We start from the raw sequence: 115343 nt of genomic DNA, 5'->3' as shown, positions 1-115343 counted from the left end.
CATCGCTCCCAGATTGTGGTGGACCCCTTGGTGACTGGGTACAACCAGGAGGGGCAGCCGGTTTGCAGCAGGAGACTGTGTGCGAGTTCCGGATGGCCCGCTGACGTCAGCGCGTCGCAGATCAGTGGAGTGCCCACGAACCCGGTGTTGATGTGAAAGCCGCTGGCGCGTACCAAGTCGGCGAGGCGGCGTTCAGCCCGCCGGCGCTGCTCCTGATCAGGAAGCAGAGACCACTCCAAGGCCAATGCATAGACCGTCTGGGCGTCGGAAAGGACTCGACCGGACGGAGTGACAAATGCCTGCGCGAAGGCGGCCCGCACCTCTTCCGTATGTCCAGCGTATCGTTTTGCTTCCTCAAATTGACCGAGAAGAGTGGCGGTCTCGGCGACGATCTGCAGAGATCGGGCCAAGTGTCCAGTGGCGACAACATCAGGATCGGCTTTCGCGCGGAAAGGGTCCTCGGGCGGCGCGGTAGGGTCCAGCCAATCACCGTACTGAAAGCCCCCCGACCACAGGCGATCCGGACCAGCGATGCGAAGCACTCCGTCTACCCATGCCTTCATACTGCCAAACTGCTGACGGAGGATCCCCACGTCCCCGTAGCGTTGATACAGCGTCCATGGCACAATGACCGCTGCATCCCCCCATGCTGCAGCGGGCGACGACATCAATTCACTACGTATCACGTCCGGGATAACGTGCGGAACCGAGCCATTCGGAAGTTGTTCGGCTGATAAGTCCGCCAGCCAGGAAGCGAGGAAGCCCGTCACATCATAAAGAAAGGAGGCAGTGGGTGCGAAGATCTGGATGTCACCAGTCCAGCCGAGCCGCTCATCGCGCTGAGGACAATCGGTGGGTACATCAATGAAGTTGCCGCGGGTCGACCACACGACGTTCTCATGGAAGCGGTTAAGCAACTCGTGCGAGGAAGAGAACCAGCCTGTACGGGGCAAGTCTGAGCCTACAACTACAGTCTCGAGGTCCTCGAGCCGCAGATCCGGGACTCCGGAGACCTCTGCATAACGGAATCCATGCAGCGTGAATGCTGGTTCCAGGGTTTCAACATTGGCGCCAGCGACAATGTAAGAATCGATCGCCTTAGCCGAACGCAGAGCGCGAATCGCGAGTTCGCCATCCTCCAAAGCCTCGGCGTGTCGGACCATTACCTCACTACCCGCTGTTAGTCCACGAACTCGAAGACGAACCCATCCGACCGCATTCTGACCAAAATCAACGAGGGTGTGACCCCCTGGCGAGCTCCAGATTCGCTGGGCAGGCAGTATCCCGGTTGGCCGGATCATGGGTCCCTCTTGGGCTACCAAACGTCCGTAGTCCTCGTCAAGGACCTCTACCGAGACTCTACGGGTACTGTCCCGAACCTCTGCAATCCGAAGGTCAGTGCGCTGACCGTCGTACAGGTCGTCCGAAATGATCTCGCTTTCCTTGGCTGCCCACTCGCCGTTGGTAGCCAAAACCAGGCAGCGGCCATCCTCCATGGTGACCTCCAGCTGGGCGAGCAGGCTCAGTCGTTCGCCATAGACGGCTCGCTTACCTTCCCAGCCAAGACGACCTCTGTACCAGCCGTTCCCGAGAGTGAAATCAAGGGTGTTCGCGCCATCCTGGACAAGACTTGTCACGTCATACGCATGGTACCGAAGTCGGTGCTCATAACTCGTCCAGCCCGGCGCCAGAACTGCATCACTGACCGGCTTCCCGTTCAAATGCGCACGGTATACGCCGTGTGCCGTTGCGTATAAACGCGCTTTCGCGGCACCCCGGGGGACCTCAAACCAGCCGGACAAAGTTGGTGCGCTGGTGTCCAACGCCCCTAGTCCCTTGGGACTAATGAACTGGCCACTCCAGTCCTCTGCGTTCAGCAACCCCACTTCGGCGACTGATTCATCGCTCCACTCGCTCCAGTAGGAGTCGTGGGCGACGCGGACCCGGACGGTGACTCGCTCACGTGAGGTCAAGGGCGCGCTGGGCCAGTTGACAAAGAGCTGTTCGTTGCTGGCTACAGTGAATCTCTCCACTGACGACTCACCGCGCGTAATCTCAAGTTCGTACGCCGTCTGCAGAAATCGCTCGCTGGCTTGCGGAATGATCCATGACAGTCGGGGCGAGGGTTCACCTAGGCCGAGCACGACTGAATCTTCCGTCCGGTGCTCAAACCGGGGCGCAGAAGGCCGTTCAGCTGAAACCATGCGAGTTCTCTCCTATTCTCGGTTGTCAGACACTCCTGAGGGCTCCCCCTGATTGCCGTGCTCATCGGCAGCTGGCGAGAAAGGTTTGTGCAACGTTCTACGCAACTGTAGGATCGACTCTTGCCGGTGGTCAAGCGAAATAGGTCTTTCTGCAAGAAACTTGGGTAACGTTGCAGTACAGATGAAGCAACCGCACCCCGCAATCCCAACAGCTCATCAACGTCGATCGACCTAGCAGGGAAGGCGGCACGAAGAAACGGCATGACCGACATGACGGAAGTCCATTCAGGCACTGAGCACAGTGCACCCCCGATTCGGCGCGTCACCATTGAAGACGTCGCACGCGACGCAAACGTCTCCGTCTCGGCAGTGTCCAAAGTCATTCGCGACGCGAGTGGCGTGAGCCCCCAGATGAAGCGAAAGGTGTCCACTTCGATAGATCGATTGGGATACCGACCACATGCAGGGGCTCGCGGCATGCGTGGCCGGTCATTCACCATAGGTGTAGTGCTCGTGCAGATGTCGGCGCCTTTCCAGGTTGAACTTGCTACAGGCATAGGCACCGAGCTTGAACAAGGCCCATACCAGGATGTGATAGTCGCCGCTGGCCTGTCGCGAGAGCGTCAGCGCCGTAGCATCGAGGCGCTGGTTGATCGACAGGTTGACGGGCTAATTCTGATCGGCCCTGCCCTGGACCACGCTGAACTGGAAAGCATCGGAGCAAGAACCCCTATGGTCGTCATTGCACGGCACGGAGGTGCCGATCATTTCGACACGGTTGTGGATGATGATCACCAGGGAGCGGGACTTGTCGTTGACCATCTCGTTAACCTTGGCCACGAGCGCATCATGCATATCAGCCATTCCTCGGGCGGGTTGCAGCGACCGCATGTGCCTTCACACATTGCCCGCCGTGATGGTTATGAGGCAGCAATGAAAAGATATGGCCTTACACCGGACGTATTAGTCCCTGGATTCACAGAAGAGGGCGGCCATCAAGCCGCGCTTGAGGCCCTCGATAGGCGCTATGCGCCAACGGCAATATTTGCCGGTGCGGATATCGCCGCCCTTGGTGTTCTAAGAGCAGCTGAGGATCGGGGGTTGCGCATCCCGGACGACCTCTCTGTTGCTGGCTACGACAACATCTTTACTAGCCGATTGCAGCGCGTTTCGCTGACAACGGTAGACCAATCAGGGGCCGACACTGGCGCCATCGCAGCTCGGTTGCTTCTTGATCGGATTAACGGGAGAACCGAGGCAGTGCATCACGTCATTGTCCCAAGGCTGATCGAACGAGGAACCACCGCCCAAGCGACGGCTGTCCGAACGTAAAAGTCTTAGCATTCCCTCGGCGTCGACCATCATTTCCAGTTAGGTGTCACCAACGTCTTTGGTCCATGCACCTAGAGTGCCGAGGAGCACGATCAACCTGCCGGGACGTTGTACTTGTCCCGGCAGGTTTGGAACTACTCATAGTCATGCCAAAGCACCTCAGCCGTTCTCACCGGGCATAAAAACCCCGGGTCCTCCCGTCGACGAGAGCATCTGAGATGATGGACACAGTGTCGCTCAGCCGCAGGTCGTGCGAGGAGGCGCCCACCAGGACATCCAAGTCTCCGGCTTCGACCCGCCAGCACATTTCGCTGTCCAGGAAAGCCACCTGACTGATATCAAGGTGAAAGTCCACTTGAGCCTTCTCCCCCGGTTCCAGAAAAACCCGCTGGAATCCCGCGAGCTCCAGAGCGGGCCTGGAGACTGAAGCGAACCTATCGCTCAAATAAAGCTGCACGACCTCGGTTCCCGACCGGTCCCCCGTGTTCGTCACAGTGAGCGAGATGTCTACGGTGTCGACGGCCTCCACTTCACGCTTAGAGAGGGTCAGACCGGCATAGTCGAAAGTGGTGTACGACAGCCCGTGTCCAAAGAAGTATCGCGGCGTGTGGGGCGCATCGACGTAGTCGGGGAAACCGATGCTCTCGCCTTGATGCCAGGCGGATCCGGAGGGGTGGTTGTAGTAAACCGGGACCTGGCCTGCGTTTCGGGCGATGGTGATGGGAAGCCGCCCACTTGGCCCATGGGCGCCGGTTAGGACGTCGACAATAGCCTCGGCGCCGCCCTCGGCCGGACTCCACGCCTCCAGGAGTGCCGCCAAGTGGCTATCGGCGGCGTCGCTGGACACCGGCCGGCCATCCAAGTGCACGCCGATTATCGGCTTGCCCAACCGTGCGAGCTTGATGATCAGGTTGTCCTGGCAAGGCGGGAGGTTGATGTTCGTTGCGTCGATTCCCTCACCCATCGAGGCGATGGATGCCGTGCCATGCTTCCCGCCGAGCGTCAGGAGCACAACGTCGGCATCGGCGGCGAGGGCAAGGGCATCGTCGTAGCCGGAGTCGTCGCTTCCGGCGAATGGATAGCCGTACGCCCAGGTTATCTCCGTGTTAGGCATTCGGATGCGGAGCTCTTCGAGCAGACTGCGTATGCCCGGCTGTTGGCTCTGCAGAAGTTCCTCGAAGGCAGGATCATCGGACGCCTCGATGGTGGTGCCCCGAATGTTGTTCGTGAAGGTCTTGATATCTTCACTGCGGGTGGCGAGGCCGGCCATCGATGAATTGGCGGCCAGCTTGCCCTCCGCCATGGAGTAATGCGTGTAACCACCAAAGAAAAACCGGGCAGTCACCGCGTGACAGCCGATCACCGCTATCTTCCGGTGATCCTGCTGCAATGGGAGCGCGCCGTCGTTGTGGAGCAGGACCAGCGACTCCCGGGCTGACTGTACCGCCACTGCCGTGTCGGTGAACGATTCGAAGGAGCTGTCCCGGTCAGAGGGGTCCGGGGCAAAGGGGTACTCGAAGAGCCCCATGCGGAACTTGGCCGTCAGTACCTGGTGGACAGCCCGATCAAGGAGCGCTATGTCGGCCTGTCCCTCAGCGAACCAATCCCGGAGACCGGGGCCGAAACCCTGCGGCACGTGGAGTTCCACGTCCATGCCCGCACGTAGGGCTGCCAGACCAGCATGGGCCGGGGACTGGGCGACGCGCTGGACTGTGTGGAGGTTTCCCACGGCCCCATAATCCGAGACGACCAGCCCGTCGAAACCCATCTGCTCCCGCAACAACCTTGTGAGCAGCCCGGCGGACGCCGACACGGGCTCGCCGGCCACCGAGTTGTAAGAAGGCATTACACCGCGCAGCCCCGCCAAGGTGATAGCGGCCTGAAAGGGCTTGCTGTACACCTCCACAAGCAGGCGGTCGGGGACGTTGCAGTGTGCGCCGTGGATGCCACCTTCCGTGTGGTGCGAGCCCACGAAGTGCTTCGCAACTGCTTCCGTGCGGCGACCATCGGCGTCTTCGCTCTGAAGTCCACGTGTGTACGCGACTCCAAGAGCAGCCGCGAGGCACGGGTCCTCGCCATACGTCTCGCCCTGACGTCCCATACGCGGGTCACGTGATACATCAAGCACCGGAGCCAGTGTATGCGTGATGCCCAAGGCTCGTTGCTGTCTGCCGACGATTTGGCCTACTTCGCGTTCAATGTCGACGTTCCAGCTCGCCGCGCGGCCCAGTCCGGAGGGGAAGCTCGTTGCACCCGGCAGGTAGGCGCCGCAGACCCCTTCCATGTGGAAGATCGCGGGAATGCCGTGTCCAGAGCGGTCCATCGCCTCGGTCTGAATTTTGCGCTGGAACGCGGTCACTTCGTCCAGCGTTAGCGCCGAACGGGTTTCGAGGGTGGACACCTCACCGATACCATGCGGAAAACGTTCACCGAAGTCAGAAACCTTCGTAATGTCGGTCGGGAAGTAGCAGGATACTTGAGCCATCTTCTCGTCCAGGCTCAACTCCCTTAGGAGCAGGTCAGCGCGTTCGGCCGCCGTCAGCGATCCGTTCATCCATGGGTTGGTCACGTGCGTGCTCATGAAAAGTCCTCGATCCGCCATTAGTTCTGCCGGTCGCCGAAGCTCCGCCTCCCTGAACCGGAGACGGCGGGCTGGCCCACCGCGCCGGACGACACGGCGCCGGACTTGACGATACGATGCAAGCGTCGTGCAACGTTCTACGTCATAGTAACCGCCAACCCAAGGGGTCGCAAGCGTGAGGCAGGGTGCTGGCGCTGGACACCAACCCGCATTTCATATTCAATATAGTAGATTCGTAGTTCAAATAATGGAAAGTTGGCTCATGAGCGAGCAACGGAGCTCTCAGTGGTACGCGGGCAATGACCGCAATGCCTACATCCACCGTGCCTGGATGCGTCGAGGTCTTCCCGAAGATTCATTTGACGGTAAACCCCAAATCGCCATCGCCAATACGGCCTCCGACCTTACCCCTTGCAACTCACACCTGGACGAGGTTGCAGAGCACGTCAAGATGGGCATTTGGGAAGCCGGAGGGGTCCCGCTAAACCTGCCCGTTGTCTCGTTAGGAGAGACCCAGGTCCGGCCTACAGCCATGCTTTGGCGGAACATGGCGGCCATGTCGACCGAGGAAATGCTGCGGGCAAACCCCATCGACGGCGTGGTGCTCTTGGGCGGTTGCGACAAGACCATCCCCGCTCTGCTGATGGCTGCCTCGTCGGTGGACATTCCTGCCGTCGTCGTCCCCGGAGGCCCTATGGCCACGGGCACCTTTCGGGGCACTCCCCTGGGCTGCGGCACCGATGTCTGGCGCCTCAGCGAAGAAGTCCGTGGCGGGGAGATGTCGAACCGCGAGTTCCTGAAATCCGAGTCCTCCATGATCCGGAGCCGGGGGCACTGCAACACCATGGGTACGGCCTCCACCATGGCCCTGGTTGCCGAAGCCTTGGGCATGGTGCTGCCCGGGCTGGCCGGCACACCCGCCATCGACAGCAACCTCCTCGCCGGCGCGCACGAGACCGGGCGCCTCATCGTGGAGATGGTCCGCGATCAGCGGACCCCAAGCCGGCTCCTGACCAAGGAGTCTTTCCTCAACGCAATCGTCGCCCTGGCTACAATCGGCGGCTCGACAAACGCCGTCGTACACTTGCTGGCGATCGCCGGACGGCTGGGCATAGAACTCTCGATAGACGACTTTGACCGCACCGGCGCGGGAGTCCCCCTGCTTGTCAATCTCCAGCCATCCGGCAAGTTCCTGATGGACGACCTGCACCGGGCGGGTGGCTTCCTGTCCGTGCTGCGCGAAGTGAAAGACCTGCTCTCTCCCGCAGCGCTGACCGTGACCGGTCAACCGCTCGTGAAGTACCTCGATGAGGCACGCATTTGGGACGAAGACGTCATCCGCCGGCGCTCCGCTCCCCTGCAGGCCGAAGCCGGCATCGCCATCCTAAGGGGCAATCTCGCCCCCGGAGGAGCTGTCATCAAACCCTCCGCTGCCTCCGCCAACCTGATGCAACACAGGGGCCCTGCGGTCGTTTTCGACAGCATCGAGGACATGCACGCCAGGATCGACGACCCAAACCTGGACGTGGATGAGAACTCCGTGCTCATCCTGCGCGGGTGCGGGCCAAAGGGGTACCCGGGCATGCCCGAAGTATCGAATATGCCGCTGCCAAAAAAACTGCTCGAAAAGGGCGTCCGCGACATGGTCCGAATCTGCGATGGGCGAATGAGCGGCACGGCCTACGGAACGGTGGTCCTTCACGTCACTCCCGAAGCAGCTGCTGGCGGACCCCTTGCGCTGGTACGTACCGGCGACATCATCAGCCTCGATGTCCACAAGCGCCTCCTCGACATGGAGGTCGCGCCCGAGGAACTGGCCGCCCGCACACCCAACGCCGCGACAGTGCAAGGCTATGCGAACCCAAAGCGCGGCTGGGAACGGCTCTACGTCGACCACGTTTTGCAAGCAGACACCGGCGTCGACATGGATTTCCTCCTCGGGTCATCCGGTCCCGAGGTGTCACGTGAGTCGCACTAGCTCCACCCATCGCTCCCACCTCCCGGGAGTGGACACGGCACTGATTGAAGAACTGGAATGCGCCGTTCCGGGCGGCGTTCGTGTACGCGCATCCGACCGGCTCGCGCACGCCCACGACGCTTCCCACTACCTGCTCACGCCCCGCGCAGTCGTTGTCCCCGAAAGCGCCACTCAAATCGCAGCACTTCTGCGCGGAGCCACACGCCACCGAGTACCGCTGACCTTTCGCTCAGGCGGTACAAGCCTGAGCGGCCAGGCCTCGACTGACGGCATCCTCATCGATACGCGGCGGAACTTCCGGGCTGTGGATGTGTTCGACGGCGGCGAGCACGTACGGACCCAGCCAGGGGCAACCGTGCGCCAGGTAAATGCACGCCTTGCCATGCACAAGCGCAAACTTGGGCCCGATCCGGCCAGCGAAGCCGCTTGCACGATCGGTGGCGTCATTGCGAACAACTCCAGCGGCATGGCTTGCGGCACGGAATTCAACTCCTATCGCACCATCGAGTCCGCAGTGGTTGTCCTGCCTAGCGGAACGATGATCGACACCAGTCACCCCGACGCCGACGATTACCTGCGCGAACGGGAACCTGCCCTTCACGCGGGCCTCCTGGCCCTGCGCGCCGACCTCCTTGCCAATGCAACCGACGTTGAGCGAATCCGGCGCATGTACTCCATAAAAAACACCATGGGTTACGGGCTGAATTCCTTCCTGGACTTCGAACGGGCCGTCGACATCCTCCTCCACCTGGTTGTTGGCAGCGAAGGAACGCTGGCATTCATTGCCGAAGCGACCTTCCGCACCGTCCCGGTCAAGCCGCACACTGCCACTGACCTCCTCTACTTCCCCTCCCTCTCCGCGGCCACCGCTAGCCTGCCCGCACTGGTCGCGGCCGGCTTTGCCACCATTGAACTACTGGATGCGACATCATTGCGGGTCGCCCAGCGCGATCCCGAAGCGGACGAAACCCTCCGCTCCATCCATGTGGATGGGCACGCCGCGCTGCTGGTGGAATTCCAGGAAGCCGACAAGGTAGCACTGGCGCGCCGGATGGAGTCCGCGGCAGACCTGCTTCGGTCCCTGCCCCTGGTCCGGCCGGCTGCCCTGTCATCGGATGCGGTCCAGCGGGCCGCGTTCTGGCACATCAGGAAAGGTCTGTACGCTACGGTTGCCGGCAACCGCCCCAGCGGCACAACCGCACTGTTGGAGGACATCGCGGTACCGGTAGAGAATCTTCTGCCCACGTGCGAGGGCCTGGTGGCCCTCTTCGAGCGCTTTGGCTACGAGGACAGCGTCATTTTCGGTCACGCCAAGGATGGCAACATCCACTTCCTGCTCAACGAGCACTTCGACCCGGCAAGCGGTCAGTCCACGCTTGACCGCTATGCCGCGTTTACGGAAGAGATGGTCAACCTCGTGCTGTCCAACGGGGGAACTCTCAAAGCCGAGCACGGGACGGGCCGGATCATGGCTCCCTTTGTCAGCCGTCAGTACGGTGAAAGCCTGTACGGGGTGATGCGCGAAATCAAACGTTTGTGCGACCCGCTCGGACTCCTCAACCCGGGAATCCTGCTCAACGATGACGCGGCATCACATATGGCCCACCTTAAGACCTCGCCAACGGTGGAGCCCGAGGTCGACCGTTGCGTGGAGTGCGGCTACTGCGAACCGGTGTGCCCCAGCAAAGACCTCACCCTCACGCCACGCCAACGCATCGTACTGCGGCGTGAGATTGCCAGGGCAGAGCAAGCCGGCGACACCGCACTAAAAGCCGAACTTGAGAACGAATACCGCTACGACGGAGTTGAAACCTGCGCTGTCGACGGAATGTGCCAGACAGCATGCCCTGTCCTGATTGACACCGGACAGCTAGTGAAGCGCCTCCGGGCGGAAAGCAGCAACGGCATCGAAAGCGCGGGCTGGAAAGCCGCCGCAGGCAACTGGGGCAGCGTCGCGCAGGTTGGCGGATTAACCCTTTCGGCCATCAAACGCCTACCGGCACCCCTTGTTACTGCAGCGTCCGAGGCCGGGCGCCGGTTGGCAGGCCCTGACCGGGTGCCGCGCTGGGACAAGGACTTGCCAGCAGGTGGTATCCGCCGCCAGCCGCTGCGGGCCTCCGAACCCAAAGCAGTGTACTTGGCCGCCTGCATCAATACGATGTTCGGTCCCGCGGCCGATGGGCGGGGTGTTTCAAGCGCGTTCCTTGCGCTATGTGAGCGGGCAGGAATCTCCGTGGCAATACCCGATGGCATTGGGGATATGTGCTGCGGTACACCGTGGAAGTCCAAGGGCATGACCGCCGGCTATGAAAGGATGCGCGACAAGGTCCTTCCTGCTGTTTGGGAAGCAAGCCGCCACGGCGAGCTCCCCATCTTGTGCGACGCGGCCTCATGCACCGAAGGCCTTGAAACCTTGCTCACTATCGTCTCGGACGAATCGCGCCTGCGCATTGTCGACGCCGTCGCATTTGTAGATGAGCATGTGCTTCCCGCCCTGCCGCCGGGCAAAAAGATCGGCAGCCTGGCCCTGCACCCCACCTGCTCGTCCACGCGCATGGGACTAAACGCGGCTCTCGGCAGAGTTGCGGCAGCAGTCGCAGAAGAAGTCGTCATCCCCGAAGACTGGGGATGCTGCGCCTTCGCCGGCGACAGGGGAATGCTCCATCCCGAACTGACCGCCTCAGCCACAGCACGAGAGGCCCGGTCCATCAACGGGCGGAACTTTGACGCATACGCTTCCCTGAACCGAACCTGTGAACTGGGCATGACCAGAGCCACCGGACACCCGTACCAGCACATTCTCGAACTGCTCGCTTCTGTCACTTCACCTACAGAAGTACCAGTTACCAAAACCGCTGCGGCCCGCCGCATCACTTCCTAGTAAAAGGACACTCAAATCATGATCCGGAAAGCAGTCATTACAGGCGGCATCAGCGGCTTGGGGGCCGCAACAGCGGCCAGGTTGGCCGAAGACGGCACCGAGATTGTCACCATTGACATCACCGATGGCGCCGACGTCACCCTCGATATTTCAGACGCCGACGCCGTCCGCCGTGCGGCCGCCGATATCGGCCCGATCGACATCCTCATCAACAGCGCCGGGATCGTCGGGCCCAACAAGCCATTCTGGGAAGTCACCGACGACGAATGGAAGCGCACCTTCGCTGTCAACGTTGACGGGACCTTCAATCTCTGCCGTGCGTTTGCGCCGTCAATGGCTGAAGCAGGATGGGGACGCATCGTAAATTTCGCCAGCATGGCAGGTAAAGACGGCAACCCGAACATGGCAGCCTACTCGGCAACAAAGGCAGCCGTCATCGGGCTAACCAAAACGATGGGCAAGGATCTTGCAAAGAAGGGCGTACTCGTCAACGCTATCGCCCCCGCCGTCGTCGATACACCGATGAATGCCTCAACTGCCCCCGACGTACTCGCCCACATCACCAGCCTTATACCCATGAACCGAGTAGGCCGCCCCGAGGAAGTGGCAGAGCTTGTTGCCTGGCTCGCGTCAGACAAATGCAGCTTCTCCACCGGAGCGGTTTATGACATCTCCGGCGGTCGGGCAACATACTAAAATGTCATTCCAGATATAGAAACTAAGATCAACATATGGAAGAAACGTACCCCGCCGGGAAAGATGAACGACTCGTGGGCTCAGACCGGGTTCTCGCAGTCCTGCTTGAGCTTGGCCGTCATCCGGCCGGCATCAGCCTTGACGAAATGGCGAAGCGAATTGACGGAGCCAAGCCCACGGTGCACCGGGCGTTGGCATCTTTGCGCCGGGCAGGCCTGGCAGGCCAGGACGGGCATGGCCATTATGTTCTGGGAGACGAGTTCTTGCGGATCGCGTTTGCCCACCACGAAGCACGGCCTGACCATCTTCGTGTGCAGCCGATCCTCGAACAGCTGACCCAACGTTTCGGTGAAACCTCCCACTACGCCGTCCTGGACGGTCATGACGTCGTTTACAGGGCCAAAGTCGATCCAAGCGTCGGCGCAATGAAGCTCTCCTCCACTGTGGGGGGAAGGAACCCTGCCCATGCAACAGGTGTGGGGAAGATGTTGCTTGCCCTGCAACTTCCGGATCTGGATTCAGTGCGTCATTGGGTGGGAGGGCGGACCCTCGAGCGGCGGACCGAACATACCGCCGCTACCGCGGAGGAGCTCGACGCCGAGTTGTCGCTTGTCCGCCAACGCGGCTACAGCGTGGACGCCCAGGAAAACGAGCCCGGCGTCAACTGCGTTGCCCTGCCCGTCTACTTATCTTCCCCCAGTGTGCCAACCGGAGCCATCAGTATCAGCGCCCTTGCCTACCGCACACCGCTGGCGACGCTGCTTACTGATCTTCCGATCATTCGAAAGATCATCGCGGGCCAATACGAAGAAGCAATCTCATGACAACATATGCGGCCAACGTGGCTTCCGTCGAACGGCACGTTTTGGCTGAGGGGCCTGTGTGGGACGCCTCCACCGAAGAAGTCCTCTGGGTGGACATCGTCAAAGGACAAGTCTTCGAAGGCCATTTGCAAGGTGACACAGTCCTGCAAACCAAGCGCCACGACTTCGACGGCACCGTTGGTTCCGCCGTCAGGTCCACCAGCGGCGACCTGCTCGTCGCCGGACAGGAACAACTCCTCTTCGTCACCTCCGCTGGAGACACCATCCCGGGCCCTAACATCGTGCCCAAAGGTACATCCAGCCGGACCAACGACGGAGCTTGCGACCCGTCAGGACGATTCCTGATAGGTACCCTCCCGTTGGATGAGCGCACAGGGGAAGAAGTCCTGGTCCGGCTGGAGGACAGCGGAGACCTCACTTGCATCGATAACGACCTGTCGCTTTCCAATGGTCTGGCGTGGTCCCCCGATGGCCGTCTCTTCTACAGCACGGACACTGTCCCGGGGATCATCTGGGTTCGCGACTACGAACCGGACACCGGGGCCGTGGGACCAAGGCGAGAGCACATCCGCATCACCGATGGCTTTCCGGACGGAATCTGCACTGACTCCCGAGGGAACCTCTGGGTCGCCATCTGGGGCGTCGGTGAGATCAGATCATTTTCACCGGAGGGCAAACACGAAAACACGGTGACGGTCCCTTGCCCCCACCCTTCCAGCGTCGCGTTCGTTGGCCCGGAACTGGACCTGCTGCTGATCACCACGGCATCGCGGGATCTTTCCCCCGCCGACTTCGAGACCTACCCGGACGCAGGACGGCTCTTCACTGCCCATGTAGGCGTAACGGGCAACCCCTGCAGCCCTTGGTCCGGGGCTGGCACCACCGCGGCGTCCGACCTTTAACACACAGCCACCAGATCAATACCACACAGACATCACAGGAGAACCAACCATGTACCTCATGAGAATCGGAGACGCCGGAGCGGAAAAGCCGGTCGTATTGATCAGCGACACTCACTACGTCGATGTGTCAGACAGCGTCGCAGACTTCAACGAAGCGTTCTTTGGCAACGACGGCATAGCCAAGCTCAAAGGTGTCGTAGCCGAACGAGTTGCCGCGGGAAACGTAACGAAATTTGCCGGTGAACGGATCGGGGCCCCGATTGCGCGGCCTCACCAGATTCTGTGCATTGGCCTGAACTACAGCGATCACGCGGCAGAGACGGGGCAGGCCGTGCCGGAAGAACCCATCCTGTTTACCAAATCCCCGAACACCCTGGTGGGCCCCAATGACGAAGTACGCATCCCGAGGGGGGCAACCAAACCGGACTGGGAGGTCGAACTCGGCATCGTCATCGGAAAGCGGACCAGCTACCTGAACAGCGTGGATGATGCCCGCGAGGCCATTGCCGGCTTCGTCGTCGTCAACGATGTCAGCGAGCGGGCTTTCCAGATCGAACGCGGCGGCCAATGGTCAAAAGGAAAGTCCGCTGAAACCTTCAATCCCGCCGGCCCGTGGCTTGTCACTCCGGACGAGATCGACGACGTCCTGGACCTCGGCATGTGGCTGGATGTCAATGGTGTCCGACGCCAGAATGGCTCCACATCTACCATGATCTTCGACCCGTACTTCATCGTCCACTACCTGAGCCAGTTCCTTGTGTTGGAACCCGGAGACCTGATCAACACTGGGACGCCCCCGGGCGTCGGCATGGGATTCACACCTCAAATTTGGCTCAAGCCCGGTGATGTAATGGAACTCGGCATCGAGGGCCTCGGCTCTCAGCGCCAGCCCGTCCTGGCGCCCCGGTAGACCACTGTGAGAGCCTTCGTACTGAACGGACCCAGGGACGCCGAAGTTCAAGACGTGCGCCCTCCCACGGCAAACGTTGGGCAGGCAATTATCGACGTCGAACGCGTGGGAGTCTGCGGGACAGACGTTGAATTCTTCACCGGAGAAATGCAATACCTCCACGAGGGCCACGCCCGCTTTCCGATCCGGCTGGGCCACGAATGGAGTGGAACCGTTACGGCTGTGGGCGAAGGCGTAGACAACCGCTGGCTTGGCCGCAGGGTCACTGGAGACACCATGCTGGGTTGCGGCCTATGCCGCCGCTGCCGCAACGGCAATCAACATGTCTGTGAGCACCGGTACGAACTGGGGATCCGCGGAGGCTTCCACGGGGCACTTGCCGAGCAGCTCGCAGTGCCTGTGACGTCCCTGCACGAACTGCCGGACACCGTTGACGAAGTTCTCGGCGCTTTGGTAGAGCCCGGAGGCAACGCTCTGCGCTCCGTCCAGGGAGCCGACTTGCAGCCAGGAGATCGTGTCCTGATCCTCGGGCCGGGAACAATCGGACTGCTGGCAGGACTTTTCGCCAAGGCCCAAGGCGCTGAAGTGCATCTGATGGGACGCTCCGCACGGTCACTGGAATTCGCCAAAACCCTTGGACTTGACGGTGTCTGGGCTTCCGACGACCTGCCAGATCTGCCTTTCGATGCCGTGATCGATGCTTCCAATGCTCCCGCGCTGCCGGCAAAAGCACTCGAACTGGTCGAACCCGGAAAGCGCGTCGTTTATGTTGGCCTTGCGGGCAGCCCAAGCATGATTGATACCCGGACTTTGGCCCTAAAGGATGTCACCGCCGTAGGCATCCTGAGTGCGTCGCCAGGACTGGCCGGAACCATCGAACTGTACGCCTCCGGCTCAGTCGATCCGAGGCCGCTTGTCGCAAAGACGGTGGGGCTTGACGGCGTTGCCGGCATCCTCTCAGGGGAGCGGCCTGAAGGCTCCGGCGCGGGCCCGAAAATGCACATTGATCCGCGCCTCTGATTTAGGGCAAAGATGGCAACGCAGCGGGGGCCAAAGTTGCCCAGGTGCCGCGTGCATCAATTGCCGTTTCCGCCAGGACGCCAGTCTGAGGCGGCCGCCGGGTGGCGGCGTGGTGGCGTGGCCGGCCTGTCGTGGATTTAGCAGGCGGACCGGAATTGACGCTGGATTCAGTAACGGTGTCTTTTCCATATCACAAGGTGTTGCAGCGTAGAACATGGGTCGCCTGGCGCGAGAATGCGCGACGAGCTGGATTCTGATAGATAGACGGTTAGGTGAAGGGTTCAGCGTGTGGATTGTGTTTACTCGCCCAGTTCCCAGCCCCAAATTGATAGGTCCACGGAACGGTGTGCTCTTAGCTTGAGTTCTTCTTGCGAAGCCATGCAGCGTGGGAAGAGGCCTCGATAGAACCGCCGGCCACCGGTCCCTCGCAGCCTGCACAGGTGGGTTTCACCCAAAAATACGTCAATTTCGCCCTCCCCTTCGAGCTCAAGACTGATGGACGAGAATCCTTCCGCTGAGCGCACGTAACGAAATACCGCCTCGTCACCGTCGAGAATGCCAGTGAGGTACTCCTCCCCGTTCCGCCCAATGTCGATGCGGGCTCCCCCGCTGATCGCGCAAGCGCGGAAGGCCTCGACGAATTCGTCGGCAGAGAATGGCTCCCCTACCCCCTGTGACGTCATGGGAACTTCCGGGATGCTCCCGTCCTCGAGCACCCGAAGGGGTTCAATGCAGAGACGACGATGGAAGCGCCCACCCCGGGAACTGCGATGGTAGAAGACGTACCATCGGTCATTAAAGCATTCGATCGATCCGTGGTTGTTCCATGAGTTAGGGTCACAGTCAGCATTGTCGACGATGATGCCCCCGTAGCGGAACGGACCGAGAGGCGAGACAGACGTAGCGTAGCCGAGTGCGGTGGGACGGCCGCGGGTCGCATCAGAGAACACCAGGTAGTACAGATCGCCTATCTTGCGCATAGAGGGCCCCTCATGGAACCCGTGTTCGGCCTCTGTAACCAGGTCATCAACAACTTCCTGCGGGTTGAAGGACGTCATGTCGTTGTCCATCTGTACACCGCGGGCACGAATCTGGCCCCAGTAGAAGTAGACGCTGTGGTCGTCGTCAATAAAGACAGCCGGATCGATGCCGCGGGCAGGAATTTGCTTAGGATCAACGAACGGCCCCTCAGGACGGTCTGAAGTCGCGACCCCCTCGCTGCCGTCGGCCATGCAGAAGTAGAGGTAATAGACGCCGTCTCGTTCTACCGCATCAGGAGCGTACAGCAGCGGGGAACTCGCAAGGTCAGACGGCATGTCAGCACCTTCCTCCACAGCTGCCGAGAGAATGGTACTGGCCGGCACGGTCTCGGCGTAGCCCGCCGGGTCAGGAAACCACGGCACCTGCTCCCCTCGAAAAGCGACGTCATGCACGGTCCATTCGCAAAAGTCAGACGTTGAGACCACATGGTAACGGTCGGAGCAGTACCAATTGTCCATCGTGTCGTAGCTGCCATATACATAAAGCCGGCCGTCCGGCATTACGCGCGCCTCCCCATCAGGTATGTGATGGATAGGGGGAAGAACCGGGTTGCGCTGGGCACCAGGAATACCCTCAGAGTACTGCTGTGGGAGTTGCCTCATAGTTTGTAGTCCTTCTGACTGGTCAGGGTTCTGCCTAGGCAGGACCGTTCTTGCGTGAAGCACCCGCGGCAGATGACCGGGCGCCTTCATGTGCTAACGGTGCGAAGGGCTTTTGCGGGTGCAGCGTCAATTGGTGAGGACCAACTTTCGCTGGCAATGAAACCTCAGTCAGTGAAGACGTGCCTGCCCGGACCCGCCACCTGTTCCACCCCGCTCGGCATCGTTATCAGGGCCTCAGTACCTGGCGGCACAACCACCTTGAGATGTAGCTGGTCCCCGGAAAGTCTCCACTCACACTCGATAAGACCGTAAGGACTGTCGTGGAGAGCCCTTGCCCACTGGACGTTGCCTCCGGGCCTCGGGCGGACGCGGAAGCGTCGCCATGCAACTTCACCCTCAAGTGGCGCCAGTCCGGCTACGTACCGATGCAGGAATGAGACCACTGCCCCTTTCGAATAGTGATTGAGCGAAGCGTTCACCTCACCGTCCGCCGTGATCCCGTTCCAGTTCTCCCAAATGGTATTCGCCCCTCGGTCGATCATCACCAGCCAAGAAGGCTCAGTGTCCCGCAGAAGCAGGGAGTAGGCGAGGTCCAGATGACCGGCTTCGGCCAGTACAGGAAGCAGAAAAGGTGTCGCGAGGAAACCTGTCGCCAAATGATTTTCTGACTCTCGAACAAGTTCGACAAGCCGCTGCACCGTCCTGGCGCGAATGGCGGCAGGCACAAGGTCAAATGCAAGAGCGCGGACATGATTGGCTTGCGTATCAGGTGTAAGGAACCCGTCCCGTCCGATGTACTCCTTTTGCCAAGCCTCGCGCGCGCCCGACTCCAGACCGCGGTAGTACTCAGACTCCACGCTCTTACCGAGGACCTCTGCGATGCGAGCGGCTAGGCCCGCGCTGTGAGCGTAGTAGGCGGTGGCTAGGTGCCCTTGATCGCGCTGCGCATGCTCGTCCAGATCGACTATCTCCTGCCCCGGTTCCAGCCACTCACCCCAATGGGAGCTGCCGTCCCACAGGTAACGCTCATGCGGCAACGGGGACGGACGTAGCAGGGCACGCTCAGGGTGACGCTTGTTCCGAGCGATCCGCTCGATTCGGCCCAACCAGGAGGCAATCATCGGCCAGGACTCTTCAAGCACTGCCCGATCCCCGTACGCAGAGTACAACGCCCACGGCACGATCACGCAGGCATCACCCCATCCTGCTGATCCTGAGAAAACCCTGACCGGGCTTTGCTCGGCGTCGTACGGTGCCATGGGACTGAAGTGAAGTACCGTGCCGTCGCTAGTCTGATCAGCAGCGACGTCCCTCAGCCATTTTTTGGAAAAGCCTGCTACGTCGTAGAGGAAGGCACCAGTGGAAATGAAAAGCTGCCAGTCTCCTGTCCAGCCAACGCGCTCTCGATGGGGACAGTCCGTCGGGATATCGCACGAATTACCCCGCAAACTCCAGACCGTTGCTTCGTGTAGTTTGTTCAGGCGTTCGTCGCTGCACTCAAACCAACCTGTTCTCTGCATGTCGGTGTGGACCATGACACCTGTTACGTCGTCCACGGTGAGATTTTCAGGATGGCCCTCGACCCGGACGTACTGGAAGCCGTGCGTAGTTCGTCTCGGCTCGAAAACATCTCCAGGGTGTCCTGCCGAAATAACCGCGTCTACCTGCCCGGCCGGCCTAAGTTCGGGATAGTCCGGAGCGATGTTGTGTGTCAGGACGTCGCCTTCCGCGTCCAGCCATTCCCCATGAACTAGCCGGACCGTGGTGCCTGGGGGACCGAGCCTGGACAGGCGGGTCCAGCCGTTGATGTTTTGTCCCAGATTGACGATTTGACGGTCTTTGTCGAGTCGAGTGACGGAGATGGGACGAATTTCCTGTACGCGACGAACTGCAGGAGCAGGGGAGTCCACCAGCCTGCTCACATCGATGTCCCCCACGGCAACGTCATGCCATTGTGAGTCATCGAACCCACACTCCGCCCACCCGCGTGGCAACCTGCGCAGGTCCCATTGTTCTCCTGCTATCAGGTCGGCGGCGGTTATATGACCTACAGTGCTGCGCCAACCCTCGCCAGTTCCGATTACCGTTGAAGGGCCATCTTGGTGGTCTATTACCAGTTGCGCCAGAAGACTGAGCTCAGTGCCCCATTGATCGTGCGCGCGAAAGTAACCGATTTGGCCTCGGTACCAACCGTCGGCCAAGAGGAATGCGATCGAGTTGCGTCCCGGCTGTAGGGACGCTGTGACGTCGTAGGTTTGTACTTGGAGTCGTTCGCGGTACTGGGTGAACCCCGGGGTGAGCTCGTCATCGCCTATGCGAGCCGAATTAAGGAAGCCCTCGTAGAGCCCGTGTGCGGTGACGTGTAGGCGCGCGGAGAGAACCTCTCGATCGACAGTGAATTCACTACGGATGAGTTGTGCGGGACGCTCCCCCGCTGGTGCTGGAATTAGATCGGAGGGAGTTATCCAGTGTGCCTGCCAGTCTTCAGGCTGCAGCAGTCCCGCTTCAAACTGTCCCGTTCGGGACCAGTCACTAGCGCCTGCATCAGTCCATACCATAACCTGCCACTCCACCCGCTCTCCGGAATGAAGAGCCGGGCCGCCGTAAGCAATGAAGAGGTGCTCAGAGGATCGGACCATGCCCGAATCCCACCCCCCGGCCGTTCGTATGCGATACGCCTTTTGTGTAGTCGTTCCCGCCGGCAGTGCCCAGGATAGGAGCGGCCGCTGGAGAAGTCCCAGGGGTCGCTCGAGGTGGTTTACGCGGAGCCTGTGCGGGGAACCCGTCATCGCCTCGGAGCCGGGAGGGACGAGGGAATCATCTCCCAAGGCGTGTTCGAAACCGGTATCTGCGGGCGTCGGTCGAAACCGTCCCCCGGGCCGCTGCCGCGGTGCGTCCACGCTCGGAATGTAACTGTTCCTGTCGCTGCCCGCGTACCATCCGGAGCTGCGCTGCTCACCCGTCATGCTGTTCTGTCCTTCATCCATGATGTACGAATTTGTGGCATCGGCGCTGGGTGCCGAATACTGCAGGCCTTTCAGTGACTCTGGCGGAGCCGCAGCGCTTGCATGCCGCCGTCGACTGCCAGGTCAAAACCGGTAGTGGAGCCAGAGCGTGGGCTAGCCAGATAGGCAATCGCATCGGCCACCTCGTCCGGGGTAACAAGCCGGCCGTGGGGCTGGCGGGCTTCGAGAGCCGCCCGCTCTGCTGTCGGGTTCTCTGCTGCGGCGAGCAGGCGCCCGATCCATGGCGTGTCAGCTGTTCCGGGGTTTACGCAGTTGACCCGGATGCCTTCGTGCAGATGGTCAGCGGCCATAGCACGCGTCAGTGAGAGCACAGCACCTTTTGAGGCGCTGTAGAGCGCCCGCTGAGGCAGTCCTGCCGTGGCAACCACAGAGGACGTGTTCACAATGGCCGCCGCCGGCGACTCGCGCAGGTACGGCAGGCAGGCCCGGCTTACGCGGACCATTCCAAGCACGTTGATGTCGAACACCTTGTGCCATTCATCATCGGTATTGCTGCCAACATTGCCCTGAGCACCGATGCCCGCGTTGTTCACAACAATGTCGATGCGGCCAAAACGTTTAATGACCGCATCCACTGCGGCGCACACAGAAGTATCGTCAGACACGTCCGCGAGCACGCTGATTACCTCGTGGTTCTCGGAAACGGCGAGGTCCAGCACCGCCACGTTCGCGCCGCTTTCGGAAAGTTTGCTTGCGACAGCGGCGCCAATGCCTGACGCCCCGCCTGTAACAACGGCTGTAAGCCCCTCAAAGTCGCCCATCGTGGTTCCCTCCTCTGTCAAGGGAGCTATGAAAGGTTAAATAGCCTTTCAGGTCCAACAACTAGTATCGTTTTTGCGGTAAATGAAACACCGTACCGAAGGACGGAAAAGTCGCTAGATTGAGCTTTCCATAAGATGGATGATCTGTCCATTATTTTGAATAGCCCCGTCAGAGAGCCTACGCTGAACCGACTAAGCACCTGCGGGGATGGAACTGGATGAACTCAAACAGCGGGCTACCCTAACCCACCAGATGCATTCAGGCCTTCGCCCCAAAGCGTTGAGGAGGAGTGGGCTGAGCCTGGGAAAACATCTGCACAATCCCAACGTGGAACTCCGTCAGCACTACCGCTCCGTCACTACGAGTGCCGCTCGGACTACGTCTGGGAGGGAGCCCGCGATATCCACTACGATCCCGGCTTCATCGCCCTCAAGTGGCTCCAGCGTGGCAAGCTGTGAATCCAGAAGCGTCGGAGGCATGAAGTGCCCGGACCGGCCTTCCAGTCGCTGGCTCAGCACTTCTCGGCTGCCGTCCAGGTGCAGGAAGACGGTCTGCGGGGCGTTGGCGCGGATGGCGTCGCGGTAGCTGCGTTTCAGTGCCGAGCAGGCAAGCACCAGGCCCCGCGGTCCGGCCGCAGCCAGTTCGCTCCCGATGACGGCGAGCCACGGCCAGCGGTCCTCATCGGTCAAGGGCGTCCCGGCGGCCATTTTGGCGACGTTCTCCATGGGGTGGAGCGAATCGCCGTCGAGGAAGGGCATCCCGAGTTGCTGTGCCACCAGGCCACCGATGGTGGTCTTCCCGCAGCCGCACACGCCCATCACCACTATGCCGGGGCTGCCGGTCACCGGCAGCTCCTCCTCACCAGTCATGGACGGTTCCGTCAACGAGGCGGTTGTAGGGCAGGTAGGCCTGCTGGTAGGGGAAAGCCGCAGCTGCTTCCTCGTTAAACTCGACGCCGATGCCCGGCTTGTCGCCGGGGTGCAGGTAGCCGTCCACGAATGTCATGGACTGCTCGAAGACGCTGTTGGTCTGCGGCGAGTGCTGCATGTATTCCTGGATGCCGTAGTTGTGGATGGCCAGGCCCACATGGAGTTGGGCGGCGAAGCCGACCGGGGAGATGTCGGTGGGGCCGTGGAAGCCTGACTTGATCTGGTACTGCGCGGCGAAGTCCATGACCTTCTTCAGCGGGGAGATACCGCCGAAGTGTGTTGAGGCTGCACGGACGTAGTCGATCAGCTGTTCCTTGATGATGGTCTGGAAGTCGTACACGGTGTTGAAGATTTCCCCGATAGCCAGCGGCGTGGTGGTGTGCTGACGGACCAGCCGCAGCGCCTCCTGGTTCTCGGCCGGGGTGCAGTCCTCAAGCCAGAACAGGTCATACGGCTCCAGGGCCTTACCAAGTTTGGCGGCCTGGATGGGGGTCATCCGGTGGTGGCCGTCGTGCAGCAGCGGCAGCTCGGGGCCGAATTCGTTCCGGACGGCTTCGAAGACGCTGGGCAGGTGGCGCAGGTAGGCACGGGTATCCCAGTCCTCCTCCAAAGGAAAGGCTCCGCGGCCGGCCGGCTCGTAGTCGTAGCGTTCGCCCGTGGCCTGCACCTGGGAGGCGACGCCGTAGATGGACTTCAGCGAGGGCACCGCGGTCTGGATCCGGACGGACTTGTAGCCCAGTTCCAGGTGCTCGCGGACGGAGTCGAAGAGCGAGGGAAGGTCCATGCCGGAGGCGTGGCCATAGGCGCGCAACCCGTTCCGAGACGCACCACCCAGCAGCTGGTACACCGGCATGCCGGCCATCTTGCCCTTGATGTCCCAGAGCGCCATGTCCACGGCGGCGATCGCGGCCATCGTTACCGGGCCGCGGCGCCAATATGCGGAACGGTAAAGGAACTGCCAGGTGTCCTCGATCCGCTGCGGATCCTTGCCGATCAGCAACTGCGCAACATGCTCCTTCAGGTAGGCGGCGACGGCGAGTTCCCGCCCGTTGAGCGTGGCGTCACCGATGCCGGTTACGCCATCCTCCGTGGTGATCCTGAGCGTCACGAAGTTACGGGACGGGCTGGTGACGAACACTTCTGCTGCGACGATCTTCATAAGTTCAGCTGTTCCTTCCGGAAATCTTTTGCGGTCTGTGGCTGGTGAGCGTTGCCTCGGCGGCGAAGGCCCCGCAAAGACCGGCCACCAGGGACACGACCTGCGGGTTATCGGAGAGTTGCGGGCTGACGAGGCTGAGGAGGGCTGCCACCCGCTCCTGTCCATCCAGCCTGTTGGCCACGTGGAGGGCCGAAGCCTGCGGGTCCTGCGGCTCGTGTTCCCGGGCAAGGTAGTCGATCCAGGCCGCGAGCATCAGGGCACTGCCGGCACCGGAACGGCCCTGGGCCCTTTCAGCTGCCAGGACGGGAAGAGCCCTCATCCGGAGTTTGGTGGTGCCGTCCGCCGCGATTTGGGAGAGGTGATGGGCGATCCGGCTGTTGCCGAACCTTTCGCGCAGCGCTTCCCGGTATTCGGGGACGTGGAGGTCTTCTCCACTCAGATGCGCGGCTGCCTCATCCCAAAACAGCTCCATCGCTTCTTGGCACAGCCTGTCGTTGAGCGCTTCTGACACTGTGGTGTGGCCACGCAGCTGCCCGGCGTAGGCCAACAGCGAATGCGCGCCGTTCAATAGCCACAGTTTGCGGTTTTCATAGGGTTCAATGTCATCCACCACAACGGCACCGGCATCCTCCCAGCGCGGCCTGCCAGCCGGAAAATCCCCGCTCAGCACCCAGTTCCGGAAGGGTTCGGCCACCACTGGGGAGTTGTCGCGGTAGCCGCAGCTCTCCTCAACCTTGGCGAGGTCTGCAGGTGTGGTCCGCGGGGTGATCCGGTCAACGGACGTACTGACAAAACTCACGTTCTGCCCGATCCAGGCCGCGACGCCCGCATCCCACGCTTCCGCCATACCAAGAACAGCATGGCGGGCCACCTCGCCGTTGCCTGGGAGGTTGTCACAACTCACGACGGCGAGTGGTCCCGCTCCGGCATCCCTGCGGGCGCCGAGGGCCAGCACCAGCCGGCCCAACGGCGTCGTGGGTGCTTCGGTGCCGCCCGCCCCCGCATCCCTTAGCCGGGCGAGATCGTCCGCCACAGCAGGCGATCCGGCGTCGAACCTGCCGTCGGAAGCCAACCCGTAGGCAGCCTCAGTGATGGTCAGGGTGATCACGGCAGTCTCCTTTGCGGAGACCAGCTCGCAGAGGCGTCCGACGTCGGCGCCGTCCACTGCCTCGACGATGCTGCCGATCATCTCAAAGCTGTCCTCCTGGCCGGAGCGCTCAATCAGCGTGTACAGGCCATCCTGCTCCGCGAGCGCGTCGGCCGCGTCGGGCCGCCTGCCGGTGAAAGCTGCAATCCCCCATTCGGCACCGTCGCGGGAATGCTGCGTGTACCAGGCCTGATGGGAACGGTGGAAGGCACCGAGCCCGAGATGCACGATGCGCACAGGTGCCGTGGTCGTGTGGCGGAGCGCTCGGCTCAGTTGTGGAGTGTTGGTAACCACGGCCGCCTGTAGCGGACTGTCCGGACGAGCGCTCACAGCTTGAAGACTCGTCGGGGCGAGTCGTCCACAAGGTCCACAATCAGTTCGTGTGCGCGTTCCTCGCTGATCCGGTGTTCAGCCACAAGCCGGGCCAGGAACGCGGACTCGATCCGCCGGGATGCATCATGACGGGCGGGGATGGAGCAGAACGCACGGGTGTCATCGATGAAACCCGACGATCGGGAGAAGCCTGCGGTCTCAGTGACAGCCGAGCGGAAACGCAGCATGGCATCCGGTGCATCCAGGAACCACCATGGTGCACCCAGATACACGGAGGGGTAGAAGCCGGCCAAGGGCGCCAGCTCGCGAGAGAAGACCGTCTCGTCCATGGTGAAGAGCACCAGATGAAAGTCGTTGATCGTACCGAAATCCTGCAGGACGGGTCGGAGGGCTTCCGTGTAATTCACAGCGAACGGGATGTCATGCCCTGTGTCCGCGCCGAAGGTATTGAACGTGGGCTCGTGATGGTTGCGGTAGGAACCCGGGTGGATGGTCATCACAAGGCCGTCTTCCACAGACATCCGCGCCATCTGGTAAAGCATGTGCGCTTCAAAGTCATTACGGTCCTGGGCCGTGGCCTGGCCCGAGCGGGCGCGCTCGAACAGCCTTGCGGCATCGGCGGCGTCAAGCTTGAGTGTCGCCGGGGTGCGGACTCCATGGTCCGCGGAGACAGCGCCGCGTTCCACGAAGTAGCGACGCCGGTTCTCCAGCGCCGTGATGTACGCACCGTAACCGGTGCCGCCGTCGCCCGCTGTTGCAATCAGCCGGTCCACATTTTCGGACCAGTCCTTACTATCGATGTTGAGATAGGCGTCCGGTCGGAAGGTAGGCAGGACCCGACCATGGAACGTGGCGTCCTGGGCGAGGGCCTCGTGGCTGGCCAGGGTATCCAGCGGGTCATCGGTGGTAGCCAGCACGTCAATATTGAAATCCTTGAAGAGCTGGCGGGGACGGAACCCTGGCTCTGCAAGTTTCGCCGAGATAGCGTCATAGCTGGCGTCGGCGGTTTCAGCGCTAATCTCCGTCTCAAGGCCAAAAACGCTGGAAAACTGTGTCCGTAGCCAGTAACCAGAAGCAGTCCCGTCGAACAGCGGCCACGCCTTACAGAACTGGTGCCACACATCGCGGGAGTCCGGCTCCGCCACCTTGGACGCCCGCATCCGATCCATTGGAACGCCGCTGGAATGAATGAGGCGTGTCACATAGTGGTCCGGACTGACCAGCAGCGCCGCCGGATCCGGGAAAGGAGTGTTGTGCTCAATGACTGCTGCGTCAACGTGTCCATGAGGCGAAATTATGGGTAGGTCCTGGACGCGTTGGAGGAGATCCCGGGCAATGCGCCGCGTTCCGGGGTCAGCTGGCAAAAGCCTGTCTGGACTAATGGCAATCGGTTGTGACATAGGTCAATGATTGACGGTCCGCGCATCACTGTCAACCGGTTGCCACACCCGCCGCAATCAAGGAACGGAAAGTTTAGTCAGCGCGCAGGAGACCGGCCGCTTGAGCCACGCAGCACAAGTTGTGTCTCCACCTGGAGGGTCCGCGCAAGCTCGCCGTTACCGTGCAGGAGATCAAGCAGCCGGGCTGCTGCCGCCTTGCCGCACGCCTCCAGAGGCGAGCGAACCGTCGTCAGCGGAGGGGTGGTGAAATCTGCACCAAAGATGTCATCAAAACCGATAATGCTGATTTGGTCCGGGATATCCAAGCCTGCGGCCTGAAGTTCCTGCATGAGGCCAATGGCCAGCAGGTCGTTGTAAGTCATCACGGCGGAAGCGCCGCTGGAGAGCACGTCACGCGCCACCTGCCTTCCGCCGTCAACGGTTGGTTTGGTGGATTCCAGCCGAATGACCTCGACCCCCGACCACTCGCACGCCTCCTGCACACCTTCCCAACGCCGTGCCGACATCCAGGACTGCGCTGGTCCGGCAACGAACGCCAGCTTCTTGTGGCCGTTGGCTGCAATACTCCTGACAGCCTCACCAATACCCTTCCGGACATCTGGAATGACGCACGGAACCCCCTCAACCTCTCGGTTAATAACCACTACCGGTTTGTCAGCGAAAAGGCTCCTGATATCCGCGTCATTCATCCGAGGACTTGCCAGTATTAAGCCATCCGCCGTGCTCATCAGGCGCCGGGCGACCGTCAGCTCCGTAGCTCCCGATTCCGCCGACTCGGCCAGCACCAACGTGTAGTCGCGCACGTTGCCGGTCGCCTGGGCGCCTCGGATGATGTCAAAAAAGGTCGGGTTGGTGATGTCCGCGACAATCAGCCCAATAGTGTTGGTGCGTCCGGTCGGCAGAGCGCGCGCGAACGGGTTTACTTGGTAGTTCAGCTCAGCGGCAGCCTTCTCAATGAGTTTCTGCGTCTTGGCACTGACCCGCCCTGGCTTACTGAGGGCCCGTGAGACGGTCGAAGGATTGACTCCCGCGACCTTGGCAATGTCGTATATCGTGCTGTTCGCCTTTCCAGTACGCCCTTTCTTGGCACCTGAGCTTGCAGCGGAATTGACCTCGGCACTGACTGCGCTGCCAGCGTGCAGGTCACTGCCGTCGGCTGCTATTGCCGAAACTCTTGACGCTCTGGATTCAGTCACCTCGTCATCCTACAAGGCAATGGATTTACTAGCAGCCGGTTGCCAAGGTCAGGGAGAAGCGTCAACTGCCGGCAGGTTGTGAGCGCTTCGGTCGACCAGCCTCGCCCTGGCAAAGGCTTGGAGACTCAAAGTCATTTACTAGAATGACGTTCCATTAGATGGTATTCTCTCGCACTACAGGATCGCTTTCCGCCGATGACGCCGCGATGGACGCTCAAGTGAGCAAACAGAGAAAACTTAGGCTAGGCAGCAATTCAAGAAAATCGAGGCAATCGGTTGTCATGGGGCCATAAGGATGGTTCACTGGACCCAGCATGAAATTAGCAGCGCTTTTCTAATTTGAGCCAGTGCTGATACCGCTACCTCGTCGCTCAACGACGCTCATCCCTGGACCAAAGGAGTTCTCATGGACACCCGCATGACCCGATCGCGATTCCGCTGCGGAATCGCAGCTGCATTCACGGCCGCCGTACTGTTCACCTCTACCGCCTGCGCCGGGGGCTCTGAACCGGAAGAGGCAAATGCTACTAACGGTGCTTCATCGAATGCCAAACTTGCCCTTGCTGTGACCGCAGCGCCGGCGTCATTGGATCCCGCCCAGTTGCAGGAAGGCCAGCAGAGCTACGTCTGGGGATCCGTCTTCGACACTCTTCTCTACGTCGACAATGACGGAAAGCTCCAGCCAAACGCCGCGGAAAGCTGGAAGTTCTCAGACGATGGCCTCAGCTTGTCCCTCACCCTGCGAGAAGGCATGACTTTTAGCAACGGTGATACAGTCACCGCCAAGGAAGTCGCCGGAACCCTTGAACGGACCAGGACAACTCCGGGCCAGCAGCAGGGCAAGCTTGCAGCGGTCGCCTCGATCGAAGCCCCCAACAACAGGACAGTAGTTCTCAAGCTGAAGCAGCCTGAACCCGCGCTGCTCACGAACCTCGCCCTTGCGGCCGGTGTCATCGGCGACCCGGATACTCTCAATGAAAAAACGAGTGCCCTCGACCCGACAGCATCCGGTCCTTACACCCTGGACAAGGGAGCCACGGTAGCCGGAACCACCTACGTACTCAACCGCAGGGACGACTACTGGAATGCGAAAGCATATCCCTTCAAAACAGTGACTGTCCGCGTCATTCAGGACCGCACAGCGGTGTTCAATGCTTTGCAGGCTGGCGAACTGGATGCTGGCAACGTCGACCCCGCACAGGTTAAGCAGATTGAAGGCGCCGGGTTCAAGACGACCAAGGTTGAAGCTCAAGCAGTGGCGAATCTTGTGCTGGCTGACCGGGCAGGGACGCTGCTGAAACCGCTTGCTGACGAACGCGTCCGCAAAGCGATCAATATGGCCTTTGACCGCGAAAAGATGGTCCAGCAGGTATTGCGCGGCTCTGGCAAGGCCACAGTGCAGATCTTCAACCCGAAGGGCGCTGCCTATGACGCGGCATTGGAAGGATCGTACAAGTTTGATCCAGCCGCGGCCAAGAAGCTCATGGCTGACGCCGGCTATGCCGATGGTTTTGACGTGACGATGCCTGCCACCGTGATCTCCAAGTCCTTCGAGCCGCTGATCACCCAAGCGCTGGGCGACATCGGCATCAGAGTCACCTGGGAGCCGGTTCCCCCGCAGAACGCTGCCGCAGCAGTTTCTTCCAAGAAATACCCGATGGTCTTCTTCCTCGACGGACTTAACGTGACCCAGCGCGAACTGCAAAACAACTTTAGTGATGCCGGGTTCCTGAACCCCTTTGGATCGAAGTACCCCGAACTGACTGAGCTCATCACGCAGGTCAGCCTTGAGAGGGACGAGGCCAAGGCTACGGAGCTGTATAAGAAGATCAATGCCTTCGTCGTGGAAAATGCTTTGGACGCGCCGCTCTTCTATGTCGGCACCATCTGGGCCACCAAAGACGGCATCGAATACCTCGGAGATGGTTCGAACACCCTGAGCACCATCCGGGCGTTCAACGCCACGAAGTGAAAAAGGGTGAGCCCTGGGAGCGTCTGCCTGGGGCTCACCTCCCACACACTGCCTTTAAGGACCCCCATGATCCCCTACATTCTGCGGCGATTCGGCGCAGGCATTCTTCTCGCGTTATTGGTGACGCTGATAACCTTCACACTTCTCAGCTTTTCCTTTGACGCCGTAGTCAGAGCGCGGCTCGGGAGCGCAACGACGCCTGAGGCTGTCGCAGCTATGACGGCAACTCTTGGTTTCGACCGTCCCGTCCTGGTCCAGTACTTTGATTGGCTTGGCGGCGTCCTGCGCGGCGACTTCGGCACGTCGCTCTTCACAAGCGAACCGGTAGGCCCGGCAGTGGCGTCAAGACTGGCGGTCACGCTGTCGGTAGTCCTTGTCGCTCTAGTGATCACCGTAATCATCAGTGTTGCTTTGGGCGTTGTCGCCGCAACCCGTGGAGGTGTAGTGGACCGCCTGGCGCAGGCTGCGTCGCTTTTTGGCTATGTGGTTCCTGGTTTGTTGATCGCGATAGTCCTTGTCGTTGTTTTTGCCATCAATCTTCGCCTCCTGCCAGCAACTGGTTATACGCCGTTCAACGTGAATCCCTCAAAATGGGCGGCCACCATCACCATCCCGGTCATTGTGCTGGTCATCGCGGGGGCAGCCAACATCACCGCCCAAGTACGTGGCACGATGATCGACGAACTGCGCAAAGACTACGTCCGCACACTCCGCACCCGAGGCATTTCAACACGCTCCATCGTGCTGAAGCACGCGCTTAGGAACGCTGCCGGGCCGGCACTGACCGTTCTTTCTTTTGAATTCATCACCATGCTGGGCGGAGCCCTCATCATTGAAAAGGTCTTTGCACTACCTGGCTTCGGCACCTTTGCCTTCAATTCCTCCTTGCAGGGGGATATCACCGTCATCATGGGCATCACATTGTTCAGTGTTCTCCTTGTGGTCAGCATCAACCTTTTGGTCGACCTCGTGAATGGCTGGCTCAATCCGAAAGCGAGAATCTTTTGAGCGTCGAAGAGCTCATCGTTGAACCGGCGCAAAAGGCGGCGCCCCGAAAGTCCCCGTGGCGAAAGCTACTGGAGGACCCCCAGGCAGTGGTCACAGCGTCGCTGCTGCTGGTCATCGCCATACTCGGGATATTGACTCCCCTCTTGACCCAGCACGGGCCCAACGAAGCATCACTGGACGCCATCAACGCCCCGATGGGCTCTCCGGGATATCCTCTGGGCGGTGATCAGAACGGGCAGGACATCCTCACACGCCTGCTCCACTCCATCAACACCAGCATGATTTCCGGATTGATCGGGACCAGCGTCGCCCTGGCCATCGGTGTGACCTTCGGTCTCATCGGTGGATACTACGGAAGAAAGCTCCAGGGAGCCACCGAGTGGGTTTTCAGCCTCATCATGACATTCCCAGGCATCCTCCTGCTGATCATCCTCATGCCGCTAACCAAGGGTGATTACCGCTCCACCATGCTCATCTACGGAGTCCTGCTCTCCCCCGGGATCTACCGTATCGTCAGGAATCAGGTTGTCGGAGTCAAGAACGAGCTGTTCGTGGACGCCGCCAAAGTGTCCGGCCTGTCTGATCTGAGAATCCTGGCCCGCCACGTGCTTTTTGTTGTCCGTGGACCGATCATCATCGCGGCGGCTTTTCTTGGAGGCTCAGCTATTGGCCTCCAATCAGGACTGGCTTTCCTGGGCGTCGGGTCCAACACCATTCCCAGCTTCGGCGCGATGATCGCAGACGGATTCCTCAATCTTTACGAAGAACCGACACAGTTCCTCTGGCCAAGCATGCTACTGGGCGTAATCACGGCGTCGATGGTACTGCTCGGAAACGCACTACGGGACGCTTTCGAAGGCGTACGGCCAAAACCGGTGAAGCGCTCAGTCGTGAAAAAACAGGCGGCCCAAACGGGCGCACGAGAGGCCACCGGGCCTGAAGTGCTACTTAGCGTCAGGGACCTGGCAATCGCGTACCGCACCCCGTCCGGGGAACTGAAGGAGGTTGTCAAAGGAGTCAACCTGACCCTGGACGGCGGCCACACCCTTGGCCTGGTCGGTGAGTCGGGTTCGGGCAAGACACAAACAGCTTTTGCGATCCTCGGCGTCCTGCCCCCTGAAGCTGTCATCACCAGAGGCTCCATCACCTTGAACGGGCGAGAACTTCTTGGACTCAGCGAGAGGGAACTCCGGGACCTGCGCGGCCGCTCCATCGCCTACATCCCGCAGGAACCAATGTCGAACCTCGACCCCTCCTTCTCCGTCGGTGACCAACTGATAGAAGGAATTCGGGCCTCAGCCGGCATGCCTGCCAAAGAGGCGAAGGAACGGGTGCTCGCCCTGCTCAAACGCGTCGGAATTCAAGATCCACAGCGAACATTCAATTCGTATCCCCACCAGATCTCGGGCGGCATGGCTCAACGCGTCCTGATCGCCGGCGCCGTCGCAAGTCGCCCCAAGCTGCTGATCGCCGATGAGCCCACAACAGCCCTCGACGTCACCGTTCAAGCGGAAATCCTCGACCTGTTGCGCGACCTGCAAGCCGAGCTCAACATGGCAGTGCTTCTCGTAACGCACAACTTCGGAGTCGTCGCAGACATCTGTGACCGCATCGCCGTCATGCAGGACGGGGAAATCGTGGAATCAGGGAAAGCGCTGGACATCTTCGCAGCCCCCGACCACCCGTACACCGCGATGTTATTGAACTCAATCCTCGACGAGTACACCGTGCGTTCGGACGCCCCCATGGCCACCCACAACACGGCAGGAAAGTAGCTGATAATGAGCGCTCTGCTCAACGTAGACGCACTCCGGGTCGCCTACCCGGGTCGCGGTTTCCGCGCCAAGCCGCACGAGGTTCTGCACGGTGTTTCCCTGGCCATCGCCGAAGGAGAAACCCTGGGCGTGGTCGGCGAGTCGGGCTCGGGCAAGACCACAATCGGACGGGCGGTTCTCGGCCTGGTCAAACCCAGTGGTGGAAGGGTCTTGTTCCGGGATAAGGACATCACTCATGTCACCCCGAAGCAGCGACGGGAGCTGGCCAAGGATATCCAGGTGGTTTTTCAGGATCCCTATACTTCCCTCAACCCATCCATGACCGTCGGGGACATTCTCAGCGAGCCGCTCGTCGTTCAAGGCCAGTCCGATAAGGACGCGCGCGCACGCGTCGGAATGCTGCTGGACCAGGTCGGACTCCCGGCCGACGCCATCGAACGGCTTCCCCGGGAATTCAGTGGCGGTCAGCGCCAACGCGTGGCCATCGCCCGGGCGCTGGCACCGAAACCGAAACTGATCGTGTGCGACGAGCCAGTGTCCGCCCTTGACCTTTCCACACAGGCGCGCGTGCTCGACCTGTTTGTAGATATTCAGCGGCAGACAGGGGTGGCATACCTTTTTGTGTCTCACGACCTAACTGTTGTCCGGCACGTCAGCCACCGAGTCAGTGTCGTATACAAGGGTGACATCGTGGAGACAGGATCAGCCGAGCAGGTAACCTCCGAGCCGGAGCACCCCTACACTCAGCGGCTGTTGCTGGCCGCTCCGATTGCGGATCCACTGGAGCAGGAAAAGAGGCGTGCAGAGCGGCACCGGCTAATGGAACGGCACCGCGAGCAGGATCTGCAAGCTGGAGCGGTACGCGCTTGAGACTAATCGACCGGCACCTGCCTCCAGGTGCCGGCCGTTCAGTCAATGCCCTTGACGAAGGAGCGGAGGAACGCGCTGACGTTCCTTTCCAGACGAAGGGTGTCCCGTTCATACAGCCACTGGAGTTGGAGGCCGTCTGTTAAGGCGACAAACATCCCTGCGACGGCTTCTGGCTCCGCGTCGGTCTTCATCTCACCGGCGGCCGCCAGCGCTTGGAACGCCTGCGTGTAATACCGAACCACATTTGCATATCGGTTCCGATAGCTCTCATGAGCGGGATGATCCGGAGACGCTGCTTCCGCGGCTAATGTGCTGTGTAACTCGATCAAACCCGGCTGGAGTTCGCTCGTAACAAGCGTCTTCAGCAGGGATTTGATCTCGTCGACGTCATCCGGAATCGACATGACGGCCAAGCCGCGTTCCAGGAAAAATTGCTTGCGTCGTTCGTCATCCAAACCCAGCACGCCGAAGAGTAGCTCGTCTTTGCTGGCGAAGTGATGAAGAAGGCCTGTGTTGCTGATTCCGACTCGCTGGGCCACTTCTTTCATGGTCATGCTGTGGAATCCCGTTTGCCCAAACATCTCAATACACGTTTCGAGAATTTTCAACCGAAGGGCCGCCGTTTTGGCATACGGTCCCCGCTGCTTGGTCAGTACTGGCGGCATGGGGATTCCTTAGGTCGAGGAGCATCTAGAAACCAAAATAGCACCGCAATTAGAACTTGAGGCACCAACCGGAGTAAAACTAGACATGCTATTCGAAATTCACCCCAGTGACTTCAATCAATCGAAGGGTGGCCTCTTCCCCCGCCAAGTTGACGCAGTTACAGCGGACAAGTCCGGACTGTGGGCCGGTATCGGACCGGCCCTCCGTTGTCAGGTTGAAGAGCATCCTGAAATCCAAATCCGACTCACAGGAGAAGCGGTGTCACGGTGAACGAAGCGGATACGACAGACAAGAGTTCAGCCAGTACTGTCCGGAAAGCTCCTGCTACGATTTACGACGTCGCGCGGCAGACCGGCGTCAATGCCTCCACGGTTTCTAGAGCCCTCAACAAGCCGGGCCGGGTAAATGCCAGGACCGAACAACGCATCCGGGAGGCCGCAGAAGCCCTGAACTACAGGACCAATCCGATGGCGAGGGCCTTGCCCACAGGTCTCACTGACACCGTGGGGTTGGTGATGTCGGATATCACCAATCCCGTGTACTTCGATCTCGTTCGCGGGGCAGGACGGGTCTGCGCGGCTGAGGGCTACACACTGGTTTTGGCTGAATCGCAGGAGTCACCGGATCTGGAAGCGCAGTCGGCGCGGCGGCTTCTTTCCTCAGTGGACGGGCTGGTCCTGGTAGGAACCCGACTTAGAGAAAGTGACATCCGCGGCTTCGCTGAAATCAAGCCCGTCCTGATAGTCAATAGACTCGTCCTCGGGATTCCAAGCGTTGTCCCTGATGTGGTCCCTGGAATCCGACATGCCTTGGAGCACCTTTCGGACCTCGGTCACCGCTCCGTTGCGTACTTATCAGGCCCCAGCAACTCATGGATGAACGAGCTTCGTTGTGAAATTATCTTTGACGAAGCGCTGAAGCGGGGCATGTCGGTCGTCGAAATTGGCCCTGGACTCCTGCCAACGGTGGAGGGAGGCCACTCAGGGCTACGCCGCGTCCGCGCTGCAGGGGTGACGGCAGTAGTCGCCTACAACGACCTCATGGCAATCGGGCTGCTCACGGCATGTCAGGAAGCAAACGTCTCAGTACCGGATGAGTTGAACATTGTCGGCTTTGATGACATCTTCGGCTCTTCCTTTACATCTCCCCCGATGACAACCATCCGCACCCCGGTTGGCATTGCAGGAGAGGACGCCATCCGCCGCATCATAGAGATCGTGCGTGGCCACAAGGAGCCGCCAACGGTCGAACTGGCAACTTCCCTCGTGCTCCGCGGATCAACCGGACGAATTTCACAGAATCAGAGGCAGCACCCTTAGTCACACCCGCATGCCCCCCGACGGTCAGGCGCCTTCCTTACGGACCCGCAGCACGGTGAGCAAACCACCCGAAACTGCGAGAACACCGGCTGCCAGGAAGAGCACTGTGTAGTTCTTGTCGTTCCCGGATGCAGATATGGAAAATAGGACTGGCGCCAGCAGAGGGGCCAAGGCGCTCGGGATCTTCTGCGAAAAGCTCGTGATCGCCATAAACCTGCCTACCTGTGTGTTGCCGTGCGGAAGCACATCGAGAATGAGCGCCTGCCCGACAGAAGTAAAGACGGCAATGCCGGTCGACGAAATAAAGGAACCGATGAGGAGCAGAGCCAAGTCGTAGGAGAACGCTGATACTAAGGCGCCGACCGCGAACAGAAGTGTTCCAAGCATTATGAAGGGTTTACGGCGCGCCATATGGTCTGAAAGCCAGCCGCCGCCAATAGCACCAACAGTCGCGCTAACGATGCTGGCACCGGCGATGACGGCAATTACTGTGGTTACATCTGCGACGTCAATCTCAAGGCGCTGCGCGTAGAAAAATGTTGCAAAGCTTGTCGTCAGCGACAATCCGAGAAAGAACAGGAACCGTCCCGCCCAGACCCAGGCGAACGACGGATGCTTCCGCGGATTGAAGCCGAAACTTCTGAAAACTGTTCCGGCCGAGAGCGGACTGGCGAACCTCTGCCCCCGGGAGTCCTTTTCCGGCGCAAAGATAACGAAGGCGGCAATCAGCAAAGTTCCGACGCCAGCCGGGAGCAGGAAGACCCATAAAGCGCTCGCAGTCACGGTGCCGACAAGCATGATGCCGATGACGGGGGCCACCTGCATCGTCAGGCCCGTGAGGCCGGACACGCTGCCACGTTGGGCTGCAGGTAAGTTGTCCGCCTGAAAGTTCCCGATGGATCCAACAACAGTCCCCCATCCCACAGTGGAGAGCACCCAACCGAAGCCAAGTACTGGGATATTAGGGGCGAATGCCATAAGCGGGGCTGCTGCCAGCCCGACAGCTGCACCGATGACCGCATAAGGACGCCGCCTGCCCCAGCGGGAACGGGTCCTGTCACTCAAAATCCCCGTCAGGGGCGCTGCCAGAAGGGCGCACAGCGACCCTGCCCCGAGGATGTAGCCCAGGAATTCTTCGCGGCCGGAGGCAAGCTGGTTCAGTTTGAGCGCCAGGGTAAATGCCATGGGCACAACCATCGCCATGCCACCGCCGAAGGATGCCACCACCAGCAGCAAGACGGTTGTCCTTGTCAGGTGCTGTTGTGGTTCCCAGGCGTCACGGGTGGGCGGCGTCCGGTCGGTCGGCGGTGACGGCAACGCCACGTTCGCGTTCGGGATGAGGGCAGCCTCGCCACCAGGATCTTTCTGATGCCCGGGGATGTCATTTATCACCATGAAAGGCCTCCGGTTCCTGACGCGAATCCGGCTCAGATTCAGGCTCCGGGCTTCCGGTTTTCGAGTCCGCTCCAACGTTTCCGGAGCGCATGGGCTGCGGCCTTAGGTTTCCGGTCACGCGTGAAGACACCCTTCCTGTTGCCGTCCACACGGTGGATGCCGTTCGATGTCTGGAAATCAGCGAAATTCCAGACCTGTTCTCCGACGAAGGACGGAATGCGGTCGAACACGCGATGGTTCATGTCCAGGTAGGCTGCCTGATACTCCTCCGACCATGGCATGTCCCATACCGAATGAAGGCCGGGCAGGGTGTCGGCGCCGTATTCGGCCATCATTATCGGTTTGCCGAATTTCTCGACCCATCCTTGAAGCTCGCTTTGGAGGTATGTTTCAGCCGTCTTCAGGTCGCCGGTGGCTACATACCAGCCGTAATACCGGTTAAGGCACATGACGTCGAACAGGTCAGCGATCTTGTCGTTCTTAAACGTGGCAAACATGACTGCCGCATAAGTAACTGGGCGGGTAGGGTCGAGGCTGCGGGTTAGCTCGACGAGCGGCTGAAAATACTCCCTGGCACCATCCTCGTTCGACGACGGTTCGTTGGCGATGCACCACATCACGACGCTGGGATGGTTCTTATCACGGGCTATGAGCTCACGGATAGCCTGGGCGTGGGCGGCTTGCGTCTCATCATTGAACGTCTCGGGTGAGAAGGTGGGCGTCGTGGCTGCGCCGGTAAGTCCCCCCTGGACCGCCAGGTTAAGCCCGACGGCAGCTGTTTCGTCGATTACCACTATGCCGTGCCGGTCAGCGAAGTCCATGACTTCCTCGGCGTAGGGGTAGTGGGAGGTGCGGAACGAGTTCGCGCCGACCCACTCCAGCAGCTGGAAATCGTGCACGAGGTAGGCGTCGTCGTGTCCCTTGCCGCGCACCGGTGAGTCCTCGTGTTTGCCGAAACCGGTGAAGTAGAAAGGCGTACCGTTAATGAGGAACTCGGTGCCGCTGACCGAGACCGTCCGGACGCCGAAGGGCTGCGTGTAACTGTCGATCACTTCGTCTTCGTCCACAATTTCTGCAACCAGACTGTAGAGGTACGCGGCGCCGGGGTTCCACAGATTGACCGAATCCAGCCGGAGAGTTCCGGTTGCTCCTTCGGTTGCCGCTACTTCGACGCCGGAAGCATCCAGTGCGCGTACCCGAACGGTGGCGGACTGCGCGGTTTCGATGTCATAGCTCACGACCCCCGTAGCGCCCTCGATATCGGTGACCACCTTGATGTCTTCGATGCGAAGCTTCGGCGAGGAGTAGAGCCACACCGAGCGCGACAGGCCAGCGTAATTGTAGAAATCGTGCAGGTATTTCTGCTGCCGGCGGCCATCCTGGGTCACGGTGATGGACCCCGGCGGAATAGTGACGTTCGTCAGCTCGTTGTTCACGCCGATGGTGAGGCGAAACTCCTCCCCCGGGACGACCAGGTCTGTGATGTCCAGTTCGAAGGGCGTGTAGCCCCCGATGTGTTGGCCGACGAAGGTGTCATTGACGTAGACGCGTCCTTCATGCGTTGCGGCGTCAACGCGAATGTACACCCGGTCCGTTTGCCAGCTGCGCGGCACACGAACCTGACGCTGGTACCAGGCCCAACCAACATGGTCGCGGATGCAGGGATCTACAAAAAGGTCGTTGTAACTTGCCGGGACAGCTGCCTCAAGCCCGCTATCCAGAGTGCCGGTCCAGGCGTTGGTTCCTGAGCCGCGGTCGATGTCGAACGCCCAGAGGCCGTCCAGGCAGACGAGTTCGCGGGTGGGGGTCATCTGCGGTTTGAGCATCTCTTAGTCCTTCGTGTAATCATGATCAGAGTGGCCGGGCGCGAGTGTGAGCCGCCACTGCCAGGAATAGCTGTTGCCGTCCAGCCGGTGCTGGGGCAAGGTATCCGGTCCCAGCCGGATGGTTCCGACCCCTCTGTGGGCGATGTCGAGGTTGACGATAGTTGTGGAGGACGCCGGCAGCTGCCACCAGTGCGTGGCCGATTCCAGCTCGTGGGTTGAGTAGCGGGAGACGGTCATATGTAGCGGGGTGGAGTGCTCTGTGGTCACGGTGCCGGCGGGACCGCTCAGCCGCATTCTTGTCACGCCGCCGCGGGTGCCGTTTGATTGCGGGACAGTATAGGGAACGGCGAGGGATTCAATGCTGCTCTCCCACGCTCCCAGAAGGGCGGACTGCCGGCGGTCAGGGTAGTTCTCCCACGGTCCAAGCCCCACCCAGTGCGTGTCTTCAAAGCCGTCGATCAGTTCGAACTCGATACCAACCCGCAGACCGTCGTGTGTACCCTCGGGCAATTCAAGGTGCTCCTCGATGACCCAGTCGCCGGATCCAACCGCGGTGATAGTGCGGCTGTGTGTAACCTCATCATCCCCGAACGCTGTGTTGTAGGTGCGCGTCACTACGGCTTTTTGCCCCGAATGGTTAACTTCGGAATTGACCAGTTGCAGCTGAAAGAAGCCGGATCGGACAAACCGATTATCCAGTGCGAAGCAGGCGTCGTTTTCCGTGAGCGCCCGCCACAGTGACAGCTCGGGCGCGCTCCGCAGCAATGGGTGGACGACCGAACCGTCCTCGGCAAGGACCAGCGGGGACACATCATCTGCACTTGCCGGCAGCTGCTCCGGGGCAGCGTCAAGGTCGACCTGTAGTGATGCGATTTCGGTGTCTGCCGGCGCCCAGAGCGTTTCCTGACGGGTGTGCAGGGCCAGTGTTACGGCCAGCGCGCGTGCTTCTCTTGCGGCCTTTCGTACCTGCTGTGGAAGTTCCAGCGAGCCCGTGGCGCCCGGGGCCAGGGTCGGCAACGCAATCTCGGTTACGGTGACGGCGCCGTTGGCGGTCTCGACCTGGACGAACGCCCGCAGCTGGCTAAGGTCGGCGAAGGATTGGCGGTTCAGGATATAAATCTCTCCTTCGCGGGCCTTGGCCGCGTCCGAGGTGATCCGGACCGGGGCGAAGATACCCCGCGCTTCGAACAGTGCCGGTTTGGGCCTGAGGTCCGGGAAGACGATTCCGTTGTTAAGAACGAATCCACTGTTGGGTTCGTCGCCGAAGTCGCCACCATGCCGGAAGTGACCGTCTCCGTCAGGGTCAAGCGCATGATCACGCCATTCCCAGATAAAACCACCTTGGAGCCCGGGAAGGGATTCGAAGAGGCGCCAGTACTCCGAAAGGCCCCCTGTGGAGTTTCCTAGAGAATAGGCGTACTCGCAAAGGATCAGTGGCCGATCGGCGCGTTCATCGTGAGCGTAGGCCTCGAGCGAGGCGAAGGAAGCGTACATGGGGCAAACAACATCGGTAGCCGCGTGCCCGCCGTGCCAGTCATTGGATATGGCCCCTTCGTAGTGCACCGGCCGGGAGGGGTCGACGTTGCGTGTCCAGGCCGCCATCGCATCGTGTGCTGCCCCATAGCCGGTCTCGTTTCCCAATGACCACATGATGATGCTGGGATGATTCCTGTCCCGGAGCACCATCCGCGATAGCCGGCGCATGAAACTTGGCAGATACAAGGGATCATCTGCGAGTATCCCGGCGAACGCATGCCCCTCGATGTCGGCCTCGTCAACGACGTAAAGGCCGATTTCATCGCAGAGGTCCAGGAAGACGGGATCATTGGGGTAGTGCGAGGTGCGCACAGCGTTGATGTTGTTGCGCTTCATCAGGGAAAGTTCGTCGAGCATGTGTGCCCTGGACAGCACTCGCCCTGTTTGCGGGTCGAAATCATGGCGATTGACGCCTTGGACGAGGATACGCTGGCCGTTGACCAGCAGATCCCTCCCCCGGATCTCGATCCTGCGGAACCCGATGCGCAGGACGACCTCATCAATGATTTCTCCGGCGCCGTCACGGAGCCGGACCGTCAGGTCTTCCAAGTGCGGAGTTTCAGCCGTCCAGGGAGCAACGTCCAGCCCGGCACGCTCAAACCTGGCCCTCCCGGCAGACGTTTCATGAGTGACAGTCTGGGCAAAGGCCCCGGCAATGTCAGCAAAGCGTTCAGGCACCTGGGCTCCCGCCGCCCTGATGCTCAGCAGGTCCATGAAATCGGCAGGAAAGCGGGGGGCCGGCTTGCTGCTGCGTTCATCGGATGGCTTGGGAAGTTCCTGCGCTGCCCGCCGTGGACCGATGGGCTGCGTCTCCGCCGTACCGAGGGCGATCACTTCCGCGTGCCAGTCGACCGTCGTAAGGTGGGCAAGACCAGCGGAAACCACATCGACGGTCAAGGATCCTTTACCGGATCTGGCATCGTAATCGGCAACGACCACAACGTCCTCAATGTGAACATCGGGCACGGTATAAATAAAGACAGGCCGGGTGATGCCGCCGTGCCACCACTGGTCCTGGTCCTCAAGATAGCTTTCGGCCGAATATTTTGTGACCACGAGAACGAGCTCGTTAGGGCCATGAGTAATGAAATCGGTGATGTCGAATTCGGCCGCAAGGTGGGAGTCGTTGCTAAGTCCCACCGGCACGCCATTCACCAGCACACGCAGCAAAGATTCCGCTGCCCCGACGTGCAGGATCGTCCGGCGGTCCGGCGTCGGTGAAAGATCGACTACACGCTTGTACACGCCCGTCGGGTTGCGCTTGGGAAGTGCCGGCGGAATCTCATCAAAAGGCATTGGCACGTTCGTGTAGTGCGGTGGATCCCTTGGATCCGACATCGTCCACAGGCTCGGCACCGTCGTCGTCCCCCAGTCATCGCCAGCCGGGGCCTCGGGCCGCTCCAGCAACTGAAAGTCCCACACACCGTTCAGATCAACCTCGGCGCACCGGCGCAAAGAGGTCATCGGCAAGCGGCCCACGGGATGGAGTCCGGTGAAGTCGCTAGGCGTAACGGTCAAGCCAGCTCCCGTCATTTTTTATCCTTCGCTCGAATAATTTCGCCAGTTTCGACCGCAGAACGGATCCTGTCGAGTGTGCGAAACACGGCAATCGTGTCGGCGGCAGTATGGAAAGGGTGCTCTGTCAGTCCGGCCGTAATGGCTTCGCTGACGGCGCGGAGCATCGGGACGTATCCATTGCCCTCGCCCACCAGATCGACATGCTCAGGGCTGTGGACAATGGTTTGCCATGAGCCGGCATGAATACGTAGGTTCGTGGTGGCCCAGAAGGGGCCCGGGAGTACCATCCACCCCTTCGTTCCGCTGACCGAGCCCGAGATATCGGCAAACTCCTGAGTGGAGGCGGCGCCATGGGCAAAGCGCCCGCCACTGTATTCAAGGGTGAAGTGCTCTGCCAGATCCAAGCCGTCGCTGCGCACTGTACCTGAGGCATAAATCGACTCCGGTTCGCCGAAGATGGAATGCGCCAAGGTCACCGGATAGATTCCCTGATCGAGCAAGGTACTTCCACTGCGTTTCACGTCCCACCTGCTGCCTTCGTCCTGCGGAAACGGCATACCGAACATTGCCCGCACGCTCCGCGGCTCACCGATCCTGCCGGCGGCAATCTCTTCCTTCAGCCGGATGAAGGCAGGGTTGAACTTCATCCACATGCCCTCCATAAGGAAGAGGTTCCGTTCACCCGCCAGCTGGAACAGCTCAGCGACCTCAGCGGCGGTCATCGCCATTGGTTTTTCAACCAGGACATGCTTTCCCGCGAGAAGAGCCCGACGGGTCAGCGAATAGTGAGAGGCGAACGGCGTCGCGATGTACACGACATCGATGCCGCCGTCCGCCAGCAACTCGTCATAGTTGTCCGTGGAGAAGGCTCCTCCGACCCTTTCAGCGAAAGCGGAGGCCTTTCCAGCGTCCCTGCTGTGTACGCCCCGAATGACCGCACCCCTACAGGCGGACAGGTCAGCTACCACAGTGTCCGAGATAGGTCCTGTCCCGACAATTCCCCACTGGAGAGTGGCGAGCAACGCCTCTGTATCCTGAAGAGCTGTCATGAAACCGTGACACCTGCGGTGACCTCGTCGGTCAATGACAGCGAGCCGGTCCTGGCGACATTTCCGAGCCAGGCGAGGCTCGGTTTGGGGTGGCGTTCGAAGGTCTCCCGGTTAACTGCTATCAGGCCGAAGGTCGGTTCCCAGTGGCCCCACTCGTAGTTATCGAGAGCACTCCAGTGGAGGTAGCCTCGTACATCTATGCCCTCGTCCATGGTCTTAAAGAGGTGCTGCAAGGCGCTGGTTGTGTAGGCGATCCGTCGATCGTCATCCGCGGTGGCGATGCCATTTTCCGTGATCATCACCGGTACGCCCTGGGTGACGTTCCAGGTGTGGCGAACGGCGATGCCGATGGCGTCAGGGCGGTAGGCATTGCCGACGATGGTGTTGTCAGGGTGAACGGGGTGCGGCACGATTCCCTCCGCGGTTACGTTCTGGCTTGAGTACGACTGGACACCGATGAAATCATCCCCTTGAGCCGCCTCCAGGAAGATGTTCTCCCTGACGTACTGCACCTCGCGAAGCTTTTCTTCCCCGCCCGGTAAGGCGACGAGCGCTTGGTTTGCTACCGTCCAGCCGACGGCGGCCCCCGTCCGCTCCCGCAAAAACCCGCGAACAGCGTGATGCGCCTCCACCAACCGCCGGCTGATGTCGATATCGGGGTTAGGCAGGACAGGCCTTGCTTCGCCCTCCACAGTCGGGCTGAGCCACTTTTTGTCCTTCTGCTGCTCGGCCATCCGGCCCATGGTGGTCATAAGTGCAAGCATGTTCGGTTCGTTCATGGTGCAGATCCACTCGACGCCGTCCAGGATACCGATCACAGCGTCGACGTAAGCGGTGAACCGCTCGATGGCCCGGTCCCCCATCCACCCGCCTTCTTCTGCAAACCACCGCGGACTGGTGAAGTGGTGGAGCGTTATGACCGGCTTCAATCCCAGGCCGAGCGCCGTTTGGATCATTCGGCGGTAGTGCGCTAGTTCGGCCTTGGAAATGTGGCCCGGGGAGGGCTCAATACGCGCCCATTCAATGCCGAACCGGTAGGCGTTGAGGCCCGCGTCGGCAAGCAGTTGCATATCCTCCGCATAGCGGTGATAGCTATCGATGGCATCGCCACTGCGTTCCATCCCTGCCCTGTTTTGCTCACGTGCCCAGAAGTCACTGTTGACATTGTTCCCCTCGATCTGGTGGGGGGCTGTTGATGCTCCCCAGAGGAAGCCTTTCGGAAGGTTCGTCATCGTACGCACCGATCTCTCATAATTCCGGCTTCAGCGGAAACCGATTGCCATCCAAAGATGCTAGCATGCAAATTAGAAACGCGTAACTAATTTCGCGTAAGTGAGTCGTCAACCACGACCGTGCCGGGGACGGCCGGTCGCGCATGAAAGGTGACCGATGCTCTACCGCAACCCCTCGCTACCCCTCGAAGAACGCGCGCTGGATTTGCTCGGACGCATGACTTTGGCGGAAAAGACCAGCCAACTTGTCGGGATCCTCCCGCAGCCCCTCCTTGGAGCCGACGGCGTGACCACTCCCCAGCTGGAACGGCACCTTGCCCACGGGATCGGGCACATCGCCGGAGTTGGGATCGCCGTCAATGATCCGGTGCACCTTGCACGGCTCAACAACGACGTCCAGAAATATCTCCTTGAATCAACCCGGCTCGGAATTCCAGCTATTCTGCACAACGAGGCTCTGAACGGACTTTTGGCCCAGGGGTACACATCGTTCCCCACTGCGATCGGTTTGGCGGCCACATGGAACCCTGCGGGAGTACGTGAGATGGCCGACCTGACCAGGCGGCAGATGCTCTCGCTCGGTATCCGTCAAGGACTGGCGCCGGTACTCGATGTGGCACGTGACGCCCGCTGGGGCCGTGTCCATGAAACGTACGGAGAGGAAGTCCTTCTCGTCTCGGCCATGGGCGTCGCTTTCGTGCAAGGCCTTCAGGGAGATGACCTGCGCGACGGCGTGTTGGCCACAGCAAAGCACTTCCTCGGTTACTCGATGACCGAGGCGGGGCAGAACCTTGCCGCTACCCAGCTTGGAAGCCGTGAGCTCTACGACGTTTATGCAACCCCCTTCGAAGCAGCGATCCGCCTTGCCGGATTGCGGAGCGTCATGAACAGCTATTCAGAAATCGACGGTGAACCGGTAGCGACGTCCTCAGCTGTCCTCTCTCACCTCTTGAGGGACAAAATGGGCTTTCGAGGGACAGTAGTGTCCGACTACCGGACGATCCAGTACCTCGTGGAGCGTCAGTGCGTGGCCAGTACCGCCCAGGAAGCAGGCGCCATGGCGGTGTCCGCCGGGCTCGACGTCGAACTGCCCAGCGCCTATGGATTCGGGCCGGCACTGGCCGACGCCGTGAACCAAGGCATGGTCGATGAAGCTGTGGTCGACCAGGCCGTCCTCCGGGTCCTGACCCACAAGTTCGAACTCGGCCTGTTCGAGAAGCCTTTTGTTGAAGAGGATCCAGTCCGGCTCAGGGATCTGGCGCAGGAGGGAAAGAAGCTCTCCAAGGAGTTGGCTGTTCAGTCCGTGACTCTGCTCAAGAATGAAGGTCGCGTGCTGCCCTTCCGCCGGGATGTCCGCCGTATCGCGGTCATAGGACCGCACGCGGACTCTGCCATGGTCAACTTCGCCAACTACACCTATCCCACCACCTTGGAAATGATCAAGGGGATGATGAGTGGCCGGTCGCGGATGGTGGGAATGGAAAACGCGATGGATGGCATGCCGGAGGACATGAAAAAAGCCGCCGCGGAGCGCATCAGCGCAATGGAGAACCTCGATCTTGAGCAAGCTGTTCGTGAACAATATGGGTGCCAAAGCCTTGCCGAGGCAATACGTCAGCTCCTGCCGGATGCAGACGTCGTGTCCATTCCTGGCACAGGTCTCCTCGACACGGACCCTCACGATATTGAGTCAGCTGTTGCTGCCGCCACATCGGCCGACATCGTCATCCTTGCCATCGGTGGCAGGGCCGGAGCCTTCTCGGGAACAACGACAGAAGGCGAAGGAACCGACTCCGCCAACATCGACCTGCCCTCCCGTCAGGTTGAGCTCGTCCAGGCGGTCAGCTCATTGGGGAAACCAACAGCCGCCGTCCTCTACATGGGCCGCCCGTACGGGCTCTCCGGTGTGGACGAAGTCCTCCCGTCCCTGATGACCGCCTACTACCCCGGGCCGGAAGGCGCACCGGCACTGGCCAACGTACTCTTCGGGCTTTCAGCCCCCTCTGGCAAACTTCCCTTCTCCATCCCCCGGCACTCCGGCCAAGTACCGGTGTACCAGGCGCAGAAACGAGGCAGCGGATATCGGCGCGAGAGCATCGACATGGCCAAGGCCTACGCAGACATGCCAAGTACACCTCAATATGCCTTCGGGCACGGGTTGAGCTACTCAAGCTTTGAATATGGCCAACTCCGAATCGAACCTGCCATGATTACCGCAAACGAAGAGGTCACAATAACGATTCGCCTTTGCAATACAGGGGAAATCCCCAGTACAGAAATTGCACAACTCTACGTCGGCCTTCCAGGTACAGGTATCACCCGCCCCGCTCAACAATTGGCCGGTTTCGCCAGGGTTGAACTCGACAAAGGAGAAACAGCAGAAGTTAGCTTCGCAATCAAGGCCTCCCAGTTAGGCCATACAGGAAGGGACGGACGGTTCATCGTAGAGCCGGGCGAGGTTTCACTCTGGATAGGATCAGCCTCCAACGATCTCCGGGCACACGGGACCTTTACCGTCATAGGTCCACCCGTGGATATCGCAGCCGCACGGAGCTACCTTCCCGAGGTCCGGATTCATCAGGTGAAGCCCGCTTATCATGACTGAACCTTCGCCAAATCAACTGCGCGAGCAGAGCGCGAAGCCCCTCGCCGATTTCCCCGCCCCGGAAAAGTCCACAGTGCGCAACGGACCTATTGTGGGTGTACTGGCCTTCGCGGGCATCGTTGCTGCAGTGATGCAGACTCTCGTCGTGCCACTGATCGGCGAAATGCCGGAACTGCTCGGCACGAGCGCCTCGAATGCCACTTGGGTCGTCACCGCGACCCTGCTGGCAGCCGCGGTGGCCACGCCGATCAGTGGGCGGCTCGGCGACCTCTACGGCAAAAAGCGTGTCATGCTTGTCTGCTCAGTGCTGCTCGTCGCCGGCTCGCTGGTGTGCGCCCTGGCAACCTCCCTAATACCTATGATCGCTGGTCGCGCTCTCCAAGGCGCTGCCATGGGCCTCGTGCCACTGGGCATCAGCGCCATGCGCGATCTCCTCCCGACCGAGAAGCTCGGCACGTCGATTGCGCTGATGAGCGCCTCCATGGGCATCGGGGGCGCCCTTGGCCTGCCCCTCGCCGCCGCCGTGGCAGAATACTCGGACTGGCACGCACTGTTCTGGGGTGCAACCGCTCTCGCCGTCGCGGTCGCCGCCCTAATCTACTTCCTCGTCCCGGCCACCCCCGTGGCCGTCCGCGGTAAATTCGATTCCGTCGGAGCGGTCGGGCTCGGCGTCGGCTTGGTCTGTCTGCTCCTGGGCGTTTCGAAGGGCGCGGACTGGGGCTGGACCAGCGGCACGACCCTCGGCCTGCTCGTCGGGGCGGCCGTAGTGTTCCTCGCGTGGGGCTGGTTTCAGCTGCGCACTTCGGACCCGCTGGTCGACCTGCGAGTCACCGCCCGCCCCGTCGTACTTCTGACCAATCTGTCGTCGGTGGTTATCGGGTTCGCAATGTATGCCCAGTCGCTCATCGTGCCCCAGCTCCTCCAACTGCCCACCGAGACCGGCTACGGGCTTGGCCAGAACATGTTCCAGATGGGTTTGTGGATGGCGCCCGGCGGCTTGATGATGATGCTGACCGCGCCCGCCGGCGCCCGTATCTCCCACGCTCGCGGGCCCCGGACCACTCTCGCCATCGGTGCCGCCGTTATGGCAGTGGGCTACCTGGCCGCGGCCGCCCTCATGGGATCGACCTGGGGATTGCTCTTGTCGGTTTGTATTACCAACATCGGCGTCGGGTTTGCTTATGGCGCCATGCCTGCCCTCATCATGGGCTCCGTCAATAGCTCCGAGACCGGCTCAGCGAACAGCTTGAACACCCTTATGCGTTCCATCGGCACAACCATCTCGGCCGCAGTCGTCGGTGTCGTCCTCGCGAACATGACCGCCGACTTCGGAAGAATATCGCTGCCGAGCGAGTCCGGGTTCCACACCGGCCTGCTCATAGGCGCCGCCGTCGCCACCATCGCTGCGGTTATCGCGCTCCTTATCCCTGCGCGGGGGTACCAAAAAGGCATCGGATAGCAGCGACCTCACCGTCCGCGAGGAGTCGGCCACCACTGACGGCGCCTCGGTGCATCGCTGAGGTGCGCATCACCACGACCCCTCCGCCGCAGTAATCGGCAGCGTCGATGATCAACCCTGAACTTCAATCGAAAGGAACACCTCACATGTCCAAGCTCCTAGATGGCAAGGTGGCCATTGTCACCGGCTCCGGACAGGGCGTCGGCCGAGGAATCGCGCTGATGCTCGCCCGCCACGGCGCCCGCGTCGTCACCAACGACCTCGCCCCCCGGCGAATCACCAATGCGGTAGCTGCTCCCTTTCGCGCCAGCGCACTAGGCGGCACCGCACCCGCGCTTACCCAAGAGGAGTCGGAGCGCTTCGAAGCGACTGCCGGGGACGCTGAAAGCGTCGCAGCCCAAATCATCGCCGAGGGCGGAGAAGCTGTCCACCGATATGCCGACGTCACCAATCATGAAGCGACGGGTGACCTCATCCAAGCTGCCATCGAGGAGTTTGGCCGACTCGACATCCTCGTCAACAACGCGGCCGGAATGGGCTTCGGCCCCTTTTTGTCCCTGACCCCCGAGGACTGGCACTTCCAGGTCGAAGCGAAGCTGACGGGAACCTATAACTGCATGAGCCACGCCCTGCCTCTCATGATCAAGCAAGGGTCCGGACGCATCCTGAACGCGTCATCAGACGCATGGACCGGCATCCCAATGGTTAGCGCCTACGCCGCTGCCAACGCAGCAGTAGTCGCACTCACTAAATCGACCGCGAAGGAGGTCGCCAGGCACCACGTCACTATCAACGCCTACTGCCCGCAGGCCGCGTCGCCCGGCCACGTCAGCTTCAACGCCACCTTCCGGACCATGCTTCAAAAGCAGGGTATCCAGCTCAGGGTTGATGAGGAACGAACACGCCGCTCTGAAAAGGCGCACGGCCCCGCCGAAAACATGACCTTCCTGGCTTATCTTGCCTCTGATGAGGCGGCCCATATCAGCGGCTCGGTGTTCTCCGTGACCGGTGGCGGTGACATCGCCCTTTACGCAGATCCCCAGCACTCCACTTCTATCGTCAAGGACGGCGAACCCTGGACGATAGAAGAGCTTCGGAAGAGCTTGCACCATGAACTTCTCATCGACTATCGGCCCGTTAGCGAGAGAAGCGAGTTCTGAGGGACGCGAGGGGGACCCGTGGATCATCAATCGGAATAAGAGAAGTTCTTGTGCCGCCTCTGCGCTCACTCATGCCCAACAGGGTGGCTGGCATGAAGTGGCTCGGGCGTCCTTCAAGCCGGGACCAAGACTTTCCTTAGTTCCGTGCAGGTGCACGTGCAGGAAGACCGTGTCCGGGGCCTGCTTCCTAATCGCATCCGGGTAGCTACGGCGCAGGCAGAGCAGTCGAGGACAAGCCCGCCGTCACCGGCGTTGGCGAGTTCCGAAGCTACGGAGGCGAGCCAGGGCCAGCGTTCATCGTCGACCAACGGTTTCCCTGCGGCCATTTGGCTGCGTTCTCCATGTGGCGGCGCGGGTCGGCTAGTACGGGTACGCGGCCGCAAGCGGCAGCCTATTGCGGCACACGTCCACCAAAGCTAATATTGGTAATTGGTAAACCATTCTAATAATCAAAAAAGTGCTGCGTGGGGCCAGCGCAAACAAGGGACAAAGAGGTGCCATGTTGTTGCGTAATTTGATTGAGTCGGGGAGGCCTCGTACTTTTCGCGGGTCTCTCGTCACGAAATCTAGAGGGCTGCGTCTCACAGCCGCTCTCGGTGTTATCGGGCTAGGCACCGGGTTGATTACTGCAACGCCAGTGTCAGCCGCGGCGGAAACGTGCCAGTACTTGAGTCCGACACCGGTCGCCGGCAGTGACGTGGAGCCGCCCCTCGCTGTAGATGCAACCTGCGCTGACCCGGATTACAACGAGGGCACATTCGTGGTCGATAGCAAGCAGCAGCTTGTCTATACGGACCCCAGCGGTCAGACCATCCCCTACACGGAGGTCAAGGGACACTTCCCCGCCACGAATACGCCGGCGACGCTCCCGTCCGGCGTACGTCGCAGTCCCACGCTTAACCAGCAGGATGTCGTCTGGAGATTCCCCGCCAGAGAATTCTGGCAGAACCGCTCCTTTCAGCACACATACCCGCTTCAAGGAACGGGTCCCGCCGACCTTAACGAGGTGGATCTGGGCTTCGCGTTCACCAACGGCGCCTTCACCGTAAAGGTCAATCCTGGGAATCCGACCGGGGGCTATCGCGTAAACGCCGCCGCCACCAAGCTGGCCAAGGCTTACGCCAACCAGCACTACGGGAACAGCACCCAGATCAACAGCTACCTGTGGGGTCAGAGCGGCGGCTCGGGGCAGGCGCTGGGCGCGGCCGAGGGCACAACCGGCATCTGGGCGGGAGTGATCCCCGCTGTCATCGTGACTACCGGTTTGACTTGGCACTCATTCCAATGGCAGGCCCACTACGCTCTGGCGGTTCCGCTGGAGAAGCGCTCTGAGGTCCGCCAAGCTGCTGAAGTGGGCAGCGGCCGCAGCATTTATGACCCGCTTGACGTTGAGCAGCGCTCGGTGCTTGACGAGCTCCTCAAGGGAGGGTTTCCCCGTCTGGGTTTGGGGACGGCCTTGACGCAGGATCTTGTGACGGGCGGTGAAGTGCCCGTCGGTGATGCCACCGTCGGTTCACTCGTGGGGCCATTCCCGGGCGTGGCCGGCCCCAGCCTTGTTTACGGCCCGGGCGCGACGGCCATCCGCGCCCTTGATCCGACCTACGAGGACGATTTCTGGTCCAAGCCCGGCTACGCGGGTGCCAACCCGCCGAACTACCTCACGGGCGCCAAGGTGGATGGATTCGCTACGATCACGGAAATCGTGCGGGATGCGCAGGGCGTGCCTACCGCGCTAAAATTCGATCCGGCCACAGTTCCCGCGCTCGGATCGATCGGCGCGCGAAACCTCGACTATTACGTATACGACGCCGACGGCACAACGCGCACTATCGACACCACAAATCCTGCTTCACCTGTCTTTACGCTGACCGGCACGCTAGACACCACCACGAGCACCCTGGCCCTGCCGGCTAACCCCAATGTCCTGTCCGCAACCGCCCCAAACAGCAGGGTTCTTCTGGACGCCCTCGACGTTGGCGACAAGATCCGCATCAACAACCGGTTCTTCCTGGCCTACGCACACTACCCGCGTCACTCCATCCTGGACAACGGTAACCCTGCGTACAACCAGTACAAGGACAAGACTGGCAAGCCGAAGTACCCCCAACGTGAAATCCAACTTGCCAACATCAGCAGCCTTGCTGCAATGGGCGGCATAAAGGAGACCGGGAATATTAAGACCAAAGTCATGGTCATGGAAAATCTGGAGGATGCGAATTCCTACCCCAGCGTGGCCGGCTTCTACCAGCAGCAGGTTGAGAAGACCTTGGGGAAGCGCAAGGCCGACGAGATGTTCCGCGTCTATTACCAGGAGCACGCTGGGCACTCGAACGGAGGCCTCGTCCAGGGCATCTTCAACCAGATGGTCCTCGACCTGGTCGCCTGGGCAGAACAAGGCGTCGCACCCAAGCCGTCGTCGAGCTATACAATCGACTCGATGACTCAGGTTGTTCAACCGCACGACGCCGTCAACAGGAAGGGCTTGCAGCCTGTGGTTCACCTCACGGCGAACGGCGGGGATCGAGCCGAGGCCAGCTTGCTCCAGCCCGTGAACCTCTCCGCCACGATCGAGATGCCCCCGACGACAGGCAAGATTTTGCAGTACTCCTGGACCATTGAACGCCAGGGCGTGCCTGCCGTCACTGAACCGGCGACGGTGCTTCCCACTCCCACGGAGAAGGTCACGTTGACCCGACCGATTACCTTGCCCGGCTCAGGAGAGTATGTAGTCACCCTTAACACCATCGCAGACCGCAATGGAACCACCGGAACGAGCACTCCACTGCAGAATTTCGACCGAGTCCGCGTGGTCGTGCGCTGACACAACGGCGGGCGCTCGTGACCACCGAGCGCCCGCCTAAACCGCTTAATTCTGCAAGCTCCACTGCATCGGCGGCAGAATTCGTCGATAGTTGCGTGGCGTTAAGCAGGAGATGACGGCTAACTGCCCCACCTGAGCGTCATGCATCCCTTCTGCATAGTGTCCTCCGGGGACAGCCTTGGCAGAGCTCGTGCACTCGGCCTCGAAGATTGGACAGGCGGGGTACGAGTGCCGGGCAGGCGAGATAGGGGTGCCCATAATCCCGTCTTTGCCGAGCACAGCCGGAAGAGGCATCCTGGCCCTCAGTCAGGCTTTCCATAGGAGGCCCTCCCTTCAGCGGCAAAGGCTAAGCGGCAGGGAGACCCCGCGAAGCAGCAATGATCGACTGTATGGTCGGAACCTCAACAATCAGCTTCTCAAGCGGCAGCCTGAAGGCCAGTGCACTAAGACTGACAGCCCCTATTTGAGGACCGCCGAGATCAGCCAATACAGCGACACAATTTATGCCGATCTCATTCTCTTGGTCGTCAATCGCGTAACCACGGTCCCGAGTAGCTTCCAATTCTGCCCACAGGGCGGGGATCGTGATGATGGAGTTAGGTGTGCGAGCCTCCAGCGGTTGCCCGTTCAGCCATTTGGCCAGTTCCGCCTCACTGTGCAACTCGTGACTAAGGAGCATCTTTCCAACCGCTGTTCGATGAGCCGGGTTGCGTCCGCCGACTTCCGAAGTCAGCCGTACAGACCCGATCGGAGGGTCAACTTTCGCTCGATAAACAACTTCGGTCCCCACTAAAACTGCATAATGTGCCGTCTCCCCATATTGCTGGGCCAGCGTCCGTAACGCAGGTTCAATGCGCGTAGCATCGGGTCTGGCAGAATGATGGCGGAAAGCCAGCCGGATGAACTCGTCTCCCAAGATGTACACACCCCGGGAAACCTGATCTGCCAAATGAGCCCGGCGAAGGGCTGACAGCGCTCTGTGAACGGTCGGCTTGGAACTGTGAAGGCGCTGGGCCAGCTCGTCCAGTGTTGCCCCCTGAGGATGGCCTGCGAGATCAATCAGTACGGCGAGCACTCGATCAGCGCCCACCACCTTCTCGTCCTCATGTTGATCGTTCACATCAATCTCCATGCTCTTTTGTCGTTTATTGGAATAACATTACCGTGATACTCCTCGCGGTTACCGGTACGCTGCAGTGGCAGTTTGCGGGAGCGGCGGGGGTGCTTGTCGAAGCCCGTGATGCCAACTGTCACGGCACACTCACTACGTGAAGTCATGCGGCCCAGTCCCTGCGTATCCATGAACAGCCAAAGCATCATCGCTGTTTGTCATTCTGATACTCGATCATCGCTGGGCGGGCCCTCCGCGCAACCAGGGCGCCAAGCGCCGACCGCCCCACAAAATTTCGTTCGGCGCTCCTCCGTCGCTTATCTCCTTACGAAATTTCCTGGCTCCGCCGGTTCCCCAAGTTGCACTCCGGACCCTGATCCCAGCAGTGACTCCGTTATCAGAACGACGCCTCCATCCAATGGCCGGATCAAGCACCGGCAAGGCGATCAAGGAAACGGAATCATGGAAACGCTCACCATCAAATCCCCCGCAGACCTCCTCAGCTTCATCGGACACACCCTCGGCTTCTGGCCCCAGGAAAGCCTGGTCTGTCTCACTCTGGACACCAACCACATCGGCGCCACCCTCCGCGTAGACCTACCCCGGCACAACGGCGCCGAACGCACCTATGCCCGCACCGTCGCCGACTACCTCAGCCACGACTCAAGCGCCACCGGTGTCCTCTTCGCCCTCTACACCTCCACCCCCTGGGAACCCGGCCAGGACAAACCGCGCGCCGCAATCATCGCCGCCCTGACCGGCGAACTGGCAGCACGCGGACTCCCCATCCGGGACGGGCTGCTCGTCGGAAAGGACACCTTCACCCGCTACGACGACAGCCCCGAGAACTACGCCGACATCCCGCTCAGCACCACCCAGTCCAGCCAGATCAACGCCGAATACGTCTACCGCGGCAGCACCATCCACCCCACAGGCCGCATCACCTTGCCAGCACCAACCCAGGAAGCATCCAAGGCCAACGCGGTTCAGCAGCGCATGGAAGCCATCCGCCACCTGCCCCACCACGACGCGATCGACCAAGCCCGAACTCTCTGGTCCGACATGCTGAATTCCAAAACCTACCCAAGCGACGATCAAACTGTCAGCCTCATCGCGAATCTTCAGTTCTCCGGCATCCGCGATCAACTCATGGCAGATATCCCCGGCATCGACGAACCGATAGACCAGGTGCTCCTCGCCCAAACCACCGCCAAACCGCAATGGTCCCGCATCGAATGGGCCCAACAACTCCTTCTCCACGCTTACACCCAAACCAACAACCAACACGCCGCCCCGGTCCTCACCGCCATCGGCTACATCAATTGGTGGGAAGGCCGAGGCAGCAAAGCCCACCAGTTCCTCCAACTCGCCATCGAAGCTGACCCCAACTACCGCCTAGCCCGACTCAGCGACCAAATGATTGGCCAGGGAATGATCGCCCCTTGGAATACCGATAGACAAACCGCCTACCGGCCGAGGGGCCTTGAAGCTTCGTAGCTAGAAGGGCATTTAAGTACCAGTCCCTAGAGAACCGTCGACTCGCAGTCGACGGTTCTTTTTTACTCTTGATACACGCCTCTCGAAACCTGCGCGGCACTCCCTCCGAAGGCCTCCCAACGGCATGCTGCGCTACCGGGCCCTCAGGCCAGCGTCCTTCCCTCCGTGCCAGTCTCCCCCAGTCCTTCACACCTCTGGCATCCAAGGTCTTCGCCGTGAGGACTAGCTCACGGCATGTCATGTAGATGTTTCCCTTCATGCTGATGAACGAACATGAGCAGGAAGATTTGCGGGGAGTGCCGAGTGGGTTTCGAACCGTCTCGTAAAACACAGCAGTTCTGTTCCACACGCTGTGCGAACAGGCAGAGGGACCGCCGGCGGCGACAACAGAACAAGAAAGCGCGCGACGACGGCGGATCAGCCTCCGCTGCCAACTCCCCCTCCCCCGAAAAAGTGGCGAGCACTCCTGAACGCGCTCTCGAACGCCCTGCGACGAGACAACGCTTCGATGCGACTATCAAGACCAATCTGGAGACCATCGACGCACTCCAGACAAACCTGCGGTCCCAGTCGGGCGACGTCGACCGCCTTGAGGCCGAGAACTCCGAGCAACAGGCACGCATAAGCCTCCTCCAAGGGGAAGTTGCTCGCCTAAAAAGGGCCCAGCGAATCAACGTGCAGGATCTGGCGCACGTCGCTGCCAGGCTTGTCGCCATGGCCCAAGCAAAAGGCCTCCCATTAGACCCAAAGACGAGGGACATTCTCCGCAGTCGCGGGTGGATACCGTCTAAACGGCCAGCCGGAGTGCGACGACTATGACCATGTCCATCGCCAGGCTCTCGGCTCAGTCAGGCCTGAAGTATCTTTTCAAGACCACCATGATGGACGACCTGACAATCGCTCCCCCGGATGCCACAACGTATTACATGAAGTCCGGAACTCCGCAGGGTCGCTGGGCCGGCAGCGGATTGGACGGCATCAACCGGGCAATTGGCGACGTCGTCACGGAGACTGATGCCCAAGCGATCTTCGAACACACCGCACACCCAGACACCGGTGATGCTCTCGGCCGGCCACATGGCCACCCCACCGTAGTCCAAAAGGGCCAATGCCAAGCAACCACCCGCCATGCCGTTGCAGGCTTCGATCTAACCTTCAGCGTCCCCAAATCAGTTTCCGTCCTTTGGGCAATCAGCCCTCGCGCCGTTCAAGATCACATCCTTCAGACCCACCATGAAGCCGTAGAGGCAACGCTGAAATGGCTAGAAGACCTTGCCGTTCACACCCGCGCCGGCCGGAATGGGGTTGCCCATCTCGGTACCCGTGGCGCCATCGCTGCAGCCTTTGACCACTGGGAGTCGCGCGTGGGTGATCCACAACTTCACACTCATTTGGTCATGGCCAACCGCGTCCAACGGATCACTGACGGCGCTTGGGTGACGCTGGATTCGCGGACCCTGTACAAAGCCGCGGTGGCTGCCAGCGAGCACTACAACGGCCTGCTCTACGACGCCCTTCAGCGAAAGCTCGGAACTGCCACAGACATCCGAAAACCCGCAGTGAACACGCACAATCCCAGCCAGCAGCTCACCGGTATCGACGACGCACTGATCCGTGAGTTCTCCAACCGTTCCCGACTCATCGACGTCGAAACCGATCGTCTCGTGGCCGAATGGGTCAAGGAGCGCGGAACGCGCCCTAGCCCAACAACAATCGTCAAGCTCCGGCAACAGGCAACGCTCTCGACGCGGACTCCGAAGGCGGAAGCGATCACGCCGCTCCATGAACTCTCCGCACAGTGGAGGGCTCGCGCAGCGACAAAGGGTTTTGAGCCGGACCTGGTCCTCACAGCCACCATCCGACGTTCGCGAGCTACACCGTTCAGTGCCTGCGATTTCGCGGCGAGCTGGATCGACGCCGTCGCTTCCCTCACCCGCGAGCGCGTGGCCGCAAAGCGCTCCACCTGGAACCGATGGAACCTTCTGGCCGAAGCCGAACGGGTCTGCGCCGAAATCCGCTGTCATGCACCGGAGGATCGGAACGCAATGATGGACGCGGTAGCTACCGCAGCCGAAAGCCAATCCGTCTCGTTGAATGAGTACCGCTACAGTGTGCCCGCTGATGCTCAGCCCGATCTCCACTATGCAAACCAGAGCGTCTTCGACTTCCATGGCGCCCGTCTCTACACCGACGCGGCGACGCTCGCCAGCGAGGACGCGATCATGGCGGCCAGGAACGACGACGGCGGGCCAGCCGTACGCGACGTCGTGGCCATGGATTCACTCGCCAGCTATAGACATCGCGGCCAGCTCGAGTTGCACAACGACCAGCGAGCGGCTGCTGCCCAAGTCTTGCTGAGTGGTAACCGACTCGACGCCGTCGTCGGACCGGCTGGCACCGGTAAGTCAACAACGCTTGGTGCCATCAAGACGGCGTGGCAAGCAGAATTCGGGGCCGGCAGCGTCATCGGCCTGGCGCCGGCAGCCGCGAGCGCCGAGGTTCTGAGCCGCGAGCTGGAGATGGACACCGAGAACGTGGCGAAATGGCTCTATGAATCAGTCGGCCAAGGAGCCGGTAACCGCGCGGTCCAGTTCTTCGACGCGGAGCAGCGCCTCACCCGCTCGGTGACTGGAGATAGTTCGCGAGCCACCCGGCTCACGCAAAGGCTCATCAAGCTCGCGGCCGAGCAGGATAGGTGGCAGTTCCATCCCAAACAGCTCGTCGTCGTCGACGAAGCTTCCATGGTGTCTACGCTTCAGCTGTCTGCACTCGTGAATCAGGCCCGTGACGCTGGGGCGAAGGTCCTACTCGTGGGAGACCCTTGCCAGCTGGATTCCATCGATGCCGGTGGGATCCTTGGTTGGCTCGATCGGCAAGGAAAAGCCGCCAGACTAAGCACCATCTGGCGGTTCGAACAGACTTGGGAACAGCGTAGCTCCCTGAAACTACGTGCCGGCGACTTCGCCTCCATCACCGAGTACGACCAGAATCAGCGCATTCGGCACGGTTCCTACCTCGACATGGTCGACCAGGCGTATCGGAATTGGCACACCGACGTTCTCGAGGGAAAGACGTCCATTCTGATTGGCCCCGACAATGACACCGTGGGCATGCTCAATGAACGTGCTCAGGCAGACCGCGTGATCCAAGGCGCCGTTGATGCGGAACACAGGCTCGCCCTCAGCGACGGTCTGTATGCCGGCCCCGGTGACATCATCATTGCTCGCCGCAATGACCGCTCCATCGTGGATGGCGACGGCGCCTACATCCGTAACGGAACCATGCTCGACGTCGTCCGCGTCGGCAGGCGCGACGGATCCCTTTCAGCAGTCCGCCGGGATACCGGCGCCACCATAACCCTTAATAGAACGTATGTTGAGTCTTCAGTTGAGCTGGGATATGCGACGACGGCTCACCGCTCGCAGGGAATCACGGTGGATAGAGGGCATACTGTGGTGACGCCCGGTCGGCTCACGCGTGAACTTCTGTACGTGAGCATGACTCGTGGCCGAGTGGGTAACTACGCGTACGTCAGCGAGAACGATCCGCTAGAGCACGAGCCTATGGACCCCTCCATGCGATTCTCGTGGAGGGAGATCCTGGGCGAGGTCCTTGCCGCTGAGGGGTCGGAACGAACCGCCCATGAGGTCCGCGATGCTGAACTTTCCAAGGCCGACAGCCTCGAACGCCTCAGCGCAGAGTATGACTACCTGGCTCAGGTAGCCGCTGCCGAAGACCTGACCAGATTCCTCAAGGCGCACTCCATGGGAAGAGACGACGTGTTTCAGCAATCTCCATCGTGGGGTGCAGCTGTCGCAGCATGGCGCAGAGTCGCAATCATCAGCCTTCCCAGCGCCCAACGCATGGTCCAAGATGTCCTTGCCAACACAGACGCGGCGCGAGATCCAGTGGCTATCCTTCACTCGCGGCTCCGCAGCTGGGTGTCTCGGATGCCTGTGAATGAGCCGGGCACCCTGGCTGAGCCCTTCCAAACTGATCGCCCTGATCTGGCCAGCATGATGAATCAGGTAAAGGAGCGGATGCAGAACAGGTCGGACCACGTCTGCTTCCAAGCACTAATGCAGGAGCCTGAATGGAAACGGAACCTCCTGGAGACCCTGGGGCCAGACGTTGAATCAGACGAAGTAGCCTGCGCTATCGAGCGTGTCGCAATTTTCAGGGACAGGTGGGGCATTGACGGTTCGCCTCTTCCTCTCGGACCTAAACCCTCGGAATACGAATGGGAACAGCAATCGCAACGAGTCAACATCCAGGGCTTACTCGACCGAATCGCGATCTCCTCCCCCTCTCAGTGGCAGCCGGACACATGGGATGAGGCGTCGGCTGCACTGGAAGCCAGCCTTATCAATGTCGGTTGGCAGCTCTAAACTGAGGGCGAGAAGGAAACTGATGAACTCGAACCCTGTACTTAGACCTAAAGTGGCGACACCTGGACTGGCTCTTACCAGCACGGGGCTCTTGAGTTTGGTTGGTTATCTCGCATTCGGCACCACTACGAGTTCAGGTAACAGCGGTGTGTTGATGCTTGGAGCATTCGTCGTACTCTTGGCGGCCGTTGCTTGCGGCGCAACCTGGTTGGTTCGCGTGCGCAGACGCCGTGCCTGGATGCTTGCTGCTGAGGAGAAATGGCGGCACTTCCACGACGCGAAGCGGACCCAAGGTACAACAACTGAAATCACTGTGCTCAGTGTCGATGCTCTTGAGCCGACCGGCTCGTGGATCACCATCAGATGGAACCGCTTCGAGCACGTTCAGGCTGCCTGGATCGAAGCATTGCCGGAACCCATTTGGCCGGGATCGGTCCTTTTGATCTCGCCAGATCCGGATCAGGTAAAGCCCGGCGCTCCTTGGCCATCGATGTACTACATTCACGCGACAGAGTGCCTGGCGTGGGCACCCGATCAAGCCTCCCGGTAACTAGCCGTTGGAAGCCCGACATAGGCTGGTCGCCTTCTGGGACCTCTGCCTGATAGCGCCACCCCTTAATCTGGGCACAACAAGTTACTTGCACATGCGGGTGACGACCTATGTAGGTGGTTCGAATCAAGTCAATCTGGTGGGCGTCTTACAAGACTATTCGAAGCAAAGTAGCCAAATCGGTCAAATTTCATTCCTTAATAGGAAGGCTCCACGCTGCCCTATCTTTTAAAGAGACACCTTCACCCTATCCCCCGCCGCTTCATTCAGCGGAAGGCCGAGCAAGGGCCGAGATGGAAGCGGCCTATGGGTGGTGTGCCAGTTGCGGAGCTAGCGACGGTCCATCGTGGCAGTTTGAGTAAGAACGTACGTCGACATGGCGCCGCACCGCGCCGGGTTGGACTAAACGAGCAACAGATCACCGAAGCGATCAGGCTCTACCAGCAGGGCGATTCCCTGGCGACGATCGGCAAGGGGATGGGCGTCACCGGTCACGCGGTGCGGTCACGGTTGGTTGAGAGGGGCGTGAGGATGCGATCGTCCATCTGCAATCCTCGTCGCAAACTAGATCTTGCCGCCCAGAATTAGCCCTTGGTCAATGACCTTTGTCAGGATCTCTGGTGGAGTGCTGGTGGCCCGGATAGTTGCCGATCGGTAACCGACCTGATTCTTGCGAAGCACAACACCCGTCTCTAACTCCAGCATGCGGCATGCTGTCTCCCACTCTGGCCATTCAGCTGCGAAAAGAGCCTCGAGGTGATCGTCTAAGATCGCAACGCCATCTGTAACCTGTTGTGCTGGAAAGTCCACTTCAGGAAGTTCAAAATACTTCAGAAGGTTCCTATTCGCCGAAACATGGCCCTGCCGCTCTTCCTGAATCTTTGTGGCATCCTTGCCGTTAGCAATCGCACGAGTTTCAAACCCGGCATCCCCGTCAAAGATCGCATAAACAGGTATGCCAAGACTTGTAAGGATCGCATGCGCCAGTGGAATACTAGTCTTGCCTCCCACCTCTACGACAGCCACACCCCATACAGCCAGGTTGCCGACTACGGTTCGGTCAGCGATACCTTCAAAGACCGCAACCTCAGTGGTTCCCTCGACAAGGATGACTGCATTGGCAAACATAGCAAGTGGAAGCCTCGCCGAAATAGTACCGTCAAGCTGGTTGTCGACAGTGGCAGGTTTAACAATGCCGGCGAGCAAAGTCTTGACTGTTTCAAGACTTGAAGTATGAACACTGACAACACCGTTGTCGCCTGAGTTGCGCGTCAGACGGCGCACTTGGGAGAACCTCTGAGCCTCAATAAAGACGGGGCTATGAGTGGCGTATGTTACTTGAATGTTCTTCGCGGCATCCTCCGCAAGATCTCGTAGTACTTTGGCGAACGCTTGAGCCTGAACCGGGTGCTGATAAAGTTCTGGCTCCTCGATAGCGAGACAAATTACGCCGTTCGCAGATGCAGATCCGTGTTCAGCAAGCATCTGCAACGAGGAGATCAAAAGCGTGCGCTGAAATCCATGCCCCTGTCGCTCGACTGATGTCTCAAGTGTCCCGTCAAGAATCGATACGGTGAATGTTGTACGCGGAGCCTTAAGTTCGACTTCTGCAGGCATAACTTTCAGCGTCCGACCTGGACTATAGGTGGAGACCACCGAGTTTAGTCGCTCCGTCATCTGCTCAAGCGGCTCCCGAAAACTCTTCTTATAGACTTTCTGCTGGGCTAATCGACTCTGCTCAACGATGTCGGCGATCTGCTCATCGGCCGAATTTCGATCGACCGTACGCTCTAGAATCCGCCCGATAATACTTGTCTTGATGTCCGATGACTCCTCTGAAGCGCGAAGATCTGCCGTGATCAATACGAAGTCGAATAGACCGCTCATTTTGCCCGTGCTGTTAAAGCCAAAGAAGTTTGTTTGTAGAGTCTCGGGGAGCTCAGTCAGCTTGTCTACGTTTGCAGACTCCCATTCCCGAAGCGCGACATCAACAGCTCCAGCCGACGAAGCAGTCGGCAGCCCAAGTTCAGGCTGGTGAGTTCGAAGCGCCTTGTACAACTCCTTTTTATCATTAGCAGACAATCCTGCCGCCTTGATGTGCGTGAACAGCTCATACCCCTTGGCATTTGCCGAGAGGTACTCGGACCCTTCAGGAGTTCGCGACTTCCAGGCTACAAAGGTGTCCGAATTCGGCGGAACATATGCGCCAAGCTCAGCTCGATCCTCAGCGGTTAGGCCAGTAAATTGAACTTCAACTCGGATAGTCTGGCTTGAGTCGCCGTTAGTACAATCGTCATCACACAGATCGCCATTCCTTGAGCCATTAAAGAACCAATCCAAGGCTCTCAGTACAGTGGACTTTCCCACCCCATTTGGCCCAATAAAGGTTGTTACGTTTTCAAAATCAATTGAAACATCTTTTAGAGACCGGAAATTCTGTACACGCACATGCGAAATCTTCAAAGCATCCCCCAAATAGCCTTTATTAAAAAGTGTGCAACACCTCAGATAATTGTCATTATTGGAACAATTATTGAGCTTATATCTTATTAATTCCTCGATGCGAATTTGTGAACCTGAAAACCCGACCGTTTAACGCTTATCGCAAAACAAACCCTACAAGTCGAAACCCTCTTGGACACGCTGAGCTTCTTCGTCATTCTGCTGGGCCTCGTGCCGATAGCCATCGGCCACGCGGCGCATTAGGCGGGCTGTCTTCGGCCATTCATCGCTAATCTGGGTCGCAAAATCATCATATTTTGCTGCTAGTGCGCGCTCTTGGTCCCCGCCTTCAGTCATTCCTCGTGAGGTTACGCCTCGCTTGTTGCGTATGCCGGCAATGAAATTGCGATTAATGACATCAGTACTATTACCGTCTAGGAAGTTTCGAACGGGAAGTGGCGGCCACGCGTCTTCACTCGTCTTAGCATGTGCGAGTACTTGTCCGATGTGAGATTCTCCAACGTCGAGCCGGTCGACCTCGCTTAGCAGCTTGCGAGCAGAGTCAACCCACTCGATGAGCGCTTGCTCATCGATCTCTCCCGACTCTGGATCTGATCCAGGAATAACCTTCCATCGATGCAGCAACTCCCACGCGTTATGCACGACAGCATCCGAACTCTTCTCCTCCTCCTTGCCATCTTTCCTGCGGTAGAGATGAGAGATGATCTGTACGAAGAATTCTGGTGATGACGCAAGAAGCGATTGAAGGGCGAGGATATTGGCGCCATCACCGAGAGCAGGAAGTAACCGCCACTCCAGAAGACCGAGTTCTTCAGTGGAAATTTCGTTGGCCGCTCGCACATAGTCGAGCAGCGCAGCGATATCATATTGCGAAAGCCCATGCAGGTCTGGGTCTTTGACTTGTGTGAGTTGGTTCAGCAGAACCGCTATCAACTTTGAGTCTAAAGCCGCTTTCCCATTGTGCGAGTAGATAGCCATGAGATCGAGTGCCACGGCGATTCGACCGTATTCACTCAGCTTGGCGGCGGTTTCATTTACCAGGGCGAAATCTCCTCGACCGAAAATCTCAAACTCGGACCAGTACAGCTCATCCACATCGTGCCCCGCGCTGGCTGCCGCTTTCCATGCCTTTGGCAGGTCCTCGATCAAACGAAGAATTCGGGCCTTCACGAGTGGTTCGTCCTGGCCGGAGGCTAGCCTCAGTAGCCCATCTGTACCGTCCACAAACCTCTTCCGTAGAGCGGAGCGCGCGAACTCCATCAACGAAGCCTCGTCAGCAGCAAGTAGTCGAGCAAGTTCGTTTAGGTCAAGGTTGATCTCCGGAGAAGATGCAGCCGCATGTCCCACAGCCCAAGGCATGACGACCTTCTTCGCAAGTTCAATCAGCCCGGGAGTACCTGCCTGGCGATAGACGCTTTCAACGGCGTCGATCTGCTTTTTAAGCACTTCGGCGTTGTATTTGTTGTAGTCGTCCCTGAGGTCAACGTAGCCGAGATCCGGTGTGTGATCGAAAAGCCACTCAACTCTCTCTGCCTGATCGGCAGGCTTGAACATCTCCGCAAGAGAATCAAGCTCCTGAAGAGCAGTCTCATCAAGCGACCACTCAGCATCCTTAAATTGTCGGTGCCGGCGAATCAGCGAAGTCAGCGACTTCCAGATCGATTCCGAAGTTTCGTGAGTCAGGCCAAGCGACTTCGATTCTTCAAAAACACCAATCACTTGTGCGCGCAAGTCAGGCGTCAGGTCATCCAGTTTATCTACGAGGTCTACAAGTCGTGAACTATCTAGGCGCGCATGGTCTAACACCAAGTGAACAACGCAAGCCACAGCCTCAAAGTAGTTGGCCATCGTGACTTTGGTGTCAGCATGTAGCTCTTTCCAATCATGAAATTCCGGACCGCTACCATCGAATGCCGTGGAGTGGGCTTCCGGGAGAAGAGCCGACAAGAGTTCCCATGACTCCTGCGTGGGGGACTTTGTGACCCTCGTGAGAACAGCGTTTCGGGATTTTAATGTGGCACCTGTCTGAGGATGCCAAGGAAGGAAAATATTCACCAGCGAGCCGACCGGTCGATTCGATAATTTGCCGCCCGGATCCATCTCAGCCAAGCGCATCAATAGAGCCGAGGCAGCCCCGAAGTACGCCGGCGACCAAGCAAGCGCTTCGAGGGCCCACAGGAAGTAGACATGTGGGCTTGTGGGTGACATAAAGTCGTTGCTCGTATCACCAAAGAGTTTTCCATCCAGAGCACCACCGTGCCTCACGGCAACGTCCAGTTCTTCCATGAAAATGTCTGGGGCAGCCTCAGCCAGAAGACCGACAACGTCTACCAATGACTCCCATAGCTTTCCAGTCGTGTCCTGGTTGGCTCGCTCCAATATTGCCCGTGAAACAAGCTCCGCCCATCCCTTAAGAGACTGATTACCAGCCTGACGGTCAGTCTTATCTCCTAGTGCACTTAGCAAAGCGGCCGTTCGTGCAATGCCTTTCCTTAAGTCTGTCGAATGACTTCGAACCTTTCCATCCAAATTTGCCCGCCACCGATCCTTAGGCGGTAGATCAAGCTTTGGATCGACGGCTCCCAATACTTCTTGGACCGCAAGCTCCCAAGCGCGAAGATCATCAAGCGTAATTCGAGAGGCGAAGCTCGGAAAGCTGCTCTTTGGCTCCAATACCTTCCAAGCGCCGCGAACCCTTGTGAAAACAGGAGCAGCAACGTCTACCCACTTACTGAGCTCAGCTTCGATAACATCGACACTCAGGCGTGTCATCTTTTCAAGCATTGCCACATCACCCGGACGCTCGAGGTTCCATGACCCCAGAAGCCAAGCGCGCCGAGCAACGACAGAGTTAGCCGCTCCTTCGATGGTCCCTGCTGTTACGACACTGACAGTCCCAGTAACAAGCTGCTTATACAGAGGCACACTTTTACTCAATGCCAAGCTCAGCCTGGATACACGATTCGAATCCATGCCGGCTGTTTTGAGGAGCGATTCCGAAGCGTTTATAGGGACACCTGGCAAGAGTACAGAGGCTGCCGCCGGATCCGTAGTATGCATCACTACATGATGACCGGTAACCAGATCGGCATGCCTGATCAGGGACTCTTCAAAGGGAACCAATATGAGTAAGCCGGTCGTTCGCCCGAGATCCATAAGTGCGCCGGGTTCGAACACCACAAGTGCTCGATCAAGCAAATCCTTCTGGATTCTAGGTTCTGCTGTCTTGATTACGGCTGTAACGAAAGCCAACACGTCGTCTGTCGACGGTGCTTTGATCCAAATATGCGCACTATCTTCGTCGACAAATTGCCTCAGCAATTGAGCCGCTTGGTCAGCACGGCCAGCCACGAGAAGCTCGGGGGTAAGTAGCCCATGCATGCCAGACGTGAATTGATTCCACCAATGCTCCAATGTGCTAACACCGTTCGAGCGGAGACCGAGCTGTTCTGAAAACCAAATGTGAGTACGAGGTGAGTTCTCGAGCGCAGCAAGAAGGTCCGCGGATGTATGCACAACGACGTTCTTCCATTCACCGAGAGCCGCCTTCTCCCGCGCCCACTTGTGTCCATCACGCCATCGGCGAGGCGTAACAAACACGAATGTCGTTGAACTTCTATCGACACCAAAAGAATCTTTCATGCGACTGTCGTAGTCGTCATTCGCTTTCTTCCTTGGGTTGGCATCCGTCCCAAACTCCCAGACACTCCGCCCTAGGGGTACGAAGGGAGTCTGGGTCGGAGATGTAACAATGCCGTCATATCCTGGAAAGTCAACATGCTCATCTCCCTCCATCGTAAGCTCCGTTACGCCCGGAGCGATGGCAGTAATGAGATTCCTAACTACGTTCGGCAGCTTAGCTCTCGTGGCATATGTAATAGCCCATTCCTCGATTTGCTGCTGACTGGCGAGATGAGGTAGGCGATAATTCACAAGGAAACTTCGTCTAGACACACGCAGCTAAGGCCCACCGATGTCCGGCTTGTCAAAGATGCCCCCAAGTTAATTGCGCTGCACGAGAGATATTCTGCCCCTATTGTGGCAGCCAATATCTACCGGTCAAGCTTCTGAAAACGTGTCGTTCGATGCAATCGAAACCTCCCTCGGAACGTCGTCCAGGTCTCCACCCTGCACAATGGACTACAAACGGCAGCGAGGCCGGGCGCCACGTGATGTGAAGCTACGACGAATCAGCACATACGGCCATTTTTTATGGGGGAAACATGAACAACGAATATGAGCTGGTCGACGGAACGCCGCGCTACGGATCACGGTCTGGGGATCACAAGCCAGTGGCAGTTGTAGCGGCACTCGGACGCGCTGAAGAATACGCGGAGGCCGCCTCGCGGCTCGGTCTGGACCATATAGCCGCTGCGATTGACCGCAGGCTGACAGCCCCTTGGGCTGACAGGGAAGACCCCTTGGTGGCCGGGCTGCGTAAAACACATCCTGACGAGCTGGCCGCCGCCCACGCTCTAGTCAAGCTGCATCTGGGCTCGCAGCGTCAATGGCGCCTGAAGGCACAAGCCATCCGCGACAAGCACCTGGATGCCACCATGCGCCGACGCCGCAGTGCCGGCGTCGGCAGGGAGATCCTATTCATGCGGCTAGGGCTGATGCTCGCCCTGATCACTCCGCCAGCGTATGTCGTTGCCACCAGTCAGGAAGACATCCTCAAACTCCTCCTGACTGGGGCAGCATGTATCGCTGCCGCGTTCATCGGCGGCCACTTCATCACTGTCCGTTCACGCATCCCGGTCATGCCGAACATCAAGGGTGCATGGCTGAACGAGCTACGCGAAGACATCGTCAACGCCACCCTGGTCGCTGTCTTGCGGAACAAGGCCGCCGTCGTAGACGGGCGAACTGTGGCAGCAGCAGAGAGGGGCTGGAAGAGCATCCGCAGTGCTGCGGCCGCAGTCGAGTCTCTCCAAAGCTGACCCGGTACTGCAGCCGGACGCCGCATGCCGAGTTGCACGCCACCTCTTTGAGGAGATCTTGAATATTTCGCAGTCCGGCTGTGGTGCCGTGAAGTCGTTGGATAGGTGAACCTACGGGCCCGATATCCTTCAACCCGTCGGCAGTATCTGGGCCATTGCTTCGCAGTGAGGGGCCTCCGGCTAGAGCCGATGCCGTTCGGACGGAACCTTCTTTCGTGGAGTCTTCTGTCGAACGGCACCGGTTCAAGGAGGATTGCAGTAGGAAGCGCCCGCTAGAAGCTCATCTCATTCCTCGCTGCTACCCCTAAAGGGGGCACCGCCACAGGACCCTTCGTGGCAACGTTGTAGGCCGGTGCAGCCGAGTCCGCGGCAGCTGACACCTCGGGTCCGGCCTGAACTTCGGCGTCCGCCCCGGCAACCGCCGCATGAGACGACCGCTGGTACGCTGCAGTGCCGAACCGCAGGTCCGGTCCGATGGTATCGGCAACAATACGTCGAGCCTCCCGCCGCTCTCCGTCCTTTTCGTATCCGCGGAATTCGAGCTCTCCCGACACCGTGACGGGATCGCCCTTCTTGAGAGAGTTAGCTGCATTCTCAGCCAATCCCCGGAAAGCCGACACGTTATGGAAGACGGGTTCGCCGTCTTGCCATGTACCGTCCGGCCCTTGGATTCGCTGGTTCACGGCGACGCGAAGCTTCGCGTGGGCTACGCCCGACTCACCGTAGGTGAGCTCAGGGTTGGCGACGAGATTGCCAGCGATGCTGATCGGGATTTTGGTGCTCATTGTTCCTGTCCTTTCCATAGTCAGCGGGACTCTCCCGCCGAACAGATAAGTGCCGTCGACTCACGGACCCGCCATCACAGGTCCGTCAGCCGATCTAGCGGGCCCTTCAACGCCTGCATACGTTTCCGACGGACCGACGCGCGGATCCACGTCGGCGGCGGCAATCTTGCCTCCAAATCCAGGCCGATGGGTGATCTCGAGGATGCCTTTGGTGGCCGCTGTAACTCTGCCAAGGACTGACTTGGCGATGTCCACGCGAGAAGCTGGAAGTTTTCTGCCAGCATCTTGAGCCCGAGCATCTGACTCCGCAGCGATGACAGCGTCAGCCCATCCGGCCAGATAGGAGGCTGACTGCGGACCTCGATCGATTCCATGAGCCTTCAGAACCGTGTAGGCAACGGACTCGGCCTCAATCTCAGCCAGGCCGCGGTGGTCCGCGCTGCTGCCGTAGAGCCGGCCGACGTCGTCATTCGGTCCATGGAGCAAAACGTGCCCCAGCTCGTGGGCCAGGACTGCGGTACGCTCCTCGTCGTTCAGCCAGGCTCCAACCTGGACACGGCGGCTGTCGAAGTCCGTGAACCCACTAGTCAGCCCATACTGGCCATCGGTCACACTGAGATCGAATCCATGTCTCCTGGCAACTTCCGCTAGGGACTGCCAGAGTTCAGATGCGTCCGCTGCAGGCCCGGCGCCGGCACGTGGCACCAACAACGGAGTACCCTCCGTTTGGGACACATCAAAAACGGCCTGGCCTCGCCAACCGGTGATGAGAGTCTTCTTGCTAACGTCGACAGCGTTCGCGGGAACCTTCTGCCCAACTGGTATCCGCTGCCGTGTACCGTCGGGCAGCGCAATCTCATTCATGCGCGCAGTTCGGGGCGCAATCACCCACAATGCGTGCTCGCCGCGCAGAACGGTACGACCGTGACGTTCCCATTCCTTGTAGCCAGCCACCAGGGTGGGCTCTTCGGTGCCCCGTTGGGCCATTTGCATCATGAGCAATGCCACATTTCCCCCGGAGTAGCGCCACAACGTAGCCGAGGCATCGAGGAGCACTTGCCAGTGTGCGGGTGACTCAACAGCCTTTTCCAAGATCGTGTGGAGCCCGTCTGTGAGTGCGGCAATCCGCTCCTCCGGAGTCATGCGTCCATAGCCAGATGACGTGCTGTTAGTCGCAGCGCGAGTCGAGGCTGAGAGAGCCATATCTTCTGTTGCAGGGGCCACGACAGCCACCCTTCATACTTCTAGGGGTCCGCAAAGCGAACTCGGGTACCTATTCATGTCCCGCTACTGCAGAACAGCATGACTTCAAAACTCGACGCCCAGTTGGTGGTGTTCCACCTGCCACTCGAGAAAGGCTGCGTCGTCAGACGAAAGGATTCTCGGCGCAGGTTCCTTGTGCTCTTGGAGGCCGACGCAGCCCGCCGTTCGGGAATGAATTCGGAGACGTTCGACGGCGTGAGGGAGCCGCTCGTGGAACGCCAAGGGGCCAAAGCCAGGGTCATCGGTTGCGTAGGAGGCCAGTTCCGCTCTTTGTAGCGCATAAAGCTCCGCCACGATCTCGGGGTGCCGCCACCAGCATTCGGGCACCACCGACGTCGTGATCTGGTACGTGGCGACGAACCACTTGACCCAAACGGCCAGTGAATGCCAGGCAATTTCGGCCTGTTCTTGCCTCATGTCCCGCCAGCGATACGTGACTCCTGACTGCCCGACCGGCGGTCTGAACGCCGAACGGAAAAGCTGGGCTGTCAGTTCGTCGTCGTTCTCTCCGGCCGACGGGATTTCAAAGCTTTCGACATCGTCGTAACTGTTCATTGCTCGGACCCTTTCGCAACTTCTTGGCGTTGCTTGTGCCCGGCAATCAGCACACGTTCCAGCTCCGCCTTGGAACGGCCGAGTTCGGCTGCATCTTTGCGCTTGTGCCACTCACGCAGATCCAAGAGGATCGGCCTTGTGCGCCGCCCTAGCATGAGCGCTGTGCCCACAGGCAGTCGGCGAATCTCATCCAAGCGGATGACGGGACTCTCCCGGATCTGCTCGCCGTCTTGACGGCCCTGAGCCGACCAGGACCGGGTATTCAGAGTCAGGCTCCGCTCCCCCAACAGTCCGGCGAGAGATCGAAGGTCGCGCTCGTCGGAACCGCCGCCGAAGATCACCTTGATAATGGCCGAGTCCCAGATCGTGGCTGCCTCATCGATAGACCAACCGCTCCGGGCCTGCGAGAGGGACTGCAGGACAACAAGCGTGGAGATGCCGATACCACCACCATCGGAGAGGGCAATAGGCAGGCCCGGCCACGGAGCCAGGTTGGCTATCTCGTCGAGGATCAGCGACAGCGGTGGATCCAAACGTCCGCCCGGCGACACAAAAGCCATTTCACGTGCGGCATTGTCGATGTCATCGATCAGCGCGGAAAGGTAGGGCCCCGCAGCAGCGGCGCCTGCCCGCGTGCCGATCAAATACAGCGTCCCTCGGTCGCGGATAAAAGTCTTGGGATCAAACTCCTCCGAAGCGTCCTGAGGGTTCAAGGCGGCCAGCACCTTGGGTGAAGAGAGGGGCGCGACCGCGGCGGAGACGCCAATCCAGGAGTTGGACGTGTTCCGCGGATCGTCCTCAAGAATCCCCATCAAGTCCGCCTGCCAGCCCAAGGCCGCCTCGGGACTACCAAGGACCTCCAATGCTTCCCTCGCCAATACCGGGCTGGAAGACCAGCGGCGGAAGGCGCCGACGCCTTGCCCTGACAAAGCTGCCGCGTGGAGTAAGCACTGAAGGACTATCAGCGAGCGCTTCTGCCAGGCCGCATTCTCGCCCTTCATCTCCGTGTCCGCCGTGATGACCAGCGCCCGTCGAGTCGCGATGTCCGGGTCATCGCAACCACGAACCGGAGACCAACGTAGCGTGGAAGGTAAGCCGGACATCCCCTGCGGATCGAATACTGTCACCGGTCTGCCACGTGTGGCCCGTGCTCCCATCGTGACAACCAGGTTGTCGGCACGCGTTGACGTCGTAACCACAGCGCCTGGCGCATCGAGGATGGCATTGATGACCACGTAGAGACCTTTACCGGAACGCGGCGCTCCCTGGATAACCATCGACTCTTCAGTGGAAACGTGAATAGTGACACCGCGGGAACGGCCCAGCGTCCAAGACACATCCTGAATGCTGGGCTTTGTCAGGCCAGGTCGGGTGAACTTGCCTCGCCGCTTGACTGCCCTGGCGCCGAAGTCGTGCAGTATCTCGTTGCGCCGGGCTACACCCTCCCGGCTCAGGATGTCCTGGCGTAGCCAGGCGCCAGACTGCTTCCATGTCCGCCAGAACAGGACGCCAGCCACTGCGAGCGCCACAAGCAGCAGTAGCGACGGCCCAACGACCCACCAGATACTGCCGATCTCGGTCGCGCACCCTGGCGGCTGCTGGATGATCCAGTCAGTGCGGCCAGCAAGGAGCCCGACGGCGGCAGTCGGGTTGAGGGGCGACGGCGGACTCCCCCCACAGCGCCACGCCACCACAATATGGGCTGCGCCCTGGATAAGCAGGCACAGACACACATAAGTAGCCATGGCCACGAGTCCTGCCGTAACCAACGGATTGTTGCTTGCAGCCCGGGTACTCATGGGACCATCCGGTGGTCAGTTCCGAACACTTCCAGTTCATCCGTAGTCACCCGATTCGCAACGATGAAGGACCGGTTGCCGACCTTCCACAGTCCGACTCCTTTCGGAAGGTTCTCCACATGCTCGCATTCGGCCTCTGTTAGTCCGAGGGCTTCCTTGGTCAGGCGCATGGCGTCATGTTTCTGGCGGTAGATGATCCTGGTGTCTGCCTCGGTGAGCAGCCCAAGAGCCTTTTGCCGGTGCCCGCTGGTGCTGTCCCCAATCTCGTTGAGGTCCGCCACCTTGTGCATGATGAGAAGGTTTGCGATCCCGTAGGTCCGAGCCAAACGCCATTGCTCACTCATTTTGGCCAACATGTAAGGATCCGCCAACATGCGCCATCCCTCGTCGTAAACCACGAGCCGCTTGCCGCCGTCGGGATTGGTGACCGCAGCCTCGAGCCAAGTGGCTCCGCAAGCCGCCGCGAGTGATAGCGCCTGTTCGGAGGCACCTATCAGGGCCGACGTATCCATCACCATCATTGGTGCGTCTGCATCAAAAGCTACGGTCGAGGGAGCGTCAAACATGCCCTCTAGGTCCCCGGACACCGTCCGCCGCAGTGAGTGGCTGACGGCTAAGCCGCCGTCTTTGCCGACGAGCCCTATCGTTTCCTTCGAAGGGTTCAATAGGTGGTCAAGGACCATGGGCAGCGTCGGGTTCGAATTCTGGGCGACGGTCTCCATCAGAGCCATGTCCAGGGCAGTGTGCTCGATTGGACGCAGTGGTGTGCCCTCTCGCATGAGCGATACCAGGGCCACGACTAAATGGCGCCGTCGCTGACGCACCACGGCCTGCCACTGAGTTTCGGTCAGGGCACTCGGTCTGGGTCCGGCATCGAGGGGATTCACGCGAGCGGAACGCCCAGGTCCGACGGAGATCACTTTGCCGCCGACTGCATTGGCAACCGCGACCCACTCGCCTTTCGGATCGGAAGCCACAGCAGCCTTACGCCCTAGAGTGATTGATCTGGCCACCAGAGACTTTCCGCACATCGACTTTCCTGTGCCTACCGTTCCGATGACAACAATCGAGGGACCGCTGATGACGCCTTTGTCGTAGAGGATCCACGGATCGTAGGAGAAGGCGCCCGAGCCGAAGACATCCGAGCCGATATATGTGCCCTCGTGTCCCAGACCTGATTCGGTGATGAAGGGATAGGCCGCGGCGAAGGTCATGGTTGATGCGCGATGTGGCGCCGGCTGTAGCCGATGGGGGCCACGCAGCGAATTCGGTTCTTTGCTCCCCCACTCCCTCCCGAGACGGGGCTCGCCAAGACGTTTGTCCGCTATTTCAGCCAATCGATGCAGTGGTGTTACCCACGATTGTTTACCAGCGCCACTCTCATCCCGCCGTCGTTCCTTCCGCTCGTGACGGTTACCCGAGGGCGTGTATTGAATCATCTGGGTTGTTCGAGTCATCGCAAACCCCTCCCGAAAGGAAGTGCTCCTGCCACGAAGGCGGCCCATTGCTGACCCACCAGCAGGCGCAGTTCAACGAAAGCTCCCGCCGCCGCTGACTCGAGTTCTTGCCTGTGCCGGGCCAGGTCGTCGAGAGTGGCCGCCGATATGGTCACATAGGCTGCCGGACGGACATCACCGTGTCCGGCGACAATCTCTTCCTCTCGTTGGGTAACTTCTTCTTCCTCGGCCTTTTGCTCGCGGGTCAGTGGCCTATCGAAGCGAGTGTTGATCCGCCGTCGAGTTTCATGGGCTTCTTGGGCGGACCGTATGTCACGGAGCGCCTCGACGGTAGGAACAGTCCGGAGCACCTGGGTCACTGTATGCCGGAAGTCGCCCACGTAGATGAGCGGATGAAGGAACCCGGGGAACACCTTTTGCCGTGGCCACTCGGCTATCCAGAACGTTTGATGAAAGCCGGAATCAGAGCGAACGTACGTCCAGTGTTCCTCGACAGCCATCGGTCCAGCCGCCAGAGCCGAAGGCTCAGGATCTGAATCAGGTGGGAAAACCGGAAGGGCGGCTTGGAATTCTGACCTCGACTCCCGTCGCGGCCCTGCAACGGCAACTGGATCGAATGCGCCGTGAACGACGTCGAGAATTCCGTCCTCAGGCAGCCACTCCTCTACCTTCACGCCGTGGGTTCCCAGTGACGTGGTCATTGCCTCGACCTCCAACCGGAGCACACGCTCGAGGCCTGCAAGACCGCCACCGGATTCCCTTATTCGACGCCGGGCCTTTGCTGTATCCACCACGACTGCCACCAGCAGGTCGTGACTCATCGTGGAACCGGCTGCGGCTATCAAGTCCTCATACGCCCTTTCACCCCAGGTCAGCCCGCTGGCGGCGCCCGCACTCCGTAGCACGTTGCGCTCGTAGAACTCACGGAGGGCGGTTGAAGGGTAGGGAACGGTGTAGTCCTGCACCGCGATTCTGGCGATGCTTGTTCTCTGAGCCATACCCGCCTGCACACGCGACCACGCCTGCACCGCCCAGGCCTTGTCATCGGCGTCGAGGAGCGCGAAGGACCTTGTACTGCAGCGCAGCACCGCAATCGCTTCCCGGCCCTTGGGGTCCACAATGAAGCACTCGCCGTTGATGGCACGGCGAAGCTCCAGATTTCCCAGGCCACCGGGCAGCGCAAGCCGCCCGGCCAGTACTGCATTTTCGGGCCGTGTAAGGAACCGCGTTTGTTTGACCGCGGCCCTATACAGAAAGAGGATGATCTGACTCGCCCAGACGGGATAAGGAATCCTCGAGTACTGGAGAAGTCCGAGGAGCATTAGGGACAGCCATAGAGGCCCCGATGTGAACAGCCCTGCAGGGCCATTGGCTGCCGAAGCCAGGGACGCCATAAGCACGCCGGCTGCCAGGAGCAGCAGCTGATACCACTTGAGTCCCATGAACAAACCGCGACGTTCGTACCTTGGAAACTTGACTGCTTCGAGGGTCCTTGAACTTTCAGACATGGGAATTACCACCTGATTGGCGTTTAACAGTTGGTTGCGGGTGGACTGGAGGCGGTGGAGTTGCGGGCACGGTCAGCCCAGAATTTCCCCGATCGGGCACCTGGGCTGGCCACGGCCCCCGAGTATCCGGAGCTGCGTTCCTTGGGCCGGCCGCCGTGTGTACTCTTGTCGCCGGCCATGCACGGCCACCAGCAGATTCAGGGCCGTCACCAGTCGCCGCAGTCCGCTGAAGAGGGAGCGCAGCGGAAGTCGAACCCACGCCGTCGAAAGCGGGTCCCGGGCCGCCAGAGCGTAGCGACGGAGTCGCACCGTTCGATGACCCCGGCAGTGGCATACCGGGTGGCAGGGCTCGCGTCGGAAACTGTGCACGGCTGGATTGAATGGGCCGAGTCATGGACGAGCGTCCAACCAACGATGCGAGAGTCAGTCGGCCGCCGGTCTGGCGGCTTATCTGCCGGGAAGCAACGCTGCTGCTCCGCGACAGTACGTGCCCGCCCCCTGCAGTTTGTGCGGCCGCAGCTAGCTCGCCGCCTGCGAAGCTTACGAGCCTCAATGCCATCAGCGGTGCACCACAAGCGAGCACCATTCCTACGGTTCCAGCAGCGAGGCCAGCGAAGGAAGTTGAGTCTGCAAAGAGCTTGATTGCGACCGCCAGCACGGTCGCAGCGAGCGGTTTCGCGAGCAACAGCGCTACGACGATCTCACACCATCGCCTTGCCCATGTCTTCGTTTTCTCCCACGGCATCAGCATCAGGGCGACAGGGGCGACGGCGGCAAGAACGATTAGTGCGAATGATCGGAAGATCATCGAGCACATGAGGATGAATGCCAAGATCCAGACAACAATCACGGCCATTGCGGTGACGACCACTGCGCCTGCGGCGCCCCCCTGAGTCCCGGGTGCCAAGGAGATGACATTCCATTCCCGGTCAGAGCCAGCGGGTGCACGCTCGAACCCGAACAGCCGCATAAACACGACGTAGGGATCAGTCCCGATTGAATCGAGGAGTGCAGTCGACGCGGAATCGCTGACGTTGGTGAGCTGACGAACCAGGTAAACGGCGCCAGCCACCATTGGTATCGCGGCGGCGCCACCAACGAGTGCCCTGACAAGGCGACGAGGCTGTTGACTGATCAGACCCGAAAGCAGTTGGAGGATCATCACAACGACCAGCGGGGTCATCATCACGATGACCCACCAGTTTGTGAGGCCCCGGATGGACGTCCACTGCGAATCGTCGATCTCGGACGCGCTGAAAGCACCGGTAATGAACGCCCACATCCAGGACGCTATGTTCTGAAGGACGTTCGCGAAGATGGAAGTGATGGCGCCCTCGACGCCGTCGTTGGCTTGGGAGACGAGCCCGCACCCGGGCGGCCACCAGCCATTGAGGTCGCACTCAACTGGCATAATCGTTGCGACCTAGAACCCGAGCGGAAACGCCGTCTGGGACCAAAGGATGTAGCCATTGATGCCGCCGAGTATTGCGGCCACCGGGCCCGTCCAAAGCAAAATCACGCCGCCACCAGAGGCGAGCCGTGACGACTGGCTTAGCTTGCCGGCTAACAGCATTGCTGCGCCAATGATCGCCACGATCGCGATCACAATGAAGGCGCCGACCAGGATCCCTCCGCCAATCTGCTTAAGGGATTCAAGAAAGGGAAAGTTCGCGTTTGGTGTGATCCCAGGATCCACCGCTGCCAGAAACATCTGGTGCTCCATCCGTCGTTTTCCAGTGGAATGAGCAGTTTGAGCTCACGACTTCATGGAATGAGCGGTGCGTAGCGACATGACGCAAGCCAGCCCGCCGGATATCCGTTTGGTTTGTTCGCATCTTCGTGATGATGTCGGTAACCTCCGTCATCCTGAACATCCGTGACGACTTCCATAAGCTTCAGTGGCTCACCGATGCCTTGGGCTTCGGCGGAGGAATCGAGAAGGATCCGTCTAACCGGAGCAATAGGGTCGTTATGAGGGACAGAATAACTACCGGAACCAGTTCGACCTTCGCGATAACCGGAAGAGGGTATACGGAAAGCGAATTCTACCTATCTGACCACCTGTTTTATGACAGCTACTGCTACTGCTAGTCATACTTCGCGGTCAACGAGGCCCTCTTTACGGAAAACGTCGCGGCCAGAAACGTAGCGCCAGATCACGTGATCAAGTTTTGTCGGCTGACTGTCTGGATCAAAGGTGCAAGCAGGTTCGTCGTCCCACGATTCGATAGAGGCAGCTCCCCATCAGTAGGCGTTTCTTCACTTATCAAATGACAACCCAGGGTGCTTGAATTGCCAGCTACCAGGAGTCCAGGTGGCACCAAAGACATCGTCTGCAGGCTTGTGCATGTTGCTCTCGCGGTCTCGGGAAAGTGTAGTCGCAAATTTCAAGGGCCTGACGGAGTGCAGTACTTCGAGTACTACCTCAATCTCCATCGTTTCAGTTGAAACCAAGATCAATCTGTCATCAGAGGATAGCCCCTTGACCTCCAGCTGCAGAGGTACTGCACCTGGTCTGGCCAGGCTAACCCCGTCGCTTGGGCGTTGAATGCCAATGGTCTTAGTTCCTGCTGGGACGGATATAGACTCCAGCGGAGGCTCGATACTGAGATCAAATACTTGCTCCTGAATAGTGACTCGTCCGCGCATTCCGTGGGCTGGCAGCGTGATGAGGCCATTTCCGCTGTGCTCGACATATATTCGTAGCTGACCCGTGCAACTTAGGGTTTGAGTGCCGGTCGTGCCTCCTTGCGAGTAGTACTCGCCCCTGAGACCGACATCCAGCACGATGACTTCTGGCAGCCGAACCGTGGGTATCAGCAATCGGAGCAACTCGTCACGCCGAGCGCTTCGAGTCCCTGTACCCTCGCGCATGGGTACTTCCAGGCTTGGATTCGCACTGCCGGTCTTTACGACGTACGGCGCTCGGTCGGAAGAAATGGCCAATGCAACAACATGCTCTCCCTCGCCAACCTGGACGTCGATATGCCGGATTAGCTCAGGTGGAGTGTGCTCAAACTTTGCGACAATTTGGTTCCACCAGTCGAGGATGTCCGTATCGGACACGTCGTGCACGCCGCCTGTTTTGTCATCAATACCGATGATGTAAATCACAGGATCGCCACCGGCTCGGTTCAGGCTTCCGGCCAGCTGTCGCGCCTTGTTTTCCTGGGGCCAGCTGCGCTTGCACTCGATGAGATCATTCTCGACGAACTGCTTGTCCCGAATTCGGTCTACAGCGGTAATTACTCTGGCTTCAAGGTCGATGGCACGCATGTACCAACGCTACCCAACGTCTATGGCAACCTGTGACGGCCCTGGTAGCCATCCGTAGTATGTGCCGGAACGGATCCAGCCTTTCTATACCTCCGTGGGATTGTTCCGAGCTTCAGTAGCTCGTTCTGCTTCACGCCGCGCTTTCCACCGCTGAGCGGATTCAACTACTTTTGTGTCTTTAGCATCGCCGTCTCGTGAATAGACTTTGATTCCTCGCGGGGTCTCGCTCCATTGCTTCTGGTTCTTGCTGATGTCCTGGAGTGCTTTCGCCGCGTGGTGCACGCCAAGAATCTCTGGGAAGATCCGGGCCTTGAAGGGGTGAAGATCAATGACGACGTCGCTCTTCTGCGGTTCGTTGTCGATCCCTTCATAACTGACAACGCCCTTGTACAGCAGAGGCAGATCTTCCCTGTGAGCTCGTTCTGTAGTGACATCGAATAGCGTCCGCCACTCTTGGCCTGGAGCCAAGAACGAGATTAGGTCGGGAAGGATGACATCTTCTTCACCACCGTTACCGTCCGTCCGGTTGAGCGCGGGTTCAAATGAAAACCGGATGTTCCGGCCTGCGGTCTGCCCATAATTCCGCACCACAAGGTCAAGGATGTGGGAGCCCACAGCGCTCTCTTCTAGGAAGGCGACGACGTATGGCTGCGACTTTTCACGCTCCAGCTTCTTCGTTTGTTTACGGGCTGAAGAGGCTTCCTGTAGTTGGCCCCACGCAATCCAGACCGCGGCAGCAGCGATCAGGAACGTCAGAAGTGACGCCAGTGCCCCTATCCAGTCAGTAATACTCAGCCCATTATCTTGGATCGCCCGCACCAGCTCGGCGAATTGCTCATCAGTCATGAAAGCCAGTCTGCCAAAGACCTCTGACAGGCAACGTCACTGCTGACTTGCCTACAGGCGTGGTCTTATCCAAATTCTGTGCCTCTGCAAGGAAGGGCCCCGGCTATGTGCACGAGATCAAGAAGGAGGATCCCGCGATGTGCCTGCAAAGCCATCCCAGCATGAACGAATGCCCCAAGGGGGCGGGTTGGTTAGCGGACTGCGCTCGTCGCTAGTTGACCTTCAATTCATCCGCCATGCTGTTCACTAGCTGTTCAAAGTCTGTATTTTCCACCGTGCTTGCGAGTAATCTCGGTTTTCGAGCAAGATCAGCCACGAGCAGGGCCTCGGGTTGCGTGTAAAGCCAATCGTACTTTTCGACGTAGTTTTCGGCACCGTATGTATGTTCGCTCATGACTTGGCGAAGGTGAACTCCATCTTTCGTGATGAGCTCTCGGAGGATGTCGACAAGCGCTAACTGATCGTCCTTGTTATAGGCGCTCAGAAGCGTCTCGAAAAGGCCTTCCGGTCGGGACGGCGCCGTGTAAGACCTGGTGAAGTCAGTAAACAGCTCCTTCACTTGGTTGAACAGGCCAGCTGGAGTGTCCGATTCGTACGCGTTTACATCCTTGATCAACGAGTCCACCTCCGCATCGAACAGCTCGGTCAACACGATCAGACGAAGCACCCGACGCTGTAAATCAGCAGGAAGCTTTGTCGCGTTCTTGTACCTTAACCGGTGGTCTACCATATACCATGCGTCACTGGCTACGGTTCTCACCTGAACTTCCACCTTAAGCCCGTTTCCGGCGGCATCACATATCTTGGGATTACATAGGTCGAATTGATCTGAACTATATTCCAACTTTTCGGGCGCCGAGCGTCGCGGGTCTAAGGCGCATGAAATCCCATTGGATTGTGCCGCTTCTTTAAGCTCCTTTGTAAAGATCTCCGCACCGGCCAGTGTCGGGAAAACGACCTTAAGTGCGACCAAGTCTCCGAACGAATCCCAGGATCTCGGCGAAGCCGGCCCATCCTTATACGCCTTGACGAGAATGCTCTGCAGCTTCTTGACCCTGCCGTCAACGTGGACGTTCTGATCAATTGGCCGAGCAAGGTCCTGCAGGCTCGTCTTCCAAGCCATGAGGGCCGCTTCCAGGTGAGGTCGTTCTACTTGATGGCGCTCTGTAAGAACGTTGACACTCACTGTTGGCTACTCTTGGGGAGGGCCCCGAAGGTCATTTGCTTCAGGTCGCCGCTCAGTTTGATTACCGTGTCCCCATTGTCAGACTTCGACACGGAGATGGTTCCAGATGCGAAAGCCTCGCTGCTCGCGACGACGGTGAAACCGTGGCCGATTATCCGAACACCTGAACCGCCACCAGCAATCAGTTTGAAGTCTTTGCGGATGACCCCATCGCCCACTGTATCCGGTATGGCCTCCAAGAAGTCGTCGCGGTCCTGAGGTTCTAGGAAATCATCGGCAAAAACACTTGGCTGGAAATCTTCGGCGGGAGCGTGCATGTATGCCGACAGCGCACCAGCGTAACGCGAGGCTTTGACTGGGTCGCTCAGTTGCTCATTAAAATGCCTAATAGCGGACTCCATGAAAACCTTAGTTTGAAGTTCTGCTTTGTCAGCAAGCTGACATCCTAAGAAGTCGGCTAGGAAGAAATCGGCATACATCACGCCATTTTGTTGATCGACCATTTGACCAATTACTGTGCCGTCGTCTGCCAGATCCATCACCGCCACCTTATAGATCTTAGAATTCTGACCAACGATCAATTCGTTCAGATGCTCAAGATCCAGACGCCCGGAGTCCTCATCGCGGCGCAAACGCATGCCTTCTTGATGTTCTGCCTTCATCAGCAGCACGGCGCTACGGCCGTCCTTGACGACGCTCGCGACAACGAGGATCCCAGATGGGCTATTCGCTGTCTGGCTCCTGTAAAGCACTCTCGCGATGTCTTGGGAAGCTCTAACAAAACTGTTCTCAGCATCATTGATGATTTTAGAGACAAGGGCCGGCATATTAGACGACGCAGTCTGATCCCACTTAATGTCTCTCGGGTGCTTCAGAGCAAACTTGACCATGTTGTCGATGATGAACCTACGAGTTTCTACCTGCAAAGGGGTAAGTTCTGTACTCAAAGTCACATCGGTATCACTCTTCGTTGAGTGCGCCCCCTTAGGCACTTCATGAACGATCGCTTTAGAAATGGTGATGGCCACAGATGACTCCTGGTCACGAAGGGAGGACGACTACTGAACTTATCAGTTGCGCCGTGACTTGACGCAGTAATGCGATGGTGTCCCGCAAAAATACGCGATCACACCCGAGCGAGATTCACACCGCCGACAATTCGGCCGAAACATCAGCTAAGTCCGCCAACTCAAGTAGAAACCCGCCCTCGCCAAGCACGAACGCGCCTCCGACACCCTCATCACTTACCCCCAGAAGGGGGCGCCAAGACCAGCCAGAAATCCGCACATTTGCACGAATGGGGTTCAATGTCCTAAACCCGCGTTCGAGCCCAAACTCCGATTCTGCAAGCAACTTTTCCGCAGAAGCCCTTATTCGTTTGAATCCGGAGTACGTCTTTGGTTCAAACTCTTATCTATGGGACCTTGACGGAAAATTCCCCAGACATTTTGAGAGCCAGTTCACCGCACAGTTTCGGACGTTAACAAGTCGAAGTATGCGCTCCCAGGGTTCCAATCCACTGGATGCAGCAAAGTTCCCGCAGCAGGATTTAGAGCGCTGTACATCATGCCATTGCCCGCATAGATGCCGACGTGGCCCCAGTTGTCTAGCCCTTGGGGGTTCTGCACAACCAAGTCGCCTGGCTGCGGGTTCTCTGTCCTTTGCCCAACCCTCCACTGCTCCACTCGCGGAAGGTTGATTCCGACCTGCGCGTAGATCCATTGGACGTAACCAGAGCAGTCCCAGGCTTTGAACTCTTCACCGCCCCAGATGTACGTCCCGCCAACGCCGGCCTGAGTGAAGCGCAAGATATCCTTGCGGATCTGAGACAGGTCACCGGTTGCAGCAGGCAGCGCCGACTCAATAGGCGAATCCGTGCACACAGCCGGGGCAGTGTCGCCTTCGAGTGAATTCACTATGGCGGTTGCCTGAGACTCCCATCGTGCGTACAGCTCAGGAAAAGCCGAAATCTGGACAGCTTGAGCAGCTTGCCCTTTGTCCATTGATTGCCAGCCGGCGATATCGAGCAACCCACGCGGGCTGCCACGGTTCGGCCCCGACGGTCCGCCATAAAATGCACGAGCGTTGTAGCCAAGGTCCATCAGCTGCTCAACGCTCCCCCAGCCCGCAGCCGGACGCTGCTGAGCACTGCCAATCGAGTCATGATCACGTCCCACACCATCATGCGGAAACTGGAACGAGGCCGGGACATTCGAGTTTGCGAGGACTCTGAGGGTCGATTCTTGAAGAGCCATCATGATCGCGATGATCCAGGCATCTCTCGGGACACCCAGTTGCTTCCCGACTGAGATGTAGCCACTCGCCACGGTGACCTGGCGAGAATTTAGCCAAAGCGGTTCCAGGCCACTTACATGGATTTCCAGTCCGCCATCAATTCTGTCCGGCGAGCGCTCCCCCACAGCACTACCAGATATGCAGACGGAGTCCATGCTTGACCGATTGGCAACCAGAACCGTAGCAAATGCGCAGAACACGACGCCGAACATCAGTGCCACCACAACTGCCATAACTGTCGCGCCGCGGAGCAGCGCGCGGCGCTTGGCCAGCGCCGCCACCATCGCTGGAATTGGCATTAGTACACGATCCTGCTGGGGGCAGCATAGAAGCCAACCATCGTGCATCGGTCAGACGGGGCACTTGCTGCCGGCGGGCAATTGAGCATGACGCTCACAGGTGCGGTGTAGGCGTTCGTGGATGTGGCCGTCCGATCCACGACCCGCAGGGAGACGGTGCAGACGTGAAGACCCAACCACGGTGCCGGGCGCTCTCGCACCTTAGCCAATTCCTCGTCGCAGGTGATGGATTCGGAAGTGGCCGTTCGAAACGCTTTCTGCCCTGCCAAGGAAGCAAACGTTCCCGCATTGATACCTGTCGCTTCAAATTCCTGGGCAAACACAGCCAGGGGGTTGGATCCATCAGGCAAGACCTCCCACCAACCACGGAGGCGTGTATAGATATCCGAGTACGACGACGACCGAGTGTCCCAGGTGTAGATAGCCTCTGCCGCGGCTTTTGCCAGCGCTCGATAGTTCGTCGTGCGCGGAACTCCAGTGGCACTCGTTCCCTCGGCAGCTCGAGCCGTCGCTGGCCCACTAGAAACTGACGGTGCGGATGGCGACGGGTGTACAGCGGAAGGGGCCGGAGACGATGTGGCTGGAACCGACGTCGTACTCGCTGAGGGAGGTCGCGGCGAGCCGACCAAAACCAGCACAGCAGCAACGACAGCCGCCAGGGCTGCTGCAAAGATCCATAATCGGCGGGCGGGACTTCGCCCTCGTCTCCCAGATTCTTGTGACATTGAAATTCCCCCATCCTCACCCGTTCATGGAGACTAGGCGGGCTTAGTGCATGACTTAGCAGCCCGGCTTCATTGCTCCCCGCAGCGTCCGCCACGCAGTCTGATAGAGACGGCGGGCGGAGCCGATCTGCACCGCAACATAGCGTTCTGTAACGCCAAGCTCGCTGGCCAACGCAGCGATGGCTTCTCGTCGCTCTGGTCCGTGTACGTCAGGGCGCACGATGGTTTCAGCCACTCCACGCAGGAGCGGACTGGGTAAGCACTCAACGGCACGAGTGCACAGGTCCTCGAAGTTCCGGATTGTTCCATGATCGGTTTCCAGTGCTGTATTGACCGTCTTGGCAGTTTGGCGCACCACGGTCACAGCGTTCCAGCGGCGCCGATCTTGTGGCGACGGCGGTCCATACTTGCGCGGCCCGGAAAGACTGGCTACCGCAAGTCCCCAAACGTCCGGGGACACAGCGGCGCGTGTCAGGCCAAGCAGTTTCTGAGCCCACTCCTGGTCAAGAACCATGTCTGCACCCCGATCCTCGTGCCTGTCACCGACTAGAACAGTCAAGACGTCGAACGGTGCTGAATCCTCCGCAGTCCCTGGGTCCATGAGCAACGGGAGCGTGGGATGAGATAGCTCCCGACGGATGTGTGCGGAACAGATGTTGCTTGCTACCCCCTGCACCCAGGCACCAAACCGCACACCCGGGAGCGGACGATACCGGCCTCGAGAGACTCCGTCCCAGACAGCCACCCGAATATCCTGCATGACATCATCGACGTCGCTGGCGCGGCCAATACGGGACAAGTGCGAAATGACATAGCGCCGCACTCCTTCAACGGCCACCATCATTTGATCGACAGGTACTGAGGCTTGCTCAGTTGTCGGCGGATTCAGCAGGGAGACGTCGACGGCGTTCGACTCTGGTGGGTTCCATCCGATGGGATTGGACTTGGTTTCGACGCGCATAATCGTCACCGCTTCGATTGACAGATTCCAATGAGACTCGGCACCAACACAGGGTCAGCACCGCTGATGTGGTCTAGATATTGCCTTCAACCACGACTGGAAGAGCCTATGCAAAATATTGTCAAAGATAATTAAAGTATCGTCAAGAGTGCGCTTCTTACTTTTTTCAGCGAGTTCGGCAACAATAGATCCATGCCACGGATTACGCAGCCCCAAGACGACGCATGGTCGTCGGACGTCGAGGCTGCCGTTGCGACGTTCGGTAACAGGTCGCGGAACGAGATCCTCCGATACCTTTCGACTCACGGACCAGCGACGCGTGGGGATATTGTTGCGGCCGTCAGTGCCGGCGAGCCCAGTGTGGCCAAGCACCTGTTGGCCCTTGAAGAGGCCGGCGCCATCTTTGTGGACGTTGAAGTCGGCCGGCGGCACGGCCGCTCCCCGCGTTATTCAGCGAACCCTGTCCGTATCAAGGAGCTGCTTGACGCCCATCTTCAGTATCTGCTGGAGGGCTAGCTGCGGCCTCTTCACCATCAGGGTGAAGGCGGATGTCCTTGTTGAGGTACTCCGAGATGGCACGCAGCGTTTCTGGGGATACATCGCCAAGAGTTCGAACTGCAAAGGACTTCACTCGGGCCGCCCGAAGAGACTTCACGAACTCCAGCTGGGAATCGATGCGTTGGGGCAGATCAGTCTCTTTGCCAACTAAAAGGTAGGAGGCATCCACGTTGAAGATCTCGCAAAGGGCAGTGAGAAGGGCCGGATCACTCACCAGGCGCCCCCTGCCGTCCTTCATGTAAAACCAGCGCGCGCGAGAGAGCTTGATGCCTCTGGCCGCCAGCTCCGCCTGGACCTCCCGGAAAGTGACAGGCTTTCCACGCTCGGCAACGACGACGTCGAGCATCAGATTTAGACGTCGGGCAAGCTGCGCTTGAGGGGACATCGCCCCGTCAAGGTTTGCCTGGTCGCCGAACATCGCCTATCCCTTCATTCAAACCGAAGGCCTGTCAGGTAGGCCTCACTTCTTGCCCCCAGTATTCCGCGAGTCATCTTTAGGGGCAATCACCGGCAAATGTACATGGGAGGCTTCCCACATCGCATCCAAAGGAGTAGCCTGCTGCTGTAGACCCGTCTACAGCAGGACAAATCCTCCCGTTACTCAAGCTGTGGTCTCAATGTCGAACATCTTGATGCACCGAAAGCGAAGTCAAATCCTCCGCTTCCTTCTCAGGAACGGGCCCTCAACATGTGGCGAAATCGGTTCCGAACTCGACACATCACCCGCAGTCGTCCGCCGGCACCTAGCGCTGCTGCACTCTGCTGGGCTTGTTGAGCCCCTACCAGCCAAGAGGTTTGAGGCTTGTCCCGAACAAGTTCGTGGACAGCTCGAAGCCCTCGCAGCCTGTTTTGCCGGTGAAGTCATTACGGCTGGTTCGTTCATGCCTATGGATCAGGACTTCGCCACCGTCTCCGTCAACTCTTCGACTTCGTCCAGTTCCTTTGCCTCCGCACTTAGGCCCAAGATCCAGGAAGCCACTGCGCTCTCCCACTTCTCAGGATCAACGTTCCACTCCTGCGAATGTCCCTCCACTTCGAAGGGGACCAGTTGAATCAAGTCCGGACGAAGCTTGGCGGCGAGCTCCGACGCTTCGAACGGTGTGGAAAGATCTCCTCTTCCATGCAGGATAAGTATCGGCTTATGGAGCCTGACTGCCTGTGCCACCCAATCCAGCGATCGAAAATCAAGTGGCTCTTCGAGCCCGGTAACCCATCCGAATGCCCTGGACTGCATAAGGAGTAGCCCCAAAGAAGCGATCAGCCCAGGAAGTCCGCTTGCCCTGGCGTTCGTGGTCAACGTCCTGGTCCAGTCGAGAACAGGGGCATCAAGTACGAGCCCAGAGATATACCCCGAGTACTCAGACAAATCGGCCAATCGTAGAGCGATAGACCCGCCCAGGGACCAACCGAATAGCAATATCTCCTGGGCACCCTCACTTATTGCGAACTTGACGGCTTCCTCGACATCAAGCCATTCGGTTTGCCCCAACATGTAGCGAGCATCTGTCGAAGCTGGTCCCTCACGGTCGTTCCGGAGCGATACAACCAGCGTCGTGTAGCCCAGTCGACGGGCAACTGGAACTCCTCGGAGAGCACCGGCCCTGGATCCTCCCATCCCATGGATGTGTATCGCCCATTTGGTAGACGCGTCCGAGGGGTTGGTGTGCGGGAAAATCCAGGCCGGAGCGACGCCGTGCGAAGTCGCGATCTGGACTTCCGAATATGGCAGGTTGAGCTGATCCGGCTTGGAGAATACGTATCCGCTCCAGATTCCAGCCTTGACTGTGGTCAAATCGCCGGTGTCGACCCGCTCCACGATGCGCGTGACTGTGCCGGCTTCAGCATCCGTGCCTGTGACCCGACCGACGCAGGCATGGCCCGACCCTGCGGCGAACCAAAGGCTGTAACGCCCGGGCGCCGTTGTTTGTGGTGAAGCAGGCAGATCGATGTGTAGCGCGCCGTCGTCGTCGTAGAAGACTCGGCGGATGAGAAGGTCCTCCTTGCGCATTGTCTTTGGAACGACAACCTCACGGGCAAAATAGGCGGCACCAGCGAATGCAGCAACGCCCCCAGCAGCTGCCAGGGCCGTTGCGATCCCAATGACGTTACGACCGACGGTATTCTTCGCCACCTTGGTCATCGCCTCCCAAACGTTCATCGATTACCTTACGAAGCCGCAAGAGCGTTTCAGGGGATATTCCCTGCAACTGGCGTGCAGCAAAGTTCCGGACTCGAGCTTCACGCAAACTACGCAGCAACTCCAGTTGAGCCTCAACGAGCCCGGGAACGTCGCCAGAATCATCCAGGAGGTAATCGGAGTCGACACCGAAAAATTCGGCGAGATTCCGCAAAAGTGCCTCATCGGTCGCCAGGGAACTGTCACCGCTCCTCATGTAAGCCCACCGCGAGCGCGACAGAGGAGTTCCACGTTGCTCCATGTGGTGACTGATCTGTGGATAGGTAAGAGGTTCTGACCCTTTGGCCTCGAAGAGGTCAAGCAGGAGGTTGAGCTTCCGGGCGAGTCTTTCTTGAGGCGTTTCCAACGAATAGGCGTCTGATTCTGTCACGTAACCTCCTTTCCCCCTTCGACATAGTGGTGACCCATTCGATCTTCCTTCCACGATGGAGGAGTGGCCAGATGGGCCTCCACACTGTCGAGAACGTGGTGGTCGCGGTCATCCAAGACACTCAAGAGCATTGGCTCGAGGAGGAGGGCATCCTGGATTTCGACCAACATCCGGTGGAGGCGCCACCTCGCTGAGTCACGTTGATACTCAATATTGCCGTTGGGTAGGAGCCGGACCTCACGCTTCGCATCTGTAGTCTTTTCCCAGACATCGGAAAGCATGTCTACCAAGGCGGCTTCCGTCTTCGCTTCCCTCCTACGGGAAATCCGACGAGCCGTGGGTGGCAGAGCGAGTCCAGCACACAGAAACGCCATGGCTCCGACGACGGCAGAGTCGTAAACAAGGGAAAGTGCGTTCATCCCTGGCAGATCACCCTGTAAATGGAGAACATCCATGCCCAAGACGGCCAGAACTACAACGATCGCCAATGAACAACCAATACCGATAAGGGTGAACGCTATTCGGAAGTATGGCCTGAACATATCGCCCCGGAATCTGAAACACGTGTACCCCGTAATGCCTACGACGACTCCGATGTAGCCAATTTGAACGGCCGAATAGATAGCCGCGGACCATTGGTCGCCAAAGTCCTTCATGAAACTGGTTGAGGAGTAGGGAGCTGACACGGTGGCGAAACTTGCAATGAGGCCAATAATGACGAGAACCAAAACAGCGAGCCCGAAGTGGTCGGGCTGTGCGGAAGGCTCTCTGGAGTCAGCAGCACGAAGGATCGCCCTGGACAGGAAGTAGATGCCAACGACCATCAAGATGTTCGCGATCAGGTCTAACACATTTCGATGACCCAGCAACGAGTCTCCGGCCATGTAGACCGGGTCGATGTTCAGCGTGAGCGCCGAAGCGATGGTGACAGCTGCCACCAAAATACTGTGGTCGGCGCGCAGTCGGATTCCCGGCAACAGGCAAAGCGCAAGCGCCCAGATCAGGGAGGCCGCCACGAGCTGAGTCACCCGAAAATCCGTTCAAACGATCGTGGCTCAGTGGTGCTCTCCCGGATTGCGGCGGCGAATAGGTCCGCCAGCGTTTCGGCTGCAGCCTCAAGGTGGTCCACGAAGCTGCTTCGCGCAAGCACTCTGGTAACAAGCTCGCCGGACAGATTCGGAAAGAGGACGCTGGCGTACGCCGAAGGGAGAACCAACTCATCGTGGCGGAGAACCATGTGCCCCAGCTCATGCAGTACGAATTGTTGCCTATGAAGGGCAGACGGGGTCTCGGCGTGCAGGATGATCTCCCTCGTATCCGTCGACAACCACAGCCCGCAGATGGATCCGCCGTTGAGTACTCCCGTGATCTCAATCTCAATGCGGCGTTTACGGATACCCTCGACAAGTTCGACAAGGCGTTCAAGGGTGAGATGGGCAGGTAGCCGCAGGGTCTCAAAGGCAAGCGCAGCGCGTTCCGCCGGAGTTGTTCCTACGTCTGAACGATCTTCCATGAGCATCCCCAAAATGCCTATGTCATTCCAATGCAACATCCCACGACATCGTCATCGTCGGAATCGGAGAGACAACCAGTAGACCTCCATTGAACTCCCAAGCTCTGGACATGTCCAGAGCTTGGTAAGCGAAGATTTAATGCCCCGTTTTATTGAGCCCGGCCGGCTTTAGGCAACTAAGTCATGTTCTATGCCACGTCAATACAGCATGAACTCCCAAAGCAGTCGAGACACTAGCGAGTTCCGATGGATCTTGAATTCTTTGAACCAGCCGAGGCAGCTGCCCTTATGCGGTGCACGGAAGCGTGGCTACGAGATGGTGCTGCCAGCGGGCGATTTCCCCACGCGTGCTGGGGGAAGGGCAAGATCATCTTCACTTCCGAGCACATAATGGAAATCGCACGGCTGAGTGAAGTTCTCCCCGGGAGTCACCCGCCGGCTGGTCCGGCCGCTGCAAAGCCAGCCTCCAGGGAGCGGCTCATCGGTACGCGGGCGAGAGTTCGGCTCGCCCCTGCCAACTGACTGGCCGAACATCACCCTCCGCGGCAGCCGCCTTTCGCGTGCACCCAGACGCCAAACGACATTGGTCGCGCAAACCGTTCCTGTCGTACCCCTCCCCCACAATGGACACCATGCGATTCGCAGAGAGTATCGGTAGTTTGCGGAGTAGCTTTTGGTCGAATAGTTCTCCGAAATATGCAGGGCTATTGGCAGACGTGAAGCCGCTGCCTTCGGATGCGGGCGCACGTTCAGTGACATTGGTACTTGTACACCGATGCCATCCTCGGCTCGCTCCCAACGGGGCGTCACCGGTCAGCGACGCCCGCGTTCCTCTGGCAGGAACGAAGCCCTCTGTTCCTTGGGACCAGTGCGCTGGCAGTACGGTGAGGGGATGGATGCGCACATGGACTTTGCCCGAACCTTCGATATCGATGTCGGACCGGAAGAGCGGATCCACTGCTTCGACACCGGTGGTGAAGGGCCGCCCATCGTGATCCTGCACGGGCTGGCGGGGAGTTCTCGGGAGTTTTTCGCCACGGCCGGGGCTTTGCCCGAATTCCGAACGGTTCTGGTTGACCTGCGCGGCCATGGATACAGCACACGTATCCCAAGCAACCTCTCCCGCGAGGCCTTCGTGTCCGACGTCGTACAGGTGATCAAAACGGCGGTGGGCGCCCCTGTCGTCCTGGTAGGCCAGTCGATGGGCGGGCATACGGCGATGCTCCTCGCAGCGGCACGGCCCGATCTTGTGACGAAGCTGGTGCTGCTCGAATCCGGCCCCGGCGGAGGTAGTCCTGCTGAATACGAGGGCATTGGTGATTTCTTCCGTTCCTGGCCCGTCCCGTTCCCGGACCGCGAGGCCGCCCGAGCTTACCTAGGTGACGGACCGCTTCCGCGAGCCTGGGTGGCCGATCTGGAAGACAGAGCCGACGGCCTGTGGCCGCGATTCGACCCGGACGTCATGGTCAAAACGATGAATGACGTCATCATCCCTCGCTGGGCGGAGTGGGAGAGCGTAAGTGCCCCGACGCTTGTGGTGTACGGAGAAAAGGGGATGTTCTCCGCCGATGAGAAGTCCGCGTTCATCGAGCGAGGACGGAACGTCCGGCGCGTCGACCTGACTGGAGCATCACACGATGGACACCTCGATGCCTTCGATGAATGGGTCGCGGCACTGAGGTCATTTCTCACCAGGTTCTTTCCATCCCCCGCAGAAATACCTCCGGTCTCAAAAGGACGTGCTTAGTACTGAACGTGTTCGCCCTACCAGTTCGGAAAGAAGGTCGGCCCCTATTCGGTCAACTGGTGACGAACCCAAACGTTGGGTTCGATATAGACACCGTGATCGTGCTCCACTGAAACATGCACTGGCGTCAACGCGCCGGGCACCTCCACCGCTCCGCTGGAAGTCAGTTCGAGTCCAGTCCATTCCCGCCATTGAGACAGCGTTCCCGGAATAGTCATCGCGACAGGACACACCTTCATCACTACTCCGCCCAAGCGAACGTGTGTTCTCAGCCATGGATCAACGGGCAGCCCGTCCCCATCAAGGCGGGCAACGTAGTCCTTCATGCTTTCGTGCGGAAACGCGGCCTTTCCCGTGGGTCTGATCGGCCCCAGGAGGTCCCGGTACCCCATCTTTGCCGCATTCTCCTTGGCGGCAACCAGTAGTTTGCTGCTCAGCCCTCGTCCAGCGTGCTCGGGAGTCAGGAATGCTTCAATCAACGACACTGCCTGGCATTCCGACCCAGAGATAGAGGGTTGGAAGGCCCGTTCCAGGACAGCATCCCAGCCTCGGTCCGGAAGGTTCTCCGGGGACCGGTCCCACGACATCGGGACGCTGTGGACCTTCCCGATCACCTTCGACTGCTCGTCAAGTGCGACCAATTGGTGTTCTGGGAATGCCTCCACCAAGTTGCCATAGCAGAGGTTGCCGACTGGATCCTGGCGCATGAACGCCGGCCATGTGTTGGGCAGCGACCACATCTCATCAATCAAATCCGGCCGCTCGGCCAGCGTAACCACAGTCTGTTCCATCCCCCGACTCTATTGGGCCATCGCCCGGGTCAAGTACCAGGACACAATGTCCCGATGGCTTCGCCACCACCACTTGGTGACATGAGATTGATTTTGTCGATCCCACTCAGAGTTTCCGGAATGACCTTCTCCAGGTATGGGATGGCATTTCGTGAAGGGAAGGTACCCGGTGGTGTCCGTCCTGCGCCGATCATCGCGTCAAGCAGCTGTCCCGTGCAGCTTAGCGCCCGGGGCCATCGGGGAGATTGCGTGCTTGACTGGCTGATGTCGCCGCCTGCCATACAGCAGCCCTGGCCACGGTGATGCCGGTTAGGCGGGCCAGAATGACCGGGGGCAGTTGCATCGCAAGTTGACCCATGGCGGTACTGCGCGCGGCCGCCGGTTCCAGTCCGATCGCGCCGAGCCACCGGCCCATTGTTGAGGTAGTAACCGGCCGGCCGTGGATCGGCCCCGGGAATAGCCATTCGTGGTCTTCCCCGAGGCCGCCAAATCGGGCGACAGAGCGTGCCGCTAGGGCCGCTCGGGCGTGGATTTCGAGCGCTTCCGGAAGCTGGAGCGGCTCCGGGCCGAAACGGATGTGGATGGAGTCTTTGCCAACGACGAAATCGCTCAGTCGCAGACCCGCGACTTCATGCGGCCTTGACCCATACACGAGTACCAGCCCTGCTGCGAGACGAAGCCTGGGGTCCAGTTCCACCGCCGGGTCAAGCACCCCACACAGAAGCCTTTGCCTCTGGTCTTCCGCCAGCGCGGCGGTCTTCGGCAACGACGAGATGGGCAGCGCCGGGATGTGCATGATGCCGGTGATGGCATTGTTCAGGCACCATTGGAGGAACGGGCGTATTTGTGTGCGGTCCTTTGTCCCTGCGGCGAGCCAGGCATCAATGTGTGCCTGCGTGGCGGTTCGGAGCGCGAACCCGGTGGAGTGGAGCGAGTGCAGAAATCCTGAGACTTGGATTAGTTCACGTCGGCGCCAACCTAGTTGGGACTCTGTGAGGGCCTTCAGCCGTGCCTGCCTCAGATGACGCCAGCGGGCGAACCTTACGAAGGACTGCCGGTCTTCAGCACGGTCAATCTGGTCCGCTGTGCTGCTGATCCAGGCCTCAAGGGCGACCACCCGCTCGTCACGCACGGGCAATGCCCCGGTCGTGACGAGGAAGGATCGAAGAATCTTGATCTGGTCTGGTGTTCCGTACGAATCAATCGCTTCGTGGGTAATGACATCGCCGTCAGCGAGCATCCTCTTCAGAAGTGGCCAGGTTGTCACTCCTCCGAAGAACTGCTTCCAGTGCGTTGTGTCTGCGGCGAGGAGGGCGTCACGGGCGCCGACAAGGGAGGGTTGTTTCCGCAGGACTTCTTGGTTGAATACGTCGCGGATTTTGTCGTGGAACAGGCATTCACGGCAGAGCCGTGGACGGCCGGGGCTCTGGTAGTCCACGTCGTCGCAGCGCGAGCATGGACGGAGCAGAGGCGGCAACGTTGGCCAGCACTCCCCGCACACGGAAATTCCCTTTCGTCGGCCCCGGAGCTCTCTTGTGTTCAGGCACTTCCCGCAAAGACCATGTGTCGATGAACCGCGCAGCGACAGCGAAACCCCAGCACGGCGCAACTCCTGGACGAGGGCCAGAAGCTTCAGGCTCCGGCGCCCCGCCTGGCCATCCGGGACAAGACTGCGGATGGCGAGTTCAAACCATACCCGCAGACGGTCTTCCGGATCCGGAAGGGCTGCTGCCACAGCCCGTGCGACCACCAGCGGGGAGACCGGGTGCAGGTCTTCCAGCAAGTCGTGGACACGGTCGCACAGCATTGTTGATGCTGTAGGCAGGGCGGATTCCCAACAGCCCGCGCAAACAACACCAACCCGTGCGGCATGTCCGCCGGCGGCGGACACTCCGCAGGCAAGGCAAGCATCTGCGGTTTTGTGCGTCGGGACTTCCAGATCCGATGGCATTTTTTACTCGTTGTTTGGCGGCAGAACGGAAGCACGCCGAGGCCGGAAGCCCTTCTCCTTCAGAACACTCAGTCCAGACTCCTCCGCCGCCGAGTGATCGGTGCCGGTCCCCCGTCGGCTGGCAGGTACCTGGATCTTGCCGATGAGGTCATCGGCGCTGCAGTCCAGGGCATCCATCAGGGCCACCAGTACCTGAAGGTTCAGCCGCTCAGGCTTCTCCGCGGCCAGGCGGTAGACCTGGCTGGCTGATAAGTGGATGCCCCGCTCGTTGAGCAGAGGAATCAGCTTGGTGGTGCTGAACAAACCCCTGGTAGCCATGACTTCACGCAGACGCCACTCGTAATCCAAGGCGTTCATTCGCTTCCCTTCCGGTTATGGGCGGCCTCAAGGAGGCCAGAGATGGCATTTCGCATCATCTTGTTCGCGAAAGCGCCGCTGACGGCAGTGTAAAGGGCGGTCGTTGACTGGTAGGCATGGCCGACCTGTCGCTGGATAAACACCGGATCGACGCCGTCCTCGGTCAGATGAGTCACATAGCTATGCCGCAGGGCATGGGGAGACAGCACCGGATCCAGCCCGAGATGGTCGCGGTACTCGGCGAACCGCCGGCTCAGATGGGTGGGACTGACGTGGCCACCACGCTCGGAGACCCATAACGCATTCGACGACTCACTACGCACGAGCGGCCACACATTGTCGATGTAGTCCTTCACGGCTTCGGCAGCCCACACGTGAAGTGTCGCAACTGATCGGCGCTTGGGCGCCCCTCCCCTGGAGGACTTCCCATTCCTGACGAGCAACATTCCGAAGTTCCCGAACTCGGGCGCGTGCGGATTCCGATAGAAGTCGGTCACCTCCAATGATGCTGCCTCGTGGGCGCGCAGCCCCCAGGCATAGGCGACCTTGAACAATGACGCATCCCTGTAGGCTCCCAGCGCGCCTTTCCTCCCGGATGCGAGCCTCACCTCGACCTGCTCGTCTGCGTAATCAAGGAACCGTTGCACCTCGGCCCTGGTCATCGGCCGCCGCCGCGGGCGGCCCTCATAGTCCTGCAGATGACGGGTCGTGTTCCACTCGGTGCAAACCTGCACCGGATGTGTTCCGAACCGTTCCTCGCATTCGGCAACCCACCCATAGAGCGGGGAACAGATGAACTCACAGAACTGTCCGACGGCGATCTGGTAGTTCCGCAGCGTTGACGGTGCCCGCCCGCGAACGGCCACCAGGTCCTCCATCCACTCGTCGAACATCGCAGGCGTCCAATGCCACGGAAACAGGCCCGATGCCTCCCTGAACCGCCTGACAATTCCGAGTCCGGTCATCACGGTGTGCTTGCGCAGATTCCGGCCACCGAGGCGTTGGGCACGCCACCCCTCAAGCATGGCCTCAAACACGGTCTCCTCCGCGTCCAGATACGCCACACCAGGCACGAGAAACAGCGATGCCGACCCCTCAAAAGCACCCTTCAAGCCCACCAACCACACCCCCTGTCGCATAATTCATGCATTAAACGCAGGAAAGACAAGCGGAGGCAACAATGACAGTGGTCCCGGATAGCATCACGGTACTACTCAGGCGCCAGCCCGCTGCCAGGATCATGCATCAGGTGCAATACCGCACAGTCCCGCCCTTTTTTGGCGTGTCTATTCGAATATATGTTTCCTCCAGCCCTTCGAGTGGTGTCGTTGATGTAGCCGACGCGGCTACATGCCCACGGATATTCGCCCATATCGACCGTTATCTAGAGTGTTGTCCACGTGTTAAGGGTCCGGTCAGCTCCTCTTGCTAGACCGAAGGCAGCACTGTGCGCATGAGTCCTTCTGTGAGGAGCCGGAATGCCTTGGACTGTTCAACGTGTGATCCAGCCTTTTGGCGAGGAGTCATGGACCGTTCTGGACCCGTCCTATGATGTCGTCTCTTCAGTGGACCGCTACCTCGCTCACCTCGGCTCCATTGATCGATCACCGACGACAGTTCGGTCGTATGCCTACGACCTGCGGGACTACTTCGCCTTCCTCGATCAGAACAGCCTTCGCTGGGCCGACGTGCGTGAAGAGGACCTTGGACGCTTCGTGAACTGGTTGCGCCTGGCGCCAAACGCGCGTTCCCGCCCGCCTGTGCTTCCGGGCCGGCAAGCGGAACATTGCTCACCGTCTACAATCAACCGCAAGCTGTCCGCGGTGGGCTCGTTCTACGAGTTCCATCACCGTCACGGCACAGACGTCGAGTTACTCCCACCTGCGCCAGGACGCGGCAGCCGCGGTTCCTGGAGACCGTTCCTCACGCATCTGGGCGGCTCCTCCCGGCCTCGTAGAGAACTGGTGCTTCGAGCTGCAACGAGAATGCCGAGGGCCCTGAGCCCGGGCGAGGTAGCGCGGGTGGTTTCTGCCTGCGATCATCTGCGGGATCGGTTGCTCTTCTCAGTCCTTGCGGGATCTGGCATGCGGATCGGGGAAGCATTGGGGCTCCGCCATGAGGACATCGATACCGCCGCCTGCATCATCAGGGTGCGTCGGAGACGGAACGCCAATAACGCCAGAGCCAAGACGGGTGACCGTGATATTCCGGTCCGGCCTGGCCTGGTCAGGATGTTCGCTGACTACCTTTTCGAGGAGTACGGGGCACTGGACTGCGACTATGTCTTCGTCAATCTTTGGTCCGACCCGGTTGGGAAACCGATGACCTACGCTGGGGTCACGGATCTGGTCGCGCGCCTCCGTAGGCGCACCGGGTTCCATTTCACACCTCACCAATTCCGCCATACTTACGCCACCGAGCTGCTGCGCCGGAATGTCCCGTCAGAGGTGGTCCAGAAACTGCTGGGCCATTCGTCGGTGGCGACCACGATCGACACCTACTCGCACCTCGAGATCCGGCATGTGCGGACCGCACTGGTTTCAGCGGGCTGGCTTCCCGTCATCGACACCATCGACGACGACCTCGCTACTATCGCCGATGAAGGGGACCAGCCGTGACCTCTCGCACGACAGGAAAGAGAGCCGACGGTAGTACTGACGGAGTATTCACAAGGATGCGTCTTGCCCTGTCCCCACGATTCGCCGCGGAAGTCATCGAACTCGATGATCAGGAACTCGCGAAGGCCCTCTTTCCGGTTTGTAGCGTCACAGGATGCCTCCGATTCCGTAGCAGGGAGTACATCTGCGAAACGCATCACTACCGGTGGAGGGCGCGCGGCCAGCCCGCCATCAAGGACTTGCTCGAAGATCCAGGGCCGGCTACGAAGCCGGAAAGGATCGATCTCAGCGGCCTCCCACGGAATCTGCAGATCGAGTTGGGCCTTGCAATACAGCTCCTCGCCGCGGACCCGCCCGAACGCAGAAGATTCCCGCCCCAGGACATCCGGGACCTCATCAAGACACTCAGGCGCCTGAACAGCACATCACTCACCATGGACGACGGCAGGGAAGTGACTGGGTTGGCCGAAGCTTCTTCATCAGCCCGCCGGGTTCACACTGCCTTATGCAGCGCATTGGAGCGTTTCATGGGCCCATCCGATGCCTCGACAGAGTTTGACCGTGACGTCTGGCGGCTCGAAGTCATGGGCTTCACGGGCAGGACCGGACAGCGAGGAGCCCTGCGGTTCAGCCCGATACCCCAGCCCTGGCTGCGGCTGCTGGCGAAGAGGTTCATGCGCTGGCGCATTGCGACCGGGACCGGCTATCACCAACTCAACCGGGACATGACCGCGATTCAGCGGCTGGCCGATGCGTTTACCGAACAAACCGGTGTCCACGGCACAGCGCAGGACGTCAGCAGGGAAACAATCGAGATCTACATGAGCATGCTTCACCGGCTTGGGCTCAGTTCCGCGAGCCGCAGCTACTCCCTCAGCTCAATTGCCATGTTCCTGCGGGCCGCCCGGGAAAACGGCTGGGAACCTGGGCTGCCGTCAACCGCAGGGATCCATCTCGGAGACCACCCGCGCCGGCCAGCAGCCCTGCCCCGCGCCCTTCCCGAATACGTCATGGCCCAGATCGAGGACCCTCAAAAGTTGGATCGCCTTCAGCAGCCGCACCGGCTCATGATGCAAATACTCATCCGCACCGGACTCCGCCTTGCCGACACCTACCGGCTGGAGATCGACTGCCTCGTGAATGACCAGCAAAACGCGCCATATCTGCGCTACGTCAACCACAAGATGTCCCGCGAAGCGATCATGCCGATAGACGAAAAACTAGCAGCGGCGATCAAACACCAGGCATACTCCGTCCGGGCCGCCATGCCCGACGCACGCTACCTGGCACCCGCACCGACCTCCCACGCCGGCGACAGACCATGGGATTCCGGGTCAGCAGCGGCACGCATCGCCACGTGGCAGGCCAACATTGGGCTGTCCGATGAGCAGGGGCACCCATTCCGGTTCACCGCACACCAGCTCCGCCACACCTACGCCACACGGCTGATCAATGCTGACGTCCCCCAGGAAGTGGTCCGTCGGCTCCTCGACCACGAATCCCACGAGATGACCGCCCGCTATGCCCGGCTCAAAGACGAAACGATCCGTCGGCACTGGGAAGAGGCGACGAAGATCAACATCAGGGGCGAAACCATCAGTCCCGAGCAAGGCAGCGGGCTCAACGATGCGGCGTGGATGAAAGAGAACCTGGGCAGGGTCACGATGGCCTTGCCTAACGGTTACTGCGGACTGCCGCTCCAGCAAAGCTGCCCGCATGCCAACGCCTGCCTAACCTGCCCGGTCTTCGTCACCACCCCGGACTTCCTCACCGAGCACCTCACGCAGCTGCGAAGCACCAAAAGGCTCATCGCAGAGGCGGAAACAGCAGGCCAGACCCGTATGGTCGAAATGAACCTCAAAGTGGCCAGCAGCCTTGAGAACATCATCAATGCCATCCAGACCACCGCCACCAGCCATGAGGGCCCCGCCGATGCAAACTGACAACACCCACCACCTCCTGGCGGCAACCCGAAAACGGTCTGAGAGAGCCCGGGCACGCGCCGCCGAAGCCCTGAAACAAATATGCGAAACAGGGAAGACTGCCACCGTCTCCGAGCTTGCGAGAACAGCTGGCGTCTCGCGCTCCTGGCTCTACACCCAGCCGGATCTGCTGGATCTCCTACAGCATCAGAAAGCACCCAACCGGACCTCGATGTCGGGAGTAGTCACCCAATCATCGGGCGCATCCCTCCGCCGACGTCTGGAACTCGCCCACCAACGGATACGACAACTCACAGATGAAAACACCCGGCTGCATGAACGGCTCGCGCGGGCTCACGGAGCACTCCGGGCCGCCAACCAGACGACCGGACCTCTCTAACGCATGCTCTCCGCGATCCTCTCCCCATGACAAAGTCACTTGTGGTGAGGTCTCAAGGTCGGGCCGGCGACAAAATGGGGGGGCAAGCCTGGTCTCAGAAAGGCTCGATTGCCGCCGGCCCTGAACCAAATTGAACTCGAATGAACGAGTCCGGACACGAGTAACGTGTACTCGTGTCTGGCCACGGCACACCACCTGCTTGAAGCAGATAGCGAACGTCCCGTTTCCGCGGAACACCGGGACGCCTCGTCAGACCACAGCAGCCGGGGTGACTTGGTAGGTAGGGACCACGAATGGGTCCAGGCCGGCGGCGTCTGGGGTCGAGCCTTGGTCTCATCAAGGGGTCGATCGCCGCCGGCCCGGATTCTCATTGAACCCTGTCCGGCCCATTGCAGGCACGAGTAATTCCTACCCCTTTTATTGGCCGGGTATTACCCGTCCATCACTTGGACGTCGTACCCGGGCAGGCAAACAATCCCTGAAGTCGGCCCTTCCCCTACCTCGATTGAGCGTCTTCGACGGAGGCTCCCAGCGAACCCGAAAGCGATGGGATATTTCTTGTCCTCGGGCCGTGGACTCGGCCCTGCAGCAGCAGTACGCTATCTCTGCAACCGCAGTTCTTGTGAGGATACCAAGAGGCTGTGGCTGCTTATGGTGAAGGCGCACGTTACTGGGGCGGGCGCCGGGGGGAGGCTCTTAGTTTCGCGGTGGCCAGGGTCCGCCGGGCACAGGAGGGACAGGCAGCTTCAGACACGCCTCTCACGATATATCGCCAGTACCCCATTTCCGGGGCACCGGCCGCAGGTAGCGACGTCCTGCGGCCCCCGGACCTAACCCTGGACGATGGACTCGATCGGCCGCGGGGACGTGATCGGATCTGCGTGTCGATGGATAACCTTCCAGTGGCCGTCTTCCAGTCGGAAAATCGTCGTCACCCGAAGAGAGATCCGGGAAAGTTCATCGGCTCCGCCAACCTTGGCCTGAGTCCGTTCAATTTCGACAATGTATGCGAGGTCCGTCCCGGTATACTCCGAGATTCGTTCGAAGGTGGTGGGCTCGCCTTCCCTCAGTTGAGAAACCGCCCGATCCATCGTCTGCTCAACTGCACTCCGGCCCCGAACCGGCGGGCCGATCGGATTTGCTAGCGAGACATCGTCCCGCCCCGAAAACATCTTCTTCTGCAGCCCCGAGTCTCCCTGCACTATGGCATCGAGCGCTCGATGATACTGCTCCACCACACGATCGAGATCGGCCCCCGACATTGGTTCCTCCAGCCTCGCTTCTACGCCGGCGCGGCGCGCCAAGCGCTGTATCAGGCCATCGTGGCACCGTTCACGAATGGTGTCTATATAGGAGCTAGGCAAAATACATGCCGGAAGATCCGAGGGCACAAAGATCCCAGCAGATACTGGGCGGCGCCCACGGTTGGCCAGCGGCCGAGGCCGAGCTGCGTCCCAATTCCTTGGTGACGGGACAGACCAGTTTCGGTGGGACACTCCCCCAGGGAACTCCGAATCTGAAGACGATCACGTATAGGGCGGCGGCAGCCCAGGCTTGGTTCGTCTAATGCCGGCCAGCTAGTCTTCCCAATCGGCATGCGCCGGCGTCGAGGGCCTGGTCATCAATTTCCTGGTGAATGAGCTTGTTGATGGGTCCAGGCCAGCACATCATAGGGCTGACAGTTGCAAGAAGGGGGCCTCGTCACCTGGGCGCGGGCGAGGCCTCCGACTCAATCACTTCACGTCACTCGTCCGAAGACGAAGCATGCTGTTCCACAACCCTTGCCTCAACCCGCAAGCAGTCGCCCACCTCTTTTGAGACGAGCCACCTCGCAAAACGGGTGCCGGTGGCTACTGAAGCACCGGGATAAAGCTATTCTCTTCATCGTCCTTCGTCGGCGCATGGTCCAGACTTACTGCCCCACTTTGCCGCACACTCCGTCGAGTTTATGGCCGAACACTGCCGGGCTCGTGAGGTCCGTGAACCCGTCCGTAATCACAATCACTGCCCGCAGACTACTCTTATCGGAATGGCTCCCCACGCCTGGCGTGGCTCCGATCGGGTCGGCAACATCGCCGAGGGGATGATGCGCGTCACCCTGGACGTTGGCACAATCAGCGGACTCGACTATCGGGTGAATAGTCGCAGAGGCTGCCGGAGCGAAGCCGAGTATTCCCGCGAACAAAATGGCACCAGCTAAGACTGATCTCCTGATCCAAGCCATTGCTTTTCCTTCCTATCAAAAAAGAAAACATGAACAAGGAGCACGTTCTCTCGCAAGCAACGGCTCCTGGAAGTCGAGCGCTTGAGGTATCGGGCCGGGAGGTCCGATACCCCGGTCCAGCGCCCGGCAAAAGGGCATGCCCCATCCGACCCGTACTGACTGGTGGGGAGGGGTATTCCATGGCCTCAGTTAACAGTCCCGGCACTGCTACCTGCACGAGTAGCCAGTACTCATTTTCCAGAGGCTCGGTACTCGATATCGGCGACACGATAACCTTCACCTACAGCCAGCAAGTCAACCCGGCCGCCGCTGTTGATAAGCGCGCGAAAGGTTCAGGGGTTGTTGAGGATCCGGAGGATAAGCCAGCCTTCGGTACCTGGGCTTCGATCTGGGATTTCGCTGTTGGGTAGTCGCAGGCTTCGCCGGTGATGGTTCTGGTTTCCGTGTGCATGATGCGGATCCTGGCTGTTGGCGGTGTCCCATTTCCTTAGAACCGGGACATCTGCAATGGGACACACCCCGGCACACCTCTAGTGTCGATTTGATTTCATCCCGTTCCTTGCGCCTATCGTCTTCAGCTGGGGCTGGCGTCAAAAAATGTCTGACCGCCCCTCTAGCCTCCATAAATACGAAGGTGAATGGCTGTGCGGAGCGCCACGGCCTTGTATCAGGAGTTTCCTGTGTCACGGACAGGTGTCCAGAAGGTATACGCGCAGTTCAGAGGCATACAACACACCTAAAGCTAATGGGAATATATGTTCTAAGGTTGTGTTATGGGACCGGAGCAAGCGAGCCAGCTGCAGGCGCGGTACGCGCGCCGAGCCGGCCCGATTGGCTTGACGGTGGAAGAGCTCGATTTCGAGCACTTCCCGGCCAAGAACGGGTATCCGGGGATCCCGGTGAAGGCGTGGATCCGGTTCCCGAACTGCGCGGAGCTGGTGGATGGCGAAGTGTTCGCCTGGACAGCGAAGGCAGCGGAAGTGATGTGGAAGGACGGGCCGGTCACTTACCGGACGTGGGTATGGAGTTCGGCGGTCACCCGCCGGGAGGAAATGATGAACCGGAATTTGGGAGAGCGGACCAGTGGCAAGAACAGCAAGTGACAAACCCTTGGATGTGCCGGTGCAGGTCCGGTTCACCGCGGCAGGCACTCCCCTGGCCGTCAGGTATGACGGCCGGATTTGGGCCGTCGCCGCGGAGCCGGTGCGCTGGTTTACCCGCGCGGACTGGTGGAACACCGCCAAGCGGGCCCAGGTCGGCTGTGGGGACCTGGTCAGCGTCGAACACTGGCAGGTGCAAGTGCGTCTGACCTCGACCTCGGCGCTACGCACCTTCGAAGTGCGCCGCGATCCGCTGTCGGAGAAATGGCTGCTGACGGCCATCACGGACACCGGATCGGTCGCCGCCTGACACCCCGAAGTCGGCCGAACCCCTCGCTGCTGTGATGCAAAGCTGGGCATCAGCGGGGGCTAGTCAGGCGGCAAATGGACGTGCCCCCAAAGGTCCTCTGCCACTCGGAAAAGCCGTGCGCCAATCTCGTCAAGCTCTTCCACTCCATGCAAAGTGGTCTCCCAATGCGGCTGCTGTGCAGGCGTTGCGTGCCCCTTTTTTCGCCGGTTGAAGAAGGCTGTCTTACCTCCGAACATCAGCTCCCCCACGGTCGCATGCAGGATCTTATTGCGTTGCTCTAGGGCTGCTTTCGCTTCTATGAGCAAAGCTTGGACTTCCGCCCTATCCTTGTCACTGGCCGTCTTCGAGTCAGTCATCAGTCTCCTGGAAAGCTGGATCATCTGCGAGGCGCTCATATTTGCAGTGACGGCATAACCAACTTCAGAGTCGCTGTTGATCAATGACGCGCACAGGTCAGCAAGGTTCTGTTCCACGGACGCGGCCCAAATAGCTATCCGGCCCACAGCGGCTTCCCCCTCAGAGGTCGTGCCAACGTATGCGCGGTGCCCCTGCACTTCGAGGTATTCGTCCATGCTCGTCAGCCTATGCGTCACGCTTGCCTTTAAGCCGTAGCGGATCTTCCTTCTTCGGTGCCCCGCGCTGCGGCCAACCGTTCTAACAGGGCCTGTAGCGTGGACGGTATGACTGAGGACGTGCCGGATACGCTGCGCCCGCCCGTGTCTCTGGCGCTGGCGAAAGCCGTTGATTCCATCCCGGCAGAGGGGGCCTTACCGGGAGGCAGTCGGTATGAACCGAAGTGGGACGGTTATATTCACTGGACTATGTCAACTGAGCGCATGTGCACGGTCCGGGCCCTGTCCGGCCGACATCTACGCTGCTGATGAGACTGAGTCATTGCCTGGGCTTTTCCGATTCGTGCCCTCTCGTCCGTGAATAGACCTGCTGGTATGGAGCGCAGTCAACGTGGAATATGTGGTCGTCCAAGATTGAGCATTCGACCCCGGAGGTTTGCAGGATCCCACAGAAATGGTGCTCGCCTGGGCCACAGTTTCCCAATATGCGCTCAGGATAGCGGGCAGATATACCTGTTTTTACGAAGGATTGTCAGAGGATTTCTTTTAGTGCCGGCATTTGACGTGCAGAGGCTGTAATCATGGTCTGGACATTGTTTTCAGTAGACGGATAAAGGGAAGAATCGATCAGTATGGAGATTGACGTCGAACTGTCCGGCCACAACGAAACCCTAATTCGGACCAGCGGGCGCCTGAACCTGATCTCCGCCCCGAAACTCCAGGACGTGTTAGCCGGGATCATCGGCCAAGACGGACGCTCCCGGCTTGTGGTGGATCTGACGGGGACTGATTTCATCGACTCCACCGGTCTCCGGGCACTCATTTCCGGGCTAAAAACGGCCCGTGCCGCTGGCGGTAATCTCCGGATCGTCGGGGCCGGCACGCAGGTCAAGACGGTGCTTCAGTTGACGAAACTGGATAGGATCCTGCAACCATCTGAAGCCGTCGAATCGCGGTTTTTATGATCCCCGGCGCTGTCACTGGCCATTGATTCCGCAGAGGCGCACTGTCTGAGCATTTCGGATGGCTTATCAAGATGAAGCCACAAGTTTCAACTCGCGATTGAATCGCGTGACCATCTCAGCAAGATTGCTTGACAAATTCAGCAAGATTAATGGCGACTGTGCCCGCTTGACACGGCATACTTGTACATGGTGGGGGGGAAATTGCTAATTAGCCCACTGACACTGCCCAACGAATCGCGGGGGGCGGACCGTCCGTTGCTTCATGCACGGCCAAATTGTGATTGGGATTGATTGTCATGCGCAAACTGAAGAAGAGGACTGTAGCCATTGCGTCCGTTGCCGCCGTACTCCTCGGCGGCGGTGCGGCTTTCGCTTACTGAACGAATACGGGATCCGGTACCGGTGAGGCGACGACCGGAACGAACACGACCATTGTGGTCAACCAGACCAGCACCATCACCGGCATCGCGCCGGGAGTTCCGGCCCAGACGCTGAGCGAGAACTTCGACAACCCGAACTCGAGCCCGACTTACGTGACCACGGTCACTGCCACGGTTACGGGCACCGACAAGACCGGTTGCGGTCCGACCGACTACACCATTGCCGGTTCCGCCACGGTCAACGCCGAGGTGCCGGCGGGCACCGGCGTGGGGTCTTGGTCTGGCCTGACGATTGCGTTCAACAACAAACCGGCAGTCAACCAGGACGCATGCAAGGACGCTGTTGTGTCCATCGCATATGTCGCCAACAACAGCTAAGCCGCGCGTCGCTCCCGCCCCTGAACTGATGGGGCGGGTGGCTGCCCTTTGCCCCGGAGTTCCCGATGACGAACGGTACGCCTAGGTACCTGATCCTTGGCGGTGCGATGGCGCTGCTCGGGACGGTCATCGTTGTGCTCCTGATCAAGTCCACCGGCGAGGACGGCCCGGACGGCGGTCCTTCGGTGGCGGGGCGGGCCTCGTTCACCATCTCCGGTGACGCAGTGGAGGCGATCGTGCCGGGCAAGAGTGCGGCCATCGATCTGGAGTTCACAAACCCGGAAGGCCTTCCCTTCACGGTCAGCGGGGTGCGGGTCCGTGTCCTTAAGGTCACGGCACCGCAAGCCCCCGCCACGAGGCCCTGCAGTATCAGCGATTACACCGTGCAGCAGTTGCCGCCGGAGACGAGGATCACGATCCCTGCCCGCGGGACCGGGACGCTCAGCGGCCTGGGCCTGCCGCGGGAGGATTGGCCGCGCGTGGGATTGGTGAACGATTCCGTGAACCAGGACAGCTGCAAGGGCGCCTCCCTCGAACTTGCCTACACCGCCACCGGGTCCGGTGAATGATGAGTGCCAGGCTCCCTTCACCTACCCGGGGCATCCTCGTTATCGGGTGGGTGGTGCTCTTCCTCGCCGCAGGAGGCACCGCTGCGGCGATATGGAGTGATTCCGGGGGCGGGGCAGGCATCGCGGGTACGGGCGCTACCGTGCCCGTGACGCTCAGCCCCGGAACACCGACCGCGAACCTGTTCCCCGGCGGCAGCTCCGACGTGCTGCTCACCGTGAGCAACCCGAACACGTCTCCGGTGCGCCTTGGCTCGCTGGTGCTGGACACCGGGCAGGGCACGGGCGGGTTCGCGGTAGATCCGGCCCACCCCGCGTGTGGTGTGGCGTCCCTGGACTACACGGCGCAGGGCAACGCCGGAGCCGGCTGGACGGTCCCGGCCAAGTCCGGGAGCGTTGAGGGTTCGCTCACGATCAGGCTGGTCAATGCGCTGTCGATGGGCCTGGACGCGGCTGACGCCTGCCAGGGCGCCCGGATCACGGTCTATCTGGCGGTCGGCTCATGAACAGCGCTCGGTTCATGAACCGCGGCACCCGGACGGTGCTGGCCTGCCTGCTCGCGGCGCTGATGGGTATCGGCGCCGCCCTGGGCGGCGCGGCGTGGGCGTACTGGAGCACCACAGCCACTCCCGGAAGCAACGGCGCATCGATGAGCGCATTGCTCAACCAGGTCGCGACACCTGAGGCCTCCGTGTCGGGCAAGAATGTCACCGTCAGCTGGGCCGCGAGCACGCTCTCCAGCGGGGCAGCGGTGGACGGTTACGTCATCAAACGCTACGAGGCGGGGACCTTGGCCGAGCAGACCATCGGGTCCGGTTGCGCGGGCACGCTGGCTGTTACCAGCTGCGTGGAAACCGGCGTGCCTGCCGGGAACTGGGTCTACACGGTAACACCCGTGCTTGCCATGAACTGGCGTGGCTCCGAAAGCGTCAAGAGTAGTCCGGTCACGGTCGCAGCACCGGTCCTGGCACTGTCCTCGACCCGCGTGAAGCCCGGCACCTCCCTGACGGGCACAGCCAGCGGGTTCCTGACCGGTGAGACGCTGCGCTTCCGTCTGGACAGCCCCACGGGCACCGAACTGACCGGCACGCTGGCAGGGAACGCCACACCCGCCACGGTCCCCTCCGGTGGCGGTGGCGCGGTCACGGTCCTAATGCCGTCCGGTACCGGCGACGGCGCCCACACGATATATGCTGTGGCCTCACCCACCGGCGACACGGCCGCGGCCGCCGTGGTCGTCGATGGCACGGCGCCTCCTGCCCCGGTGCTGACCCAGACCCCCACCAACCCGGGTGGGGACAGCGCCACCTTCGCCTTCACCGAGTCCGAAACAACTGCGATGGTGGAGTGCCGGCTCGACGCTGCGGCCTTTGCTCCCTGCGACAGCCCGGTCGGCTACACGGAACTGGCCAGCGGATCGCACACTTTCCAGGCCCGGGCCACTGACACGGTGGGCAACGTCAGCGCCGTCACGGCGTACACGTGGACGGTGAACCTCTCGATTCCCACCGTCAGCATCGGTTCCCCCGCGGCCGGCAGGTCCTACAACGACGCCGGATTCACGGCCGCCTGCGGCACCGCCGCCACCAGCGATGTGTGCGGCAGCGCCGAAGACGACACCGCTGTCGCGTCCGTCTCGGTAAGCCTGCGCCAGGGCAGCAGCGGCCTGTACTGGAATGGGCTGAACTTCTCCTCCGGCACCGAGACCTGGCAGACGTCATCACTGCTCAGCGCAGACTGGACCTACGCCATCGCATCGGCCTCCCTGAGCGAGGGCGACTACACCCTGCGGGCACGGGCCAGCGACGGAATCAACCTCGGCTACGACACCCGAACCTTCACCATTGACCGCACAGCCCCGGCAGCCCCGACATTCACCACAGCACCACCGGCCATGAGCGGACCGGCGGTGAGCATCGAGTTCACCACCGCCGATCCGACCGCAACGTTCGAGTGCAGCCTCGATTCCGGGTCGTGGTCGCCCTGTGTGAGCCCGAAACGGTACGACCCCCTCATAGACGGTTCCCACACGGTCGCGGTCCGTGCAGTGGACCCGGCCGGAAACACCAGCGGATCCACATCCCGCACTTGGACGGCCGACGCGAACGCCCCGACCGCGGCGATGAGCTTCCCCACCACCGGCAGCTACAACGGCGCCGGCTGGACCGCCGGGTGCGGCACAGCAGAGGGAGGGGACATCTGCGGGACCGCGAGTGATGCCCGCAGCGGACTGGCCAACGTGGCGGTCAGCATCCGCCGGGCAGCCAGCAACAGCTACTGGGACGGCACCGCCTTCGCGGCCGCGTCCGAAACCTGGCAGACAGCCACCGGAACTACATCCTGGACCTACCCCTTCGACAGCGCCGCCTTCCCCGGCGACGGAGCCTACACCGTCCGATGGCGTGCCACGGACAACGCCGGGAACACCACGACCGGTTCGGTCACCCTGACCGTGGACACCACCGCACCCAGCTCGCCGGTCATCGTCCAGGCCCCGCAGGACCCGGCCGGGCCCTCCGCCCAGTTCGACTTCACCACCGCCGAGACCGGCACCGTATCGGAATGCCGGATCGATTCCGGAACCTGGAGCACCTGTACCGCCCCGGTCTCCTATACAGGACTGGATGCCGGCCCGCACACCTTCGCCGTGCGTACCACGGACGCTGGCGGAAACACCAGCGCCCCGGCCTCTTACAGCTGGACCGTGGACACCGGCATTCCGAGCGTCAGCATCAGTTCACCCTCCGGCGGGCGCACCTACACCGACACCGGATACAACACCGGCTGCGGCACACCCGCCGGTGACATCTGCGGCACCGCATCGGACCCCCAGGGCAACCTGGCCGCCGTCGGCATCAGCATCCAACGCGCCTCCACTCAGCTCTACTGGGACGGCACCAGCTTCAACAGCCCCACCGAGGTCCACCTGCCTGTGACCGGATCCACCTCCTGGTCCTACGGCATGCCCGCCGGATCATTCCCGGGCGAGGATAGCTACACGGTACGCGCCCGCGCCACCGACGGTGCCGGCCTGACCTCACTCGACACAATCACCATCACCTTCGACCGCACCCCTCCGGCCGCACCAACCATCACCAGCGGGCCGACCGGCACAACGTCCAGCGCCGCCACCTTCACCTTCACCGGAGAGACAGATGCCCGGTTCGAGTGCCAGCTCGACGCAGGCACCTGGGCGGCATGCGCCAGCCCAACGGCATACGAGGCCCTGGCCGATGGGTCGCACACCTTCGCGGTCCGCGCTATCGACGCCGCCGGCAACACCGGCGCCTCCACCGACCGGACCTGGACGGTCGACGCTACCGCGCCCACCATCGGCGCCACCTTCCCCGTCGCGGATGGCCGATACAGCAGCACCACCTACGACGCCGGTTGCGTCGCAGGTACCGGGGACATCTGTGGCACGACCGCTGACTCACTAGCCGGCGTTGCCCGCGTCGAGATCAGCATCCAACGCGCCAGCACCGGACTCTACCTCTCCAGCGGAACGTTCAGCTCGGCCACCCCGGCCTGGACCACGGCCAACGGCACCACCTCCTGGAACCTTCCCCTGGCCGCTACTACCTTCCCAAGCGACGGCAGCTACACCCTGACCGTCCGCGCCACCGACACCATCGGTAACGCGCGCACCACCAGCACGACCTACGTCATCGACCGCACAAAACCGGCCGCGGCCGGGCTGACGACGACCAACACCACCAGCGGCACCGTGCGCAAACTCGACACCGGAGATACCTTCACCCTGACCTTCTCCGAACCCGTCTCGCCGGGCTCAATCATCACCGGATGGACCGGAACCACCACCAACGTCGTCGTCCGCGGCGCAGGCAACGGGGGCAGCAAGGACCGGCTCACCGTCTACAACGCCACCAACACCACTCTCCTGCCGCTGGGCACCCTGAACCTGAACAGGACCGACTACATCACCGGCGCCGTGACCTTCGGAGCCACCGGAACACCATCGACCATTACCATGAACGGCTCCAGCATGACCATCACCCTCGGCACACCCAGCCACCCCACAAGAATCAGCACCCCCGCAGCCGCGGCCGCCAACGCAAGCTGGACACCCGGCTCCACCATCCTCGACCTTGCCGGCAACACCTCAGCAACCACCACCTACGCCGAAACAGACAACGACAACGACTTCTAGAACGTACAGAGCCAGCCCACGGCGATACGCCTAAGTTGAAGAACGAGCCAGCAGAACACCCAGTCCGGAACGAAGGCTCTGCACAACCCACCCGGGGAACCGCCCCATCGTCTCCGCCTCGGGCATCCCACTTCCTTGCATATGGGACGCGATGGGAAGCGGGATAACCGCAGCTGGTGCTGCACCAGCCGTCGGCCTCCGTGCGGCGCGGACCAATCCAATGGACCCATCGGTGGATCTCCTGGATGCGTTCTTACCCAGGAGCTTCAAAAACCCGCTGAGACTGTTCAGTCGGGCCCCCAGCCTTTTGTCAGTACCGCTGCTAGAACACCGACTCCCGAACCAAGCAGGACATCCGAGGGCCAGTGCGCGCCGGTGTGCACACGGGAGTAGGCCACACCCGCAGCGACCGGAAGAACGGCTGCACCCCATCCCGGACTTACCAAGGCCACGCCGGTGAGGAAAGCAGAGGCGGACGCCCGAATGGCCAGAGGGCAGTGAGGAACTATCCGATTCAGGATGGGCGAACCGGAGAAAACCCAGATGCTCCGGCCTCGGCCGGGACGGCAGCATTCTCTTGAGTACCGCGTTCATCGTCGAAGCCGCCGTGAGCGCGATCAGGCCATGCGCTGCGGCCCGTCGTGCCCGGCCCTTTCGCAGAGCCATCACCCCTGCCACCGCGAACCAGAGCCTGCTTTTATTGGCAGCACCAGACAGGCCGCCAAAGACAACGTCCGCGGTGCCCACCGGCCGGCCGCCACCACGTGGGACCAACGTCCTGTCCAACCGGCGGACAGCCTCCCCTGTCTCCCGCAAGGATTTCGCCACCGACGAGAACACACTAATCAAGAGGATCGCGTCCGGCAGGCCGGGAAGGTCATGCGTTCCGAGGTTGTGCTTCTTGTTCCTCACCATTACTCCGTTGAAGGGGACGACCCGTGGATACCTCCAGCCATCACAACACGCATCAACCGCTGTGGCGAGAGGTCTCTGCCGAGATTCTCGTAATGCACTGAAACCGGTCCTCCCATTGGCTTTTGGATGCTTACGCCGTCAGAGGGACCGAACCCGTCCCGTGGACCGGTAGGCCTCAACCGGACGAACCCTTTTACTCTCTCTGCCTGCGACCTGGCTTGAGCATCGCCGTGGACGCCAACACTGGGACCTCCTTGGCCCCGCCAGGGCGTGACTCCTGCCGAACCGCAGGCCCGTTTACACGACAGAGTGGCCCCGGTAGTACCAGAGCCACTCGTGCCACCCCACCTGCCGGCATGACGCGCCTACGGGAGACGGTCAATTCAGTTAGTGAAGATACTTAGATCACTACCTGCCATCCTTTGACGGATCAAGACCCCCGGGTTCCGAAAAGAAGGCGCTGTAACCATGGATTCGTGATCTTCCGGGCTATCGTCGGGTGTCGTCCGTCCCGTCGGTTTCGATCCGTTCCTTCCGCACGTCCTCGTCAACGGTGACGTTTTCGGTCACGGTGTCCTTATCGAGTCGGACCCGTTCAACCGGTACGGTCTCCTTCTCCACCACCGGACGCTCCTCATGGAGAGTCACTTCGTGTTCGTCCTCGCTGATATCGGGTCCGGACATCGCCGCGCCCCGGTTTTCGTCCGTGATGGGTTCGCGTTCGATGCGGACTTCCTCACGCTCGACCGGGACGGTCTGTGTGACGTTTTCGGTGGTGACGTACTTACGCAACCTGGCCCGCCCGGCTTCCTGCCGTTCGGTGCCCACGTTCAGCCGTTCCTCGGACCGGGTCATCGCATCATCGGTCATCTGCCCCGAGGTGTCCCGCCCGACCGTATCCATCCGGTCATCGGAGGAATCCATCCCGGCACCACGCGTGGCATCCGTGCGGGTCCCGCGGCCAATCCCGTAGTAGGCATAAAGCCGGTCTTCTTCCGCGGGCTCGAGATGCCCATCGGATTCAATCCGGGGCGCGTCTTTGACCTTGTCCTTGCCGTACGGGACGACGATGTCGTTGCCTTCAGTGCGTGCACCTTCAAGCGGTACGAACGATTCCGAGGTTCCGAACAGTCCGGTTTTTACTGTCACCCAGGTCGGCTCGCCGTTCTCATCGTCGACGTATACCTGGCCGACGGAACCGATCTTCTCCCCCTCGGCGCCCAGGACGTTCCCGCCCGCATTCAGCAGACGGTCAATATTCTCCTTGGCAAACATGATGTCTCCTTGGATGCTTCATTTCTGGCGTTAGTTGTGCGGGTCAGAGAGGCTTCACCGCCCGCATGGTGCCGGACCGCTCCCCAAAGGCGCGACCGGTGTTTCCCAGATTCAGCGACGTTGGCTCGGGCACCGCTGCCCATGCGGACCGGGTACGCCCGCGAAGCCACGCGCGCGCCAGGGATTCCCCCTCTAAAGACCCTCGGCCACATACAATACTAAGGCTGCTTAGCAACAGCTTGGCAAGACGCAAAACATACTTTCCTCTTCCCGGTCCCGGCCGCTCCCCGAAAAGGTCTGAGCAACCATCGCCAAGGCCCCTGGATCTCCTCAGTTACAAACGGCAGGACACCGGCAACTAGTGGGATGACCCCTGAGGACCAACCAGCCGGAGACTCAGTCACACCTGTCACGTCCCCTGCTACATTTGTCAAACAGTGTTGCGGGTCCGTGGCTGTCCACAACGAGGAGAGCGACCGGCTGCTTCAGGGGGATCAAGCGGTGTGGAGACGACGATGAACAACTGTCCCATGGACCAATCCAACGAGACGGAGCGTGAACGTGTCCGCGCCCTCGCAGCCCTCCACCTGATGGATTCAGCCCCCGAGGAACGCTTTGACCGCATCACCAGGCTCGCCAGGGAACTCTTCGACGTTCAGGGCGCCGCGGTTACCCTGCTGGATGAGAACCGGCTCTTTTCTTTGTCCCCCCAGGTCCCCGGACACACAGTGGTGGACCGCAACGACAGTTTCTGCGACGTCACCATCCGGCAGCAGGCACTGCTCGTCGTTCCCGATGCCACCCAGGATGACCGCTTCTCCTGGAAACCCGAGGTGACCGGAGGCTTCGGCATCCGCTTCTACGCCGGGCGCCCGTTGAGTGTCGGGGACGGGCACCGGGTCGGTTCCCTATGCCTGTTCGACACCAAACCACGAGACCTCTCCCCCGGCGAACGCGAGCTCCTGGAAGAAATGGCTCAGTGGGCAGAGCGGGAAGTCCAGGACTCCGCGGAACAGGACCACGCAGCCCTCGTCCAACAAGGATTGCTCCCGACATCGCGGCCGGGGTCCCCCGAATACGAGATCGCCGGGATCTGCCTGCCCAAGCGCGGTGTCGGCGGAGACTACTACTCCTGGACCACCACCGGCTCCGGCAACATCGAATTCACCCTCGCCGATATCATGGGCAAAGGCGCCGGAGCAGCCATCATCGCCGCCACCGTCCGCCAGGCCTTCAACGCAGCCTCGGGCAACAAACCTGCCCGAGCACTGGATGAAGCAACCCGGGCGCTACAAAAAGACCTGTCCGCCACCGGCTTCTTCGCCACCGTCCTTCACGCCACCCTCAACCCGGGGACCGGTGACTTGGAATATGTCGACGCCGGGCACGGCCTCACCCTCATCATCAGGGCCGACGGCACAGAACAAAGGCTTGCAACCAGCGGCCTGCCGCTGGGAATCGCCGCCCCCGGGTCCTGGGAACAACAGCATTCCCTGCTGCATCCCGGTGACACCCTGATCTCCGTCACCGACGGTGTCCTTGACCTCTACGACGGGACCCTCGCAGCCCTGCCCGAGATCGCATCCCTGGTCCGGGCCGCCGGCACCCCAGAAAAGGTAATGGCTGAAGTAGCCCGGCTCGTTGGATCAGGCAACGCCCAGGACGATGTCACCGCGATCGCCATCCAGCGGACATCCTCTGAACGGGACAACAGTGGTGACGGCCATCAACAGGAAATGGCCGGGCGTCCTCGGAGCCATTCGATGGCTTCGGATCTGGCTAAGAAGAACCCGTGAGGGCAAGGGTTTCCTCGCGTGATGGAAGCAGCGACGACGCGATCAACGTCCGTTGCTCCCACCACCGCCACGGCTGAAACGAAACGCAGCGCCCGTAATTGACGGCGGGCCCCCGCTTCCAGGGTGACGCCGACAATTTCCATAATCAGCCCAAGGCGTCGCCCCGCGCTTAGGCGCATGGTTGCAGCCAACGCCTCTGCTGCATCTTCAGCTTCAAGAATTGCCCCGGGAACCCAGAGAAGGTCAAGCAACCCGTGGGTGTGCAAACGCAACGTCCCCTTGCCGCCCGCCACCGCCATAACGTCCACGAACCACCCCCAAGGAAATCAGAGTATAGGACAGCCGACTCCCAAGGCCGCCAGGGTGTTCCATTTCCTTGGTATGGGGACAGTCTAAGGGGACCGCTCCCCCACCGATACGGTCCAAGGGATGAGTAATGTGACTGTCCCGTAAGTTGTCCCAAAACTGCCGCCGCAATCCCCCGTCACGGAGACAACTTTCGGTACGGCTTCAGACATTGGTGCGCGTTGTCGCTCCCCGCGGGTGCCCGTAAGCCGACCGGCGGATTCAGGCGGTCCCCCACCGCTACAACTTTGGGCCACTCCCCCACCATGAAAAATCTGTCATTTTCAGGAGTCGCTTGCACTGAATGTCAGAAGTCGCCTGCACTGCGCTGATCAGGCAGGGACTTACTGCGTTCTTACATGCGGCGATTCTGCCAATTCATCCTCCGCCAACGAACGCCTCGATCCGCGCCACGTGCCCTTCGGTGGTCCCGCTCCCGGCGTCGGTCCCGACGACGTCGTCAATCCGCACGACGGAGTCCCGGTCCAATTCCTCGTGGCGTCGGAGTAGGCATCTTCTGACCTGCTGCTTAGTCACCCCTACAGTTCTCGGGCACTTCAAAATCCCGACTCAACAACAGCTGCCGACGTTTGACCTCAGTGGCGATAAATGCCCCACGTACAGCGCTCAGCTTTCCGCCCTCGATGCGGTTGAGCAGGTAGTCCGGTGGGAAGTTTTTCACGAGCCTGCGCTCGAGCCGGTCGGCGTTGATGGTCTTCGCGGTAAGGATCCTGGTCGTGTCCAGGGCCCGGAAGGAATTGACTGAGAGGACCGACTGGTGCTTGTGGCCCCACAGGAGCCGGTCGAAGTGCTTGTTGGCGGTCCAGTGCCTGCGGATGCGTGCCCTCATATCCACTGCCTGTCGGTAGCTGTCCAGCACCATCACGTAGGCGCCTTCCTCCCAGTCGAGAGACTTCACGTCGGTCACCTCCCGCAGCTGCTTGTTTTTGGTCAGCATCTCGGCCAGGGCAGGCTCGAAGGCGTCGGGCCGGAGCGTCGCAAAAAAGGCCATGTTCGGGTCGAAGTTCTCCAGCGCGGCATCGCACAGTAGATGTGTGTCGTCCCGGCTGAAAAGAACCACGCCACGATGTCAGGTTCCCCGGCCGCATAAGTCTGGAACCGTGGGGTACGTATCTGGTGTAGGGGTTTGAACCTTGGACCCGCTCGGCTGGAGGCAGAAGCAACGGAACTGTGATGGAGTACCAGGGAATCCCTGTTGGGCTGCATCCTCCTGTTGCCTTGGCTTTGGCCAAGGCTGTGGAGCGGATCCCGGACGCCGGCGCTTTGCCGGGTCCTCTGCTCTTCGAACCCAAATGGGACGGTTTCCTTCACTGCACTTGTCAATCGGCTCCCCGCCGGCCTGTTACCGATCAGTTGGCTGCTGCCACACTAATCAGCTCTTGCTTACGCGCACTCACCTGCCTGGCCCTAGGACCCTGACGAGGCGCGGCACTGCACTGCGACTCTCGCTATGGAAGCAGAATTATCTGGAGAAAGGAGGGATGCCGAGCATCAAGAAGATCAGTATCGCTACGACGACGACGGCCATGCCGCGCCGAGCGCCCCAGACCGGGCCGGCCTGTCAATTCTGTCGGCGTCCTCGCGGAGAAGGACGTATGCAACGCCCCACTCCGGTTACGAAAGCCCAAGGCAGAAACGACGGGAAGAAGAAATCCATCGAACCCTCCTTCAGCATTTGGCCTCATCAGTCCTACCCCTTATTGTCCTTCCCTCTGCAGCCAGCGAGCAATCGTACTCCCGACCAGCCACGCTGGCCTGGCCAGCAGGTCCGTCAAGGCCGCACGTCAGAAACACCGGCCGGTGACGGTGAAGCTTCCACTTCATTGCGTCGGCGCCGAAGGTGCACGAGGCTTTCCTCCAGGGCCTTGACCTCTCCTAGCCACTGGTGCTGCCGGGCTTCGTCAAGGCGCGCTTCCGCGTTCACGGTCATATCCTCTATCCGCCCTGTCTCTGCCGGGTCGACCTGCACGAAGAGGCTCCGCGCCGCCGGTCGCTATGCCCATCTTGGCCGTGGAAGTTCGTTTGTTGGCTGGCGGCGGTCACTTCCCCAGAGCCAATGCCTCGTAGAGCGCGGCACGGAGTAAGCGGGGACCGAGCCCATTCTGAGGAGATCCAATATTCGGACAAAATTGTCGTCGTCCAGGGAGGTGGAAGCGCCCTGATACGGAGCGTTGAAGTGGTTGTTCCGGCAGCCGCCCGAGGGAACCCATCCCGAGACTCCGCACCTTAGTAGATGAGAGAACTCCCGTTCCGCGATGAAAAGCGGATTTTCGGCAGGCCTTTAGTCGAGGTGCCAGATTTCCTTGAGCGTGAGCCACTGTTCGCCGTCGGGTGTTCCTTCCAGGCGGCGTTGCAGCGGGTCGGTGAGTGTCCACCACTGCTGCGTCTTGGGGTCCTGTGCGATAGCCGCGGATGCTTCTGAGAGTGACGTTGCGTCGTCCACCTCGAAGTAGGCAAAGAGATGTTCGTCGACCAGGAAGATGCTGTAGTTACGGATACCCGCGTGGGTGAGGGTGGCTTCTACCTCCGGCCATACGGCTCGGTGAAGCCGTAGGTATTCCTCCTGGTTTGATCGCGGCAGATCGATTCTTTGTGCCACACGCTGCATGCTGTCTCCGGTTCCTCTTCGTACGTTCAGGTTGATTCTTAGTCAACTAACATAGCCTCGGCCGACATCACCGTCGATGCCGTTTCTGTTGGATTCTGACACCTGGTAGATGCTCGCGGCCGTCCCCCACCAGAACTGCTCTTGGGCTTGGGCTGGCCAGGCAGACACAATCGAGCTGAGCGAGTCGAAAACGCGTCGATATCCACCAGCGGCGATCGACATCGGCCAGTCGCCTCCGTAGAGGAGCCGTTCCGC

At 60.2% G+C, this 115343-nt stretch carries 89 protein-coding genes and 2 pseudogenes (1 of these 91 running past the window's edge); 37 read left to right on the top strand and 54 right to left on the bottom strand.

All coding sequences use genetic code 11. The features are described 5' to 3' along the window. A protein-coding gene (locus MU551_RS16240) for a family 78 glycoside hydrolase catalytic domain (RefSeq protein ID WP_247046319.1) crosses the window boundary here: on the bottom strand, positions 1-2204 show its 5' portion. Its footprint begins 370 nt before the window's first position; 2204 of the gene's 2574 nt are visible here — the first part of the coding sequence; it begins with the start codon at positions 2202-2204; its stop codon lies beyond the left edge, outside the window. 261 nt (positions 2205-2465) lie between these two features. Here MU551_RS16240 and MU551_RS16235 point away from each other — a divergent pair, with 261 nt between their 5' ends. Next, positions 2466-3536, top strand: a complete 1071-nt coding sequence (locus tag MU551_RS16235) for a LacI family DNA-binding transcriptional regulator (RefSeq protein WP_247046318.1) — start codon at positions 2466-2468, stop codon at positions 3534-3536. 169 nt (positions 3537-3705) lie between these two features. Here MU551_RS16235 and MU551_RS16230 read toward each other — a convergent pair whose 3' ends face one another. Next, entirely contained in the window at positions 3706-6117 is a 2412-nt protein-coding gene (locus MU551_RS16230) for a glycoside hydrolase family 3 N-terminal domain-containing protein (protein WP_247046317.1), read from the bottom strand. A 262-nt stretch (positions 6118-6379) separates the two neighbouring features. Here MU551_RS16230 and MU551_RS16225 point away from each other — a divergent pair, with 262 nt between their 5' ends. The 7 genes from MU551_RS16225 to MU551_RS16195 are packed head-to-tail and all read left to right on the top strand — an operon-like array spanning position 6380 to position 15328. Beyond that, positions 6380-8095, top strand: a complete 1716-nt coding sequence (locus tag MU551_RS16225) for an IlvD/Edd family dehydratase (RefSeq protein ID WP_247046316.1) — start codon at positions 6380-6382, stop codon at positions 8093-8095. Continuing rightward, positions 8082-10976, top strand: a complete 2895-nt coding sequence (locus MU551_RS16220) for an FAD-binding and (Fe-S)-binding domain-containing protein (protein WP_247046314.1) — start codon at positions 8082-8084, stop codon at positions 10974-10976. The genes MU551_RS16225 and MU551_RS16220 overlap by 14 nt, the downstream gene beginning before the upstream one ends. Positions 10977-10994: 18 nt before the next feature. After that, entirely contained in the window at positions 10995-11672 is a 678-nt protein-coding gene (locus MU551_RS16215; RefSeq protein ID WP_247046313.1) for an SDR family NAD(P)-dependent oxidoreductase, read from the top strand. Positions 11673-11707: 35 nt separating this feature from the next. After that, complete coding sequence (locus MU551_RS16210) at positions 11708-12496, top strand: IclR family transcriptional regulator (protein WP_247046312.1); 789 nt, start codon at positions 11708-11710, stop codon at positions 12494-12496. Continuing rightward, positions 12493-13398, top strand: coding sequence for an SMP-30/gluconolactonase/LRE family protein (locus MU551_RS16205; protein WP_247046311.1), 906 nt, complete (start codon positions 12493-12495; stop codon positions 13396-13398). Before MU551_RS16210 ends, MU551_RS16205 begins: the two co-directional genes overlap by 4 nt. Positions 13399-13447: 49 nt before the next feature. Then, positions 13448-14308 carry a fumarylacetoacetate hydrolase family protein gene (locus MU551_RS16200; RefSeq protein ID WP_247046310.1) on the top strand — a complete coding sequence of 287 codons (861 nt, stop codon included), beginning with the start codon at positions 13448-13450 and terminating at the stop codon, positions 14306-14308. A 54-nt stretch (positions 14309-14362) separates the two neighbouring features. Further along, positions 14363-15328 carry a zinc-dependent alcohol dehydrogenase gene (locus tag MU551_RS16195; protein WP_247046309.1) on the top strand — a complete coding sequence of 322 codons (966 nt, stop codon included), beginning with the start codon at positions 14363-14365 and terminating at the stop codon, positions 15326-15328. Positions 15329-15627: 299 nt separating this feature from the next. On the opposite strand, the gene MU551_RS16190 is transcribed toward MU551_RS16195, so the two are convergent. The 8 genes from MU551_RS16190 to MU551_RS16155 all read right to left on the bottom strand — a co-directional run bounded on the left by MU551_RS16190 (position 15628) and on the right by MU551_RS16155 (position 26923). After that, complete coding sequence (locus MU551_RS16190; protein ID WP_247046308.1) at positions 15628-16971, bottom strand: family 43 glycosylhydrolase; 1344 nt, start codon at positions 16969-16971, stop codon at positions 15628-15630. Between the two features lie 164 nt (positions 16972-17135). Beyond that, complete coding sequence (locus MU551_RS16185; RefSeq protein ID WP_443629614.1) at positions 17136-19760, bottom strand: family 78 glycoside hydrolase catalytic domain; 2625 nt, start codon at positions 19758-19760, stop codon at positions 17136-17138. A gap of 248 nt (positions 19761-20008) precedes the next feature. Beyond that, positions 20009-20758, bottom strand: a complete 750-nt coding sequence (locus MU551_RS16180) for an SDR family NAD(P)-dependent oxidoreductase (protein ID WP_247046305.1) — start codon at positions 20756-20758, stop codon at positions 20009-20011. Between the two features lie 345 nt (positions 20759-21103). Continuing rightward, positions 21104-21628, bottom strand: coding sequence for a gluconokinase (locus tag MU551_RS16175; RefSeq protein WP_247046303.1), 525 nt, complete (start codon positions 21626-21628; stop codon positions 21104-21106). Further along, positions 21618-22847, bottom strand: coding sequence for a D-mannonate dehydratase ManD (manD, locus tag MU551_RS16170; protein ID WP_247046301.1), 1230 nt, complete (start codon positions 22845-22847; stop codon positions 21618-21620). Before manD ends, MU551_RS16175 begins: the two co-directional genes overlap by 11 nt. 4 nt (positions 22848-22851) lie before the next feature. Next, entirely contained in the window at positions 22852-24324 is a 1473-nt protein-coding gene (locus tag MU551_RS16165) for a mannitol dehydrogenase family protein (protein WP_372489875.1), read from the bottom strand. Continuing rightward, complete coding sequence (gene uxaC, locus MU551_RS16160; protein WP_247046300.1) at positions 24321-25727, bottom strand: glucuronate isomerase; 1407 nt, start codon at positions 25725-25727, stop codon at positions 24321-24323. Before uxaC ends, MU551_RS16165 begins: the two co-directional genes overlap by 4 nt. A 77-nt stretch (positions 25728-25804) precedes the next feature. Beyond that, on the bottom strand, positions 25805-26923 hold the full coding sequence (locus MU551_RS16155; protein ID WP_247046299.1) for a LacI family DNA-binding transcriptional regulator: 1119 nt from the start codon (positions 26921-26923) through the stop codon (positions 25805-25807). A 406-nt stretch (positions 26924-27329) separates the two neighbouring features. On the opposite strand from MU551_RS16155, the gene MU551_RS16150 reads away from it, so the two are divergent. The 4 genes from MU551_RS16150 to MU551_RS16135 all read left to right on the top strand — a co-directional run bounded on the left by MU551_RS16150 (position 27330) and on the right by MU551_RS16135 (position 32548). Beyond that, on the top strand, positions 27330-28895 hold the full coding sequence (locus MU551_RS16150; protein WP_247046298.1) for an ABC transporter substrate-binding protein: 1566 nt from the start codon (positions 27330-27332) through the stop codon (positions 28893-28895). A gap of 66 nt (positions 28896-28961) precedes the next feature. Next, positions 28962-29903, top strand: a complete 942-nt coding sequence (locus tag MU551_RS16145; RefSeq protein ID WP_247046297.1) for an ABC transporter permease — start codon at positions 28962-28964, stop codon at positions 29901-29903. After that, positions 29900-31678: a dipeptide/oligopeptide/nickel ABC transporter permease/ATP-binding protein gene (locus MU551_RS16140; protein WP_247046296.1), complete on the top strand. Its 1779-nt coding sequence runs from the start codon at positions 29900-29902 to the stop codon at positions 31676-31678. The genes MU551_RS16145 and MU551_RS16140 overlap by 4 nt, the downstream gene beginning before the upstream one ends. Positions 31679-31681: 3 nt before the next feature. Continuing rightward, positions 31682-32548 (top strand): ATP-binding cassette domain-containing protein, encoded by an 867-nt coding sequence (locus MU551_RS16135; RefSeq protein ID WP_308198319.1) that lies wholly within the window; start codon positions 31682-31684, stop codon positions 32546-32548. A 38-nt stretch (positions 32549-32586) separates the two neighbouring features. Here MU551_RS16135 and MU551_RS16130 read toward each other — a convergent pair whose 3' ends face one another. Further along, entirely contained in the window at positions 32587-33156 is a 570-nt protein-coding gene (locus MU551_RS16130; protein WP_247046293.1) for a TetR/AcrR family transcriptional regulator, read from the bottom strand. Between the two features lie 324 nt (positions 33157-33480). On the opposite strand from MU551_RS16130, the gene MU551_RS16125 reads away from it, so the two are divergent. Further along, positions 33481-34533, top strand: coding sequence for a LacI family DNA-binding transcriptional regulator (locus MU551_RS16125; protein ID WP_247046291.1), 1053 nt, complete (start codon positions 33481-33483; stop codon positions 34531-34533). Between the two features lie 24 nt (positions 34534-34557). On the opposite strand, the gene MU551_RS16120 is transcribed toward MU551_RS16125, so the two are convergent. From MU551_RS16120 to MU551_RS16100, 5 genes are read right to left on the bottom strand one after another with little or no spacing between them, the layout of a single operon-like run. Then, the gene (locus MU551_RS16120; protein ID WP_247046289.1) at positions 34558-35928 is read right to left on the bottom strand and encodes an MFS transporter; all 1371 of its coding nucleotides are present in this window, start codon (positions 35926-35928) and stop codon (positions 34558-34560) included. 38 nt (positions 35929-35966) lie between these two features. Next, the gene (uidA, locus tag MU551_RS16115) at positions 35967-37754 is read right to left on the bottom strand and encodes a beta-glucuronidase (protein ID WP_247046288.1); all 1788 of its coding nucleotides are present in this window, start codon (positions 37752-37754) and stop codon (positions 35967-35969) included. Positions 37755-37757: 3 nt separating this feature from the next. Further along, positions 37758-40823, bottom strand: a complete 3066-nt coding sequence (locus MU551_RS16110; RefSeq protein WP_247046287.1) for a glycoside hydrolase family 2 TIM barrel-domain containing protein — start codon at positions 40821-40823, stop codon at positions 37758-37760. Beyond that, positions 40820-41857 (bottom strand): Gfo/Idh/MocA family protein, encoded by a 1038-nt coding sequence (locus MU551_RS16105; RefSeq protein ID WP_247046286.1) that lies wholly within the window; start codon positions 41855-41857, stop codon positions 40820-40822. The genes MU551_RS16110 and MU551_RS16105 overlap by 4 nt, the downstream gene beginning before the upstream one ends. Next, entirely contained in the window at positions 41854-43089 is a 1236-nt protein-coding gene (locus MU551_RS16100) for a family 1 glycosylhydrolase (protein ID WP_247046285.1), read from the bottom strand. The genes MU551_RS16105 and MU551_RS16100 overlap by 4 nt, the downstream gene beginning before the upstream one ends. A gap of 157 nt (positions 43090-43246) precedes the next feature. On the opposite strand from MU551_RS16100, the gene MU551_RS16095 reads away from it, so the two are divergent. The 4 genes from MU551_RS16095 (at position 43247) to MU551_RS16080 (ending at position 51134) form a co-directional block, all read left to right on the top strand. Next, positions 43247-45694 carry a beta-glucosidase family protein gene (locus tag MU551_RS16095; RefSeq protein WP_247046284.1) on the top strand — a complete coding sequence of 816 codons (2448 nt, stop codon included), beginning with the start codon at positions 43247-43249 and terminating at the stop codon, positions 45692-45694. Continuing rightward, entirely contained in the window at positions 45687-47153 is a 1467-nt protein-coding gene (locus MU551_RS16090; RefSeq protein ID WP_247046283.1) for an MFS transporter, read from the top strand. Before MU551_RS16095 ends, MU551_RS16090 begins: the two co-directional genes overlap by 8 nt. Before the next feature lie 146 nt (positions 47154-47299). After that, complete coding sequence (locus MU551_RS16085) at positions 47300-48313, top strand: SDR family NAD(P)-dependent oxidoreductase (protein WP_247046282.1); 1014 nt, start codon at positions 47300-47302, stop codon at positions 48311-48313. Positions 48314-48980: 667 nt separating this feature from the next. Beyond that, the gene (locus MU551_RS16080) at positions 48981-51134 is read left to right on the top strand and encodes a tannase/feruloyl esterase family alpha/beta hydrolase (RefSeq protein WP_247046281.1); all 2154 of its coding nucleotides are present in this window, start codon (positions 48981-48983) and stop codon (positions 51132-51134) included. A gap of 346 nt (positions 51135-51480) precedes the next feature. Here MU551_RS16080 and MU551_RS16075 read toward each other — a convergent pair whose 3' ends face one another. After that, complete coding sequence (locus tag MU551_RS16075) at positions 51481-52254, bottom strand: IclR family transcriptional regulator (RefSeq protein ID WP_247046279.1); 774 nt, start codon at positions 52252-52254, stop codon at positions 51481-51483. A gap of 453 nt (positions 52255-52707) precedes the next feature. Between MU551_RS16075 and MU551_RS16070 the strand changes: the two genes are divergently transcribed. The 4 genes from MU551_RS16070 (at position 52708) to MU551_RS16055 (ending at position 59268) form a co-directional block, all read left to right on the top strand. Beyond that, on the top strand, positions 52708-53742 hold the full coding sequence (locus tag MU551_RS16070) for a DUF4192 family protein (RefSeq protein ID WP_247046277.1): 1035 nt from the start codon (positions 52708-52710) through the stop codon (positions 53740-53742). 815 nt (positions 53743-54557) lie between these two features. Beyond that, the gene (gene mobF / locus MU551_RS16065) at positions 54558-58130 is read left to right on the top strand and encodes a MobF family relaxase (protein ID WP_247046275.1); all 3573 of its coding nucleotides are present in this window, start codon (positions 54558-54560) and stop codon (positions 58128-58130) included. Positions 58131-58152: 22 nt separating this feature from the next. Further along, entirely contained in the window at positions 58153-58680 is a 528-nt protein-coding gene (locus MU551_RS16060; RefSeq protein ID WP_247046274.1) for a hypothetical protein, read from the top strand. A gap of 354 nt (positions 58681-59034) precedes the next feature. After that, positions 59035-59268, top strand: coding sequence for a hypothetical protein (locus MU551_RS16055; RefSeq protein WP_247046273.1), 234 nt, complete (start codon positions 59035-59037; stop codon positions 59266-59268). On the opposite strand, the gene MU551_RS16050 is transcribed toward MU551_RS16055, so the two are convergent. Further along, positions 59245-61155 (bottom strand): ATP-dependent nuclease, encoded by a 1911-nt coding sequence (locus tag MU551_RS16050; RefSeq protein WP_247046272.1) that lies wholly within the window; start codon positions 61153-61155, stop codon positions 59245-59247. The two genes, MU551_RS16055 and MU551_RS16050, sit on opposite strands and share 24 nt — an antisense overlap. Positions 61156-61296: 141 nt before the next feature. Further along, a complete protein-coding gene (locus MU551_RS16045) occupies positions 61297-64785 on the bottom strand; it encodes a hypothetical protein (protein WP_247046271.1) in 3489 nt (1162 codons plus the stop codon). Positions 64786-65366: 581 nt separating this feature from the next. Between MU551_RS16045 and MU551_RS16040 the strand changes: the two genes are divergently transcribed. Beyond that, a complete protein-coding gene (locus MU551_RS16040; RefSeq protein ID WP_247046270.1) occupies positions 65367-66083 on the top strand; it encodes a hypothetical protein in 717 nt (238 codons plus the stop codon). 272 nt (positions 66084-66355) lie between these two features. Here the strand turns inward: MU551_RS16040 and MU551_RS16035 are convergent, their stop codons facing one another. The 15 genes from MU551_RS16035 to MU551_RS15965 form a co-directional block, all read right to left on the bottom strand. After that, positions 66356-66868, bottom strand: coding sequence for a single-stranded DNA-binding protein (locus MU551_RS16035; RefSeq protein WP_247046269.1), 513 nt, complete (start codon positions 66866-66868; stop codon positions 66356-66358). A 60-nt stretch (positions 66869-66928) separates the two neighbouring features. Further along, positions 66929-68011: an ArdC-like ssDNA-binding domain-containing protein gene (locus tag MU551_RS16030; RefSeq protein WP_247046268.1), complete on the bottom strand. Its 1083-nt coding sequence runs from the start codon at positions 68009-68011 to the stop codon at positions 66929-66931. A gap of 165 nt (positions 68012-68176) precedes the next feature. Then, the gene (locus tag MU551_RS16025) at positions 68177-68686 is read right to left on the bottom strand and encodes a DUF4913 domain-containing protein (protein ID WP_247046266.1); all 510 of its coding nucleotides are present in this window, start codon (positions 68684-68686) and stop codon (positions 68177-68179) included. After that, the gene (locus tag MU551_RS16020; RefSeq protein ID WP_247046265.1) at positions 68683-70485 is read right to left on the bottom strand and encodes a type IV secretory system conjugative DNA transfer family protein; all 1803 of its coding nucleotides are present in this window, start codon (positions 70483-70485) and stop codon (positions 68683-68685) included. The genes MU551_RS16025 and MU551_RS16020 overlap by 4 nt, the downstream gene beginning before the upstream one ends. Continuing rightward, positions 70482-71699 (bottom strand): putative type IV secretion/conjugal transfer ATPase, encoded by a 1218-nt coding sequence (locus MU551_RS16015; protein WP_247046264.1) that lies wholly within the window; start codon positions 71697-71699, stop codon positions 70482-70484. Before MU551_RS16015 ends, MU551_RS16020 begins: the two co-directional genes overlap by 4 nt. Before the next feature lie 239 nt (positions 71700-71938). After that, positions 71939-73450 carry an SCO6880 family protein gene (locus MU551_RS16010; RefSeq protein ID WP_247046263.1) on the bottom strand — a complete coding sequence of 504 codons (1512 nt, stop codon included), beginning with the start codon at positions 73448-73450 and terminating at the stop codon, positions 71939-71941. Beyond that, on the bottom strand, positions 73443-74861 hold the full coding sequence (locus tag MU551_RS16005; RefSeq protein WP_247046262.1) for a type IV secretion system protein: 1419 nt from the start codon (positions 74859-74861) through the stop codon (positions 73443-73445). Before MU551_RS16005 ends, MU551_RS16010 begins: the two co-directional genes overlap by 8 nt. A 12-nt stretch (positions 74862-74873) precedes the next feature. Continuing rightward, positions 74874-75161 (bottom strand): hypothetical protein, encoded by a 288-nt coding sequence (locus MU551_RS16000; RefSeq protein WP_157372120.1) that lies wholly within the window; start codon positions 75159-75161, stop codon positions 74874-74876. Between the two features lie 548 nt (positions 75162-75709). Next, positions 75710-76726: an ATP-binding protein gene (locus MU551_RS15995; RefSeq protein ID WP_247046260.1), complete on the bottom strand. Its 1017-nt coding sequence runs from the start codon at positions 76724-76726 to the stop codon at positions 75710-75712. A gap of 84 nt (positions 76727-76810) precedes the next feature. Next, positions 76811-77572 carry a DUF8453 domain-containing protein gene (locus MU551_RS15990; RefSeq protein ID WP_247046258.1) on the bottom strand — a complete coding sequence of 254 codons (762 nt, stop codon included), beginning with the start codon at positions 77570-77572 and terminating at the stop codon, positions 76811-76813. A 211-nt stretch (positions 77573-77783) separates the two neighbouring features. After that, positions 77784-78758, bottom strand: a complete 975-nt coding sequence (locus tag MU551_RS15985; protein WP_247046256.1) for a RelA/SpoT-related domain-containing protein — start codon at positions 78756-78758, stop codon at positions 77784-77786. Next, positions 78755-79786: a nucleoid-associated protein gene (locus MU551_RS15980; protein WP_247046254.1), complete on the bottom strand. Its 1032-nt coding sequence runs from the start codon at positions 79784-79786 to the stop codon at positions 78755-78757. The genes MU551_RS15985 and MU551_RS15980 overlap by 4 nt, the downstream gene beginning before the upstream one ends. A gap of 432 nt (positions 79787-80218) precedes the next feature. Continuing rightward, the gene (locus tag MU551_RS15975; protein WP_247046252.1) at positions 80219-81352 is read right to left on the bottom strand and encodes a C40 family peptidase; all 1134 of its coding nucleotides are present in this window, start codon (positions 81350-81352) and stop codon (positions 80219-80221) included. Continuing rightward, positions 81352-81702 (bottom strand): hypothetical protein, encoded by a 351-nt coding sequence (locus tag MU551_RS15970; protein WP_247046251.1) that lies wholly within the window; start codon positions 81700-81702, stop codon positions 81352-81354. Before MU551_RS15970 ends, MU551_RS15975 begins: the two co-directional genes overlap by 1 nt. A gap of 430 nt (positions 81703-82132) precedes the next feature. Then, complete coding sequence (locus MU551_RS15965; protein ID WP_247046250.1) at positions 82133-83038, bottom strand: sigma factor; 906 nt, start codon at positions 83036-83038, stop codon at positions 82133-82135. A gap of 192 nt (positions 83039-83230) precedes the next feature. On the opposite strand from MU551_RS15965, the gene MU551_RS15960 reads away from it, so the two are divergent. Next, on the top strand, positions 83231-83554 hold the full coding sequence (locus MU551_RS15960) for an ArsR/SmtB family transcription factor (RefSeq protein WP_247046249.1): 324 nt from the start codon (positions 83231-83233) through the stop codon (positions 83552-83554). Here the strand turns inward: MU551_RS15960 and MU551_RS15955 are convergent. Next, positions 83508-84014: a hypothetical protein gene (locus MU551_RS15955; protein WP_247046248.1), complete on the bottom strand. Its 507-nt coding sequence runs from the start codon at positions 84012-84014 to the stop codon at positions 83508-83510. The genes MU551_RS15960 and MU551_RS15955 overlap by 47 nt on opposite strands. A gap of 199 nt (positions 84015-84213) precedes the next feature. Between MU551_RS15955 and MU551_RS23640 the strand changes: the two are divergent. Then, positions 84214-84360 (top strand): annotated as a pseudogene (locus MU551_RS23640) (helix-turn-helix domain-containing protein); the annotation flags it as partial. 128 nt (positions 84361-84488) lie between these two features. Here the strand turns inward: MU551_RS23640 and MU551_RS15950 are convergent. The 4 genes from MU551_RS15950 to MU551_RS15935 form a co-directional block, all read right to left on the bottom strand. After that, the gene (locus MU551_RS15950) at positions 84489-85754 is read right to left on the bottom strand and encodes an alpha/beta hydrolase family protein (protein ID WP_247046247.1); all 1266 of its coding nucleotides are present in this window, start codon (positions 85752-85754) and stop codon (positions 84489-84491) included. After that, on the bottom strand, positions 85702-86163 hold the full coding sequence (locus MU551_RS15945) for a hypothetical protein (RefSeq protein WP_247046246.1): 462 nt from the start codon (positions 86161-86163) through the stop codon (positions 85702-85704). The genes MU551_RS15950 and MU551_RS15945 overlap by 53 nt, the downstream gene beginning before the upstream one ends. Continuing rightward, positions 86160-87101, bottom strand: a complete 942-nt coding sequence (locus MU551_RS15940; RefSeq protein ID WP_247046245.1) for a hypothetical protein — start codon at positions 87099-87101, stop codon at positions 86160-86162. Before MU551_RS15940 ends, MU551_RS15945 begins: the two co-directional genes overlap by 4 nt. Before the next feature lie 86 nt (positions 87102-87187). After that, positions 87188-87676 (bottom strand): hypothetical protein, encoded by a 489-nt coding sequence (locus MU551_RS15935; RefSeq protein WP_247046244.1) that lies wholly within the window; start codon positions 87674-87676, stop codon positions 87188-87190. A 904-nt stretch (positions 87677-88580) separates the two neighbouring features. On the opposite strand from MU551_RS15935, the gene MU551_RS15930 reads away from it, so the two are divergent. Continuing rightward, complete coding sequence (locus MU551_RS15930) at positions 88581-89423, top strand: alpha/beta fold hydrolase (RefSeq protein ID WP_247046243.1); 843 nt, start codon at positions 88581-88583, stop codon at positions 89421-89423. A gap of 44 nt (positions 89424-89467) precedes the next feature. Here MU551_RS15930 and MU551_RS15925 read toward each other — a convergent pair whose 3' ends face one another. The 4 genes from MU551_RS15925 to MU551_RS15910 form a co-directional block, all read right to left on the bottom strand. Then, complete coding sequence (locus tag MU551_RS15925) at positions 89468-90214, bottom strand: N-acetyltransferase (protein WP_247046242.1); 747 nt, start codon at positions 90212-90214, stop codon at positions 89468-89470. A 220-nt stretch (positions 90215-90434) separates the two neighbouring features. Further along, on the bottom strand, positions 90435-92165 hold the full coding sequence (locus MU551_RS15920) for a hypothetical protein (RefSeq protein ID WP_247046240.1): 1731 nt from the start codon (positions 92163-92165) through the stop codon (positions 90435-90437). Between the two features lie 3 nt (positions 92166-92168). Further along, positions 92169-92522, bottom strand: coding sequence for a helix-turn-helix domain-containing protein (locus MU551_RS15915; protein WP_247046239.1), 354 nt, complete (start codon positions 92520-92522; stop codon positions 92169-92171). Further along, complete coding sequence (locus MU551_RS15910) at positions 92519-93661, bottom strand: tyrosine-type recombinase/integrase (protein WP_247046237.1); 1143 nt, start codon at positions 93659-93661, stop codon at positions 92519-92521. Before MU551_RS15910 ends, MU551_RS15915 begins: the two co-directional genes overlap by 4 nt. A gap of 339 nt (positions 93662-94000) precedes the next feature. Here MU551_RS15910 and MU551_RS15905 point away from each other — a divergent pair, with 339 nt between their 5' ends. From MU551_RS15905 to MU551_RS15895, 3 genes are read left to right on the top strand one after another with little or no spacing between them, the layout of a single operon-like run. Further along, a complete protein-coding gene (locus MU551_RS15905) occupies positions 94001-95140 on the top strand; it encodes a tyrosine-type recombinase/integrase (RefSeq protein ID WP_247046234.1) in 1140 nt (379 codons plus the stop codon). Next, positions 95137-97083: a tyrosine-type recombinase/integrase gene (locus MU551_RS23515; protein ID WP_247046233.1), complete on the top strand. Its 1947-nt coding sequence runs from the start codon at positions 95137-95139 to the stop codon at positions 97081-97083. Before MU551_RS15905 ends, MU551_RS23515 begins: the two co-directional genes overlap by 4 nt. Further along, the gene (locus tag MU551_RS15895; RefSeq protein WP_247046232.1) at positions 97073-97462 is read left to right on the top strand and encodes a DUF6262 family protein; all 390 of its coding nucleotides are present in this window, start codon (positions 97073-97075) and stop codon (positions 97460-97462) included. The genes MU551_RS23515 and MU551_RS15895 overlap by 11 nt, the downstream gene beginning before the upstream one ends. 830 nt (positions 97463-98292) lie before the next feature. Here the strand turns inward: MU551_RS15895 and MU551_RS15890 are convergent. Together MU551_RS15890 and MU551_RS15885 are read right to left on the bottom strand one after the other, a co-directional pair. Then, on the bottom strand, positions 98293-98724 hold the full coding sequence (locus MU551_RS15890; protein ID WP_247046231.1) for a YybH family protein: 432 nt from the start codon (positions 98722-98724) through the stop codon (positions 98293-98295). Positions 98725-99374: 650 nt separating this feature from the next. After that, entirely contained in the window at positions 99375-99686 is a 312-nt protein-coding gene (locus tag MU551_RS15885; protein ID WP_247046230.1) for a hypothetical protein, read from the bottom strand. Positions 99687-99865: 179 nt separating this feature from the next. On the opposite strand from MU551_RS15885, the gene MU551_RS15880 reads away from it, so the two are divergent. From MU551_RS15880 to MU551_RS15870, 3 genes are all read left to right on the top strand, one after another. Then, positions 99866-100096 carry a hypothetical protein gene (locus MU551_RS15880; RefSeq protein ID WP_247046229.1) on the top strand — a complete coding sequence of 77 codons (231 nt, stop codon included), beginning with the start codon at positions 99866-99868 and terminating at the stop codon, positions 100094-100096. Positions 100097-100459: 363 nt separating this feature from the next. After that, positions 100460-100789, top strand: a complete 330-nt coding sequence (locus MU551_RS15875) for a hypothetical protein (protein ID WP_247046228.1) — start codon at positions 100460-100462, stop codon at positions 100787-100789. Next, entirely contained in the window at positions 100770-101096 is a 327-nt protein-coding gene (locus tag MU551_RS15870; RefSeq protein ID WP_247046227.1) for a hypothetical protein, read from the top strand. The genes MU551_RS15875 and MU551_RS15870 overlap by 20 nt, the downstream gene beginning before the upstream one ends. 59 nt (positions 101097-101155) lie before the next feature. Here the strand turns inward: MU551_RS15870 and MU551_RS15865 are convergent, their stop codons facing one another. Further along, a complete protein-coding gene (locus MU551_RS15865; RefSeq protein ID WP_247046226.1) occupies positions 101156-101668 on the bottom strand; it encodes a hypothetical protein in 513 nt (170 codons plus the stop codon). Positions 101669-102300: 632 nt separating this feature from the next. Between MU551_RS15865 and MU551_RS15860 the strand changes: the two genes are divergently transcribed. From MU551_RS15860 to MU551_RS15840, 5 genes are all read left to right on the top strand, one after another. Next, complete coding sequence (locus MU551_RS15860; RefSeq protein WP_247046225.1) at positions 102301-102633, top strand: STAS domain-containing protein; 333 nt, start codon at positions 102301-102303, stop codon at positions 102631-102633. 434 nt (positions 102634-103067) lie between these two features. After that, positions 103068-103391, top strand: coding sequence for a hypothetical protein (locus MU551_RS15855; protein WP_247046224.1), 324 nt, complete (start codon positions 103068-103070; stop codon positions 103389-103391). Between the two features lie 65 nt (positions 103392-103456). Continuing rightward, the gene (locus tag MU551_RS15850) at positions 103457-103960 is read left to right on the top strand and encodes a hypothetical protein (RefSeq protein ID WP_247046223.1); all 504 of its coding nucleotides are present in this window, start codon (positions 103457-103459) and stop codon (positions 103958-103960) included. Then, a complete protein-coding gene (locus tag MU551_RS15845) occupies positions 103957-104463 on the top strand; it encodes a hypothetical protein (RefSeq protein ID WP_247046222.1) in 507 nt (168 codons plus the stop codon). The genes MU551_RS15850 and MU551_RS15845 overlap by 4 nt, the downstream gene beginning before the upstream one ends. Positions 104464-104477: 14 nt before the next feature. Next, complete coding sequence (locus MU551_RS15840; protein WP_247046221.1) at positions 104478-108128, top strand: Ig-like domain repeat protein; 3651 nt, start codon at positions 104478-104480, stop codon at positions 108126-108128. 287 nt (positions 108129-108415) lie between these two features. On the opposite strand, the gene MU551_RS15835 is transcribed toward MU551_RS15840, so the two are convergent. Together MU551_RS15835 and MU551_RS15830 are read right to left on the bottom strand one after the other, a co-directional pair. Beyond that, entirely contained in the window at positions 108416-108580 is a 165-nt protein-coding gene (locus tag MU551_RS15835) for a phosphatase PAP2 family protein (RefSeq protein ID WP_247046220.1), read from the bottom strand. 952 nt (positions 108581-109532) lie between these two features. Next, positions 109533-110318, bottom strand: coding sequence for a DUF2382 domain-containing protein (locus tag MU551_RS15830; protein ID WP_247046219.1), 786 nt, complete (start codon positions 110316-110318; stop codon positions 109533-109535). A gap of 530 nt (positions 110319-110848) precedes the next feature. On the opposite strand from MU551_RS15830, the gene MU551_RS15825 reads away from it, so the two are divergent. After that, positions 110849-112114 (top strand): PP2C family protein-serine/threonine phosphatase, encoded by a 1266-nt coding sequence (locus MU551_RS15825; RefSeq protein WP_247046218.1) that lies wholly within the window; start codon positions 110849-110851, stop codon positions 112112-112114. Here the strand turns inward: MU551_RS15825 and MU551_RS15820 are convergent. The 6 genes and pseudogenes from MU551_RS15820 to MU551_RS15795 all read right to left on the bottom strand — a co-directional run. Continuing rightward, positions 112045-112422 (bottom strand): STAS/SEC14 domain-containing protein, encoded by a 378-nt coding sequence (locus MU551_RS15820; protein WP_247046217.1) that lies wholly within the window; start codon positions 112420-112422, stop codon positions 112045-112047. The genes MU551_RS15825 and MU551_RS15820 overlap by 70 nt on opposite strands. Before the next feature lie 415 nt (positions 112423-112837). Next, complete coding sequence (locus MU551_RS15815) at positions 112838-112996, bottom strand: hypothetical protein (protein ID WP_247046216.1); 159 nt, start codon at positions 112994-112996, stop codon at positions 112838-112840. Further along, positions 112989-113540: a hypothetical protein gene (locus tag MU551_RS15810; RefSeq protein ID WP_247046215.1), complete on the bottom strand. Its 552-nt coding sequence runs from the start codon at positions 113538-113540 to the stop codon at positions 112989-112991. The genes MU551_RS15815 and MU551_RS15810 overlap by 8 nt, the downstream gene beginning before the upstream one ends. A gap of 711 nt (positions 113541-114251) precedes the next feature. Further along, positions 114252-114404, bottom strand: a complete 153-nt coding sequence (locus tag MU551_RS15805) for a hypothetical protein (protein WP_247046214.1) — start codon at positions 114402-114404, stop codon at positions 114252-114254. A gap of 357 nt (positions 114405-114761) precedes the next feature. Further along, on the bottom strand, positions 114762-115079 hold the full coding sequence (locus MU551_RS15800) for an L-rhamnose mutarotase (RefSeq protein ID WP_247046213.1): 318 nt from the start codon (positions 115077-115079) through the stop codon (positions 114762-114764). Positions 115080-115130: 51 nt separating this feature from the next. Continuing rightward, positions 115131-115343 (bottom strand): annotated as a pseudogene (locus MU551_RS15795) (hypothetical protein); the annotation flags it as partial.

The organism is Arthrobacter rhizosphaerae (assembly GCF_023062595.1).
GTDB lineage: Bacteria > Actinomycetota > Actinomycetes > Actinomycetales > Micrococcaceae > Arthrobacter > Arthrobacter rhizosphaerae.
Note: the sequence above shows the minus strand (reverse complement) of the source record. Positions and strands in the feature narration are given on the sequence as shown.

Excerpts from the sequence above, each read along its gene's own strand:
- MU551_RS16150 (WP_247046298.1), top strand. The coding sequence starts at position 27,330 with ATGGACACCCGCATGACCCGATCGCGATTCCGCTGCGGAATCGCAGCT.
- MU551_RS16030 (WP_247046268.1), bottom strand. The coding sequence starts at position 68,011 with ATGACTCCGGAGGAGCGGATTGCCGCACTCACAGACGGGCTCCACACG.
- MU551_RS15830 (WP_247046219.1), bottom strand. The coding sequence starts at position 110,318 with ATGTTTGCCAAGGAGAATATTGACCGTCTGCTGAATGCGGGCGGGAAC.
- MU551_RS15910 (WP_247046237.1), bottom strand. The coding sequence starts at position 93,661 with ATGCGACAGGGGGTGTGGTTGGTGGGCTTGAAGGGTGCTTTTGAGGGG.
- MU551_RS16015 (WP_247046264.1), bottom strand. The coding sequence starts at position 71,699 with ATGACCTTCGCCGCGGCCTATCCCTTCATCACCGAATCAGGTCTGGGA.
- MU551_RS16040 (WP_247046270.1), top strand. The coding sequence starts at position 65,367 with ATGAACAACGAATATGAGCTGGTCGACGGAACGCCGCGCTACGGATCA.
- MU551_RS15925 (WP_247046242.1), bottom strand. The coding sequence starts at position 90,214 with ATGGAACAGACTGTGGTTACGCTGGCCGAGCGGCCGGATTTGATTGAT.
- MU551_RS16035 (WP_247046269.1), bottom strand. The coding sequence starts at position 66,868 with ATGAGCACCAAAATCCCGATCAGCATCGCTGGCAATCTCGTCGCCAAC.
- MU551_RS15965 (WP_247046250.1), bottom strand. The coding sequence starts at position 83,038 with ATGCGCGTCGAAACCAAGTCCAATCCCATCGGATGGAACCCACCAGAG.
- MU551_RS16180 (WP_247046305.1), bottom strand. The coding sequence starts at position 20,758 with ATGGGCGACTTTGAGGGGCTTACAGCCGTTGTTACAGGCGGGGCGTCA.
- MU551_RS15895 (WP_247046232.1), top strand. The coding sequence starts at position 97,073 with ATGCAAACTGACAACACCCACCACCTCCTGGCGGCAACCCGAAAACGG.
- MU551_RS16210 (WP_247046312.1), top strand. The coding sequence starts at position 11,708 with ATGGAAGAAACGTACCCCGCCGGGAAAGATGAACGACTCGTGGGCTCA.
- MU551_RS16085 (WP_247046282.1), top strand. The coding sequence starts at position 47,300 with ATGTCCAAGCTCCTAGATGGCAAGGTGGCCATTGTCACCGGCTCCGGA.
- MU551_RS16020 (WP_247046265.1), bottom strand. The coding sequence starts at position 70,485 with ATGAGTACCCGGGCTGCAAGCAACAATCCGTTGGTTACGGCAGGACTC.
- MU551_RS15825 (WP_247046218.1), top strand. The coding sequence starts at position 110,849 with ATGGACCAATCCAACGAGACGGAGCGTGAACGTGTCCGCGCCCTCGCA.
- MU551_RS15865 (WP_247046226.1), bottom strand. The coding sequence starts at position 101,668 with ATGGACGAATACCTCGAAGTGCAGGGGCACCGCGCATACGTTGGCACG.
- MU551_RS16205 (WP_247046311.1), top strand. The coding sequence starts at position 12,493 with ATGACAACATATGCGGCCAACGTGGCTTCCGTCGAACGGCACGTTTTG.
- MU551_RS16120 (WP_247046289.1), bottom strand. The coding sequence starts at position 35,928 with ATGGTGATAAATGACATCCCCGGGCATCAGAAAGATCCTGGTGGCGAG.
- MU551_RS16000 (WP_157372120.1), bottom strand. The coding sequence starts at position 75,161 with ATGTTTCTGGCAGCGGTGGATCCTGGGATCACACCAAACGCGAACTTT.
- MU551_RS16235 (WP_247046318.1), top strand. The coding sequence starts at position 2,466 with ATGACCGACATGACGGAAGTCCATTCAGGCACTGAGCACAGTGCACCC.
- MU551_RS15930 (WP_247046243.1), top strand. The coding sequence starts at position 88,581 with ATGGACTTTGCCCGAACCTTCGATATCGATGTCGGACCGGAAGAGCGG.
- uidA (WP_247046288.1), bottom strand. The coding sequence starts at position 37,754 with ATGCTCAAACCGCAGATGACCCCCACCCGCGAACTCGTCTGCCTGGAC.
- MU551_RS15840 (WP_247046221.1), top strand. The coding sequence starts at position 104,478 with ATGAACCGCGGCACCCGGACGGTGCTGGCCTGCCTGCTCGCGGCGCTG.
- mobF (WP_247046275.1), top strand. The coding sequence starts at position 54,558 with ATGACCATGTCCATCGCCAGGCTCTCGGCTCAGTCAGGCCTGAAGTAT.
- MU551_RS16070 (WP_247046277.1), top strand. The coding sequence starts at position 52,708 with ATGGAAACGCTCACCATCAAATCCCCCGCAGACCTCCTCAGCTTCATC.
- MU551_RS15880 (WP_247046229.1), top strand. The coding sequence starts at position 99,866 with ATGGCCTCAGTTAACAGTCCCGGCACTGCTACCTGCACGAGTAGCCAG.
- MU551_RS15920 (WP_247046240.1), bottom strand. The coding sequence starts at position 92,165 with ATGCCATCGGATCTGGAAGTCCCGACGCACAAAACCGCAGATGCTTGC.
- MU551_RS16060 (WP_247046274.1), top strand. The coding sequence starts at position 58,153 with ATGAACTCGAACCCTGTACTTAGACCTAAAGTGGCGACACCTGGACTG.
- MU551_RS15905 (WP_247046234.1), top strand. The coding sequence starts at position 94,001 with ATGCCTTGGACTGTTCAACGTGTGATCCAGCCTTTTGGCGAGGAGTCA.
- uxaC (WP_247046300.1), bottom strand. The coding sequence starts at position 25,727 with ATGTCACAACCGATTGCCATTAGTCCAGACAGGCTTTTGCCAGCTGAC.
- MU551_RS16105 (WP_247046286.1), bottom strand. The coding sequence starts at position 41,857 with ATGACAGCTCTTCAGGATACAGAGGCGTTGCTCGCCACTCTCCAGTGG.
- MU551_RS15885 (WP_247046230.1), bottom strand. The coding sequence starts at position 99,686 with ATGGCTTGGATCAGGAGATCAGTCTTAGCTGGTGCCATTTTGTTCGCG.
- MU551_RS16145 (WP_247046297.1), top strand. The coding sequence starts at position 28,962 with ATGATCCCCTACATTCTGCGGCGATTCGGCGCAGGCATTCTTCTCGCG.
- MU551_RS15990 (WP_247046258.1), bottom strand. The coding sequence starts at position 77,572 with ATGACTGATGAGCAATTCGCCGAGCTGGTGCGGGCGATCCAAGATAAT.
- MU551_RS15860 (WP_247046225.1), top strand. The coding sequence starts at position 102,301 with ATGGAGATTGACGTCGAACTGTCCGGCCACAACGAAACCCTAATTCGG.
- MU551_RS15890 (WP_247046231.1), bottom strand. The coding sequence starts at position 98,724 with ATGTCGGGGGCCGATCTCGATCGTGTGGTGGAGCAGTATCATCGAGCG.
- MU551_RS15995 (WP_247046260.1), bottom strand. The coding sequence starts at position 76,726 with ATGCGTGCCATCGACCTTGAAGCCAGAGTAATTACCGCTGTAGACCGA.
- MU551_RS16100 (WP_247046285.1), bottom strand. The coding sequence starts at position 43,089 with ATGACGAACCTTCCGAAAGGCTTCCTCTGGGGAGCATCAACAGCCCCC.
- MU551_RS15845 (WP_247046222.1), top strand. The coding sequence starts at position 103,957 with ATGATGAGTGCCAGGCTCCCTTCACCTACCCGGGGCATCCTCGTTATC.
- MU551_RS16200 (WP_247046310.1), top strand. The coding sequence starts at position 13,448 with ATGTACCTCATGAGAATCGGAGACGCCGGAGCGGAAAAGCCGGTCGTA.
- MU551_RS16090 (WP_247046283.1), top strand. The coding sequence starts at position 45,687 with ATGACTGAACCTTCGCCAAATCAACTGCGCGAGCAGAGCGCGAAGCCC.
- MU551_RS16110 (WP_247046287.1), bottom strand. The coding sequence starts at position 40,823 with ATGACGGGAGCTGGCTTGACCGTTACGCCTAGCGACTTCACCGGACTC.
- MU551_RS15955 (WP_247046248.1), bottom strand. The coding sequence starts at position 84,014 with ATGTTCGGCGACCAGGCAAACCTTGACGGGGCGATGTCCCCTCAAGCG.
- MU551_RS15875 (WP_247046228.1), top strand. The coding sequence starts at position 100,460 with ATGGGACCGGAGCAAGCGAGCCAGCTGCAGGCGCGGTACGCGCGCCGA.
- MU551_RS16095 (WP_247046284.1), top strand. The coding sequence starts at position 43,247 with ATGCTCTACCGCAACCCCTCGCTACCCCTCGAAGAACGCGCGCTGGAT.
- MU551_RS15975 (WP_247046252.1), bottom strand. The coding sequence starts at position 81,352 with ATGCCAATTCCAGCGATGGTGGCGGCGCTGGCCAAGCGCCGCGCGCTG.
- MU551_RS15960 (WP_247046249.1), top strand. The coding sequence starts at position 83,231 with ATGCCACGGATTACGCAGCCCCAAGACGACGCATGGTCGTCGGACGTC.
- MU551_RS15950 (WP_247046247.1), bottom strand. The coding sequence starts at position 85,754 with ATGAACGTTTGGGAGGCGATGACCAAGGTGGCGAAGAATACCGTCGGT.
- MU551_RS16005 (WP_247046262.1), bottom strand. The coding sequence starts at position 74,861 with ATGCCAGTTGAGTGCGACCTCAATGGCTGGTGGCCGCCCGGGTGCGGG.
- MU551_RS15915 (WP_247046239.1), bottom strand. The coding sequence starts at position 92,522 with ATGAACGCCTTGGATTACGAGTGGCGTCTGCGTGAAGTCATGGCTACC.
- MU551_RS16175 (WP_247046303.1), bottom strand. The coding sequence starts at position 21,628 with ATGACTGGTGAGGAGGAGCTGCCGGTGACCGGCAGCCCCGGCATAGTG.
- MU551_RS16225 (WP_247046316.1), top strand. The coding sequence starts at position 6,380 with ATGAGCGAGCAACGGAGCTCTCAGTGGTACGCGGGCAATGACCGCAAT.
- MU551_RS16045 (WP_247046271.1), bottom strand. The coding sequence starts at position 64,785 with ATGAAAGATTCTTTTGGTGTCGATAGAAGTTCAACGACATTCGTGTTT.
- manD (WP_247046301.1), bottom strand. The coding sequence starts at position 22,847 with ATGAAGATCGTCGCAGCAGAAGTGTTCGTCACCAGCCCGTCCCGTAAC.
- MU551_RS16190 (WP_247046308.1), bottom strand. The coding sequence starts at position 16,971 with ATGAGGCAACTCCCACAGCAGTACTCTGAGGGTATTCCTGGTGCCCAG.
- MU551_RS16010 (WP_247046263.1), bottom strand. The coding sequence starts at position 73,450 with ATGTCTGAAAGTTCAAGGACCCTCGAAGCAGTCAAGTTTCCAAGGTAC.
- MU551_RS16025 (WP_247046266.1), bottom strand. The coding sequence starts at position 68,686 with ATGAACAGTTACGACGATGTCGAAAGCTTTGAAATCCCGTCGGCCGGA.
- MU551_RS15850 (WP_247046223.1), top strand. The coding sequence starts at position 103,457 with ATGACGAACGGTACGCCTAGGTACCTGATCCTTGGCGGTGCGATGGCG.
- MU551_RS16185 (WP_443629614.1), bottom strand. The coding sequence starts at position 19,760 with ATGACGGGTTCCCCGCACAGGCTCCGCGTAAACCACCTCGAGCGACCC.
- MU551_RS16230 (WP_247046317.1), bottom strand. The coding sequence starts at position 6,117 with ATGAGCACGCACGTGACCAACCCATGGATGAACGGATCGCTGACGGCG.
- MU551_RS15935 (WP_247046244.1), bottom strand. The coding sequence starts at position 87,676 with ATGGAAGATCGTTCAGACGTAGGAACAACTCCGGCGGAACGCGCTGCG.
- MU551_RS16215 (WP_247046313.1), top strand. The coding sequence starts at position 10,995 with ATGATCCGGAAAGCAGTCATTACAGGCGGCATCAGCGGCTTGGGGGCC.